The sequence below is a fragment of the Alkalibaculum bacchi genome (assembly GCF_003317055.1).
GTDB lineage: Bacteria > Bacillota > Clostridia > Eubacteriales > Alkalibacteraceae > Alkalibaculum > Alkalibaculum bacchi.
In genome coordinates, this window is sequence record NZ_QNRX01000004.1 from 1 (window position 1) to 111,856 (window position 111,856).

The 111,856-nt window shown below is 35.2% G+C and carries 96 protein-coding genes, 3 tRNA genes, 1 pseudogene and 1 other annotated feature; of the genes and pseudogenes, 83 read left to right on the forward strand and 17 right to left on the reverse strand.

The window, feature by feature from the left end; translation table 11 throughout:
- Positions 1-377: 377 nt before the first annotated feature.
- The 10 genes from DES36_RS03605 (at position 378) to carB (ending at position 12,108) form a co-directional block, all read left to right on the forward strand.
- Complete coding sequence (locus tag DES36_RS03605) at positions 378-1,247, forward strand: DUF1002 domain-containing protein (protein ID WP_113919867.1); 870 nt, start codon at positions 378-380, stop codon at positions 1,245-1,247.
- A 601-nt stretch (positions 1,248-1,848) separates the two neighbouring features.
- Entirely contained in the window at positions 1,849-2,769 is a 921-nt protein-coding gene (pyrB, locus tag DES36_RS03610) for an aspartate carbamoyltransferase (RefSeq protein ID WP_113919868.1), read from the forward strand.
- A 2-nt stretch (positions 2,770-2,771) separates the two neighbouring features.
- Positions 2,772-3,194 (forward strand): aspartate carbamoyltransferase regulatory subunit, encoded by a 423-nt coding sequence (locus DES36_RS03615; RefSeq protein WP_113919869.1) that lies wholly within the window; start codon positions 2,772-2,774, stop codon positions 3,192-3,194.
- Between the two features lie 90 nt (positions 3,195-3,284).
- Positions 3,285-4,427, forward strand: a complete 1,143-nt coding sequence (locus DES36_RS03620; RefSeq protein ID WP_242981686.1) for a dihydroorotase — start codon at positions 3,285-3,287, stop codon at positions 4,425-4,427.
- Positions 4,414-5,268 carry an orotidine-5'-phosphate decarboxylase gene (pyrF, locus tag DES36_RS03625; protein WP_113919871.1) on the forward strand — a complete coding sequence of 285 codons (855 nt, stop codon included), beginning with the start codon at positions 4,414-4,416 and terminating at the stop codon, positions 5,266-5,268. Before DES36_RS03620 ends, pyrF begins: the two co-directional genes overlap by 14 nt.
- Entirely contained in the window at positions 5,259-5,966 is a 708-nt protein-coding gene (locus tag DES36_RS03630) for a dihydroorotate dehydrogenase electron transfer subunit (protein ID WP_113919872.1), read from the forward strand. The genes pyrF and DES36_RS03630 overlap by 10 nt, the downstream gene beginning before the upstream one ends.
- Entirely contained in the window at positions 5,959-6,861 is a 903-nt protein-coding gene (locus DES36_RS03635) for a dihydroorotate dehydrogenase (protein ID WP_113919873.1), read from the forward strand. The genes DES36_RS03630 and DES36_RS03635 overlap by 8 nt, the downstream gene beginning before the upstream one ends.
- 393 nt (positions 6,862-7,254) lie before the next feature.
- Positions 7,255-7,824: an orotate phosphoribosyltransferase gene (gene pyrE / locus DES36_RS03640; RefSeq protein WP_113919874.1), complete on the forward strand. Its 570-nt coding sequence runs from the start codon at positions 7,255-7,257 to the stop codon at positions 7,822-7,824.
- Positions 7,825-7,836: 12 nt separating this feature from the next.
- Positions 7,837-8,883, forward strand: a complete 1,047-nt coding sequence (locus tag DES36_RS03645) for a carbamoyl phosphate synthase small subunit (RefSeq protein WP_113919875.1) — start codon at positions 7,837-7,839, stop codon at positions 8,881-8,883.
- A gap of 9 nt (positions 8,884-8,892) precedes the next feature.
- A complete protein-coding gene (gene carB, locus DES36_RS03650; protein WP_113919876.1) occupies positions 8,893-12,108 on the forward strand; it encodes a carbamoyl-phosphate synthase large subunit in 3,216 nt (1,071 codons plus the stop codon).
- A 253-nt stretch (positions 12,109-12,361) separates the two neighbouring features.
- On the opposite strand, the gene DES36_RS03655 is transcribed toward carB, so the two are convergent.
- Positions 12,362-12,736: a YbaN family protein gene (locus tag DES36_RS03655; RefSeq protein ID WP_113919877.1), complete on the reverse strand. Its 375-nt coding sequence runs from the start codon at positions 12,734-12,736 to the stop codon at positions 12,362-12,364.
- Positions 12,737-12,964: 228 nt separating this feature from the next.
- Here DES36_RS03655 and DES36_RS03660 point away from each other — a divergent pair, with 228 nt between their 5' ends.
- On the forward strand, positions 12,965-13,357 hold the full coding sequence (locus DES36_RS03660) for a RidA family protein (RefSeq protein WP_170128163.1): 393 nt from the start codon (positions 12,965-12,967) through the stop codon (positions 13,355-13,357).
- A 95-nt stretch (positions 13,358-13,452) separates the two neighbouring features.
- Positions 13,453-14,385, forward strand: coding sequence for a cysteine synthase A (gene cysK / locus DES36_RS03665; protein WP_113919879.1), 933 nt, complete (start codon positions 13,453-13,455; stop codon positions 14,383-14,385).
- A gap of 375 nt (positions 14,386-14,760) precedes the next feature.
- Here cysK and DES36_RS03670 read toward each other — a convergent pair whose 3' ends face one another.
- Together DES36_RS03670 and DES36_RS03675 are read right to left on the reverse strand one after the other, a co-directional pair.
- On the reverse strand, positions 14,761-15,396 hold the full coding sequence (locus DES36_RS03670) for a lactate utilization protein (RefSeq protein WP_242981687.1): 636 nt from the start codon (positions 15,394-15,396) through the stop codon (positions 14,761-14,763).
- A 221-nt stretch (positions 15,397-15,617) separates the two neighbouring features.
- Positions 15,618-16,490 carry a diacylglycerol/lipid kinase family protein gene (locus DES36_RS03675; protein ID WP_113919880.1) on the reverse strand — a complete coding sequence of 291 codons (873 nt, stop codon included), beginning with the start codon at positions 16,488-16,490 and terminating at the stop codon, positions 15,618-15,620.
- Between the two features lie 539 nt (positions 16,491-17,029).
- Between DES36_RS03675 and gndA the strand changes: the two genes are divergently transcribed.
- The 3 genes from gndA to DES36_RS03695 all read left to right on the forward strand — a co-directional run bounded on the left by gndA (position 17,030) and on the right by DES36_RS03695 (position 20,258).
- Positions 17,030-18,472 (forward strand): NADP-dependent phosphogluconate dehydrogenase, encoded by a 1,443-nt coding sequence (gene gndA / locus DES36_RS03685; RefSeq protein WP_113919882.1) that lies wholly within the window; start codon positions 17,030-17,032, stop codon positions 18,470-18,472.
- 76 nt (positions 18,473-18,548) lie between these two features.
- Positions 18,549-19,529: a D-isomer specific 2-hydroxyacid dehydrogenase family protein gene (locus DES36_RS03690; protein ID WP_113919883.1), complete on the forward strand. Its 981-nt coding sequence runs from the start codon at positions 18,549-18,551 to the stop codon at positions 19,527-19,529.
- A gap of 9 nt (positions 19,530-19,538) precedes the next feature.
- The gene (locus tag DES36_RS03695) at positions 19,539-20,258 is read left to right on the forward strand and encodes an HAD family hydrolase (protein ID WP_113919884.1); all 720 of its coding nucleotides are present in this window, start codon (positions 19,539-19,541) and stop codon (positions 20,256-20,258) included.
- A gap of 83 nt (positions 20,259-20,341) precedes the next feature.
- Here the strand turns inward: DES36_RS03695 and DES36_RS03700 are convergent, their stop codons facing one another.
- A complete protein-coding gene (locus DES36_RS03700) occupies positions 20,342-21,184 on the reverse strand; it encodes a MurR/RpiR family transcriptional regulator (protein ID WP_113919885.1) in 843 nt (280 codons plus the stop codon).
- Positions 21,185-21,423: 239 nt separating this feature from the next.
- Between DES36_RS03700 and gnd the strand changes: the two genes are divergently transcribed.
- From gnd to rlmH, 10 genes are all read left to right on the forward strand, one after another.
- Entirely contained in the window at positions 21,424-22,308 is an 885-nt protein-coding gene (gene gnd / locus DES36_RS03705; RefSeq protein WP_113920051.1) for a phosphogluconate dehydrogenase (NAD(+)-dependent, decarboxylating), read from the forward strand.
- 21 nt (positions 22,309-22,329) lie between these two features.
- Complete coding sequence (locus tag DES36_RS03710) at positions 22,330-23,157, forward strand: PTS mannose/fructose/sorbose/N-acetylgalactosamine transporter subunit IIC (protein WP_113919886.1); 828 nt, start codon at positions 22,330-22,332, stop codon at positions 23,155-23,157.
- 16 nt (positions 23,158-23,173) lie between these two features.
- Entirely contained in the window at positions 23,174-24,034 is an 861-nt protein-coding gene (locus DES36_RS03715) for a PTS system mannose/fructose/sorbose family transporter subunit IID (RefSeq protein WP_113919887.1), read from the forward strand.
- 29 nt (positions 24,035-24,063) lie between these two features.
- Positions 24,064-24,558: a PTS sugar transporter subunit IIB gene (locus tag DES36_RS03720; RefSeq protein ID WP_113919888.1), complete on the forward strand. Its 495-nt coding sequence runs from the start codon at positions 24,064-24,066 to the stop codon at positions 24,556-24,558.
- An 18-nt stretch (positions 24,559-24,576) separates the two neighbouring features.
- Positions 24,577-25,023 carry a PTS sugar transporter subunit IIA gene (locus tag DES36_RS03725; protein WP_113919889.1) on the forward strand — a complete coding sequence of 149 codons (447 nt, stop codon included), beginning with the start codon at positions 24,577-24,579 and terminating at the stop codon, positions 25,021-25,023.
- Positions 25,023-25,955 (forward strand): phosphoglycerate dehydrogenase, encoded by a 933-nt coding sequence (locus DES36_RS03730; protein WP_113919890.1) that lies wholly within the window; start codon positions 25,023-25,025, stop codon positions 25,953-25,955. The genes DES36_RS03725 and DES36_RS03730 overlap by 1 nt, the downstream gene beginning before the upstream one ends.
- Positions 25,955-26,584: a bifunctional 2-keto-4-hydroxyglutarate aldolase/2-keto-3-deoxy-6-phosphogluconate aldolase gene (locus DES36_RS03735; RefSeq protein WP_113919891.1), complete on the forward strand. Its 630-nt coding sequence runs from the start codon at positions 25,955-25,957 to the stop codon at positions 26,582-26,584. Before DES36_RS03730 ends, DES36_RS03735 begins: the two co-directional genes overlap by 1 nt.
- A gap of 234 nt (positions 26,585-26,818) precedes the next feature.
- On the forward strand, positions 26,819-27,730 hold the full coding sequence (locus DES36_RS03740) for a hypothetical protein (RefSeq protein WP_113919892.1): 912 nt from the start codon (positions 26,819-26,821) through the stop codon (positions 27,728-27,730).
- An 85-nt stretch (positions 27,731-27,815) separates the two neighbouring features.
- Positions 27,816-28,424 carry an SIR2 family NAD-dependent protein deacylase gene (locus DES36_RS03745; RefSeq protein WP_113919893.1) on the forward strand — a complete coding sequence of 203 codons (609 nt, stop codon included), beginning with the start codon at positions 27,816-27,818 and terminating at the stop codon, positions 28,422-28,424.
- 183 nt (positions 28,425-28,607) lie between these two features.
- On the forward strand, positions 28,608-29,087 hold the full coding sequence (rlmH, locus tag DES36_RS03750) for a 23S rRNA (pseudouridine(1915)-N(3))-methyltransferase RlmH (protein ID WP_113919894.1): 480 nt from the start codon (positions 28,608-28,610) through the stop codon (positions 29,085-29,087).
- A 126-nt stretch (positions 29,088-29,213) separates the two neighbouring features.
- On the opposite strand, the gene DES36_RS03755 is transcribed toward rlmH, so the two are convergent.
- Entirely contained in the window at positions 29,214-29,921 is a 708-nt protein-coding gene (locus DES36_RS03755; protein WP_113919895.1) for a pseudouridine synthase, read from the reverse strand.
- 247 nt (positions 29,922-30,168) lie between these two features.
- Between DES36_RS03755 and DES36_RS03760 the strand changes: the two genes are divergently transcribed.
- On the forward strand, positions 30,169-31,578 hold the full coding sequence (locus DES36_RS03760; protein ID WP_113919896.1) for a polysaccharide deacetylase family protein: 1,410 nt from the start codon (positions 30,169-30,171) through the stop codon (positions 31,576-31,578).
- Between the two features lie 90 nt (positions 31,579-31,668).
- Here the strand turns inward: DES36_RS03760 and sfsA are convergent, their stop codons facing one another.
- Entirely contained in the window at positions 31,669-32,364 is a 696-nt protein-coding gene (gene sfsA / locus DES36_RS03765; protein WP_113919897.1) for a DNA/RNA nuclease SfsA, read from the reverse strand.
- Between the two features lie 347 nt (positions 32,365-32,711).
- Between sfsA and tlp the strand changes: the two genes are divergently transcribed.
- The 3 genes from tlp to lpdD all read left to right on the forward strand — a co-directional run bounded on the left by tlp (position 32,712) and on the right by lpdD (position 34,078).
- Positions 32,712-32,945: a small acid-soluble spore protein Tlp gene (gene tlp / locus DES36_RS03770; protein ID WP_113919898.1), complete on the forward strand. Its 234-nt coding sequence runs from the start codon at positions 32,712-32,714 to the stop codon at positions 32,943-32,945.
- A gap of 180 nt (positions 32,946-33,125) precedes the next feature.
- Entirely contained in the window at positions 33,126-33,713 is a 588-nt protein-coding gene (locus DES36_RS03775; RefSeq protein ID WP_113919899.1) for a UbiX family flavin prenyltransferase, read from the forward strand.
- Positions 33,710-34,078 (forward strand): prenylated flavin chaperone LpdD, encoded by a 369-nt coding sequence (lpdD, locus tag DES36_RS03780; protein WP_113919900.1) that lies wholly within the window; start codon positions 33,710-33,712, stop codon positions 34,076-34,078. Before DES36_RS03775 ends, lpdD begins: the two co-directional genes overlap by 4 nt.
- Positions 34,079-34,164: 86 nt before the next feature.
- On the opposite strand, the gene DES36_RS03785 is transcribed toward lpdD, so the two are convergent.
- The 5 genes from DES36_RS03785 to nadA all read right to left on the reverse strand — a co-directional run bounded on the left by DES36_RS03785 (position 34,165) and on the right by nadA (position 39,928).
- Positions 34,165-34,710, reverse strand: coding sequence for a DJ-1 family glyoxalase III (locus DES36_RS03785; RefSeq protein WP_113919901.1), 546 nt, complete (start codon positions 34,708-34,710; stop codon positions 34,165-34,167).
- Positions 34,711-34,975: 265 nt separating this feature from the next.
- Positions 34,976-36,562 (reverse strand): ABC-F family ATP-binding cassette domain-containing protein, encoded by a 1,587-nt coding sequence (locus DES36_RS03790; protein WP_113919902.1) that lies wholly within the window; start codon positions 36,560-36,562, stop codon positions 34,976-34,978.
- A 332-nt stretch (positions 36,563-36,894) separates the two neighbouring features.
- A complete protein-coding gene (nadC, locus tag DES36_RS03795; protein ID WP_113919903.1) occupies positions 36,895-37,737 on the reverse strand; it encodes a carboxylating nicotinate-nucleotide diphosphorylase in 843 nt (280 codons plus the stop codon).
- Positions 37,712-39,016, reverse strand: coding sequence for an L-aspartate oxidase (locus tag DES36_RS03800; protein WP_113919904.1), 1,305 nt, complete (start codon positions 39,014-39,016; stop codon positions 37,712-37,714). Before DES36_RS03800 ends, nadC begins: the two co-directional genes overlap by 26 nt.
- A gap of 3 nt (positions 39,017-39,019) precedes the next feature.
- A complete protein-coding gene (gene nadA, locus DES36_RS03805; protein WP_113919905.1) occupies positions 39,020-39,928 on the reverse strand; it encodes a quinolinate synthase NadA in 909 nt (302 codons plus the stop codon).
- A 334-nt stretch (positions 39,929-40,262) separates the two neighbouring features.
- Here nadA and folE point away from each other — a divergent pair, with 334 nt between their 5' ends.
- From folE to DES36_RS03840, 7 genes and pseudogenes are all read left to right on the forward strand, one after another.
- Positions 40,263-40,829 (forward strand): GTP cyclohydrolase I FolE, encoded by a 567-nt coding sequence (folE, locus tag DES36_RS03810; protein ID WP_113919906.1) that lies wholly within the window; start codon positions 40,263-40,265, stop codon positions 40,827-40,829.
- A 50-nt stretch (positions 40,830-40,879) separates the two neighbouring features.
- Positions 40,880-41,221 (forward strand): annotated as a pseudogene (locus DES36_RS03815) (dihydropteroate synthase); the annotation flags it as partial.
- Between the two features lie 35 nt (positions 41,222-41,256).
- Positions 41,257-41,622 carry a dihydroneopterin aldolase gene (folB, locus tag DES36_RS03820; protein WP_113919908.1) on the forward strand — a complete coding sequence of 122 codons (366 nt, stop codon included), beginning with the start codon at positions 41,257-41,259 and terminating at the stop codon, positions 41,620-41,622.
- Positions 41,615-42,094 (forward strand): 2-amino-4-hydroxy-6-hydroxymethyldihydropteridine diphosphokinase, encoded by a 480-nt coding sequence (gene folK / locus DES36_RS03825; RefSeq protein WP_113919909.1) that lies wholly within the window; start codon positions 41,615-41,617, stop codon positions 42,092-42,094. Before folB ends, folK begins: the two co-directional genes overlap by 8 nt.
- Positions 42,095-42,492: 398 nt before the next feature.
- On the forward strand, positions 42,493-42,972 hold the full coding sequence (locus DES36_RS03830) for an HD domain-containing protein (protein ID WP_113919910.1): 480 nt from the start codon (positions 42,493-42,495) through the stop codon (positions 42,970-42,972).
- Positions 42,973-43,158: 186 nt separating this feature from the next.
- A complete protein-coding gene (locus DES36_RS03835) occupies positions 43,159-43,569 on the forward strand; it encodes a hypothetical protein (RefSeq protein WP_113919911.1) in 411 nt (136 codons plus the stop codon).
- 14 nt (positions 43,570-43,583) lie between these two features.
- On the forward strand, positions 43,584-43,952 hold the full coding sequence (locus DES36_RS03840; RefSeq protein WP_113919912.1) for a hypothetical protein: 369 nt from the start codon (positions 43,584-43,586) through the stop codon (positions 43,950-43,952).
- Positions 43,953-44,115: 163 nt separating this feature from the next.
- On the opposite strand, the gene trhA is transcribed toward DES36_RS03840, so the two are convergent.
- Positions 44,116-44,757 (reverse strand): PAQR family membrane homeostasis protein TrhA, encoded by a 642-nt coding sequence (gene trhA, locus DES36_RS03845; protein ID WP_242981688.1) that lies wholly within the window; start codon positions 44,755-44,757, stop codon positions 44,116-44,118.
- Between the two features lie 157 nt (positions 44,758-44,914).
- On the opposite strand from trhA, the gene DES36_RS03850 reads away from it, so the two are divergent.
- Positions 44,915-45,409 carry a DUF1836 domain-containing protein gene (locus DES36_RS03850; RefSeq protein WP_113919914.1) on the forward strand — a complete coding sequence of 165 codons (495 nt, stop codon included), beginning with the start codon at positions 44,915-44,917 and terminating at the stop codon, positions 45,407-45,409.
- A gap of 280 nt (positions 45,410-45,689) precedes the next feature.
- On the opposite strand, the gene DES36_RS03855 is transcribed toward DES36_RS03850, so the two are convergent.
- Positions 45,690-46,382 (reverse strand): Crp/Fnr family transcriptional regulator, encoded by a 693-nt coding sequence (locus DES36_RS03855; RefSeq protein WP_113919915.1) that lies wholly within the window; start codon positions 46,380-46,382, stop codon positions 45,690-45,692.
- Between the two features lie 310 nt (positions 46,383-46,692).
- Here DES36_RS03855 and hcp point away from each other — a divergent pair, with 310 nt between their 5' ends.
- Positions 46,693-48,258 carry a hydroxylamine reductase gene (hcp, locus tag DES36_RS03860; protein ID WP_113919916.1) on the forward strand — a complete coding sequence of 522 codons (1,566 nt, stop codon included), beginning with the start codon at positions 46,693-46,695 and terminating at the stop codon, positions 48,256-48,258.
- Between the two features lie 156 nt (positions 48,259-48,414).
- Here the strand turns inward: hcp and DES36_RS03865 are convergent, their stop codons facing one another.
- Positions 48,415-49,308, reverse strand: a complete 894-nt coding sequence (locus DES36_RS03865; RefSeq protein WP_170128164.1) for a ComEC/Rec2 family competence protein — start codon at positions 49,306-49,308, stop codon at positions 48,415-48,417.
- Between the two features lie 385 nt (positions 49,309-49,693).
- Here DES36_RS03865 and nuoE point away from each other — a divergent pair, with 385 nt between their 5' ends.
- The 4 genes from nuoE (at position 49,694) to DES36_RS03885 (ending at position 57,502) form a co-directional block, all read left to right on the forward strand.
- Complete coding sequence (nuoE, locus tag DES36_RS03870; RefSeq protein WP_113919918.1) at positions 49,694-50,230, forward strand: NADH-quinone oxidoreductase subunit NuoE; 537 nt, start codon at positions 49,694-49,696, stop codon at positions 50,228-50,230.
- A gap of 4 nt (positions 50,231-50,234) precedes the next feature.
- Entirely contained in the window at positions 50,235-51,968 is a 1,734-nt protein-coding gene (gene nuoF, locus DES36_RS03875; protein WP_113919919.1) for an NADH-quinone oxidoreductase subunit NuoF, read from the forward strand.
- 20 nt (positions 51,969-51,988) lie between these two features.
- Positions 51,989-55,564 (forward strand): molybdopterin-dependent oxidoreductase, encoded by a 3,576-nt coding sequence (locus DES36_RS03880; RefSeq protein WP_113919920.1) that lies wholly within the window; start codon positions 51,989-51,991, stop codon positions 55,562-55,564.
- A 285-nt stretch (positions 55,565-55,849) separates the two neighbouring features.
- Positions 55,850-57,502 carry a DEAD/DEAH box helicase gene (locus DES36_RS03885; RefSeq protein WP_113919921.1) on the forward strand — a complete coding sequence of 551 codons (1,653 nt, stop codon included), beginning with the start codon at positions 55,850-55,852 and terminating at the stop codon, positions 57,500-57,502.
- Positions 57,503-57,745: 243 nt separating this feature from the next.
- Here DES36_RS03885 and DES36_RS03890 read toward each other — a convergent pair whose 3' ends face one another.
- Together DES36_RS03890 and DES36_RS03895 are read right to left on the reverse strand one after the other, a co-directional pair.
- The gene (locus DES36_RS03890; protein WP_113919922.1) at positions 57,746-59,719 is read right to left on the reverse strand and encodes a fructose-1,6-bisphosphatase; all 1,974 of its coding nucleotides are present in this window, start codon (positions 59,717-59,719) and stop codon (positions 57,746-57,748) included.
- Between the two features lie 314 nt (positions 59,720-60,033).
- Complete coding sequence (locus DES36_RS03895) at positions 60,034-60,711, reverse strand: uracil-DNA glycosylase (RefSeq protein WP_113919923.1); 678 nt, start codon at positions 60,709-60,711, stop codon at positions 60,034-60,036.
- 621 nt (positions 60,712-61,332) lie between these two features.
- On the opposite strand from DES36_RS03895, the gene DES36_RS03900 reads away from it, so the two are divergent.
- The 13 genes from DES36_RS03900 (at position 61,333) to DES36_RS03970 (ending at position 80,148) form a co-directional block, all read left to right on the forward strand.
- A complete protein-coding gene (locus DES36_RS03900; RefSeq protein WP_113919924.1) occupies positions 61,333-62,331 on the forward strand; it encodes a hypothetical protein in 999 nt (332 codons plus the stop codon).
- 491 nt (positions 62,332-62,822) lie between these two features.
- The gene (locus tag DES36_RS03905; RefSeq protein WP_113919925.1) at positions 62,823-63,152 is read left to right on the forward strand and encodes a hypothetical protein; all 330 of its coding nucleotides are present in this window, start codon (positions 62,823-62,825) and stop codon (positions 63,150-63,152) included.
- Between the two features lie 298 nt (positions 63,153-63,450).
- Positions 63,451-63,526: transfer RNA gene (locus DES36_RS03910), tRNA-Val, on the forward strand.
- A 481-nt stretch (positions 63,527-64,007) separates the two neighbouring features.
- Positions 64,008-65,048, forward strand: a complete 1,041-nt coding sequence (locus DES36_RS03920) for a ParM/StbA family protein (RefSeq protein WP_113919927.1) — start codon at positions 64,008-64,010, stop codon at positions 65,046-65,048.
- Between the two features lie 2 nt (positions 65,049-65,050).
- Positions 65,051-65,800, forward strand: a complete 750-nt coding sequence (locus tag DES36_RS03925; RefSeq protein ID WP_113919928.1) for a hypothetical protein — start codon at positions 65,051-65,053, stop codon at positions 65,798-65,800.
- 356 nt (positions 65,801-66,156) lie between these two features.
- Complete coding sequence (locus DES36_RS03930) at positions 66,157-67,080, forward strand: AAA family ATPase (RefSeq protein WP_113919929.1); 924 nt, start codon at positions 66,157-66,159, stop codon at positions 67,078-67,080.
- An 11-nt stretch (positions 67,081-67,091) separates the two neighbouring features.
- Positions 67,092-68,882 carry a cobaltochelatase CobT-related protein gene (locus DES36_RS03935; RefSeq protein WP_113919930.1) on the forward strand — a complete coding sequence of 597 codons (1,791 nt, stop codon included), beginning with the start codon at positions 67,092-67,094 and terminating at the stop codon, positions 68,880-68,882.
- 240 nt (positions 68,883-69,122) lie between these two features.
- Complete coding sequence (locus DES36_RS03945) at positions 69,123-69,959, forward strand: deoxyribonuclease IV (RefSeq protein WP_113919932.1); 837 nt, start codon at positions 69,123-69,125, stop codon at positions 69,957-69,959.
- Between the two features lie 147 nt (positions 69,960-70,106).
- Complete coding sequence (locus DES36_RS03950; RefSeq protein ID WP_113919933.1) at positions 70,107-71,258, forward strand: DUF362 domain-containing protein; 1,152 nt, start codon at positions 70,107-70,109, stop codon at positions 71,256-71,258.
- A gap of 172 nt (positions 71,259-71,430) precedes the next feature.
- Entirely contained in the window at positions 71,431-74,778 is a 3,348-nt protein-coding gene (gene addB, locus DES36_RS03955; RefSeq protein ID WP_113919934.1) for a helicase-exonuclease AddAB subunit AddB, read from the forward strand.
- 198 nt (positions 74,779-74,976) lie between these two features.
- A complete protein-coding gene (gene addA / locus DES36_RS03960; protein ID WP_113919935.1) occupies positions 74,977-78,492 on the forward strand; it encodes a helicase-exonuclease AddAB subunit AddA in 3,516 nt (1,171 codons plus the stop codon).
- Positions 78,493-78,578: 86 nt separating this feature from the next.
- Positions 78,579-79,457 (forward strand): 4-(cytidine 5'-diphospho)-2-C-methyl-D-erythritol kinase, encoded by an 879-nt coding sequence (gene ispE / locus DES36_RS03965; RefSeq protein WP_113919936.1) that lies wholly within the window; start codon positions 78,579-78,581, stop codon positions 79,455-79,457.
- Entirely contained in the window at positions 79,447-80,148 is a 702-nt protein-coding gene (locus DES36_RS03970; protein WP_242981689.1) for a GntR family transcriptional regulator, read from the forward strand. The genes ispE and DES36_RS03970 overlap by 11 nt, the downstream gene beginning before the upstream one ends.
- Positions 80,149-80,167: 19 nt before the next feature.
- Here DES36_RS03970 and lspA read toward each other — a convergent pair whose 3' ends face one another.
- Positions 80,168-80,620 carry a signal peptidase II gene (gene lspA / locus DES36_RS03975; protein WP_113919937.1) on the reverse strand — a complete coding sequence of 151 codons (453 nt, stop codon included), beginning with the start codon at positions 80,618-80,620 and terminating at the stop codon, positions 80,168-80,170.
- Between the two features lie 245 nt (positions 80,621-80,865).
- Here lspA and DES36_RS03980 point away from each other — a divergent pair, with 245 nt between their 5' ends.
- The 28 genes from DES36_RS03980 (at position 80,866) to tuf (DES36_RS04115) (ending at position 111,780) form a co-directional block, all read left to right on the forward strand.
- On the forward strand, positions 80,866-82,044 hold the full coding sequence (locus DES36_RS03980; RefSeq protein ID WP_170128165.1) for an AI-2E family transporter: 1,179 nt from the start codon (positions 80,866-80,868) through the stop codon (positions 82,042-82,044).
- Positions 82,045-82,122: 78 nt separating this feature from the next.
- Positions 82,123-83,355: a tyrosine--tRNA ligase gene (tyrS, locus tag DES36_RS03985; protein WP_113919939.1), complete on the forward strand. Its 1,233-nt coding sequence runs from the start codon at positions 82,123-82,125 to the stop codon at positions 83,353-83,355.
- Positions 83,356-83,558: 203 nt separating this feature from the next.
- Complete coding sequence (hisS, locus tag DES36_RS03990) at positions 83,559-84,800, forward strand: histidine--tRNA ligase (RefSeq protein ID WP_242981690.1); 1,242 nt, start codon at positions 83,559-83,561, stop codon at positions 84,798-84,800.
- Between the two features lie 321 nt (positions 84,801-85,121).
- The gene (locus tag DES36_RS03995) at positions 85,122-86,249 is read left to right on the forward strand and encodes a THUMP domain-containing class I SAM-dependent RNA methyltransferase (protein WP_113919940.1); all 1,128 of its coding nucleotides are present in this window, start codon (positions 85,122-85,124) and stop codon (positions 86,247-86,249) included.
- A gap of 431 nt (positions 86,250-86,680) precedes the next feature.
- Positions 86,681-87,628 carry a DUF4474 domain-containing protein gene (locus DES36_RS04000; RefSeq protein ID WP_242981691.1) on the forward strand — a complete coding sequence of 316 codons (948 nt, stop codon included), beginning with the start codon at positions 86,681-86,683 and terminating at the stop codon, positions 87,626-87,628.
- A 279-nt stretch (positions 87,629-87,907) separates the two neighbouring features.
- Entirely contained in the window at positions 87,908-88,816 is a 909-nt protein-coding gene (gene spoIIR, locus DES36_RS04005) for a stage II sporulation protein R (protein WP_113919941.1), read from the forward strand.
- A gap of 210 nt (positions 88,817-89,026) precedes the next feature.
- The gene (locus DES36_RS04010; RefSeq protein ID WP_113919942.1) at positions 89,027-90,340 is read left to right on the forward strand and encodes a sensor histidine kinase; all 1,314 of its coding nucleotides are present in this window, start codon (positions 89,027-89,029) and stop codon (positions 90,338-90,340) included.
- Positions 90,341-90,618: 278 nt separating this feature from the next.
- Complete coding sequence (gene thyX / locus DES36_RS04015; RefSeq protein WP_113919943.1) at positions 90,619-91,389, forward strand: FAD-dependent thymidylate synthase; 771 nt, start codon at positions 90,619-90,621, stop codon at positions 91,387-91,389.
- 15 nt (positions 91,390-91,404) lie between these two features.
- Positions 91,405-92,157 (forward strand): 23S rRNA (guanosine(2251)-2'-O)-methyltransferase RlmB, encoded by a 753-nt coding sequence (rlmB, locus tag DES36_RS04020; RefSeq protein ID WP_242981692.1) that lies wholly within the window; start codon positions 91,405-91,407, stop codon positions 92,155-92,157.
- Positions 92,158-92,268: 111 nt separating this feature from the next.
- Complete coding sequence (locus DES36_RS04025; RefSeq protein WP_170128166.1) at positions 92,269-92,787, forward strand: NYN domain-containing protein; 519 nt, start codon at positions 92,269-92,271, stop codon at positions 92,785-92,787.
- A 19-nt stretch (positions 92,788-92,806) separates the two neighbouring features.
- The gene (gene sigH / locus DES36_RS04030; RefSeq protein ID WP_278278689.1) at positions 92,807-93,463 is read left to right on the forward strand and encodes an RNA polymerase sporulation sigma factor SigH; all 657 of its coding nucleotides are present in this window, start codon (positions 92,807-92,809) and stop codon (positions 93,461-93,463) included.
- Between the two features lie 43 nt (positions 93,464-93,506).
- Positions 93,507-93,591: transfer RNA gene (locus tag DES36_RS04035), tRNA-Tyr, on the forward strand.
- Positions 93,592-93,768: 177 nt separating this feature from the next.
- A tRNA-Thr gene (locus DES36_RS04040) sits at positions 93,769-93,844 on the forward strand.
- A 154-nt stretch (positions 93,845-93,998) separates the two neighbouring features.
- Positions 93,999-95,189 (forward strand): elongation factor Tu, encoded by a 1,191-nt coding sequence (gene tuf, locus DES36_RS04045; RefSeq protein WP_113919946.1) that lies wholly within the window; start codon positions 93,999-94,001, stop codon positions 95,187-95,189.
- Positions 95,190-95,775: 586 nt separating this feature from the next.
- Complete coding sequence (gene rpmG, locus DES36_RS04050) at positions 95,776-95,925, forward strand: 50S ribosomal protein L33 (protein WP_113919947.1); 150 nt, start codon at positions 95,776-95,778, stop codon at positions 95,923-95,925.
- Between the two features lie 38 nt (positions 95,926-95,963).
- Positions 95,964-96,218 (forward strand): preprotein translocase subunit SecE, encoded by a 255-nt coding sequence (gene secE / locus DES36_RS04055; protein WP_113919948.1) that lies wholly within the window; start codon positions 95,964-95,966, stop codon positions 96,216-96,218.
- A 19-nt stretch (positions 96,219-96,237) separates the two neighbouring features.
- Positions 96,238-96,765 (forward strand): transcription termination/antitermination protein NusG, encoded by a 528-nt coding sequence (gene nusG, locus DES36_RS04060; RefSeq protein WP_113919949.1) that lies wholly within the window; start codon positions 96,238-96,240, stop codon positions 96,763-96,765.
- A 63-nt stretch (positions 96,766-96,828) separates the two neighbouring features.
- Positions 96,829-97,254 carry a 50S ribosomal protein L11 gene (gene rplK / locus DES36_RS04065; RefSeq protein ID WP_113919950.1) on the forward strand — a complete coding sequence of 142 codons (426 nt, stop codon included), beginning with the start codon at positions 96,829-96,831 and terminating at the stop codon, positions 97,252-97,254.
- 50 nt (positions 97,255-97,304) lie between these two features.
- Positions 97,305-97,994, forward strand: coding sequence for a 50S ribosomal protein L1 (gene rplA, locus DES36_RS04070; RefSeq protein WP_113919951.1), 690 nt, complete (start codon positions 97,305-97,307; stop codon positions 97,992-97,994).
- Between the two features lie 69 nt (positions 97,995-98,063).
- Positions 98,064-98,192 (forward strand) — a sequence feature (ribosomal protein L10 leader region).
- Between the two features lie 241 nt (positions 98,193-98,433).
- A complete protein-coding gene (rplJ, locus tag DES36_RS04075) occupies positions 98,434-98,964 on the forward strand; it encodes a 50S ribosomal protein L10 (RefSeq protein ID WP_113919952.1) in 531 nt (176 codons plus the stop codon).
- Positions 98,965-98,993: 29 nt separating this feature from the next.
- Positions 98,994-99,377 (forward strand): 50S ribosomal protein L7/L12, encoded by a 384-nt coding sequence (gene rplL, locus DES36_RS04080; RefSeq protein WP_113919953.1) that lies wholly within the window; start codon positions 98,994-98,996, stop codon positions 99,375-99,377.
- Between the two features lie 284 nt (positions 99,378-99,661).
- Positions 99,662-103,330, forward strand: a complete 3,669-nt coding sequence (gene rpoB, locus DES36_RS04085) for a DNA-directed RNA polymerase subunit beta (protein WP_113919954.1) — start codon at positions 99,662-99,664, stop codon at positions 103,328-103,330.
- 208 nt (positions 103,331-103,538) lie between these two features.
- Positions 103,539-107,093 carry a DNA-directed RNA polymerase subunit beta' gene (gene rpoC, locus DES36_RS04090; protein ID WP_113919955.1) on the forward strand — a complete coding sequence of 1,185 codons (3,555 nt, stop codon included), beginning with the start codon at positions 103,539-103,541 and terminating at the stop codon, positions 107,091-107,093.
- A gap of 67 nt (positions 107,094-107,160) precedes the next feature.
- Positions 107,161-107,406 (forward strand): ribosomal L7Ae/L30e/S12e/Gadd45 family protein, encoded by a 246-nt coding sequence (locus tag DES36_RS04095; RefSeq protein ID WP_170128167.1) that lies wholly within the window; start codon positions 107,161-107,163, stop codon positions 107,404-107,406.
- An 86-nt stretch (positions 107,407-107,492) separates the two neighbouring features.
- On the forward strand, positions 107,493-107,867 hold the full coding sequence (rpsL, locus tag DES36_RS04100; protein WP_113919957.1) for a 30S ribosomal protein S12: 375 nt from the start codon (positions 107,493-107,495) through the stop codon (positions 107,865-107,867).
- 120 nt (positions 107,868-107,987) lie between these two features.
- The gene (rpsG, locus tag DES36_RS04105; protein WP_113919958.1) at positions 107,988-108,458 is read left to right on the forward strand and encodes a 30S ribosomal protein S7; all 471 of its coding nucleotides are present in this window, start codon (positions 107,988-107,990) and stop codon (positions 108,456-108,458) included.
- 33 nt (positions 108,459-108,491) lie between these two features.
- Positions 108,492-110,564: an elongation factor G gene (fusA, locus tag DES36_RS04110; protein WP_113919959.1), complete on the forward strand. Its 2,073-nt coding sequence runs from the start codon at positions 108,492-108,494 to the stop codon at positions 110,562-110,564.
- A gap of 25 nt (positions 110,565-110,589) precedes the next feature.
- Positions 110,590-111,780 (forward strand): elongation factor Tu, encoded by a 1,191-nt coding sequence (gene tuf, locus DES36_RS04115; RefSeq protein WP_113919946.1) that lies wholly within the window; start codon positions 110,590-110,592, stop codon positions 111,778-111,780.
- The last annotated feature ends 76 nt before the right edge of the window (positions 111,781-111,856 follow it).

Below are 111,856 nucleotides of genomic sequence, written 5' to 3' on the forward strand. Positions count from 1 at the left end.
TTAGATACTATTATAAAGATAAAAATTCGTTAGACTATGTAGATTTAATTTATCAAATATCATAACTACATTATACGAGGTGGTAAGGTGGTAAGCATTAAGGTGGTAAGCAAAAGCACCTGTGCCACCATTAGTCGCTTAAGGATGAAGCGACAAGGGCGTAGTTCCCTACACTATTTCATTTCAAGGCGAGTCAAGGTTTTTCTTACCACCTTACCACTCTACCACCCTACCACCCTACCACCTTACCACCTAGTACCTCTTTTACATAAAACTCAGAACTTACAACTAAAGTGTAAAGCTTCTGTAAAATGGTATTTTATCTCAAAATCTTATGATATAATCAACTAAAATCTACTACTAGGAGGAACAATTTTATGAAGAAAAAATTCATTGCTATATTTTTATTTGCTATTTTATCTTTAAACTCTGCTACGGTATTTGCTGACGCGGCTGTAGGAGATGTCATCGTCACATTAGGCGATAACTTGACAATAACTGAAAAAGAAGCCATATTAGCAGAATTCAACCCACCGGAAAATGCACAGATGATCGTTACTACCAATGCAGAAGAACACAAGTATTTAGGAGATGTAGTTCCAGCAGGAAAGATTGGAAAGAACGCTATTTCTTCTGCTATGATTACTTATACGGAAAAGGGCAGTGGTATCAAAGTGACTACTAGTGATAAAATTACTTATATTACAGAACAGACCTATATCAATGCTTTGGTGACAGCTGGAGTAGAAGACGCCGATATCCAAATTACAGCACCTAAAAATGCATCAGGTACAGCAGCTTTGACGGGGATTATGAAGGCTTATGAAGTATCTACAGGTGAAGTCATCGACGAGGATGTAAAAAAGGTAGCCAATGAAGAGATGATTCGTACAGCCGAATTAGGTGAAGAAATAGGTGACGAAAAAGCTACAGAAATTATCAATGAAATCAAAAGAGAAATCGCGGAAAAGAATCCTAAGACAACAGAAGAAGTTCGAGACATTGTCATTAATATCGTTAATAATTTTAATATGAATTTAAGTGACGCGCAAATCGAAAAACTAGTAGCTCTATTTGATAAAATGAAGGGCTTAGACATCGACTGGAACCAAGTATCCAATCAAATTGAAAACATAGCAGGGAAAGCCTCTGATTATTTATCCTCAGAAGAAGGTCAGGGATTCTTGCAAGGGGTAAAATCTTTTTTCAATGGATTAATAGATTGGATTGCATCTCTATTTAAATAAATGATACGTATAAGCTATACAAAAAAGAAGAGATAATAATAGAAAATTTTTATTGACAATCTAGATACACTCATATAGAATATGTGTAACAAAAAATTACTTTTAACTCGGTACGAGATATTGAGAAGGTATAAATAACAGGAATCCGTGGATTTATTATGCCTCTCTGTATCTTTGGAGAGGCTTTTTTGTATAATAGGGAAATCGTACTTTTGATTTTAGCTTCTAGCTCAGTCATCCTGAGCGTGAGCGAAGGATCTTGACGCAAAAGGAACGCCCAAATGCTAGTGACTAAAGACTAGCGACTAATGCGCCATAGGCACTTTCTTGTTCCTAGAGAAATTTTTACTGTTGTAGTTTTTGTGTATTATAAGAATTTTAAGGGTTGGACGGTTGGACGGGAAAAACCTTTAAGCAGAAAGCTGAAAACTTTCAATGGAACAGTGAAAAACGAACATGGAACATTGAACAGTACATATATGCGACTTTAATTAAACCTCCATAGTATTGTTCATTATTCATTATTCAATGTTCATTGTTCACTGCAACGTAAGTTGCATATTTGCTTACCACCTTACCACCTAAAAAAGGAGTGAACCGCATGTTAAAGGGAAAGCATTTCATAGAACCCCACGATTTTGATTTGAATGAATTAGATAGTATTTTCAGGCTAGCTGATAAGATTATTGCAAACCCTAATGATTATTTAGATGTTTGCAAAGGTAAATTATTAGCTAGCCTTTTTTTTGAGCCATCTACTAGAACTAGATTTAGTTTTGAATCGGCTATGCTTCGATTGGGTGGTCAGATTATAGGCTTTGACGATCCAGGAAATTCATCCGCTGCAAAGGGAGAGTCTTTTGGAGATACAATCCAAACGGTAGGCTGTTATGCAGACATTGCAATTATTCGCCACCCTAAGGAAGGTACTGCCAAGCTGGCTACCAAATATATTGAAGATATGCCTATCATTAATGCTGGGGATGGAGGACACCAACATCCTACACAGACATTGACGGATTTATTGACTATTAGAAATTTAAAGGGAAGTTTGAGCAATCACGTTGTAGGTCTTTGCGGAGATCTTAAATTCGGTCGAACGGTTCATTCTATTGTAAAAGCTTTAAACCGATACAGCAATGTGAAATTCATCTTTATCTCACCTGAAGAACTCACTATTCCTCAATATATAAAGGATGAACTCTCTGCTACGAGCTATACAGAAACCAGCGATTTAGAAAGTGTCATCAGTCAATTAGATATACTATACATGACTAGAGTGCAAAGAGAACGCTTTGTCAGTGAGTTTGAGTATCAAAGATTAAAAGATTATTACATTCTAAATAAAGAGAAATTACAAAAGGCAAAAAAGGATATGATCATCATGCATCCACTGCCAAGGGTCAATGAAATAGCAAAAGAAGTAGACCAGGATAAACGAGCAGTGTACTTTAAACAGGCCAAATTTGGCATGTACGTCCGCATGGCTCTAATTATAAAATTACTAGGCTTGGAGGGGTAAATATGATAAATGTATCAAAGATTAAGAAGGGGATCGTCATTGACCATATCGAATACGGTCATGGATTTCAAATTTTCAAACAGCTAAAACTTGATGAAATAGAAGATGTAGTAGTCATTCTTCGAAATATTCCAAGTAAAAAAATGGGCAAGAAGGACTTAATTAAAATAGAGACGGACTTAGATCTTAACTTTGATATACTAGGTCTAATGGACCCAAATGCTACAGTTAATATTGTAGAAAATGGGGAGATTAAATCTAAAATTAAATTAAGCCTACCTAAGAAAGTATATGGCACTCTAAAGTGCAAAAACCCAAGATGTATCACAAATTGTGAAGAAGTGCCGACGATTGAATTTACTTTAGTGGATTGTAAGAAAAAGGAGTATAAATGCGAGTATTGCGATGCGAGAACTAAATTATAATCAGGTGGTCAGGTGGTCAGGTGAAATCAGCGGTCGCAGAGCGACCCGCTGATTTCACTTAGAACTTAGAACTCAAACGGAGGTATGAGGATGATTATAAAAAATGCAGAGATTGTAGATATACATGGTCGAAGGAAGGGAGATATTCTCGTTAAAGATGGGATTGTTGCAGACACGGATTTTAAGGGAAATTATGAAGATCACCAAATTATTGATGGTTTAAATTATACCCTTATGCCTTCTTTTATTGACATGCACACTCACCTTCGGGATCCGGGCTTTGAGTATAAGGAGGATATGGAAACGGGTATGAGAGCGGCTTTAAAGGGGGGATATACCCATTTGGCGGCTATGGCTAATACCAATCCGATTACGGACAATATGGACATGGTTGTAGAGAATCTTTCAAAGAGTAAAGAGCTTAATTTATGTGATTTCACTCAAATATGTGCTTTGACAAAAGATTTTGAAGAAGAGTTCGTTGATTTAGAAAAAATAATAGCTGTAACAAAGGTATTTTCAAACGACGGAAAGACTGTTGTGGGTGAAAATACCATGAGGGAGGGCTTAAAATTATCAAAGGAGTTCGGATTTCTTCTTGCCACTCATTGTGAACCAGAGGTTGAAGTCGTAAAAAGAGATTTAAATATACTAAGAGAAATGCCTGGAAATTTGCACATTTGCCATGTCAGTGAAAAAGAAACCCTAAACCTTATTAGAAAAGCAAAGAGAGAGGGATTACGCTTTACTTGTGAAGTGACTCCTCATCATGTGTTTGGCAACGATATAGATTATAAAGTCAGCCCACCCTTTGGAACAAAAGCAGATCGTCAGGCCCTCATAGAAGGTATTAAAGATGGAACCATCGATTTATGTGCTACAGATCATGCTCCTCATTCTAAAGAAGACAAAGAAAAAGGCTCCCCTGGAATCAGCAATATAGAAGTAGCTTTTTCTATGTATTGGAAAGTATTTTATGAAGAAAATATTCCACTAGGAAAGTTGAGCCAGATGATGAGCTATGAGCCTGCAAAACTTCTTGATTTGAACTGTGGTGAAATAGTTGTCGATAGAGAAGCAAATCTAGTACTTATCGATGAAAATAGAGAGTCTACTATAGATATAAAGGATTTTGTTTCTAAATCCAATAACAACCCTTTTCACGGACGTAAAGCTAAGGGTAAGGTAGTTATGACTATTAAAAGAGGAGAAATCAAATATGATAATCGATAGATTGTATCAAGAAGCCATAGAAAAAAGTCCCATATGTGTAGGTTTAGATTCACAAGAATCTTATTTTCCACAGTATTTTTCAGATGAGAAAATGAGCATTGGAGAAAAGCTCTTTTTATTCAATAAGAATATTATTGATCATACTTTAGACTTGGTAGCTTGTTACAAGGTTCAAGTAGCCTACTATGAAGCTCTAGGATTAGAAGGCATGGAAGCTTACTCTAAGACCCTGAAGTACATCAAAGAGGTAAATAAAATATCTATTGCAGATATTAAAAGAGGAGATATTTCTGCAACAGGGCAGATGTACGCTAAAGGGCATTTTACAGGAGATTTTGAGGCGGACATGCTGACCATAAACGCTTATATGGGAGAGGACGCCGTATCTCCTTACTATCCTTATATAAAAGAGAGTGGAAAGGGTCTTTTTATTCTCTTAAAAACCTCGAATTCAAGTGCAAAGGAAACACAAGATATGGACTGCAACGGAAAACCCTACTACGAGCATATGGCAAAGCTTGTTGAAAAGTGGGGGGATCCATTTTTAGGAGATTGTGGTTTTAGTTCTATAGGTGCAGTAGTAGGTCTTACTTATCCAAAAGAATTTGAAGTCATTCAAGAACTTTTACCAAAGACCTTTTACTTAGTACCTGGTTATGGAGCCCAAGGAGGAAAAGGTGAGGATATAGGTAGAATACTTAAGAAAAGCAGGTGTGCTGTAATTAATTCTTCTAGAGGGTTAATTACTGCCCACAAGGGTATAAATGAAGGAGAAAACTGCTGGGATGAAATTAGAAGGGCTACCCTGCGAATGAAGGAGGATTTAGAGGCTTGGCTATAGTTGTGGAAAATGAATGTGTACAAGATAATATGTACTCTTTAAGCGTTGAGTATTCAGGAAGCTGTAAAATGGGTCAGTTTTTTATGCTACGGTGTTGGGATTTTGATCCACTTTTATCAAGACCTATTAGCATTTATGATTTCCGAGATGGTATAGTAAAGTTTTTGTATCAAGTAATGGGCAAAGGAACAGAAAAATTATCAAAACTTAAAGCCCAAGATGTAATCACCCTTCAGGGACCTTATGGTAATGGATTTCCTTATTTAGACGAGGAGGATATCACCCTCGTAGGTGGTGGAATGGGTATCGCACCACTGCACTACGCAGCAAAGGAACTATATAGAATCAATCCCAATAGACATATAGAAATTTACCTAGGTGTTCGAGAGGAAAACCCAATAATAAAGCAGTTTAAGGATGAATTTCCAAATGTAAAAGTCAATATTGGAGGCATTATAACAGAAGATATAGAGTATAAAAAAGACCATGTAATTCTTACATGTGGACCTGAAATTATGATGAAAATCATCTCAGAAGAAGGTAAAAATCAAGGAATTACTGTATACACGTCTGTAGAAAAGAGAATGGCGTGTGGCGTTGGCGCTTGTTTAGGCTGTACATGTAAGACGACGAAAGGCAATAAAAGAGCCTGCAAAGATGGTCCAGTGTTTTTGGGGGAGGAAATCTTATATGAGTAGATTAAAGACAAAGTTTATGAATACTGTCATGAAAAATCCCGTAGTAGTAGCATCTGGAACCTATGGATACGGTGAAGAGTACGTAGGTTATTACGATCCGGCACTTTTAGGTGGGGTTTGTAGCAAAGGAATCACTCGCTACCCCAAGCCTGGTAATGATGGCATTCGATTGTGGGAGACCCCAAGTGGTTTACTAAACAGCATTGGTTTAGAAAACCCAGGTATCGAGGTTTTTATAGAGAAGCATTTAAAAAAGATGAACTCCCTAAATACGGCGGTAATCGTTAATATAGGCGGTAATACTATAGATGAATACCTAGAATCTGTAGAGCTATTAAATGGCTGTAATATTGATTTTATTGAGTTAAACATCTCTTGCCCTAATGTAAAGGTAGGGGGCATGGCATTCGGCATAAAGGCAGAATCGGCAGCAGAGGTTGTATCTAAAGTTAGAAAAATAAGTAAGCATAAGATTATGGTTAAGTTATCACCAAATGCAGAAAATATCGTAGAAATGGCAAAAGCTTGTGAAGATAGCGGAGCAGATGGACTTTCCTTAGTAAACACCTTTCAAGGAATGGCTATTGACATTGACAAGAAAAAAACAGTTTTTGATAATCTATACGCGGGATTATCTGGGCCAGCTATAAAACCTATTGCCCTTCGAATGGTCCATCAAGTATACAAAAATGTAAATATCCCTATTATGGGCTTAGGCGGAATAAGTACTTGGCAAGACGCATTAGAGTTTATCATGGCTGGAGCCACCGCTATTCAAATAGGAACAACCAATTTCATCAATCCCATGGCACCTATAGAGATCATTCAGGGATTAGAGAAGTACTGTGAAGAAAACAATGTGGAGAGTATTGGGGAGTTCGTTGGAGTTGTTTAAATGCAGGTGGTAAGGTGGTCAGGTGGTGTGCAAAACCTTTAATGCAGAAAGCAGAAAGCTGAAAGCGGAAAAAACATTTGCTCGCCTTTGGGCGAAGTAGTGTAAGATCCTTCGCTCTGCTCAGGATGACATGTGCGAAGGTTACGAACTGCAGCTATTATTATGCCCTAGGCTATTGCAGCGCCATTCTGAGCCACTGCAGCGCCATTCTGAGCTACTGCTGTGTCATTCTGAGCGCTAGCGAAGAATCTTTGACCCCAGAGGAATACAAAATTCTGATGGCTGAAGACTGGCCGCTGATGGCTAAAGTGCCAAAGGCACTTTATTGCGCATTCCGCATTCAGCTCACAAATTTTTACTTAGAAATTATAATTTACAAGGGAGGCTAAACACATGAGCCAAGAAATCATTAAGATATTAAAAGAAACAGGTGCATTTTTAGAAGGGCATTTTTTATTGTCTTCGGGGAAACACAGTGGGGGATATGTGCAATGTGCTAAGGTTCTTCGGTTTCCAGATAAGGCAGAAAAGGTGCTAAAACCTGTAGTAGAACAATTAAAAGATGTAAAGATCGACAAAGTCATTGGACCTGCAATGGGTGGTGTGGTTGTATCTTATGAAATAGGGCGGCAATTAGGTAAAGAAAGTTTATTTACAGAGAGAAAAGATGGTGTAATGGAACTTAGAAGGGGGTTTGAAATTGTTCCCGGGGACAAGGTGATTATTGCAGAAGACGTGGTAACTACTGGAAAGTCAACCATTGAGACAAAAGAAGCTTTAGAAAAGCTAGGGGCAGAAGTAATAGGCGTTGCCTGTATTGTAAAGCGGGTAAGAGAAGACATAGGTATGCCAATATACTATGCCGTAGATTTAAATATTGAAGTTTATGATTCGCAAGTTTGTCCAATATGTTCAACTGAGCAAGAATTAGTAAAGCCAGGCAGTAGGGATATGAAAAAATAATTGGAGGGTTCTATGAAAGCGTATTTGCAATTAGAAAATGACATTACTTTTGAAGGTAGAGCATTTGGTAAAGTAGGGGATACTGTAGGAGAGGTTGTATTCGATACAAGCATGGCAGGATATCAAGAGCTTATAACAGATCCATCCTACTATGGACAAATCCTTACTATGACCTATCCTCTAATAGGAAACTACGGCATTAATTTAGAAGACGATCAGTCAGAGAGTCCAAAAATTAAAGGGCTAATTGTACGAGAAAAATGTGATTTCCCTAATAATTTCAGATGTGAGTTGGATTTAGAAGGCTATTTAAAGTATAACAATATTATGGGTTTAGAGGGTATTGATACCCGTGCCCTTACGAAAATCATACGAAGAAATGGAACTCTTAGAGGACTTATTAGCCTCCGTAGATTACCCCATACAAAATTAATGGACATGTTAGATGGCTACAATAATTCAAAAGCTGTAGACATGGTTACTACAAAGGAAACGTATACTATTGAAGGATCAGGTAGAAATCTCGCAGTTATAGATTTTGGTATAAAGAACACAATCCTCCAAGCGCTAAAAGACAAAGACCTAAAGATCACTGTGTTTCCAAGTAATACTTCTGTAAGTGAAATCTTAAGTTCAAACCCTCAAGGCTTATTCTTATCTAATGGACCTGGAGATCCTAAAGATTATCCCGAAATTATTGAAAATGTAAAAGCACTCCTTGAAAAGATACCAACTATGGGCAATGGTTTAGGTCATCAGTTTATTGCCTTGGCATTAGGTGGAGATACAGAAAAATTAGCCTTTGGGCATCGAGGATCCAATCATCCAGTAAAAGATATTTACAAAGACAGATCTTATATAACGTCTCAAAATCATGGTTATGTCGTCAGCAAAGTTCCAGAAGATATGGAAATTACACATATTAGTCTTAATGACCAAACCATTGAGGGCTTAAGACATAAGACAAAGCCTATACTATCTGTGCAATTTCAACCAGAAGCATATCCTGGAACAGAAGATATGATTGATATTTTTGACGAATTCATAGAACAATTGTAGGAGGAAATTATGCCAAAAAGAGATGATATAAAAAAGGTATTAGTAATTGGATCTGGTCCCATTGTAATTGGACAAGCAGCAGAATTTGATTATTCTGGAGCGCAAGCTTGCCAATCTTTCATGGAAGAAGGCGTAGAAGTGGTTCTCGTTAATAGTAATCCTGCTACGATTATGACCGATAAAGGAATGGCCGACAAGGTTTATATTGAGCCAATTAATGTAAAGACTATAGAAAAAATTATCAAAATAGAGGGACCAGACAGCATCATTGCCGGAATGGGTGGACAAACAGGGCTAAATATTACATTAGAGCTTCACGATAAAGGGATCCTAGACAAGTACGGAGTAAAGGTCATAGGTACGTCAATTGAGTCCATAAAAAAGGGAGAAGACCGAGAGTTATTTAGAAAACTCATGGAGGAAATTCATCAGCCAGTTATTGAAAGCACAACGGTATCTAATTTAGATGAGGCATTACAATACGCAGAACAAATTGGCTATCCCGTAGTGGTTCGACCTGCCTATACTCTAGGTGGATCTGGTGGAGGAATTGCTGAAAATGTAAATGAGCTTAAAGAAATTGCATCAAAGGGATTACACCTAAGTAGGGTGGGACAAGTGCTTATTGAAAGAAGCATAAAAGGTTGGAAAGAAATAGAATACGAGGTTATACGGGATGGTAAAGGAAACTGTATTGTGGTGTGTAATATGGAAAATGTTGATCCTGTAGGGATTCACACAGGTGACAGCATCGTAGTGGCTCCAACCCAAACTTTAAGCAATAAGGAATGCCAAATGCTTCGTAAGGCATCTTTAGATATTATTAGCGCTATTGGTATAGAAGGGGGATGTAATGTACAGTTTGCCCTTCATCCTAAAAGCTTTGAGTATGCAGTTATTGAAATTAATCCAAGAGTAAGTCGTTCATCTGCTTTAGCTTCTAAGGCAACAGGGTATCCTATTGCAAAGGTAGCATCAAAAATTGCACTAGGATTATCATTAGATGAAATTAAAAATGCCGTGACGAAAAAGACTTTTGCTTGTTTTGAACCAAGTATAGATTATGTAGTAGTTAAAATTCCAAAATGGCCATTTGATAAATTTTACGGTGCTGATCGAAAATTAGGCACTAAGATGATGGCAACTGGTGAAGTAATGGCCATAGGCAATAGCTTCGAAAGTGCTCTTTTAAAAGGGATTAGATCCTTGGAATTAAAACAGTACTCACTAGATCATAAAGGCGTAAAAAAATACTCTCTGCAAGAACTTAGAGAGAAGGTCATGTATCCTAATGATGAGAGATTGTTTTATTTAGCAGAAATGCTCCGAAGAGGGTGCCGAGTTGTAAAATTATCGGAAGAGACGGGTATGGATGAATTTTTTATCAATAAAATTAAGTTTATCGTCGATGAAGAAGAGCAATTAAAGAATACAAAGCCTCAAGATTTAACGGAGGAAAAATTGACTAATTTAAAAGTTAGGGGATTCTCTGACAAGGGCATTGCTGATTTGATGGGAATTTCTCCTAATGAAGTTTATGAAATGAGAGATATGTGGGGAATTTGCACCTCGTACAAAATGGTAGACACTTGTGCTGGCGAATTTGATGCAGTCTCCCCATACTATTATTCTACCTATGACAAAGAAGATGAAGTAGAAGTATCCCAAAATAAAAAGATAATCGTCATAGGCTCTGGTCCAATACGAATTGGTCAAGGCATTGAATTTGACTACTGTTCTGTTCACTGTGTGCAAGCTCTATCGAAATTAGGAGTAGAGACCATTATTATAAATAATAATCCAGAAACCGTAAGTACGGATTTTAATATTTCAGATAAATTATATTTTGAGCCTCTTACAGAAGAAGACACTTACAATATCATACAAAAGGAAAGTCCTGATGGTGTAATCCTTCAATTTGGCGGACAAACAGCTATAAAATTAGCAGAATTCTTTGAAAGCAAGGGCATCCCTGTGCTGGGCACATTACCTAAGGATATTGATGCAGCAGAAGACCGTGAAAAATTTGAAGAAATCCTAGAAAAACTAAACATCAAGCGCCCAAAAGGCAAGGGAATCTGGACTTTAGAAGAAGGTCTTGCTGTGGCAGGAGAGCTAGGCTATCCAATATTAGTTCGGCCTTCCTATGTATTAGGTGGACAGGGAATGGAAATATGTTATGATGACTCTGAATTAGAGTTTTATTTAGGCGATGCATTTTCTAAAGACAAGAAAAATCCTGTATTAGTAGATAAATACTTAAACGGCATGGAAATAGAAGTAGACGCCATATGCGATGGAGAAGATGTGCTTATTCCCGGAATTATGGAACATCTTGAAAGAGCGGGGATTCATTCAGGAGACAGCATTAGCTTGTATCCTCCACAAAATGTATCGCAAAAGACAAAAGATAAGATAGTAGAGTATACAAAAGAGCTAGCCCTTTCATTAAATGTAATGGGAATGATAAATATCCAATTTATTGAGTATAATGGGGAGCTATATATTATCGAAGTAAACCCTAGATCTAGTAGGACAGTGCCTTATATTAGCAAAGTGACAGGAGTGCCTATAATTGATATCGCTACAAGAATTATGCTAGGCGAGAAATTAAAGGATTTAAGCTATGGAGTAGGAATCTACCCAGAATCAAAGCTCATTTGTGCAAAAGTCCCTGTATTCTCGACAGAGAAATTGCCAAAAGTAGAAGCCAGCTTAGGTCCTGAAATGCGCTCAACAGGTGAAGTACTAGGTGTTAGTGACAATCTATTAGGGGCTCTTTATAAAGGGTTGACAGCAGCAGGCATGGATATGTCGCATAGAAAGAGAAGAGTATTAGTAACTTTACGAGAGAAAGATAAGGAAGAATTTAAACCTTTGGCACTAAAGATGAAAGAGATGAATTATGAATTCTTTGCTACAGAAAACACAGCAAATTATTTAGAAAGCATAGGAATCAAAGTAGATGTGGTGAAGAAAATTCACGAAGGCAGCCCTAATATCCTAGATATTATTCGTACAGGCAATATTGATATGGTCTTTAATACGCCAACTAAAGGAAATGACTCTAAAAGAGATGGCTTTGCCATAAGAAGAACAGCTATAGAGTCCTCCGTAGAACTCATGACCAGTTTAGATAAAGCAAAGGCCATTGTGGAGATTCTATATGCTAATATAAATGAAGAAGATTTAGAACTTTATGAAATAGCCGAGTACGGGAAATAGTATGACGTAAATAGGAATGCTAAAAACCATCGAGAGTGTGTTGTTGCTCGATGGTTTTATTTTAGCTGAAAGCGGAATGTGGAAAGCGGAACTCTCTATGCATTGTAGTGCAAAAAACTGTAAAATCGCCTCTACTAAGCTACTGAAGTCATCCTTGAGCGAAGCGAAGGATCTAAGACCCGAAAACCTACCTAAAAGGAATGTATAAGTGCTGATGACTGACCTTGATTACTGACCCAAGCTCGTGCTCGAGTTATTCTCTTAATGTCTCCCTTGAAGCAATATGGTAAGTCACAGCACTGGCTATAAAGAATATAGCTACTTTTGCAAAGGATGGTATTTGAGAAAATATAATACAACAGCTTATACTGATCCAAAGTGCCGTTAAAGCGTAAATTTTTACTTTTAGAGTGATGCCACCTTTATTTCGGTAATCATCAATATACTTACCAAATACTTTATGATTGAGCAGATACTCATAAGCCCTATTTGAACCTCTAAAATAACAAGCAGCACTAAGAAGTAAAAAGGGTGTTGTAGGCAATACAGGAAGAACCATTCCTATGATTCCTAAACCTAGTGAAATAGTACCGATACCTACTAGAAAATAACGAAGTACACTAGTCATAAAAAACCTCCTCAAAATATATAGTCGATAGTGTAAATCGAGAAATCAATTATTTGTTAAGAATAGAAACACTATCTTAATTATTCTACAAAAAATTCACATTCAAACATTTTATGACAAATTGAATGTGAAAGTGAGAAAGAGAGAACAATAAAACTGTTTGGTAAAGTCGTTATTGTGGTATATTGATTATATAAAACATATAGGAATTCTTAACAATAAGAGAGGATGAAATTATTGAATTTAGAAATCATTCATACGAAAAAAGCACCTGAGGCTATTGGCCCATATTCACAAGCAATAATAGTAGGAAACTTTGTGTTTACTTCTGGTCAAGTTCCCCTAAATCCTGAAACTGGAGAAGTAGTATGTACAGACGTAGAAGGGCAAGCAAAGCAAGCTTTAGAGAATGTAAAAAATGTGCTAGAAGCAGGGGGCAGTGATTTAAACCATGTGGTAAAAACTACTGTTTATATTCAAAACATGGATGACTTTGGGAAAATTAATGAAATATACGCTTCTTATTTTATTAATGTATTTCCTGCAAGATCTTGCGTAGAGGTATCAAAATTACCAAAAGGTGTATTAGTAGAAATAGAAGCTATAGGAATACTGAAATAATATTTGAAAAACTATTGACATTTTCATCGAAAATGAATAAAATTAATATAACATATAAAACATATCGAATTAGTATGAAATAACGGAGGGGTATTATGAGTAAAATAGCTAAAAGTCTAACGGATTTAATTGGAAATACACCATTATTAGAATTATCAAATTACAACAAAAGCAATGACTTAGGTGCTACTGTAATAGCAAAGCTAGAATATTTTAATCCATTAGGTAGCGTTAAAGACCGTATTGGTTATGCAATGGTCAAAGACGCAGAAGAAAGAGGCATCCTAAAGGAAGGCGCTACGATTATCGAGTCTACTAGTGGAAATACTGGTATTGCTCTTTCCTTTGTGGCTGCAGCTAGAGGATATAGAATGATTATAACTATGCCTGATACCATGAGTATGGAGAGAAGAAATCTTTTAAAGGCATTAGGTGCAGAGCTTGTATTAACACCAGGTGCTGATGGTATGAAAGGAGCTATTGCCAAAGCAAAAGAATTACAAGCTGAAATTCCAAATAGCTTTATACCACAACAATTTAATAATCCTGCAAATCCAGAAATCCACAAGGAGACTACTGCAGAAGAGATATGGAGAGACACAGATGGTGCAGTAGACATTATTATTGCAGGTGTAGGAACAGGCGGAACGGTTACAGGTGTAGGAGAAGTACTAAAGAATAAAAAACCAAGTGTTCAAGTCATCGCAGTAGAACCAACGGATTCACCAGTTCTTTCCGGTGGAAAACCAGGTGGACACAAAATCCAAGGAATCGGAGCTGGATTTGTTCCAGAAGTATACAATAGTGAATTTATAGATGAAATCTACCAAGTAACAAATGATGAAGCATTTGAAGCATCAAGAGCAGCATCAAAGAGTGAAGGTTTATTAGTAGGTATCTCATCAGGAGCAGCACTACATGCAGCAACAGAAGTAGCAAAGAGACCTGAAAATAAAGGTAAGACAATTGTAGTAATCCTACCAGATACAGGAGAAAGATATCTTTCAACAGCATTGTATCAGGAGTAAAATGTGTATCGAAAAAGTCTTTAGAATCGTTGATTCTAAAGACTTTTTGTTATTTAGAAGATAATGTCTGTTGTGAGTGCGATTCTTCGTAGAAATTTATCTGTTCGTTGGGCGGGAAAAACTGTAAGCGGAAAGCTGAATGCTGAAAGAAGAGCTCATGCAGTGTGATGGGAGAGACTATAGGATTGCCTCTGTTAAGCTACCGAGCTCCCCAAAGATGACAAATCAAAAACTATATATACATATATCTGACATTTGAGTTCGAAGTTCTATGTAAAGGAACCATAATTAAACAGTCGTTAAAAGCATTTGCCACCAAAGGTGGCTATAGGGTTTTGCTGACCACCTTATCACCTGACTACCTGACCACCTTATCTAGTATCCTAAATTCTCTCCAACCAAAATAATCTTCACCCTTCCTACTTCCATACTTCTTCTCGTAACAGTAATAGTAGAACAAATACTGTCATCTCCAAAGCAGTTGCCACATACTCCTATTTTAGCGCAAGGGCTGTCTTTGCTTAGTCTTAGGGTGTTTTTGGGGGAGGCGATATTTTGTGCTCTCCAGATTGCTTCGTCGATATCTTTACATATTTTATTCATACCTACAATCACGATTACATTTTTAGGTCCAAAAGCTAGAGCCGCCACTCGATTGCCTGCCCCATCAATATTGACGAGCTCCCCTTTAATGGTAACAGCATTAGAGCTCATAAGGTAATAATCGCTAAAGATGGATTTCATAGCGGATTCTCTTAGCTCTTCAGGGGTGCTGCCGTCTTTTCGATTTACATAAGTATAATTACCACTTTTTATAGCATCTAATAAGCCAATTTCAATAATAGATTCAGAACCACCATGGGATACTACAGAGCCTTGTGGTACTAGTTCTAAGGCCTTTTGTAGTGCAGATTCCTTATCGGGACAGTAGAAAGACTGAAATCGTCTCTTTTCAAATTGGGGCATTAATGTGTTTGCCATATTTTCGTAATGCTTGTTTACTGGTTTCACAGAATCACTCCTTCATTTATGTTTCTTTGCCAATAAAATAAGTGTAATACAAAAGTATACTTTTATTATATTTTAAGTCTTTATATTGTAGACTTTTGATTTTTTAGGGGAAAGCAAAAATGGTTGGACGGGAAAAGACCTATATGCGGAAAGTTGAATGCTGAAAGCGGAAACTTTTCAATTGTTTAACTATCGTTTGATGTGCGGGACACGCTTTCTTTTCAAGGAACGATAATATCAATACCCTTCTCTATAAGCTTGAAATGAGCTTTGTTTGTAATGGAAACTTCACCATCCAGATTAAGAGGAAAGGGATTATCACTAGTTATGAGGATTTCTTTTCCTTTTACAAGTTGAACTTCTTTAATATCTCTGTGCTTGCCCTTCATATACTTAGGTAGTACGCGGAACATCTTTTCTTTAGACATATGTTTAACATGGCATATGTCAAAGTATCCATCGTCTAATTTGGCATCAGGAGCAGGCAGTACTCCTCCACCATAAAATTTTCCGTTTGCTATAGCAGTTAAAAGAGTTTTTGCATGGAAAGCTTGGTCGTCAATTTGAATATTTAAATCCCAACCTTTATAAGAAAATATGGTAAGTAGTGCAGAGACAAGATATGCAAGACTTCCTGAAAAGTACTTTTTCGTCTTTTGTGTTCTAATTGCTACTTGTGTATCCAGTCCAATACTGGCCATATTAATAAAGTATCGATCATTGCACATACCTAGGTCAATTGTCTTAACTTTACCATGTATTGTATCTAAAATGTACTGTTCAGGTTCTTTAGGATCGCCTATACTTCGAACGAAATCATTTCCAGATCCTGCTGGGACCACACCAAGAACAGTTTTAGAGCCTACAATTCCATTGACTACCTCATTAACTGTCCCATCACCGCCAACTGCAATGATTCTTTTATAATTATTTTCAATGCCCCACCGGGCAGTATCTTCAGCGCCCCCTACACGTGGGGTTAGTTTTATCATATATTCTACATTTTCTTTCTCACAGATCCTTTTTATAATGGACATAAGTTCAATAGATTTTCCTTTTCCTGCTACAGGGTTGAGTACAAAGAATAATTTCATTAGATTCTCCTATTGTTGTATATGTATTGTTATTTTTATCATACAGTAAATAGTTGTTTTGCGCTATATTATTCTTTAGTTGGAAGGTTGGACGAGAAAAACATATTAGCGGAAAGCGGAAAGCGGAAAGCGGAATGCGGAAGAAAACCAAACTCGCCTTTAGGCGAGATAATGGCTTTTCTGAACTTCTTCTCTTTATGGTAGGTGAAAGTAGGATCTCGCCTAAAAATTTTCATTACCTCGCGAAAGCGAGTGGCAGTTTTCAGCTTTCTGCAAAAAAATTCAAAAGTTGCGCACTATTGTTAGAGCACTAATCCACTATTACTCAAAATTTAAATAGCAAAGAATAATGATAATATGTTCATAAATGGTCATCCTAATTTTATCTTCTAAGAAATCTCTTTATTAACGATAAGTGAAAAAAAGTTACTGTTAATAATAAAAATAATGTAAATAATTTTCATTAAAGTCTTTTATATGACTTTTTATTTTGATAGAATAGCTAAAGTGACATTCACATAAAAGAGGAGGATTATTTTATGTCAAAACAACAAATAGGTGTAGTAGGTATGGCCGTTATGGGGCGAAACATAGCCTTGAATATTGAAAGTCGCGGATATACGGTTGCTTTATATAATCGAACGGAGGCAAAAACATCTGAAGTTATAGCGCAAAACCCAGGTAAGCAGTTAAAAGCAACTTATAGCATTGAAGAATTTGTAGGAAGTCTAGAATCTCCACGTAAAGTTCTACTAATGGTTCAAGCTGGGGCTGGTACAGATTCTACTATTGAAAATTTACTGCCACATTTAGATAAAGGAGATATCCTTATCGACGGTGGAAATACATTTTTTAAAGATACTATGCGAAGAAGCGAATATTTAGCAAGAAAGGGAATCAATTTTATTGGTACTGGTGTTTCTGGTGGAGAAGAAGGTGCTTTATTAGGACCTGCTATAATGCCTGGTGGTCAGAAAGAGGCTTATAAATTAGTGGCTCCTATTCTAGAAAAAATCGCTGCGAAAGCAGAAGATGGTAAACCTTGTGTTACTTACACTGGCCCAGATGGAGCTGGCCATTTTGTAAAGATGGTTCATAATGGCATTGAGTATGGAGATATGCAATTGATTGCTGAAGCTTATGACATTTTACATCGTGGACTTGGTTTATCTCCTAAGAAAATCGGTCAAATATTTGAAAAGTGGAATCAGGGGGAATTGGATAGCTTCTTGATGGAAATCTCAGCACAAATTCTTCAAACAGAAGACCCAGATACAGGTAAACCAATGGTCCATGTCATTATGGACAAGGCTGGCAACAAAGGAACAGGAAAATGGACATCACAAAGTGCCTTAGATTTAGGAGAACCTTTATCGCTGATTACGGAATCTGTTTTTGCTCGTTTTATCTCTTCTCAAAAAGAACAAAGAATAAAGGCAAGTAAAATCATTCCATCTGTAGAGTCCCAAATAAGCTTTGATGAAAAGAGCAAGGATGAATTTATTCAAACTCTTGGAAAAGCACTGTACTTTAGCAAAATTATGAGCTATGCTCAAGGCTTTGCCCAAATGAGTGCAGCAAGTGAAGAATATAATTGGCAATTGCCTTATGGTGAGATCGCAAGCATATTTAGAGCAGGTTGTATTATCCGCGCTAAGTTCTTACAAAAGATTACAGATGCCTATAGCAAAAATCCGAATTTACAAAATTTAATGTTAGATGACTATTTCTTAAGTATCGTATCTGAAAATCATGAAGCCGTACGTAAAGTGGTTTCAACAGCAATTTCTATAGGAATTCCTGTACCAACATTTGCTAGCGCAATAACTTATTACGATTCTTACCGCTCGGAGGTTTTGCCAGCGAACTTAATTCAAGGACAAAGGGATTTTTTTGGCGCTCATACCTATAACCGAGTAGACAAACCAGGAACGTTTCACTTCCATTGGAACGAAGGCAAGGAAGAGTTGTTAGATAAGTAAAATAGGTACAATTGAAGATTCGTAAATGCAAGTAGTAGTGAAATAAAAAATTATATAGTACAGGGGGTCCCTAATAATGAGTAATTATAAAATTGCAATCGTCAACTCTAGTAGTTTTGGTAAATGGTTTTCAAAACATATAGAGCGTTTAGAGGCTATTGGGCCAGTTGAAAGATTTACCTTTGATAATGATATTGACGGAGTTACATTAGCTAAGGAACTAGAAGGGTTCAATATTATCATTTCAAGTGTTACACCATTCTTTACAAAAGAATTTTTTGAACATAAGGATGAATTGCTCTTAATCTCTAGACACGGAATCGGTTATAACAATATTGATTTAGATGCAGCCAAAGAAAAGAAAACCATAGTAACCATTGTACCACCATTAGTGGAACGAGATGCCGTAGCAGAAAACGCTATTGCAAACTTAATGTCCATTTTGCGTCGAACGGTAGATTCATCAAAAGCAGCTGCAGATAACCGTTGGACAGAGCGTGCAACTTTTATGGGACACAATTTAACAGGCAAAACCGTAGGTGTCATTGGTTGTGGCAATATTGGCAGTCGAGTGGCTGAAATATTAAAACATGGTTTTAATACCCGCCTATTAGTGACAGACCCTAATGTAGATAATGAGTGGGCTGAAAAACATGGCGCTGAGATTGTTGAATTAGACGAACTCCTTACTCAAGCCGATGTGATTTCATTAAATGCCTCATTAAATGATACAAGTTATCAAATATTAGATAAAGAAGCTTTCTCAAAAGTGAAACGGGGGGTCTATATTACAAATACAGCTCGTGGAGCATTGATAGAAGAAGAAGCTTTACTTGAAGCGATTGATAAAGGTATTGTTTGTGCAGTTGCTACAGATGTAATGGTTAAAGAGCCAGCTCCTAATACACACCCCTATTACAGCAATGCTCGAATACTTGTAACTCCACATACATCAGCTTACACCTTTGAATGTTTAGAAGGTATGGGAGAAAAATGTGTCACAGATGTAGAGCGAATCATCAAAGGGGAAACTCCAGATAGCGTAGTTAGTAAATAGGGCTGAGAGATGAAAAAAATTGAATTGTTTATTTTTGATATGGATGGTCTGATGTTTGATACGGAAAGGCTTGTATATGGCGCTTATATTAAAACGGCCAAGGAATATGACTTTGAAATCAATAGCACGGTTTTTAGTCATGTATTAGGTAAGACAAGACCTGATATTATTAAAACCTTATCTACAATATATGGTCCAGATGCTCCTATAGCAGAATGGCGAAAAGCTATCTTAGAATGTAAGGAGCAGTTAATAGAGGAAAACAAGCAAGTGCATAAAAAGCCTGGATTAATTGAAATCCTTGAGTTGGCAAAGAAGCATAATGCGAGGATTGCAGTAGCTTCTTCTTCTAATCGAAAGCAAATTGAGCGCTATTTAAAAATGGAACAAGTGGATCATTATTTTGATGTGATTGTAGCAGGAGATGAAGTGAAAAACGGAAAGCCAAGTCCAGAGATTTTTCTCACTGCTTGTTCAAAGGCTAATATCGAACCTGATAAAGCAATTGTATTAGAAGATTCGCCTGCTGGCATTAATGCAGCTCGCAGTGCAGGGATATCCTCTTTTTATGTGAAAGATAACTTTAGTGATTTGCCAAAAAAAGATGGAATTTATAAGATTCAAGTAGATATATCGACTTTAGAATATCAACCTGCTCCAGCAGATTATGTTTTTAACAGCTTGCTAGAAGTGTGTGAATTTTTAGATCAAAAAAATTGCACACTATAAATATACAAAAATAGCTTCAAAACCTATAGTGTTTTGAAGCTATTTTTGTATAATTAAGTGCTTTTGAATAATACTAATTATGTTTAGTTATCGATTCGAGTTGTATTAATTACGTTTCGAATCTTAGTAAAGTACTCTTCATTATCGTCAATTTTAATGGCGTACATCATAAAAAGTGCATCTACCAGTGTGATTTGTGAAACTAATGAGGAAACTGCCTCCGGTCGGTAGTTTGTCTCATCAGAAACAGATACTAGCACGATATCGCTTAGTTTCGTTAATGGAGACGTCATATTACTTGTGATAGAAATAATAGGTACTCCATTTTTTTTGGCTATTTTAGCGATTTCAAGAGAATCTTTATTTCTACCAGTATGTGAAATAATTAAAGCACAGTCCTGATTTGTCAAACTAGCGACATGCATCAATTGAAAATGAAAATCTTGAAGAAAGCTACATTTAAGAGAAGTTCGCATAAAACGATGAAATGCATCTAGAGCTACAACTTGAGATGCACCTAATGCAAAAATATTGCATGTTTTTGCATTAGCTAAAATTTCGATTGCCTTTACGAGAGTTTCTTCTTGCAGCATTAATTGTGTCTCTTTTAAAGAGAGCTTTCCCATATAAAAAGAATTGGAAGCAATATCACAATAAGAATCATCCTTGTTAATGAATGGAAAAAACTTTATTGTTGTATTTTGGGTGTTTTCATAAATCTTGAGTTTCATATCTTGAAAAGAGCCATAGCCTAGTTTTTTAGTAAGACGAGAAATCGTCGCAATAGAGACATTTGTTGCTTCAGAAATATCTTGGATCGTCATCCTAGCAGCAGTTTCTATATTTTCAAGAATGTAATCGACGACTTTTCTTTGAGACTTTGTTAAACTTGTATAATCTTTTCCGACAATGCTCTGAAAAGACATAATATCACCGCCCTTTTAGGGTTTTAATAGAGAAAAAAATTTTCGAAAAATCAAAAAAAGATGATTTGTTTTATTATATTTTAACTTACAATTTTTTATAAAGCAAGTAAATTAAGATAAGACATTATTCATATTAATAAAATAATGAAAATATTTTTCAATATATCATTGACAAAATGCAAAAAATTTTTAAAATGTAAACGTCAACAAGAGGAGGAGTATAAGTGGACAAAATCGGAATGATTGGTCTTGGCAAAATGGGATTAAGCTTGACCAAAAATCTTACTAGAAATGGAGTTTATGTCGTAGGCTATGACAATATGGCGGCTATTGATCAAGACGAAATAAATCAATTATTTATTCAAGCAGGTTCTTTATCAGCATTAATTGATTCACTACCTACACCTCGAGTTATATGGTTAATGGTTCCTGCTGGAGATATAACTCGTTCTGTAATTGAGGAATTAAAAACTCATTTATCAGAGGGGGATATCGTCATTGATGGTGGGAATTCTTTTTATAAGAATTCAGTAGAAAATTATAATGATCTAGCACAATGTGGTATTTCATTTCTAGATTGCGGTACATCCGGTGGCGTAAATGGTGCACTAAATGGTGGGAATTTTATGATTGGCGGAGATAAAGAGGTTTTTGATGTAGTCGAACCGATCTTTAAAAAAATAGCATGTGAAAATGGCTATTTGTACACAGGGAAGCCTGGCAGTGGACATTATTTAAAGATGGTCCATAATGGGATTGAGTATGGCATGATGGCTGCTATAGGTGAAGGATTTGATTTATTAGAGCATTCTCAATACGATTACGACAACGAAAAAGTAGCAAAACTTTGGAATAATGGCTCTGTAATTCGTTCTTGGTTAATTGAGTTAATAGAAGAAGCTTTTAAAGAAGATCCAAAACTAGAAAAGATAAAAGGGATAATGTATTCCTCTGGTGAAGGTAAGTGGACAGTAGAAGAAGCATTAGATTTGCAAGTTTCTATTCCAGTTATTACTACATCCTTAATGATGCGATATCGTTCGTTAGAAGAGGATACTTTTACTGGGAAAGTAGTAGCATCACTGCGAAATGGCTTTGGTGGTCATGTAGTAAAAAAGAATTAGAGCTAATAAGGAGGATGAAAAATGGAAGTAAGTGTATTTCAAGCATTAGCAATTGCTGTATGGATAGCTCTTGTTATGAGTCGTAGTTTATTAGGTGGCGCAACATTAACCATGCGTTTTTCACCATTGATGACGGGCTTAGTTGTAGGAATTGTCTTTGGACAAGTATCAGAAGCTATGATTATTACAGCCGCTATTCAATTAATTTATATGGGTGTTTTTTCTCCAGGTGGTCAAATGCCATCTGAACCTGCAATTGCAGCGGCTATTGCAGTACCTGTAGCATTGTTAAGTAATTTAGAGCCAGAAGCAGCTATTGGAGTAGCTGTTCCAGTAGGTCTTTTAGGGTCTTATTTGTATCAATTTAGATTTTTTATCAATACTTTAATCATGCAAAAATTTACGGATAAATATGCAGCAGAAGGGAATGAAAGGATGTTGACCATGTCTATCATCGTATACCCAATAATAGCATCATTTATCATTTATGTACCATTTATGTTTGTGGCTCTATATTATGGGGCTCCTGTAATTGCAAGTATTGTAGAATCTAATTCAGGTAGCGTATTATTCCACATTCTAACAGTTATAGGTGGCGGACTTGCCGCTATTGGTATCGCTGTTACAGTATATGTTATTGGTAAGAAAAGTTATATTGTCTTTTTCTTATTAGCATATTTCATGGCAGTAATACTTAAGGATTTAGGTATTACAATGGTAACCTACGCAATCATCGGAGCTATCATTGCGTTCATCTATGTATTGTCTAAGAGTGAGGGTTCATCAACTCCTCAAGTTGCTCAAGGTGGATCAACAGTTGCTCTTGATGATGACGATGATGACTATTAAAAGGGAGGACTAAGATATGAGTAATCAAATTCAAAAAGATGTAAGTCTTAAACCAGAAGAAGTTACGAAAAAAGATGTAGGTATGGCTTGGTTAAGATTTTACTTTGCAAATGAAATACCACATGCTTTTGATAGATATATTTCACCTGCATTAATGTGGGCATTAATGCCAATACTAAAAAAGCTATACAAAGATAAAAACGATTTAATTGCAGCATATCAGCGACATCTATTGTTCTTTAATACTCAATTATCATGGGGTGGTGGAACAATTACAGGTATTATGGCATCTCTTGAACAAGTACGTGCAAATGAAATGTACAATGGGGATCCAATTAGCATCAATGATGATCTAATCTACAATACAAAATCAGGCTTGATGGGTGCCTTAGCAGGTATTGGGGATTCCATTGATTCAGGTACCGTACAATATATTTTCATTGCAATAGCATTGCCATGGGCACAAGCTGGTTCAGCAATGGGAGCATTATTCCCATTTGTCTTCTTTGCTTCCTATCAATTAGCAATTGGATATTATTTTGCGGAACTTGGTTTTAGATTAGGGCGATCAGCAGCTTCTGAAGTTGTTGGAAGCAAGATGAAAGGTATTATCGATGGACTATCTATTTTAGGTTTGTTCATGATGGGCATTTTAGCAGCAAATTACGTTAAAGTAAGCTCCTCTTTAGCTTTTAATCTTTCAGGTAAAGACTTTGTTATTCAAGATATTTTGAATAGTGTCATGCCTGGTATTTTACCTTTATTAACAGTTGGTGGTGTATATTTCTTCTTTGTAAAGAAGGGCTTAAAAGTTACAAATGCTTTAATTGGTTTGACGATTATTTTAGCAGTATTAGCTGCAATCGGAATTTTATAAAAAAATATTCAATAGAGGAGAGGTAGATTATGGGAGAAGTTGCTTTAGCACGTGTTGATGCACGTTTAATACATGGGCAGGTAATGACAAACATTATTCAATCTGCAGGAGCTACTGCAATATTTGTTGCAGATACACCATCTGCAAATGATGAATTTACGAAAAACATCTTATTAAGTGCTGGCTCAAGGACTGGTTTAAAGGTTCGCGTCTTAAAAGAAGATGGAGCAGTAAGATATTGGAATGATAGACAATACGATAATTATAAAGTCGTTTTGTTGACAAAAACCGTTAAAGCTATGGTGGATATTATTAAAGGCGGTGTACCTGTAAAACAATTAAACCTTGGGGGAATTCCTCAAAAGCCAGGTCTTACAAGTGTCATTCCTGAAGTATCAATAACCAAAGAAGAATTGGATATGTTAGTAGAAGTAAACGAAAAGTACGGAGTAGATATTTACTTCCAAGCTATTCCATCTTCTAAGAAGGTAACGTTAAAAGAAGCTATTAAATTATTTGATTAATAGGGAAAGAGTGATAATATGGTAGGTCTATTATTAATAAGCCATGGTGAAATGGCTGCAGGCATGATGGATAGCTTGAATTTAATAGCTGGGTCAGCAGAAAGTATTGACACAGTTTCTCTTATAGCAGGACAAGATTTTGAACTGTTTAAAAATGAAATTTCAGAAAAAATCAAAGCCTTAGATAGTGGAGATGGAGTATTAATTCTTGTAGATTTATTTGGAGCTTCCCCTTATAATGCGTCAATGTTCTTATACAAAGAGCTGAAAGAGTCTGGCATTCATATTCGAATTGTAACAGGAATGAGCTTATCTATGCTTCTAGAGATAAACGCTATGAGAGGGTCTATGTCATTAGAACAATTAGCTCAGCACGCTGTAAATAGTGGTAGAGATGGAATACAAGAGCCTATTTCTCAGATGTCAAATAGTACAGAGACAGATGATGAAGAAGGTGACTACTAATGAAAAAGGTGCTCGTCACCCCAAGATCTTTTGCTAAATACAATCACCAAGAAATTTTAGCTCTATTCCAAAGCAATAATATAGAACCTATTTTTAATCCTTATAATGCCATTATGAATGAAGAACAACTTATAGAAGCACTAAAGGATGTAGATGGGCTAATAGTTGGAGTAGATCCTATTACGGAAAAGGTTATAAACAGTGCGCCTAATTTAAAAGCTATTGCAAAATATGGTGTCGGTATTGATAATATTGATATGAATATAGCAGAAGCTAAAAAAATCGCTGTTTCAAGAACAGTAGGTGCAAACTCTTCAGCAGTGGCAGATTATAGCTTTGCCTTATTAATGGCTGTTGCTAGAAGAGTAGTAGAGATCCATAATGGCTGTAAAAACGGCGATTGGGGTAAAAAAATTGCCTTAGATGTTTTTGGGAAGAAGATTGGTATTCTTGGTTTAGGCGCTATAGGACGAGGTATGGTACAGCGGGCAAAAGGTTTTAATATGGACATCTATGCATATGATATTTTTAAAGATGAAGCATATATTCAAGAAAATAATATTAAATTTGTAGATGTAGAAACTATCGTGCAAGAATGTGATTTTATTAGTATACACATGCCATTAACAGAAGAGACTCATCACATGATCAATAGAGATTTATTAAGTAATGCTAAATCAAATTTGGTCTTAATCAATACAGCTAGAGGTGGCATAGTTGATGAAGAGGCACTGTATGAAGCAATTGCAGATAACAAGATCTATGGTGCAGGAATTGATGCTTTTGAAGAAGAGCCACCACAAAACTCTAAATTATTATCTTTAGAAAATGTAGTAGTAGGTTCTCATACTGCAGCATCTTCCTTTGAGGCTACAAATTTGATGAGTTTAATGGCTACAGAAAATATTATTAGGGACTTGGAGAGAATGTAATGAATAAAGCTGAGTTGATGGTGAAATTAAAAGAAGAAAAACTTGTTGCAGTGATTCGTGGTAGCAATGAGGAAGAAGTTATAAAGACAGTTGAAGCAGTATATAAAGGCGGCATTAAGTTTATTGAGCTGACATTTACTGTTCCAAATGCACCTAAAGTAATAGAGAGTTTAGTAAGTAAATTTAAAGGTGAAGATATCGTAATAGGTGCTGGAACTTGTATGGATCTTGTTAGCGCACGCCTTGCAATATTAGCAGGAGCACAATTTGTTGTAAGCCCACATTTAGATGAAGAAATCATTAAGCTTTGTAATTCCTATTGCATTCCAGTTTTTCCAGGTGCGACTACAGTTAAAGATATGGTTGCTTGCTTAAGTTTAGGTGCAAGCGTGATTAAATTATTCCCAGGAGATATTTTTGGACCTAAAGCCATTAAAGCATTTAAAGGTCCTTTACCACAAGCAGAGTTTATGCCTACCGGCGGAGTTAGCTTAGATAATGTAAGGGAATGGCTTGATCATGGTGCGTATGCAGTTGGTGTTGGGAGTGTCTTAACGAAAGGAGCAAAGACTGGAGACTTTAAACAGGTTGAAGAAGATGCTCGGAAATTTGTGGAAGCAGTAAAATAAATTAAATACGATCTTATAGAAAGCTACTTAATAGCTATTTTATAGAATCCTTATGACCACGAGAAATGTTTTATGTTCTTTCTCGTGGTATTTTATATAAAAAAATTCTATCTTTAAAAAGGTTTTGATGTAAAAGTAAGTATTTTAGCCTAGTGATTTCTATTATAACCTACTAGGTTTTACTTAGAACTTACAACATAGAACTTAGAACAATAAAAGGGTGTGTTAAGTGCGATGTGGACATTTAAAGATATTTTTACAAATTACAGTATTTTCTTAGGTAGAAGATTTTATCTTAAAGAAAAACTTAAATTTCTTCTTCATTTAAAAAAAGATTTCGAGGAGATGAAATTTCAAGTAAAGACTACCCAATCGAAACAAGAATTTTTGGGAGAAAAGGTTTTATATCATAATCTTTATGCAGGTAATTTTCAAAAGGCAAAAGTGGTACTTGCTACTTATTATGATACGCCTGCTTATGAATTAGGCAATAAAGACTACCAGCCATTTAATGGTGGAGAGTCAAAGTTTAGCGCATTTTATAAACTGATTTTTCCCATAAGCATTCTACTACTTGCTATTGTAGTATTTTATTACCTTTTCTACCCTCAAATAATACAAACTGGAGTATGGAGTTTTAAAGGGATAATAGGATTGATTTTCTTATTTTTTGCTTTTTTGCTCATTAAACATTATCGTAATGGCATGCCAATGAGAAAGAATTATATTCGAAATACATCGAGTATTTTATCTATGATTTTGTACGCAAAAAAAGTAGGAAAGAATTCGGATATTGCCTTTGCTTTTCTTGATGGAGGAACTACAACTCACCATGGAAGGACTATGCTTAGAGAGATCTTATCTAATAAAAAAGTAAAAGTAATTTATTTAGACAGTATTGGAAGCAAAGGAGATGTACACATCTTTACGGATAATACTTCGAATCTCAATCTGGCTGAAGTTTATGAACATCAAAAGGATAAGTCCCTTTCTGAATTCGGAGATATCCTTTTCACTTCAGGGGAGTATAAGGAGAATAGGGTGGTTGTTCATACAAAAGAATTTGAAGAAGATATTGAGCATGTAGAAGGGAAACTAAATCATCTTGTAGATGTACTCGAACAAATTATCAGCAAATTAAAATAATTTATCAATAAAAGGTCGTTCTTAGCAATTGTAGAGGTATAATAAAGATATTGGTATAATTGTAGATGATACAGGGGTGATAGAGATGAAAATAGCAGCATTGACTGGAGCGGGTGTTTCTAAGGCTAGTGGAGTGCCGACATTTGTAGAGATGGGCGACTTAAGAGAAAAGCTTAGCAGAAGTTATTATAATAGCCATCCAATAGAATTTTACCAAATACTCAATGGCATGAGAACTGTAACAGAAGCCGCTAACCCAAATCCAGCCCATATTGCACTGGCTATAAAGCATATTCCTATTGTAACGATGAATATTGACGGTCTTCATCATAAAGCAGGAAGTACAGAAGAGGAAGTGATAGAGATACACGGTAGTCTTCGAAAGGTGTACTGTCCTAAATGTAGTAAATGGTATCCCTTTTCTGTAACAGAAGAGTCTATTAAATGCAGTAAATGCATAGATGTAATACTACAACCAGACATTGTACTTTATGGTGATAGTATACCCAGGCTTCAAGATTCCATAAATTTGGTCTCAAACGTTGATTTGCTACTAGTTATAGGAACGTCCTTTTACACCTCTACAGCTACTTATGTAAGTGAAGCAGCAAAGAACGCTGGGGTAAGGGTAGAGATCATTAATGAGAATGCAGAAGAACTGGTGCCGAAACTTCTAGCAAATAACGATAGTTGAGCGATGGTTGAACTTTGTTGAACAATTGTTAAACAATTGGAAAATTTCATTACCTCGCCTAATAGCGAGGTTGATTTTTTCCGCTTTCTACTTTCCACTCACAAAGTTTTCCCATCCAATCTATAACTATTCGTTTGATGATATCCGTTAATAAAATAGCTTTTAGCAGACAGAGGTGACCCATTGAACATAACAATCATTACAGTAGGAAAGATCAAAGAGAAGTTTTATACACAGGCAATAGAAGAGTATAGTAAGAGACTTAGCCGATATTGTACCTTGAAGATAATAGAGGTGCCAGATGAAAAGGCTCCTGAGAATTTAAGTCCAGCAGAGCAACAAGGGATCATAGACAAAGAAGGCAAGAAGATTATCGAAAAAATTCCAGCGTCCTCTACAGTAATTACTATGGAGATTGAAGGGAAACAAATGACCTCTCTAGATTTTTCTAAAAAAATAGAGCAATTTGCTATTAATGGTCAAAGCCATCTTTGCTTTATCATAGGTGGATCTCTAGGTTTATCACAAGAGGTAACGACAATAAGTCAATTAAAGCTCTCTTTTTCTAAAATGACCTTTCCTCACCAGCTCTTTAGAGTAATGCTATTAGAGCAAATATACAGAGCTTTTCGCATTATAAGAAATGAACCTTATCATAAGTAAAAGACAGTCATCAGCACTATAGCCACCGATGGTGGCATAGAGTGAGACTTTTGTAATTATATATTAAAATTTAGAAAATGGTCATAAAACGAAAGACTATTAAAATGCCAAGGATTGGAATGATTTCTACCATTCTTTTGGTCTATAATTTAATTCTTTAAATAATTGAGTTTGCTCTTTCTTCGATAAATCTCTCCATTTTCCTGAAGGAAGATCGCCTAAATGAATATTCATAATTCGAATTCTTTGAAGTCGTTTGACTTCATATCCTAATTCAGCGCACATACGACGAATTTGACGATTTAATCCCTGTGTAAGAATGATGTTAAAATCGTACTTAGATAATTGGGAGGTTCTACAAGGAAGGGTTTTTGTATCTAATATTTTGACACCCTCCGACATCTTCTTTAAAAATTGGGTGGTAATGGGTTTATTTACTGAAACAATATATTCCTTTTCGTGCCTATATTCAGAACGCAGAATTTCATTAACAATATCGCCATCGTTGGTAAGAAGGATTAAGCCCTCTGAATCTTTATCCAAGCGTCCAATATGAAATATTCTTAAAGGATGGTTGACAAAATCAACGATATTCCCCTTTACATTCTTTTCTGTTGTACTAGTAATCCCTACAGGCTTATTCAACGCAATATAGACTTTATTGCTTACTAGCCGGATTGGATTTCCACCTATACGAACATCATCGCCAGGTTCCACATTGCAACCCAATGTAGCGCGTTTACCATTAATTGTAATCTTTCCATCAGCAATTAATTTATCAGCACCTCGTCTAGATGTTTTTCCAGATTCACTTATATATTTATTAATGCGCATGATCACACATCCTTAATCAGATGATTCTTTTATTTAAATATTAATTATACCTGATACTTAGCATGAAACATAGACCTTATTTATGAAATGGCTGATAACATCTTGAATTCAATCATGAGAGGTTCGACTAAAATGTATCCTTTGTAAAAGAATAGTTTAATCCTTGTAAAAAGATAATTATACCTTTGTATATGTGTGAATTTAGGTATATTCTAGTATTAGGAAAATAAATATTAGGAGTATTGTGATGAGGCACAAAAAATCAAAACTTCATAGTCTAGTTGCCTTTAGCATACTAGGGATTATTATCTTATCCGTCATTATTTTTAATCGTGATCCTGTTATCTCTACAAACAAAACAATAACAAATAACAGTGTAAAGGCCCAGACTGCATATCCAGGCGTAGATATTATTACTGAAATCCACGATGAAAGAATGTATCATATAGCAATTCACTATCCAAAATTTAAAGATGAATCCTTAAACGAACAGATACAGAAGTATGTATCTTCATCAAAAAAGAAATTTTTTGATGAAGTAGCCCAGAAGAAAAAGTACTTAAATGAATTTCCGGCTTCGTTGTATATTTTGTTTGATATCCATCCAGTGGCTCAAGATGTGTATTCTATAGTCTTTCATGTAGAAAGTTACGCTATGGGGGCAAATGGTTTCCAAGGCTCAAAAGTCTTTATTGTAGATGTTAATGAAAATTCTATTATACAGCAAACAGAGATTCTAGTAGATAATGAGCAAAACCGAAATAAGCTTTACACTTTATTACTAGATGAGTTTGAGAAATCTGAAGAATACAAGCCATATTTCTTTGAGGAAGAATTAAAGAAGTGGATCGAAGATGAGAACAACAGATTTTCACATATGTTTATTAGAGATCATTCTATTGTTTTTAAATTTGATAAATATGTAGTTACTGCAGGAGCAGCAGGCTCTCCTGAGATTTCTATACCTTTACAAAAAGTAAGAAATTTATTGACAGATGAATGGCAAAAAAAATTAAATCTCATCGAAGTAGACAGCAAAATTGACAAACCAAATGGATGCGCTACTGCAGAAAAGGATTTAAAAGAAAGTGAATCGCCAGGTAAACGTCAGGTCGCGCTTACTTTTGATGATGGACCACACGAAATCAATACATTGAAAATCCTCGAATTATTGGATAAACACAATGCAAAGGCTACTTTTTTTATGTTAGGAAATAGAGTTGACTTCTATCCAGGTATAGCGAAAGAGATTTCTAAAAGAGGTCATGAATTAGGGAATCATACTTGGAATCATAAAAATTTAAAGGTACTTAATGAGGAAGAAATCCATAAAGAAATTCGAATGACTCGTGATGCAATACTAAAGGCAACAGAAAAAGAACCTACAGTCTTTCGTCCTCCTTATGGTGGAATAAATGATCGAGTATATAATACTACTAGTTTACCGCTTGTATTGTGGACCGTTGACACAAAGGATTGGAAGACCCGCAATGCAAGAAAAGTACTAAGTGAAGTTAAGAAGAATGTAGAAGATGGCTCTATCGTTCTCATGCATGACATTCACAGCTCTACAGTGGAAGCAGTTGATTTAGTGTTACAATATTTAGAAGCGGAAGATTACGAATGCGTCACTGTATCTGAATTGGATATAGAATAAGATATCATACATAATTACGAAAAATACATATATTAAAAGCGCCAAAGTCTGTATATTCACTTTGGCGTTTTATTATTAGAAAAGTCTTCACTATCTTACCACTTTAACAGCTACTCCATTTAGCTTCAAAGAGTCTGGCTCTACATCAGATTCGTAAGCTAAAATCTGGACTCCTTTATTTTGCGCGTATTGTAAAGCCTCGCCAAATTCTTTTTGAGTGCTATCATTAGGGGTAAAGTATTTTACATCGTTCATTTGGATGACAAATACAATGTATGCCATATAGCCATCTTCTAAAGCCTGTACTAATTCATATACATGTTTTAATCCTCGCTCTGTAGGAGCATCTGGAAATTTTACTATTCCATCTTCTTCTAAGGTAACCCCCTTTACTTCGATGAAGGCTTTTTTGTTATTATTTTCAATATAAAAATCGAAGCGAGATTTTTGATATACTCTCTCAGGTCTAATTTCTATGATTTCTTCAAAATTTGGCAGTACAATAGTTTTATTTAAAAGTCCTTCATGTAAGACCTTATTTGGTGCTTGTGAGTCTATATTGATTAGGCGATGACCCTTTTGTACGGCAATAAGGGAATAAGCAGTCTTTCGATTAGGATTGTCGCTGTGCTCTAAATAAACCGTTGCTCCTTTTATAAGAAGTTCCTTACAACGACCTGTATTTTTTACGTGACAAATCTCAATTTTATCATTAATTTTTACGTGAGCAATAAAGCGATTAGGTCGAGAAATAAATTCTCCCTCTACGATGTTTTTATATTTCAAAGAGTTCACTCCTATATTTTTTTGCGTAATAAGTATATCATAATTAGTTTGTTTAGTCTTTTAATGAATATTTCTATGTATAGATAATAAATTGAACGCAAATAAAAAGCGGAAAGCTGAATGCTGAGGAAAACGGGTTATTAAGGATGTTATATAGTAGTTTCTGAAATATATTAGTCTCTATTTTTTTGAATATTTTATGTTTTTTAAAAAACTTACTTTGCAGATATGTTCCGCTTTCCGCTTTCGGCTTTCAGCACTCAGCTAAACCATTTCAAATCTTTACAAGTCATAATCTAAAAAAATTGAAACATACTAAGAGTAATAAACTAGGAGGAGATGAAATTATGAAAAATAAGCCAAAGCCAGATGATAGAAGAGATAATGTAGATAAAATTGAGTATAATATTGGAAAAACTCTTCAGAATATCGAACGTGCTAATGAGATGATTGATGTTACAGATGATCAAAATATGAAACAAACTCTTAAAGAAAAAAATGAGAGAAGAAAAGAAGCTCTTAAGGGAATGAGAGAAGAAATCAGAGATGAAGCAACAGACAAGAAAAACGGATACAAATGACCGCAAAGTTTAAGATGTAAGTTATAAACCTCGCTTTTGCGAGGTTGTTTTTGCTTACCACTTTACCACCTTAAAACATCCTACTTTCCGCTAATACTCACATTTAAAAATTCTCTTATTTCATGTATAATAAGTTTGTTCTATATAATACAACTTCACAACGAATATAAAGGCGTGATAATGATGGAAAATACAATAAAAAAGAAGAAAATTGTTGTAGGTATGAGTGGGGCTAGTGGTGCTATACTTGGGATTAATCTCTTAAGAATTTTAAAAGAAAGACCTGATTACGAAAGTCATCTTGTCATTTCTAAGGGGGCAGAGGAGACAATTTACCAAGAGACAAAGTACAAAGTGTCCGATGTAATGGATTTGGCAGATTGTATTTACGATATAAAGAATATTGGTGGTAAAATTGCCTCAGGCACCTTTCGCACAGAAGGGATGATTATTATCCCTTGTAGCATGAAAACCGTAGCAGGAATTGCAACGGGCTATTCGGATAATTTACTATTGAGGGCAGCAGATGTTACCTTAAAAGAGGGGCGAACCCTTGTGGTAGTTCCTAGAGAAACACCTTTAAGTTCTATACATCTAAGAAATATGCTGTCTTTGTCACAAGCTGGAGCGATTCTAATTCCGCCAATGATTACATATTACAATGATCCTTATAGTATAGATGATATGAATACACATATCATCGGCAAGGTTTTAGAAAAGTTTCATATTGAACTAGATGGATTTAAGCGATGGGGAGAAGATGTATGATTGAATGTTCTGTTAAAGATGGGCGAATACATATAGAGGCAAAGGCTATTCCTATTGGTGAGGATTTGTGTGTAATAATTTCAGGCGGGGATAAGCCTCATATAGGGTGCGTAACAGCAAGTGTTCCTAGGTTAAGTCTTTCAGACCCTAATGTAACAAGCGCCACTACATCTGTTATAAACTATACAGGGCATAAAGATGATGAAGTGGCAAGATATGTATCCCACAAGCTTTCATCCATACTAGGTAAAAATGTAGTAGTAACCTGTGGCATTCATATTGATTCTATTACAATTGAAGAAATTAAGAAGATAGAGACTCTTACAGAGGAACTTACACAAATTCTACTAAATGAACTTTCATAAGGGAACGGCGAGGGCATCGTTCCCTAGATTAATTCGCCTAAAATGAGATATATAACCTTACAATTTACACGTTCAATTTTATGTTTTTATAGATTAAATAACATATCTTCTTTTATGGTTTCTGCTTCATTTTTGTAGCCTAAGTAATTTAGTATTTCAAAGGCTACAGGAAGTGCAGTGGCAGGTCCTCGTGAAGTGATGAGATTGTCACAAACTACAACAGGTGCTTCTACATACTCCTGGTATTCTAATTGATCTTCAAATCCTGGGTAAGAAGTACCTTTTTTGTCTTTTAATATTCCAGTACTATTTAATGCAATAGGAGCAGCACAAATTGCAGATACTAATTTACCTTTGCTAAAATATTCTTTAATCATTTCCTGTACTTTATTATTTTCTTGAAGATTCTTAGCCCCAGGCATTCCACCGGGCAGGTATAATCCATCGTACTCATCTAAATCTTCATTCAACGAGACGTCGGCTTGAACGTAAATGTCGTGGGTTCCTCGAACCAATTTCTCTTCTAACGAACAAGTATCTACTTGCACATTTGCACGGCGTAACACATCAACTAAAGTAAGGGCCTCAATTTCTTCAAATCCATCTGCTAAAAAAACCAATATCTTTTTCATAAGTACCTCCTGACCAATCATATTGCTTTAAGTATATCACGAAATCATCTGTTTTAAACAACTAACCAAGGATTGAACAAAATAGTTTAAACAATAAAATGTATGATATATGTATATCTACTAGAGGTAGGGTGTGGGATGTTAGAGGTTACCATTCTGCTTCCCCGTCCAACTAACTTGTTTAAAAGTTCCGCATTCCACTTTCCGCTTTCTGCAAAAAAAACAAACCTAGCATAAAACAACTAGGTTTTTTAAATAGAAAATTCTACGAATTTAACTCCAAATACTCATCATAAGACATGCGCTTATCTACTATGCCATCTGGTCCGATGTCGATGATTCGGTTTGCTATAGTTTGTACAAATTGGTGGTCATGGGATGTAAATATAATATTGCTCTTATAATCCACTAGTCCATTATTTAATGCTGTGATAGATTCCAAATCTAAATGGTTTGTAGGTTGATCTAGCAGCAAGAAATTAGCTTCATTAAGCATCATTCTCGATAACATACATCGAACTTTTTCTCCTCCAGATAGAACATTGACTTTCTTTTGGGTTTCATCACCTGAGAAGAGCATCCTTCCTAGAAAACCTCGAACATAGCTTTCTGTTTGATCTTTAGAAAATTGACGCATCCAATCTACAAGATTTAAATCTACATCGTTAAAGTACTCAGAATTATCCTTTGGAAAGTAAGATCTTGATATGGTTACGCCCCATTTATAAGAGCCGCTATCAGGTTCCATTTCGCCTGTAAGTATTTTTATTAATGTAGTATTGACGACCTCGTTCGGGGAAACTAAGGCAATTTTATCGCCTTTAATGACGCCAAAACTTACATTGTCAAGGACTTTTACTCCATCAATTGTCTTGCTGATATTATCAACTGTCAAGATATCGTTGCCTACTTCTCTTTCAGGTTTAAATGCTACATAAGGGTATTTTCTTGAAGATGGTTGAATATCATCTAAAGTGATTTTTTCTAAGATCTTCTTACGAGATGTAGCTTGCTTTGATTTTGAGGCATTAGCGCTAAATCGAGCAATAAAATCTTGAAGTTGTTTGATTTTATCTTCTTTTTTCTTGTTTTGGTCTCGAGCCATTTGAAGGGCAAGTTGGCTGGATTCATACCAGAAGTCGTAATTACCCATGAACATCTTAATTTTTCCAAAGTCTACATCGCAAATATGTGTACATACTTTATTTAAGAAATATCGGTCGTGGGATACGACGATGACGGTTCCTTCAAAATTGATTAAGAACTCCTCTAACCATTTGACAGATTGTAAGTCTAAATTGTTAGTAGGCTCATCTAGGATCAAAACCCCAGGATGTCCAAATAAAGCTTGAGCTAAAAGTACTTTTACCTTTTCAGATCCTTGTAATTGAGCCATGGTTTTATCATGTAAATCACCTGGAATACCTAAGCCTTGAAGCAAAGTTGCAGCTTCTGATTCAGCTTCCCAACCATTAAGGTCTGCAAACTCTCCTTCTAATTCTGCCGCTCGAATTCCATCTTCGTCACTAAAATCAGGTTTTGCGTAGATTTCGTCCTTTTCCTTCATGATTTCATAAAGTCGGGGATTACCTAGTATTACTGTTTCTAAAACGACTTTATCATCATATTGATAATGATCTTGTTTTAATACTGAAAGTCGTACATCTTTAGCAATGCTAATGTCCCCAGTATTAGGATCAATCTGTCCGGATAAAATCTTTAGGAAAGTACTCTTCCCAGCGCCATTAGCGCCAATTACACCGTAACAATTTCCTTCTGTAAACTTTAAGTTTACATCCTCAAAAAGCTTTTGGTCTCCATATCGTAAACTAATATTTGTAGCTGTTATCATTTATATCATCCTTATTATACATAATCCGGACTATTATATCATAACTGATTTATTTATGTAAATAGATGAAAAATAAAAGTGCCTTTGGCACTTTGGCTATCAGCAATCAGTAGCCAGCCATCAGTGCTAGGGTCAAGTCTCACAGGTCAAAGATTCAATTCCATATAGAGAAGTAGTTCAATCTAAAAGTCAAACCTTTTAATGCATAAAAAGACTCTGGAATTAGAGTCTTTTTAAAAAATTAAAGCGTAAATTATAAAGTAATATACCTCGCTACTTTTGCCTACAAATATTAAAGTGACCCGCAGAGCACAGCCCTAGAGTACTGGTAGCTAATTATTGAGTTTCATGTTTTTCATACTAATATCCAATGCGCTTACGGAGTGGGTCAATTTTCCAACGGATATATAATCTACTCCGGTTTTGCCTATTTCTTCAATGGTATCTAAGCTGACATTGCCAGAAGCTTCTGTAATAGCTCTGCCGTCAATTCTCTTAACTGCTTCTTTCATCATGTCAGGGTTCATATTGTCCAGCATGATGATATCCGCACCAACAGCTAGCGCTTCGTCTAACATATTAAAATCTTCTACTTCAACTTCTATTTTATTGACAAAAGACGTATTTTGTCTTGCTAAATTTACTGCATTTGTAATACCTCCAGCTGCACCGATGTGATTGTCCTTAATTAAAATCCCATCGGATAAATTAAAACGATGGTTAGCTCCGCCGCCTACTCTTACGGCGTATTTTTCTAAGACCCTAAGTCCGGGGGTAGTTTTTCTTGTGTCCACAACTTTAGCTTTTGTTCCCTGAAGCTTTTCTGCATATAGACTAGTTAAAGTAGCTATACCACTTAATCTTTGAAGTAAATTTAAAGCTGTTCTTTCTCCTGTTAGTATACTTCTTGCATTTCCTCGAATAAGTGCGATTTTATCTCCTGGAATTACTTGTTCTCCATCTGTTTTAAAAAAGTCCACCTCTACATTACCTAGTATCTCAAATACTCTATTAAAGGTGAATAGCCCTGCCATAACACCCTTTTCCTTGGCGATTAAGTCTACAGTAGCTACTGCATCTTCTGGAACAATGCTATTAGTAGTGATATCCTCACTTGTGACATCTTCTTTGAGAGTGTTTTTGATGATTTTATCGATTATCAAATAGTTCGTCATGTAAATCAGGAGACCTCCTCTGTATTTCTTTTTTAAGCAATTGTTTGTTTTCATGTTGGAAGTAACGAATATCAATTTTGTCCACAGTGATAGGGATCGTTACGAGTTCTATATCTTTGTAGTTTTGATTAATGCTTTGAGCACATCTCTTTGAAAAGACCAAACCTTCAAGCAGAGAATTACTGGCTAATCTGTTTTTACCGTGGATCCCTGTACAGCTCGTTTCTCCTACTGCATAAAGCTGTTTCATGGAGGTTTTAGAGTCTATATCTACTTTGATTCCACCCATATGATAATGCTGTGAGGGGATAACAAGCATAGGATCCTTTGTGATATCAATTCCAATTTGGGCACATTTTTCATAGATCATTGGGAAGCGACCTATAATAAATTCTCTTGGTAAAAAGGAAATGTCGAGAAAAACATAAGGAATATTTGATTTTGAAATTTCTTCTCGAATAGCTTTGGTTACGACATCCCTAGGAAGGAGCTCATCTACAAAGCGCTCTCCTTTTTGATTTAAGAGCTTTCCACCTTCGCCCCTTACGGCTTCAGAAATAAGAAAACGCTTACCGTAGTAATTGTTATCGTAAAGCCCTGTGGGATGAAATTGTATATATTCTAAATTCATTACTTCAATGTGGTATTTAAAAGCGAATGCTAGCGAATCACCTGTTAAAATCCGCTGATTCGTAGAGTCTCTAAAAATCCCACCAATGCCGCCTGTAGCCAATACGACAGATTTTGCATAAAGATTAATTTGCTCGTCACCTTTTCTGAGAATACCTCCATAACAAGTATTGCCCTTAACAATGAGATCAACCAAACAGGTATATTCCATTAGTTTTACATTATCTAGTTTCTTTACATGATTCATCAGAGATTCCCATAGATATTGCCCTGTTTTGTCTTTTACGTGCACAATGCGATTATTACAATGGGCTCCTTCTTTTGTATAGGATAATTCATCTCCATTAGAATCAAAAGGTACTTGTAATTCTACCAATTTATTAATATTATCAATGGATTCTTCTGCAAGGCACTCTACTGCCTTTCGGTCGTTTTCATATTGACCTGCTTTTAGCGTATCTTCAATATAGAAGGGAATATCTTCTACATTTCTAGCAGTGGCGATACCACCTTGAGCTAAATAGGTGTTATTTTCACTTAGTTCACCTTTAGAAATCAGTAAGACATTTAATTTTTTATCTAAGTTTAATGCGCAATATAAGCCAGCCACTCCAGAGCCTACAATGAGTATGTCAACATTTAATTCCATTTTTTATTTAGAGAGTTCATGCATTTTCTCAAGGGAACGCAATGCTTTAACTCTTAAACCTTCCTCTACGGTGATTTCGTACTTGTTAAATGCAAGGCTTTCATAGACATCTTGTAGAGTGGTTTTTTTCATATTTACACATGTCATAGTTGCACCAGGTACGTAGAAGTTTTTGTCTGGATTTTTCTTTTTCATCTGATGAAGGATTCCTTCTTCCGTCACAACGAGATAATCTTTGAAATCATGGTCTGTTGCAAAAGTAAGTATTCCACTAGTACTACCTATATAATCTGCTAAGTCTCTTACTTCTTTGTCACATTCAGGATGAGCGAGGACTTTGATTTCTGGAATTCTTTTTTTGATTTTAACAATGCTTTCTGGTCTAACTCTGTGATGTGTAATACAGAAACCATCCCATAAAATAAACCTCTTGCTAGGAAATTGCTCGGCTAAGTAGCTACCTAAGTTTTTGTCTGGTAGGAATAGAATTTCATCGCTTTCAATGCTATTGATAATTTTTTCTGCACTTGAAGAAGTAACGCAAACGTCTACAAGTGCCTTTACTTCTGTAGATGAGTTAATATAGGCTATTACAGTTGCATCAGGGTAATCTTTGATCCATTCTGAAACGCCTTCTTCATCAGCCATATCCGCCATAGGACATCCAGCGTCTAAAGCAGGTAGTAAAACAGTCTTTTCTGGGGATAAGATTTTAGCACTTTCAGCCATAAATTTTACTCCACAAAAGACGATTAGCTGTTGTTCGCAGTCTCGAGCAATTTGACTTAAATAGTAAGAATCGCCGATGACATCTGCAATATCTTGAACCTCAGGTCTTTGATAATAATGGGATAAAATGATTGCATTTTTTTCCTTTTTTAATCTTTGAATTTCTTTAATTAATTTTTCCATCGCTCATCACTTTCTGTTGTATTTTTTTCACGCATTTCATTAAATATTATAACTTAGTTAAATATTATAACATAGTTCAAAAATAAAATTAATATCATAATTCTTTGAATATGATGTAATAATTTTGGAAAGGGGATTTAATGTAGCTGGTGAGAGGCTTGCCCATTACTATAAGTGATGACAAAAAGTTTCACTTTGATGTAGTAATCTATTACGTTATAATATATATTATGGAATTGTAAAAATATATAAAATTTAGTTATTTAATCAAACAATTGCTATTGACGGACATTATGCGAATCAATAAGCGATTATTGAATAGGGAGGTTATACAATGGATAAGAAAAAAATTGAAGATGCAGTTAGACAAATATTAGAGGCGATTGGAGAAGATCCAGATAGGGAGGGGTTAATAGAAACGCCAAAGAGAATTGCAAAAATGTATGAAGAAATTTTTTCGGGTTTAGAACAAGATCCAGGAGAACATCTAGAAAAAATTTTCCCAGGTGAAAATCATGAGGAACTAGTTCTCATTAAGGATATTCCCTTTTATTCCATGTGCGAACATCATCTAGTACCTTTCTTTGGAAAAGCTCATGTAGGATATCTGCCTAAAGACGGGAAATTAACAGGTCTTAGTAAATTAGCCAGGGTGGTGGAAACCCTCTCAAAGAAACCTCAATTGCAAGAGAGATTAACTTCTTCTGTAGCAGATATTATTATGGAAAAATTGAAACCTTATGGCGTAATTGTAGTTATTGAAGCAGAGCATATGTGTATGACCATGCGAGGGGTTAAAAAGCCAGGGTCTAAAACCATAACTTCTGCTGTAAGAGGAGGATTTGCTACAGATGCTAAGGCACGAGCAGAAGTCATGTCTTTTATTAATTGGAGAAACTAGTTTACAATAAGGGTTTTGCAGTTGAAATTATCAAATGATGGAGGCAACGGATGAAGACAGTAAGAGAAATGTTTGACTTTGATAAAAAGACTTATATTATGGGCATTTTGAATGTGACTCCAGATTCCTTTTCAGATGGTGGTAGCTGGAACAATATAAACGATGCTATGAATCATGCTGAAGAGATGATCAAACAAGGTGCGGACATTATCGATGTAGGCGGAGAATCTACTAGGCCTGGTTATACCATGATTAGTGACGAAGAAAAAATTCAAAGAACGGCCCCATATATTCAAGCTTTAAAAGAGAAATTTGATGTCCCAGTATCAATTGATACATATAAGCCGATTGTAGCAGAGGCAGCAATAAAAAGTGGAGTAGATATTATTAACTAAAGTGACAGATGCCATACTAAAGGGGAAAATAGATGGATAAAATTATTATGGAGAATATGGGTTTTTATGGTTATCATGGAGTCTTAGAAGAAGAAAAGAAACTGGGTCAAAAATTTTTTGTAGATGCAGAGCTTTATCTTGATTTAAAAAAAGCCGGTGAAAGCGATGATTTACATTATACCGTCAGCTATGCTGAAGTATACGAGATGATTCAAAAAAACTTTAAGGAAAAAAAGATGGATTTAATTGAAGCTGTTGCGGAGACCATCTGCAATCAAATATTAGATGCTTATCCTATTATTCATGAAGTAATGATAAGAGTAAAGAAGCCAGAAGCACCTGTGGAAGGGATTTACGATTACTTTGGAGTAGAATTGAGGAGAAAGAAAAATGGTTAAAGCGTATTTAGGTTTAGGAAGTAATATAGGAGATACGAAAAAGAATATAGATATTGCAGTTGATCTTTTGAAGTCTTCAAAAAATATTACTGTGATAAAACAGTCTTCTTATTATGAGACAGAACCTGTAGGCTATGTAGAACAAGATTGGTTTTTAAACATTGTTGTCCAAATTGAAACGGATTTTGAGCCAGAGGAGCTCTTGGTATTTTGCCAACAGATTGAAGAAGTACTGAAGAGAAAGAGAATCATTCGTTGGGGTCCTAGAACCATCGATGTGGATATACTCCTATATGAACACTATACAAGCAATGAAGAATCTTTGACCATACCTCATCCAAGGATGACAGAAAGAGCCTTTGTCATGGTTCCCCTTTATGAAATTGCCGCCGATTTGGTTATAGAAGGAAAATCCATAGATGAAATCATAAAGAACTTAAACGGAGAAGAAATCCATAAGCTTGAGAAATAGATTTTAAAAAAGGAATAACCTAGAAATCATTTCTTTTTATTATAGGCTTTAGCCTGTTGAGCTGTAAAGGGCGAAAAATATTAAACCACCCGTTGAACGGGTGGCCCTCATTGAGTAGGCGACTTCTGTTTTTTAATAAAATAAGAAGTTTTGCTTTTGACTCTAGTTCTTGCTCGAATCATCCTGAGCATAGCGAAGCATCTGTGCATATAAGATAGACAAGAAAAATATCAAAATAATTGAGTTTTAATATAAGAATTTCATATATGGTACCTACCCGTTAAGAGTGCTTGTTCTTCAATGTTAGTAGTAGAGATCCTTCGTCTCACGATGACTAAAGCAGTAAATAGGGTAAACTTAGAGCACCTGCGATAATTTAGTATAAAGGTGGGAATAATATGAATCGAGTAGATAAAATTTTGCAAAATAAAAAGTATAAAGAACATCTAGAAAGAATTGAAAACTTAGAAATGATGAGGGTTTATTGTAAACATCATATGACCCATTTTATGGATGTAGCTCGGATTGCGTACATTTTAAATTTAGAAGAAGAAAGTGGTATAGATAAAGAAATGATATATGCTACAGCATTATTACATGATATTGGTAGGTGGAAGGAATATGAATCTGGCATAGACCACGCCTTAGCCAGTCAGGAACTATCCGTAGAAATTCTCCAAGATTGCGGATTCCATAAAGAAGAAATTAAAGAAATAGGAGACGCTATAGCCCATCACCGAATCAAAGACAATCACCCCACAGTCTTGAGTCAATACCTCTACCGTGCAGATAAACTTTCGAGGTCGTGCTATTCGTGTAAATCTATCAAAGCCTGTAAGAAATTTGCCAATGAAGAAGTACCTATTTTTTTGTATTAACGATTCAATTAGAAGACGAATACATTCATTTCTAAGACTCTATTTAAAATCATAATCGCATGACGATACTATTTAACCATATTTTAGTATATTTTACAAATTACGACAAATATAAGCCGGTTTTTACTATAGAATAAATATAAATATTTATATGAGGAGGAAGCAAAAATAGAAAATTATTCTATTATGTCAACAGGAGTAAAACAAGAAACTAGTTCTGGCGAAAGTGTGAAAATAACCCAAGGATTTAATTACGAGAAGCGATCGTTTAGTGGTATGGCTTGTTATAGAGCAACGAGCTTTTTTTCAACCCCTACTTTGACTGACAGCAGATTTAGGCTTATTTCTTTAAAACAAAATATTACCGCTAGTGGTCAAGGATATAAATCTAACGGTGTTGGCACATATGTAAATGAGACTAGTAATATTTCACCGATTAGCAATCCTGTAAGTGGGAAAAAATATCCTAAATTAACAGGATTTGTAAATTTCGTATCTCCAAATGATGGTTCTGCGATAGGGACAAGGGCGACTCTTACTTATCGACGTATAGATGGGACCACTACATATACATTTTCATTTCCAACAACAATATAAGGAGAATAATAATTTTGAAAAGAAATTTTTGTAAAGTTGCCACAGTACTAATATTTCTTATATTTTTCTACCATATATCAATATTCATAAAAGTAAATCATAAAGTAGTTCCTGATTTTTTACAATATCAACTTTGGATAAGCGTATGGACACTAGTACTCGTTTCTATATTATCTATTGACTTTATAAAGGCTTGGTTTGATTCAGGTAGACTTAAGATTAATATGATCTATTTCGTATTGTCACTGTTTATACTAACCATGTTTATTCCGGGCACACCATTATTCTCATTTGTGTTAATTGATCAAACAGAAGTCTTGTTTATTATTTTCTGGTATTTTGTAATACATTCGTTCTATAAGCAAATGCCAGAAGAAGGATAATGCTTGTGAAAACACAAAGAATTGTCCGAATAAATCAGATAATCTCAGACTGTCGACAAAATGGCATTAGGATAATATTCTAATGCCATTTTTTTATATTAAATAATTCTATATTTTTTATAAATAACATACGAAAAACATTCGGTATAAACCCCGTTTTCCTTTACACGATGATATATCTAAATATCATAATAAAGTGGAAGAAGCTTCCGAGCAGTATAAAAACGTGAAAGATCTCATGAAAACCAAATTTTCCTATTTTACATTTTTCGGATTTTTTTCCGTATATAATTGCGCCAACAGAATACATGACCCCTCCTAGTACTAGTAGAGTAATTGCAGGGGCAGGTAGAGCCTTTGATATAGGATAAATAAAAAATATAGATATCCAACCTAATAATAAGTAAAAGCTAGTAGAAAGCCACCTAGGTGCATTCATCCAAAAAATCTTGAGTATAATGCCTATAAGGGCTAGGGACCAAATAAGACCTAGTAAAAGATATCCTAAAAAGCCTTTTAATGTAATCAAGCAGATAGGCGTATAGGTGGAGGCAATTAACACATAAATCATTATGTGATCGATTTTTCTTAAAAACTCTAATTTCTCTATAGAGGCAATTTTCCAATGATAGACTGTCGAAGCAGTATATAAGCCAATTAGCCCAAGTGAAAAAACAATAGAGCTGATGAGATTTTCATAAGAAAAATGATTTATTGTAGACAATAACAACAATGCTAAAGCAAGCAAGGATAAAACGATTCCTATTAGATGGGTAATAGAGTTTATTGGTTCTCTACATTTCATATAAACAACACCTTTCATATAGTAATCAATACTACATCATATGATAATAATAAGATTATATTTAGTATATGTCAAGTTTATCTTTGTAATTACTATGTAAATATTATATAATTCATTTTAGATTGAGAATTTGCATTATATTCAGGAGGGGTATCCTTTGCAAGAGTTTGAGAAGCTCCAAGAAATACAATTGCCTGACATCGATTTGTACATGGATCAAGTTTTAACCATATTAGAAAGTCAAATGGATAGTTATAAATTACATGATGACGAGAAGGTTATGACGAAGACCATGATCAATAATTACGTCAAATCTAAGCTTATAGGAAAACCAGTAAAAAAGAAATACGGCAAAGAACAGCTTATGCAGTTGATTATGATTTACCATATGAAAAATGTAATAAACTTTGCGGATTTAGAGGTGTTTTTTCAAAGGGCTATTAAAGAAAACCAAGAAGGCATGGAGCTATTATATGAAGATTTTGTACAGATTCACGACAATATGTTAGATCATTTTATTAGTAAGGAAAAACAATTAAGTGAGCTAGAAGGCAGTGATAAAATAAAAGAGCTCTTAAAGATAATAATCACAGCAGATCTAAATAAGAGAGTGGCTGAGAGAGTACTTAAGGAAATGAAGGGTGAAGAGTAAGAAGTAAGTATATATAGGTATATATATAACAATAGCTGAAAGAAGTATAAAGCTACTAGCGGCCAGCAACCAGCAACCAGCAACCAGCAACCAGCAAAACCTTCAAGTATATAGATTATTCTCCATAGTTAGTTTGTAGAGGTTTTTCACTACGCAATTAAAAGCTTTTCCCGTTCAACCAACAAAAGTTTTAAGTTCTATGTAAAAGCCTTTGCCACCAGAGGTGGCTTTTAGGTTTTGCTGACCACCCGACCACCTTAAAAAGTTCCGCATTCCGCTACTATGAAATAATCTCCTTTAACGAATCCACATCTACCAGTGATATAGAAGATCTCTCAAAGTCAATGAACCCTTCGTCTCGCATTTTTCCTAATTCCCGTGATAAAGAAGGTCTCGTTACATTTAGAAATTCAGCTAATTCATTTCGATTCATAGGAAGTTTAAACTTTGGTTTTCCCAATTTGTCGTATTGTTCTAGAAAATAGGTGGCTATTTTCTCTCTTACACTTCTTAAAGACAAATACTCTAATCTCTTGTTTAACAAAAGCCCTCTATTAGAGACTAAGCCTAGCATGTTTAGAATCAACTCCTGATGACTAAAACATATATTACTGCAGTTACCAGTAATTTTATCTCGGGGTAGGAAGATGACTGTTGTGTCACAACTAGCGCTTACGGATACAGGCCAAGTATTTCTGTTTGAAAAAGCAATCATCTCTCCGAAAATATCGCCTTGCTTCAATAGATTAACCATAATTCGATTACCTGCAACATTTTCTTTAACTACTGTAGCTTCTCCTAAGAGTATAATGCCAATACCAGTAAAGGGGTCTCCATCAATGGTAATGTATTCATTCTTCTGAAATTGATGTACAGGTGGCTTTAAACATTGGAGCAGTGAATTGATAGAATCAATATCAATGTCTTTAAACAATACTGTGTGGGATAATATTTTAGACCATTTGTCATACATTATAAAAACCTCGTTATTTGGTAACAATAGTTACCGTATTTATTTCTTTAAGTATATTATACTGTTTACAGAAACGCAAGGGCAATTATAGGAATTATTCAATGGAAAAGTAATAAATGGTAACATGGGTTACAGACTAAAGCCTTTATAACGATTACAATAAAAACAAATTAAATGTTTTGAGTATGTTAAAGTGGGGTATCTGTCTATATACAATATATGTGTATAGTAAGAAACTCACTAGAGGCGTTTTGCACCATTTAAAATGATGGTTTAAAAGTTTATTTCATATATTAAAAGGAGGATTTATATGTCAAAGATGTTTTGTTTTCAATGTGAACAAACGGCAAAGGGAACAGGCTGTACTGAAATGGGAGTATGTGGTAAGACTCCAGAGGTATCAAACAAACAAGATGAATTAGTAGCTGCTTTAATAGGCTTGGCAAGATCTGCAAAAGGGATAGAAACAAGTAAAATTACAGATAAATTAGTGATGGATACATTATTTGTGCAAGTAACAAATGTAGACTTTGATGAAAAAGACGTTGACAAATGGGTACAAAAAGTAAAAGCGGAAAAATTAAAATATGGAAATGCTGAAGATTTCAAATGGGAAGAGCTATGGACAGGAAATGAAGACATCGTTTCTTTAAGGTCTACATTATTATTAGGTATGAGAGGTATGGCAGCATATGCACATCATGCATACGCTCTTGGAAAGCAAGATCCAGAAGTTAATGCTTGGTTCTACAAAGGATTAGTAGCATTAGGAGAAGAACACAGCGTTGAAGAATGGTTAGACTTACTTATGGAATTTGGTCAAATGAACTTAAAATGTATGGCTATTCTTGATGAAGCGAATACATCTACATACGGTCATCCAGAGCCAACAGAAGTTACTACAAATGTTGAAAAAGGACCTTTCATTGTTGTAACAGGTCATGATCTACTAGACTTAAAAGAATTATTAGAGCAAACAGAAGGAAAGGGTGTAAATATCTATACTCATGGAGAAATGCTTCCAGCACACGCTTATCCGGAACTTAAAAAATATTCTCACTTAAAAGGGAATTATGGAACAGCATGGCAAAATCAGAAAAAAGAATTTGAAAACCTACCAGGAGCAATTCTTTTTACTACAAACTGTTTAATGCCTCCAAAAGATAGCTATGCAGACAATATCTTTACTACATCTGTAGTTGCATACCCAGGTTTAAAACACGTTGAAGACCGTGCAGATGGACAAAAAGATTTCTCGGCACTTATTGCCAAAGCTATTGAACTAGGTGGATTTAAAGAAGATACTAAGTTTACTGGCATCAATGGTGGAGATAAACTAATGACTGGTTTCGCAAGAAATACAGTATTAGGTGCGGCAGATACAGTAGTGGGCGCAGTAAAGAATGGCGCAATCAAACACTTCTTCTTAGTAGGTGGTTGTGATGGTGCAAAACCAGGAAGAAATTATTATACAGATTTCGTAAAACAAACACCAGACGACTCCATCGTACTTACATTAGCATGTGGTAAATTTAGATTTAATGATATAGATGCAGGTGAAATTGGTGGACTTCCAAGGATCATGGATATGGGTCAATGTAATGATGCTTATTCTGCAATCCAAGTAGCTGTAGCATTAGCAGAAGCTTTTGAATGTGGAGTAAATGACCTACCACTTACATTAGTATTATCATGGTATGAACAAAAAGCAGTATGTATCTTATTAACATTATTAGCATTGGGTATCAAGAATATCTATATTGGGCCATCTATCCCAGCATTCTTCTCTTCTACAGTATTAAATGTATTAGTAGAAAAATTCGGATTAACTCCAATTAGCACACCAGGAGAAGATTTAAAGAAAATATTAGCATAATAAAAAATAGGCTTACAGCTTGCTGTAAGCCTATTTTTGGTTGGACGGTTGGACGGGAAAAATCAAACTCACCTCCAACTTCACGCCTCTAGCTACTTATTAAGTCATTACTGGTGGAGAAAAGTACTAATGGCTGATCGCTGGCCGCTGATTGCTTTATTTAATCAGTGATTCTCTATCTGTATTCTTATAAGGACTTCTCGTCATATGGATCTTTTCTCCATCGCTAGTTGCTACTATAGTTCCGTTTCCTGCTGTAAGGAGCGGTTTTACGCCATAGACTTTTAGGTTGAAATTAGTCCTGATATGAGGAAAGATTTTTGAATTTTTACGCGTAGTGATGACTGCATATTCAGGTTGGACTTTTTTAATCAAACCTACAGGAGTAGAACCAGAGCTTCCGTGATGACCAATTTTAATGACATTTGCTTGAAGATCGTCGTCAGAATCGATCATTTCGTCTACTGCTATTTCTTCTGCATCTCCCATAAATAGAAATGATGTCTTGCTATATTTCATTTTTGTCACTAGAGAGCAGTGATTTAGCTTCTTATATTTGCTTTTTTTTGGCGAGATGAATTGAAAGCAAGCATCTCCCAATTTAAAAGAGTCTCCAACTTTTGGATGAGAGATAGTATAACCTTTTCGCTCTATGGCTTCCTTAAAATTCGTATTTGCTCTATTATCATAATCTGTATCTAATGCATATACTGTACCTATTTCAAAGCTATAAACGATATCGTCCATACTGCCAATATGATCTTCATGAGGATGGGTTTGTATAAGCACATCAATTTTTTTAATGCCCAGGTTGAGTAAATAGCCTTGTATGTACATGCTATCAGATTCATTTCCACTATCAATAAGTGCTGTTTGTCCATCGGGAGTTTGTATGAGAACAGAGTCAGCTTGTCCGATATCCAAAAAATGAACGGTTAAATTAGATTTTTTATTTTCTGCTAATACCCTATGCCCATAATAATTTGCAAAGGCTATAAAGAGGAGCAGCAAACACATTGTGATATATTTTTTATGAAAAGGTTTCGTCATAAGAATCTGTCCTTTTAAAAGCGAGTATTTCATTATTTTATGAAGATTAAGAGAAATTATGAAGAATTCTAAATCTTTATATAAATGAAGGATTATATCAAATCTTTAATAATAAAAATGTTGATGGATATACAATCGAATTCATTCATTATATGTAATTGTTAATTTACAAATTAATATTTACATTTGCATGCCAATTGTGATATAAATAGTAATGCGTAAATAGCTTAATAATTTTAGACGTAAGCAATTTTTTTTTGCAAATAATGTAAACGAATTCACACCTACTTTTAGTGGATTTGGTTTATAGAAATGCTATAATAGACATGTGACTAAATTAACAAGGGCATTATTTATCATAATACATAGATAAGGAGTTTTGCAGATGGAATGTTGTGGAGGCAACAAAAGTGTTTTAAAAGTTCAGTTCAAAGATGAAAATATCGATTTATCAGCTTTGAATGCTACTCTAGCAAAGTACGGAAGTACAAAGGGTAGCTTGATTACAATTCTTCAAAAAGCTCAAGACATTTATGGTTATTTACCAGAATCAGTTTTAGACTATGTGGCTACAGAAATAGGTGAAAAGCCAGCTAAGGTCTATGGTGTAGCAACTTTCTATACACAATTCAGGTTAAAACCTGTAGGTGAATATCTAATCATGTTATGTAAGGGTACAGCATGCCATGTAAATGGAGCAAATGGAATTGAAGAGGCAATAAATGAGGAGTTAGGTATTCATGATGGAGAAACAACAGAAGATAATATGTTTACTTTAAACAATGTAGCCTGTCTAGGTTGTTGCAGTTTATCTCCTGTTATGATGATTAATGGAGAGACTTACGGCAAATTGACTCCTAAAAAGACAAAAGAAATTATACAAAAGTTGAAAACGGATCATTTGGAAGAAAAGGAGGCATAAGTTTATGAAAATCATTGTAGGATATGGTAGCTGTGGTATTGCTGCAGGCGCTGGTAAAGTATATAAAGCTTTAGAAAAGAGAATCAAAGAAGATAATCTTCAAATGGATCTAGATATAGCAGGTTGTAATGGTATGTGTTACTTAGAGCCAATCGTAGACGTTTACGATGATGAAGGAAACAAAAAAACATATGTACAAGTTACTCCTGAGAGAATTGATGACATTATAAACAATCTCCAAGACTCAGATCTAATTATTTCAGAAGATGAAGTAGCTAGAAGATCTAAGATCGTAAAAGTTGCAACTGCAAAATGTGGAGTAATTAATCCAGAAAAAATCGAAGAATACATAGAAAATAATGGCTACGAGGCCATAAAAAAATGCATTACAGAGATGGCACCAGAAGATGTTATTGAAGAAATAAAATTATCAGGTTTAAGAGGTAGAGGAGGAGCAGGTTTCCCTACTTGGTTCAAATGGAATGCTGCCCTACAATCAAAGGCAACACCTAAGTACATGGTATGTAATGCAGACGAAGGAGATCCAGGTGCATTCATGGATAGAAGTGTACTAGAAGGAGATCCTCATAACTTAATTGAAGGTATGATGATTGGTGCATATGCTATAGGTGCTGAAGAAGGCGTTGTATATGTACGAGCTGAGTATCCTCTTGCGATTGTCCGTTTACAAAATGCAATAGATCAAGCTAGAGAAAAAGGCATCCTAGGAAAGAACATCTTTGGCAGCAATTTCTCTTTTGACCTAAGAATCAAAGCAGGTGCAGGAGCTTTCGTATGTGGAGAAGAAACTGCATTAATTGCATCTCTTGAGGGTGAAAGAGGTATGCCTAGATTAAAACCTCCATTCCCTGCTCAAAAGGGATACTGGAATCTTCCAACGAATATTAACAATGTTGAGACTTTTGCTAATATTCCATGGATTATGTACAATGGTGGAGATAAATACGCTGCTATGGGAACAGAAGATAGCAAGGGAACAAAAGTATTTGCTTTAACAGGTAAAATTAAAAATGGTGGACTTGTTGAGGTTCCTATGGGAATGTCAATCAAAGAAATCATCTATGAACTTGGTGGTGGAATACTAAACGACAAAGAATTTAAAGCGGTACAAATGGGTGGACCATCTGGTGGATGTATCCCTGCAAGCATAATTGATACAAAAGTAGATTATAAATCCCTAGCAGCTACAGGAGCAATTATGGGCTCAGGTGGTATGGTTGTTATGGATGAAACTACTTGTATGGTAGATATGGCTAGATTCTTCCTAGACTTTACTCAAAAGGAATCTTGTGGAAAGTGTATTCACTGTAGAATCGGTACTACAAGAATGTTAGAGATTTTAACTCGAATCACAGAAGGAAATGGAAAAGAAGGCGATATCGAGCTATTAGAAGAATTAGCTACGCAAATTAAAGCAGGTTCTTTATGTGGTCTTGGTCAAACAGCTCCAAATCCAGTATTAAGTACAATTCGATATTTTAGAGATGAATATGAAGCTCATATTCGCGACCATAAATGTCCTGCTAAGCAATGCTCAAATCTTTTAACTTATGAAATAATAGATGAATGTATTGGTTGTGGCGTTTGTAAGAGAAATTGTCCAGTAGAAGCTATTACGGGTGAAAAGAAAGAAAAACACGAAATCAATCAAGAAATCTGTATTAAGTGCGGAAAATGTTATCAAGCATGTAAGTTTGACGCAATTACAGTCGATTAGTACAGGAGGGAGCTAAAATAATGTCTTTGATACGTTTAAATATAAATGGAAAAGAAGTAACTGGCATAGATGGTCAAACGATTTTACAAATTGCACAAGAAAACAATATCGAAATACCGACACTTTGCTACGATGAAAGAGTAAAAATATACGGCTCTTGTGGTCTTTGTGTAGTTGAAGTAGAAGGAATTCCAAAACTATTAAGATCTTGTGCAACTTTAGCAAGCAATGGAATGGTAGTCAACACAAATTCAGATAAAATTAGACTATCGAGAAAAACAGCTTTAGACCTATTATTATCTGACCACGTAGGAGACTGTAAAGCACCATGTGTTCGAGCATGTCCAGGAGAAACAGATTGTCAGGGTTATGTTGGGTTGATTGCTAACGGAGAGCACATTGAAGCGCTAAAATTAATAAAAGAACAATTGCCTTTACCAGGCAGCATTGGTCGAGTATGTCCACATCCTTGTGAAGATGCATGTAGAAGACAATTAGTTGAAGAACCTATTTCAATTGCACACTTAAAGAGATTTGTAGCAGATCAAGATATGTTTAATGAGGAAATGTTCATTCCAGAGTTAGAGCCTAAAACAGGCAAAAAAGTAGGCGTTATAGGTGGTGGCCCCGCAGGATTAACAGCAGCTTACTACTTAACTCAAAAGGGACATGATGTAACGATTTACGATCAAATGCCTGAAATGGGTGGAATGCTTAGATATGGTATTCCTCAATACAGATTGCCAAAAGATATTATAGATGAAGAAGTTGCTGTTATTGAAAAAATGGGAGCAAAACTCGTTAATAATGTGAAAATAGGAAAAGATATTACATTTGACTACATAAGAGAAAACAACGATGCAGTATTTGTAGGCGTTGGAGCATGGACTAGCTCTGCTATGAGATGTAAAGGTGAAGATGCTGAAGGTGTAATTGGCGGTATTGACTTCTTAAGAAAAGCAATGTTAAATGAAGACCTAGTAATAGGTGAAAAAGTAGCTGTAGTAGGTGGCGGAAACACTGCTATGGATGCTTGTAGAACAGCTGTTAGACTTGGTGCAAAAGAAGTTTACGTACTATATAGAAGAACGAAAGAAGAAATGCCTGCTGAAGAAATTGAAATCATAGAAGGTGAAGAAGAAGGCGTAACATTTAAGTTCCTCGTAAGCCCTATAGAAATCATTTCGGAAAATGGCAAAGCAAAACAAGTTCGACTTCAAAAGATGGAACTTGGAGAGCCAGATGCAAGTGGTAGAAGAAAACCTGTTCCAATAGAAGGAGCAGAAGAAGTATTAGATGTAGATTTAGTTATTGCAGCTATAGGTCAAGGCTCTAATTTAGCCGGCTTAGAAGCAATAGAAACTACTTCTAGAGGAACCATTGCTGCAGATGAAAACTCTTTCCAAACAAGCATTCCAGGGGTGTTTGCAGGTGGAGATGTAACGAACAAAGGTGCAGGTATTGCAATTCAAGCTATTGGAGATGCAAAAAAAGCGGCTAATGTTATAGACAAATATCTAGCGGGTGAAATCGTACCTTATGTAAAACCATACTATGTCATTAGAGACGATGAAATAACAGAAGAAGACTTTGCTGATCGTCCAAAAATGCCTAGATCAAAAATCAAACACGTAAGTGGCGAAGATCGAAAAGGCAATTTTGAAGAGATTAACTTCGGTTACACAGAAGAAGAAGCCATAGAAGATGCTAAGAGATGTTTAGAATGTGGATGCCACGATGTATTTGAATGTAAATTATTCCACTATGCAAATGAGTACGATGTAGAGCCAGCTCGAATCGCAGGGGAAGTACATCACAGAGAAGAGGATGATAATCATCCATTCATCGTTCGAAATAGCGACAAATGTATTTTATGTGGATTATGTGTAAGAGTGTGTTCAGAAGTTATGGACAATGAAGCACTTGGCTTAATTGATAGAGGCTTTGATACAGTTGTAAAACCAGCTTTTGGTTTAGCTTTAAAAGATACAAACTGTATTTCTTGTGGTCAATGCGTAAGCGTGTGTCCAACAGGAGCATTACAAGAAAGACTTCAACTTGAAAAATCCGTTCCAGTTGAAACAAATACAACTTCAACAATATGTGCACATTGTAGCGTAGGTTGTAATATCAATCTTGAGACAAGAGGCGAAATGATCTACAGAGCAATCCCAGACAAAGAAAGCAAAGTAGACAATGGATTATTATGTGCTAAAGGTCGATTTGGTTTTGATACAGTTCAAAAAGACAAAAGAATTCTTAGTCCAATGGTTCGAAAAGAAGGTAATTTAGTAGAAGTAGAATGGGAAGAAGCAATTCGATTTGCTGCTAAGAAAATGCAAAGCTTGTCCATGATGTACGGTTCAGAATCTGTAGCAGTATCTGTATCTGATCGAAATACCAATGAAGAAATCTACATGATTAAGAAAATAGCTGAAGAAGGATTAGGTACAAAGAATATTACTTCCTTCAACCGAGTATACGGAGGGATCAAAGATGTATTAGGATATGATGCCTCAACAAACACATTTGATGAGTTATACTCTACAGAGACTATTGTATTATTAGGATCTGACATTATGGAAGACCATCCAATCCTAGGTGTTAAGATTAAAGATGCTGTGGCAAAAGGTGTTCAATTATTAGTAGTCAATCCTTTTGTATCTCATGCTGATGAATGGGCAAAAAATAAAATTTGTGTAGAAAACAATATAGATTTCTTAAAACAAGTAGCTAAAGAGCTTATTGAAAGAGGCAGTGCACCTGCAAATACAGCTGGTATGGATGAATTAAAAGCTAGCTTAAATACTGTGACTGTAAGTAAAGAAGCAAAAGAATTTGTTGATATCTATACAAAAGCGAAAAAAGCGATTATTGTATTTGATCAAAATGCTTTAAGTGCTGATAGCGCTAAGATGATCGCTAATATTGCGGTATTGGCGGGACATATTGGCAAAGCAAGAGCAGGTATCATCCAATTAAAACCAAAGAACAATAGCCAAGGTTTGGCGGATATTGGAATTAACGCAGATTGCACGATCATAGAAGAAGGAATTAAAGGCGGAATCATCAAAGGTATGATGATCTTTGGTGAAGATGTACCGAATGTAGACTTAAGCAATTTAGAATTCTTAATGGTTCAAGATATGTACTTGACTGAAACTGCTAAAAAAGCAGATGTGGTACTTCCATCTGCAAGTTATGCAGAATCAAAAGGTACTTTTACGAATGCGGAAAGAAGAATTCAAACATTAAAAGTTGCTATTCCATCTTTAACTGGTGAAGAAAACTGGGTTGATTTATGTGATTTAGCAGCAGCATTAGGACTTAAAATCAACTACAGTAGCGTAGATGACATCACAGAAGAGTTAACAAGAAATGTTCCAGGGTACTATGGTTTTACTGCCTGTGTAGATGGAACGAGCTTCTGGCCAATTGGAGAAGGTAATGTTCTTTATACAAATGGATATAACTTCCCATGTGGAAAGGCACAGCTACAAGTTGTAGAAGACGGAAAACTTCTTGACAAAGTAGAAAGCACGGATGCTCATGGAAAGATGTTTAAAGAAGTATTAAAAGAAAATGGAATAATCTAATAAAAAAATCGTGCTCTCCTGAGCACGATTTTTTTATTGGCTAAAAGCTGAAAGCGGAATGCTGAAAACTGCGTCACCTATGGGCGAGTTTTGATTTTCTTCCGCTTTCCGCTTTCAGCATTCCGCTTATGAAATTTTAGATTAAAGTAAAAAACTTTGTAGTTTTTTCCCGATATTATGTTTATACTAAGCAAATGTGTGGAATAATTAAAGAAATAAAAATATCTATTTTAAAAGATTAATGATATACTGATAATCGGAATATACAGAAAAAGGAATGATTTAATGGAAATAAAAAAATTTGAAGACATAAAGTGTAGCGACGAGATAAAAAAAGCAGTTGATGCAATGGGCTTTGAGGAAATGACTCCGATTCAACAATTGACGATGCCTTTGATTATGGAAGGTAAGGATGTTGTAGGACAAGCTCAAACAGGTACTGGTAAAACTGCGGCTTTTGGTATACCTCTTTTAGATATAGTAGACCCAAATAATAAAAGTACACAAGCTCTTATCTTATGCCCTACTAGAGAGCTTGCATTACAGGTCTCAGAAGAAATTGCAAAGCTTGCAAAGTATAAACACGGTATTAAGATTGCACCAATTTATGGAGGTCAATCTATTGATCGCCAAATCAATGCATTAAAAAGAGGAGTACAAATTGTCATTGGTACTCCAGGTAGGGTTATCGACCATATCAATAGAAGGACGTTAAAGTTAAAGGATTTGAAATTGTTCGTATTAGATGAGGCCGATGAAATGCTTAATATGGGTTTTAGAGAAGATATAGAGACGATTTTGGAAAGTGTAGACCACGAAAGACAAACGCTTCTTTTTTCTGCTACTATGCCTAAGGCAATATTAGAAATTATCAATAAGTATCAAAAGGATCCAGAGATTGTAAAAGTAGTGCATAAAGAGTTGACTACGCCAAATGTAGAGCAATTATATATAGAGGTAAAAGAACAGGACAAAATAGAAGTTCTTACAAGATTAATAGATGTTTACAACCCTAAATTATCGATTATCTTCTGCAATACAAAGAGAAAAGTAGATGATGTGACAGACCTTATTCAATCAAGAGGTTATAGCGCTGATAAGATTCATGGAGATATGAAGCAACAGGTGAGAAGTAATGTAATCAGCAAGTTCAAAAGAGGAGATATCGAGATTTTAGTAGCTACTGATGTAGCAGCTAGAGGATTAGATATTGACGATGTAGAAATTGTATTTAATTACGATATGCCAAGCCATGAAGAATACTATGTTCATAGGATTGGTAGAACAGGTAGAGCTGGTAAAAATGGAACGGCCTTTACTTTTGTAACTTCTAGGGATTATTATTTGCTAAAGAATGTTATGAATTATACTAAGAAGAAAATCAATCGACATCCTATACCAAGTATAAGCGATATTGAAAATATCAAGACGCAAATATTTATTAATAAATTAAAAAATACCATCGGAGAAGGTGGATTATCTAAATACATTAATATTCTAGATAAAATGATGGAGACAGAAGATTTTCAATCCATAGAAGTAGCGGCGGCAATGCTCAAGATGGAATTAGAACTGCCAGAAAAAGATGTGATTGAGCCAGTTCAATTTAATAAAGGTAGCCGAAGAGATCAAGGATCTCAAAAAGGTGGTAGGAGAAGAAGAGGTGATGAACATATGGCAAGAATGTTTATCAATGTAGGAAGAAACAAAAAAATTCAACCGGGAGATGTAGTAAAGTCTATCGCCTCTGAGACAAGTATGAGTGGCAGCAATATAGGTCATATTGATATCTTTGATAATTATACATTTGTAGATATCCCTGAAGAATACGCTGACGAAGTACTAGAAATTATGAGAAAAGGAACTATAAAGGGCAATAAAGTCGTCATTGAAAGAGCTCAAGGCAAAAAGCCAAAAAGAAGAGTACGTACAAAATAGCTACCAGCCACCAGCATTCTGTATTCCTTTTGGATCAGTTTGCTACTGGAGGTAGCATAAAAGGTCGGCTATTTGAAGTGATAGATTATTACAAGTTTGCAACCATAAAAAGAGAGGGACACATTTTAAATGTGCCCCTCTCTTATATATACTTCTGTTTCATTTAATTAGTATTTCACAAGGTCACCAGCGGTGACCAATAAGTTTTTGCTTACCACCTTACGACCTTACCACCTTAAAAAGCTACAGTCTTTCTTTTAGGCTTCCACTACGGTAAGCGCTGATCAACATCTCTAAATAGTATATTCGCTTGCTCAAGCTTAAACCTACATCTGTATCTGCAACTTTTTTTCGATCTAATACCTTTTCGATAACCCTAATAGTCGAACGGATGTCCTTGCCATCATTGACGGCTTTTTCAACGGATTCGAAGGGCTCATGGCTTGCAAGCTGCAATCCATAAGAATTATAAATCAAAGTATATCCAGCAATACCTGTTGTCTTTTGATAAGCACGAGCAAAACCACCGTCTATGACTAAAAGCCTTCCATTGGCCTTTATAGGGCTTTCTCCATCCTTAGATTTTACAGGCACATGACCATTGATAATATGTCCTTGATCTGGATCTAAGCCAAACTCAATTAAAATTTTTTTTGCGATTTTTTCATCAGAGATTAAATTATAATAAGGAGTGTATACTTCTTTATGAGTGCTTTTATTCACGACAAGATACCGTTCAAAAGTAGCCATCTTATTCTTGCCAAAGAGAGGGGAATCTTTATGACACCATAGATACCAAAAAATTTCGGGTCCTATATTACTTTGTCCGTCTCCAAAATAAGCTTCTCTCACGTATTGATCTAATTTATCTAAGAGTTCTCGGCTTTTGTAGTACTTATTGTTGATTTTTACTTCTTTGAAACTGCCGTCTTTATTCATGGGTAAAGAAGCATGAAAGAGCAGATTGCCATTGTAATTTAAATAAATACTTCCTTTAGATAGCAAAAAGCGTACATGTTTTTGCAATCGTTCAGACAGAGTAAAAGAAGAACGAAGTTTTTGTATTACTCGCTCTTCGTCTAAAGAAAGTTTCCACACTTCTTTAGAATCTATAGTTGGGAAATTGCTATCATTTAGCTCGTAATCTACTCCGTTTATTTTGATGATACTAGCCTTATAATCGATTTTATCTAAGAGAAGTCTGTCTTCTATTTCAAATTCAGGATGTGAGAGGACTAATTGATGTTCCAATTTAAACTGAATAATGGAAATGGCCTTGTGCATCTTTGATAATAACTGCATATCAGAATCTGTAAAAACTTCTGTGCTATTTACTTTGGGAATGAAGTTTTTGCATGAATCGTCAGAATACATCTCTAATGCGAGAGTTGCCAGTGGCAATAAATTAATTCCATACCCGTCTTCTAAAATATCCATATTTGAGTAGCGTAGACATATGCGTACCACATTGGCAATACATGATAAGTCCCCTGCGGCAGCTCCCATCCAGAGAATATCATGATTTCCCCATTGTATGTCTAAGGAGTGATGCTCCATTAAAGTGTCCATGACAATATGAGAACCAGAGCCTCTATCGTAAATATCTCCAATAATATGTAAGTGATCAATGGTCAGTCTTTGAATAACGGAAGAAATCTCTATGATAAATTCATCGGCCTGATCTAAGGAGACGATAGCATTGATGATCTCGTTATAGTAGTCTTTTTTGTTGAAACGGTTTTCATTCTCGTGTAATAATTCCTCCATGATATAAGCAAAAGAAGGGGGGAGTGCTTTTCTTACCTTTGAACGAGTGTATTTAGATGATGCATCCCTGCAAACCTGTACCAATCTGTAAATGGTGATTTTGTACCAGTCGCCCAGGTTTTTCTCTAGAGATTTTACTTGTTGTAATTTTTCGTCAGGATAATATATCAGTGTAGCGAGCTCTTGTATGTCTGATTCAGATAGGGTTTTTCCAAGTACATCTGTTATTTTTCTTTTCACCACGCCTGAAGCATTCCGCATGACATGATTAAAGGCTTCATGCTCACCATGAATGTCAGTAAGAAAATGCTCTGTCCCTTTTGGTAAATTCATAATAGCTTTTAAATTAATAACTTCAGAAGCCGCTATTCCAATGCAGGGGAATTTTTGAGATAAGAGTTCTAAGTAATTTTTATTATCTTGGATTTGTTTACTAGTAAACCTGTTCATAGAAAGCCTCCGTAACTAAGTAAGTAGTATTATAGAATAGCACATATTCTTAAATCTATTCGACTTTATAAGTATTATACCATACCACAAAAGGATTAGAATAGATATAAAACTTAAAATTAATTTATGTGCTATACTAATTAACGGGAATGGAAGGAGGTTCTATAAGTTCTTTTTCTTTTCAATCCAAAAATCTACTATGTGTACATTAAGATAGAGTGTGGATAATTGTGTAAATAATACCTCTGGTAATTAGAGGACCCAAAAGGAATGTAATATGCTGCCGGCTGCTAGCTAGGGTGCCGCAGGCACTCTCATATAGGGTCTATTTGCCAGTCAATTGGTGCTTTTTCCATATTTATTAGGAAATCATTTGCTTTTGAGAAGGGTTTACTTCCGAAAAAACCCTTATTAGCAGAAAAAGGGCTTGGGTGAGGGGATTTAATAATCTTATGGTGAGGGTTATCAATATACATTTCTTTTGATTGAGCAAATTTCCCCCACAAGATAAAGACGACAGAATCTTTCTTTTGATTCACTAATTGTATGATCTCATCCGTAAAGATTTCCCACCCTAGTTTTTGGTGAGAGGCTGGTGAACCTGCTCTTACAGTAAGCACTGCATTTAACAAGAGGATTCCTTGATCAGACCATTTCTTTAAGTAACCGTGATTTGGTATCAAGCAACCTAAATCATCATGAAGTTCTTTATAAATATTCATAAGAGAAGGTGGTATAGATACATCGGGTTTTACTGAAAAAGATAGACCATGAGCCTGTCCTGGACCATGATAAGGATCTTGTCCTAAAATAACTACTTTTACATCTTTATAAGCAGTATAGTGAAGGGCATTAAAGATATCGTACATATCAGGGTAAATCCTTTGAGTCTTGTACTCGTTTTTTAAGGTATGATGTAGACGTACATAATACTCTTTTTCAAATTCGCCTTTAAGTAGTTGATTCCAATCATTTTCAAAGGTAACTGCCATAATAAACGCTCCTAACTATGTTCTGATTTATGATTAAAGTATAAGGTAAAGCATCTTGTTTTTCAATAAGAGTCGAGCATTCTTTATGCTTGCTAAAAGAGTAAAAAATATTCCTCATTTATTATTATTAAATTAAGATCAGTGTCATGTTTCTCTGTTGTATTTTACATAACATAGAGGAAGCGTAGAGGCAGAAAATATTCAATCGCATTTTTAATATCAATTTGAAACAAATATCGACAAAAATTATATTATTCACAGTGTATAATATATTATGTTATTTTAATAACAACCAATAAATTGTTAAAGGAGATGATAGTAAAAAAGAAAAAGTTGTTTTTGATTTTTACACATTCGGCATGGGGTGTATCGATCACTTATACAAAAACTGTATAATTTTAAATATTTGTTTTTTATATTCTGTTAATATCTTCTTAAATCGGTGTGAAAGAAACTAATTGCTCAATAGGGAGAAGGTACGATGTTTTTTAATAATATTATCATTTAAAAGATAATATTAAGTGTTAGTTGATAAGCATATAAGTTGAAAATACATATTTAACATAGTTAGTAAGGCGAAAATATTTATTAGAAAAATATAATTATTAATTACGTCGGAGGATGCTAACAAAAAAAATTATTTTATTAATGACCATTTTAGCGCTAAGCCTTTCATTAGTTACTGTAGATAATATTGTGGAGGCTAAAGAACCAATAGTGAGTGAAAAAATAGGTAAAGATTTAACCATTGAAATTTTAAAGGGTGGACGGGTTGCACCTATAAAAAATAAGGATATTCAAGAAGAGCATCTTGATTTAATTTTACAAAAAATAGGTTATCCAAATGAATCGGTTAAAAGATGGAATGTAGAAAAGAAAAGACAACTTGCAAGTTATGGAGGTAAAGTTGTCGATACCCAGCTAAGCGAATTTAAGCATGAATATGTATCAAAAGATGGTAAAGCTTATGAAGTTACTTCATCAAATAAAGATGAAATTAGAAAAAAACAATTAGACGATTTGAAACAACTAGGAGTAAGAACTGATGAACAAGACAAATATAACATAATTAAAGAAAATGAAAGCTTACTTTCAACCACACAGTCCAATGGTGAGAACCAAGATGGGAAATGGTCAGCTATGATTATAGTTGCTGATATCGGAGAAACCACTAAACAGTATAAATATGTTGTACTTATGGATTATTATTGGGACGGTACACCAAATGTATCTTTTGGAGACAATGCCGGTTTATCTTGGGAACCGTTTGGTCAACCTGTAGCCAATACAGCAATAGGAGTTCATTCATGGGAATATTTAGGAGCTATCCTTACTTCTTATCATGACCTTAATCTTTCATCTAATAGTGGGGTGACATCTAGTTTTTGGTATCATACGAATACTGAGATTCCGTACCATATTGGGTATTTGCTCGAAGAAATTAATGTTAGTAAAAATTATACCGGTGAACAATTAACGATATCAGCTGCGTACACTCATCCATGGGTACCAAATGATTGGAGTATTTCAGTAGGAGAAGGTGGTTTGTCTTTAGGTGGGTCAATTGGTTTTGGAGACAAATGGACTTGGAGACATAATTTTACTCCAACACCTTTATGATTAATTATATATCAAAATTAGTTAATACTAGATTAGTAGACTATTTTCTCAGTTAGATTATTTATTTAATTTATTTTTGAATAAAAATTAACAGTAAACGAAACATATATTTTATAAGCATCCAATATTCAACATTTGTTGCTAAATTAAAAAAACAAGTTTTTCATGTATAAAATCAAAATAATAAAAATAAGGTAGCACAATGAAGTCATAACTTTTTATATGACTTCATTGTATTTTTTAAGAATAGTATGTTTTTTCGATAAACATTCAGAGCATTATACGTATAGAATTTGTTCTGTAGCTACTTATAATTAGGAAATATTTAATAATATATTAAAATATAATGCTTTGTCTTGTAGAATCATGCATAAAGGAGTAGGCAGATTGATAATAAAGATAATTTATGCTATATTGTGTTTGATCAGTGTCGGTAAATACCTATTTATTTTTTATGCTGATTAAAAAATTATGCATCTAGGGGGGGCTTAGTGAAAAATAAAAAAAGAGTATTTATTATGTTCTTATTCATCATCATTGTTGCATTGGCTTTATCCGTCCCTTCAAGGGATGATTTTAATAAATGGATGTCTCAAAATTATAATATTGAGCGTAGCTTTGAAAATCGTCATGAAATTTGGGAAAAGAATGGAGATGTGGTATTTTACGTAAGTTCACATCAGATAGAATTGGGTGTTTTTATGACAATTGAAAAAAAATTTCAATATGAAAATGGCGATGAGTTTACTATTAGAGCATTAGGAATTTTCAATAGCTTTTTCCCTATGGAAGATGGAAGGCTATGGGAAGTGTTAAATTAGTAATTGTTTTACCATTATAGAAAGTCTGTTGAATGATTTATATCACTATCACAGTTTCTATTCGTAGTCAAATAACTGCTCATAGCAGAGGTCGGAAGTCGGAGTAAGGGCGGTCACAGTGGATAATGAACTTGCCTCTTGTCATTAGGCGAACATTGTTCGCCTGCATAGCATAAAACAACAGCATATTTTAACAGAGATAAAAAGTGTTTCATTTTAACTTGCATTTAGCGCTTAGAATTTTCTTGAACAATAACTCTTTACAATTGGACAGGACGTAGGTTATAATGTAAAAGATGATTTCGTAGCTCAGCTGGGAGAGCGCCACCCTGACACGGTGGAGGTCGCTGGTTCAAGTCCAGTCGGAATCACCATTTTTGTAAATATACTTCTAAAATATAGCCTTCTAGTGTGTGCAAAGTGCGTACTAGGGGGCTTTTTTTTAAGCTGGTCGGGTGGTCAGGTGGTCAGCAAAGCCATTCTCGCCTTTAGGCGAGGTAAAGATCTAGACTCTATCAGTAGTCATCCTGAAGCGTAGCGAAGGATCCTTTCGTGCTAACTATAAACAAATTAACTATATAATAATTTGAAAATTAATTGAATAATCAACATTGAACAGCACAAATATGCAACTATATACTTAGTATTTTATATTGTTAACTGTTCATTGTTCCATATTCATTGTTCACTGCAACGTAAGTCGCATATTTACTACATGTCATAATATGTAGATAAATGTATACATACCAAAATAATATTAAAAATAGATAAACATATGTCAAATGTTTGTTGATTTTCAAATATGTATAGTATAAAATCAAAGTATATACAAAAGAGAAAGGATATGAAGTACATATGAATGAAGAGGTTTTAAAAAAACACCCTGAGCTGAAAAAGGTAATAGACACTGTATTAGCTGTAGATGTAGGTAACTCATATGTGAAGACAAATGTAGGACTTTCTATACCAAGTAGGATCTCCGAAGTAAATAGACATGGAAGTGTGACTGCAAAGACAAGTAATGTTATTTGGAATGGGAAATTATACACAGTAGGTAGCAAAAATGGTAAGGCGAATATTGAGCCTACAAAGTATGCGTCAGATCATTATAAATTATGTTTACTTACTTCCATCGCTCTTAGCTTTAAGGGGAAAAAAGATATAAGTGTAAGACTGGCTTTAGGACTTCCTGCTGAATTTTATGATATCCATTTCCAGCCTTTAAAAGATGAAATACTAAAAATGGAAAAACAACAAATCACAGTAAATAGTGTAGAGTACAATATCGAAATCTTAGATGTTCAGGTGTTTAAACAAGGTGGTACTTTAAGCTCTGCTAGAGCAAAAAATTATAAATTCCCTATGCTAATGGTTGATCTTGGCTCTGTGACATTAGATGTGTCATTTTGGCGATTTGTAAAAGATGAATTTGATAATAAAGTATTAAATATGACTGCTGCAAAGAGCTATGCTCAATATGGTTTTCAACCAGTTATGGAAGATCTTTTAACAAGATTTAATTCTGCAGAAGGTTCAGATGGAAATTACGATATAACAGATGCTATTGAATTTTTAGAAGAAAATTATCTTCCTTTTAGTACGGAAGAAGAGTTAAAGAGTGTGAAGGATGAAATCCTTATGCCATATGTTTCGGATTTTGTGAGTTCGATAAAAAGCATTTTCCAACTTTCTGCATGTGAAAGTATATTGTTGATGGGTGCTCCGGCTCATATACTACTCCCATATGTACAAGCAGAGATGAATGTAAAACCAGAAGCTACCCCAATTGTCATAGAAAATGTAAAAGCGCAACACGCAAACACGGTAATTTTTGCAGAAAGGTACAAGGAATTATTAACGCTTGATTACTTGGAGAAAGTTAAAGGAGCTGAATAATAATGGCAAATGTTCGAAAAACTATTACAGCAAGCCTTGGCTCACTAAATGATAAAGACTTATTTGATTTCTTAGAACAAATGGAAAGTAAAGGGGTCACAGTATCAAAACTAGTAAAAGATGCTTTAAGATATTATCAAGCGAATTACATATCTAATAAAAAGAAACAAAAGAACGATATAGACTATAATCGTATTGAGTCTATTGTAGAGAAAACCGTAAAAAAGGTCCTGGAAGAAGCTGATATTGCAGGTTCGCTGGCATTAAATAGTATAGAACAAACAGATACTATAGAGGCCGTAAATCCTCAAGTGAAGAGCGTAAAACAAGAGGCTAAATTACCTAAGGGAAAACAGATAAAGAGTGTAAAAGAAGCTCCTAGACTAGAAGAAGAACAAAAGCCGGCAGAAATAGAACCAGTAGAATTAGTAGAGGAATCTCCTCTTACGACAATAGAAGCTGTTGGAGAAACAAAAATTCTAGAAGAAGGTCCACAAGTAGAGCAAGAAGTTGAAAAAACAGAGTCTCAATTAGATAGAGAAGTTTCTATAGAAGCGTCTGTAGAAGTGATTACAACAGAAGAAACAATAGAAAAAGTAGTAGAAAAAGAAATGGTAGAAGAAGAAACAATAGAAGAAGAGCAAAAAGAAGAAATGATTGAAGACGCAAAAGAAGAATCACCAGCAGAGAAGGAAGAGGTCGATAACTCAGACTTAGAAGCTCTAGTGAGTGGCATGATTACTATAAGGTAAGGAGTATTCCTTGCCTTTTTTCTTTAAGGTGGTCAAATATGCGACTTACGTCGCAGTGAATAATGAGCGTGGAACAATGAATAGTGAACAATTGAAAGACAAAATTTAAATATCGCATATTTGTATTGTTCAATGCTCAATGTTCATTTTTCATTGTTCAATAAAATATTACTATTTTGGCGGAAGAAGTTTATGAGTGAGTAGGTTGGAGAATGAAGTGTGTACTTCCTTCAACAATTGTTTAACTGCCTTTTAACAACTGTTTAACTATTGTTCATTCATATAGAACTTAGAACTAAAGTACTACATGTGTTATAATAAAAACATACATACAACACAAAAACAAGGAGGTCTTTATGGATCTTAAAAATTTTCTTATAGAAGATGGTGTAAATCCAAAATTGATTGATGACGTAGATTATTTTAGACGTTATCATAAAGTAGACTCTAATGCCATAGATCGAATTCCCAGCCTTAGCAATTATTTTTATGGGAAAGAGATTTGGGAGATGGTTATTTCTGCATTATTAGAAGGAGAACATGTACTTTTATCTGGACCAAAGGCTACTGGAAAAAATCTTTTAGCAGATAATGTTTGTCATTTATTTGGTAGACCTCAATGGAATGTGTCTTTTAATGTAAATACAGATAGTGCAAACTTGATTGGCACAGATACCTTCGAAAACAATGAAGTAAAACTTCGCAAAGGACCAGTATACCATTGTGCTACCTATGGTGGATTTGGCGTCTTTGATGAAATCAATATGGCTAAAAATGACGCTGTTGTAGTTTTGCATTCGGCTCTTGACTATAGAAGAATTATCGATATACCTGGCTATGAAAAAATTGCACTTAACGATGCGACTCGTTTTATTGGTACTATGAATTACGATTATGCAGGTACAAAAGATCTAAATGAAGCTCTCGTATCTCGGTTCTTAGTTGTGGACATCCCCAAAGTGGACGAACCAAAGCTAATGAAGATTTTAAGAGATGATTTTCCAGATGCTGATAAGGAAATCCTAAATCAATTTATTGGTGTATTTATAGATTTACAAATGAAGTCAGAAAACGGTGAGATCTCAACGAAAGCTGTTGATTTAAGAGGTTTAATTGCTTCTCTAAAGACCATCAGGAGAGGTTTAAGGCCTAGATTAGCTATTCAAATGGGGATAACAGGAAAGACTTTTGATGAATATGAAAAGGAAATAGTAGAAGATGTAATTCGAACGAGAATACCTGAAGCTTGGACAGTAGAAGATGTGTTTCCTTCTAGATAGGAGAAATGATCATGGAATGGGAATATAATGATTATGAATTAGACAATAGGCTAAATAATATGATGTGGACCATATCTGAAGATTATGGAGAAGAATCTAATGATCTAAAGAGGTATGCAAATGTATCTAAGGATTTAGCCATATACTTTGCAGTTAAAACAGGTGCTCGAAAAAAGTATGTAGATTGGTTAACGGTAAAAAAGTATATTTCCTATAAAGCAAGAAGAGGTGTAAATCCTGATATTCTTGTACCCTTTGTAGAAATCTGCCTAGACATTATGGTCGAAGATAAATTGATTGAGGAGCGTCCAGGAGTTAAGGATATAAGAAACAAGGGATACGAGGAACTCTTAAAACAATTTTTAAAGACACATTCCTCTACATTGATGGAAAAGATTCGCTATGCTTGGGTATTTGAGCAAATGGGTAAAAGTGTCCAGTTTGATCGACAAGTCAAAGGGATTTTAAGGGATATGTTAGAGTGCAAAAACGCTACTACTACAAAAGAAGTAATTGTACTTATGGAGAAGATCTATACAAAACACTTTAGCCAGGAAGAAGATTACTTCGTTGAAATAGAAGATCAGCTTATAGAACAAGTGCAACAACAGACTTTAAGTGAAGATAACAATGGAGATTTTCAAGATTTCTTATATGAAGAATTATATAAAGATAATGAGGTTAGTCAAGAAATATCTGAAGTAGTGGATAATATGAATGGCTCCTTATTAGTGGAATCTTTAGGAGATTTTTCTAAGGATACTTCTGCAATGGACAATAGACGTATTTTTGTGGATCAAGAAACAGCTGATAAAATTTACGATAAAATATCTTACTATTACGGAGACCCTTTTTTAAGTAAAGAAGAAGTGCGAAATATTGAACGGAAAGTTTGTAGCAATGCCCATGATGGATGCAGGATTCACTTTACAGATGGAGTACTTCGAACAGATAACGATAATGCTTTTCAGAAAAAGTTTGTGTCTCGCCAAAGAGAAAATAACTTATCCTTTTATGCTCAGAATCCAAGGGTAAATAAGAGAAATATTACAAAATTAAAACAAATGATTCTGCGGACTATGATTGCCGAGAGCGAAGTGACGAAAATACCATCTGATAATGGAGTAATAGTTGCCAATAAGCTTTGGAAAATTGGTAGAAGTAAAGATACTAAAGTATTTAATAAAGTCTTAAAAAATGAAAAAGGTGGATATGTAGTAGACATCCTTCTAGATGCCAGTGGTTCCCAAAGGATGAATCAAGGACATGTAGCATCACAAGCGTACATTATTAGTGAGGCATTAACTTTAGCATCTATTCCTAATAGGGTTATGGGTTTTAGCAGCTTTCTAGATTACACAATTTTAAGACGATATCGTAATTATGATAGTCCTCGCAGTGAAAACAAAAATATATTTGAATATTATTCTGCAGGTAATAATAGAGATGGTTTAGCTATTCAATCTGTTGCTCAAGGTCTTTTGAAAAGAGAAGAAGAAAATAAAATCATGATCATCTTAAGCGATGGTAAACCAAATGATATTATTATTTCTAAAGTGGCACAGATTGGTTTAAAAGGAAAAGTATCCTATAAAGGAGCAGCAGCCATAAAGGATACAGCTTTAGAAGTACGAAAAGCTCGTAAATCAGGGATCCTAGTGCTAGGCGTATTCACCGGAAAAGAAGAAGACTTACACGCAGAAAAATTCATTTACGGCAAAGACTTCATATACACGAAAAACGTAGACCGCTTTGCAGATATAGTTGGAACATTCTTAAAGAGAGTAATTGAAAATTACTAAAAACACCCTCGCAAGAGGGTGTTTTTAGTAAGCGGAAAGTAGAAAGTGGAAAGCGGAAAGGAAAACCAAGCTCGCCTAAAGGCGACACGGTTTTCCTGACCACCTGACCACCTGACCACCTGACCACCTGACCACCTGACCACCTGACCACCTGACCACCTGACCACCTAGTTTTCTGGATAATACATCCTAATGATGATAAAATATAGATATGAAATAGACAACGAGGAGAGAATGCAAATGTTATATATAGGACCTCATATATCTACCTCTAAGGGGATGTATATGGCGACGAAGGATGCAATAAGTATTAGTGCAAATACCTTTCAGTTTTTTACGCGAAATCCTAGGGGGAGTAAGGCAAAGGAGCTGAACTTAGAGGATATGGCTAAATGCAAAGTTTTAATGGAAGAGAATAACTTTGGTCCTTTACTGGCTCATGCGCCGTATACTTTAAATATGAGCTCAGCATCAGAAAGCACGAGAGAGTTTGCTAAAATGGTATTTGAAGACGATTTAAATCGAATGGAATATATACCTTGTAATTTGTATAATTTCCACCCAGGTAGTCACGTAGGGCAAGGTGCAGAGAGGGGGATTGAACTTATTGCACAGATTCTTAATGAAGTATTGAAAGAAGGACATACGACGACTGTTCTATTAGAGTTGATGTCAGGGAAAGGAACAGAGATAGGAATTGTTTTTGAAGAGGTAAAAGAGATTATAGATAGAGTCAAATTAAATGACAAATTAGGCATTTGCTTAGACACCTGTCACATATACTCTGCAGGATATGATATCGTCAATAATTTAGATGGAGTTATAGAAGAATTAGATAAAATTATTGGATTAGACCGATTAAAGGCCATTCATTTAAATGACAGTAAGAATCCTCTAGGAAGTAAAAAGGACCGACACGAGACGATTGGGCAAGGTCATATAGGTTTGAAAGCAATTCTAAATATTATGACACATCCTAAGCTTAAACATATTCCATTCTTCTTGGAAACGCCAAATGAACTTGAGGGTCATAGAGAAGAAATTGAGATGATACGGAAAGCGCTAAAAATACAGTGAGATATATGTATATCTGATATATAAACATATATCTAACAATAGTTAAATAGTAGTCGAACAATCGTTTAACTACTGTTTAACTATTGTTGAACCATCGTTCCACAATTGTTCTACTATCATTCAACCATCGTTCAAAAGGAGAAATAGATGAAAGAAAAAATTGCTTTATTAAAGTGCACAAGTTATAAACTAGAGCTCGTTGAAAGGACATTAAGAGAAGGTTTTGAACTTCTTGGGGGAGAGCCCTTTATACGAAAGCTTATTCCTCTTAATGCAAAGGTCTTACTAAAGCCAAATCTTTTAATGGCAGAAGAGGCAGGTTCCCCTGTTATAACTCATTATATTGTATTTGAAGCACTCCTTCGAATTATCTCTGATTACACAGAGAATATTACTTTTGGAGATTCTCCTGGTTTTGGAAGCTCTTATAAAGCGGCTCAAAAGGCAAGACTTATTGAAGTTGGAAGTAAATATGGAGCTATCTTTGTAGATTTTAATGACAATATTAATCTAGAACTAGAAGATGCCATTTTGTGTAAAAATTGGGATATAGCGCGGGCTGCTTATGAGTCTGATGTTTTAATATCCTTACCTAAATTAAAAACTCATGGAATGATGTATTACACTGGAGCGGTCAAAAATCAGTTTGGTTGTGTGCCGGGTACGAGGAAGGCTGTATGGCATGCTCGAATGAATAATTTAGAAAACTTTGCAAAAATGCTCTTAGACTTAAACACCTTAGTGGATACAAAATTTGCTGTATTAGATGGCATAATGGCAATGGAAGGCAATGGGCCGAGAAACGGAACCCCTAGGAAAATGGATACAATCATTATGGGTGAAAGCCTTACAGCTATAGATGCAGTAGCAGGAAGTCTTATAGGGTATGAAGATCCTTTGGAATTACCTCAATTAAAAGCAGCTTATGAATCTAATTGGGGAACGGTTTTTTTTGATGAAATTGAGATTTTAGGAGAGAAGAGAGAAAGTCTAAAGGTAGAGGATTTTAAACTCATAGCTAAAAAGCTAGAGTACCTAGGAACAGAAGGCTCTCATAAATTTATGAGAAGATTTTTAGCACCTTATCCAAAATTAATTTTAGAAAAATGTATCAGCTGTAATAGATGTTACGAAGTTTGTCCTGAAAAACCAGATGTAATTACTATGACCAATCAAAAAGGTAAGAACGCACCTGAATTTAACAAAAAAACATGTATCCGCTGTTTCTGCTGTCAAGAACTATGTCCAGAAGGAGCTATAGAAGTAGCGCAAACGAGGTTGGGGAAAATTTTTAACTAAAAACAGGTGGTAAGGTGGTAAGGTGACAAGGTGGTAAGTTTTTTAGCCACCGATGGTGGCCATAATGGCGGGCGGTGCATAGCAGCTGATGGCTAGATAGTTCGCCTATAGGCGAGGATGGTTTTGCTTACCACCTTAAAGCTTACCACCTTAGAAAGAAAGGAGTACTTCGATGAATCTTATTTTAGGCCGAAAAGGTACTGGTAAATCTCGAATTATATATAATCAAATAAAAAAATGCATCGAAAAGGGTGAGGATGGGCTTATCCTTATTGTGCCAGAGCAATTTACTTTTCAAGCAGAGAGGGAATTGATTGAAGTCTTAGATAGCCCTGGGATACTTGATGTAGAAGTTCTGAGCTTCTCCAGATTAATGAGTAGGCTTATGGAAGAGGTTGGGGGAGCTACAAAAGTGAAGTTGTCTTCAACTGGAAAACATATGGCACTACAAAAATCATTATTAGATAGACAAGAAGAGCTTTCTATATACAGAGGTATGGTTCGAAAATCAGGTTTTATTCATGAAGTTCAAGATATGATTGCTAATCTCAAAAAAAAGATGATTTGTGAAGAAGACTTAAAAGAAATCCTAGAAAATGACTTACAAGGCCATCAAATGCTCAGCAGAAAACTTAAAGACATTACTACTCTTATGGAAAGCTATAATCATTGGCTAGGAGAGGAATACTTAGACAGTGAAGGCGTTATAGACTTACTTATAGACCAGATGGAATCCAGCACTACAATTCCTAAGTTGAAAATATGGGTTGATGGATTTGATACTTTTACGGAGCAGATGTTTAAATTTATTGAGAAACTCTATATCTATAGCAAAGAGTTGACCATAAGTCTTACTCAAATCACAAATAAAGAAGATCGTGATGTAGAGATTTTTCTTATCAATGAAAATACACAAAATAAATTAATGGAAATTGCATGTGGACAGGCAAAACTTATTACCACTCATTACAAACAAAAGGATAAACCGAAAGATATTGAGCATCTAGAAAGAGAATTATACTCTTATCCACTTATTCCCTATGAAGAGAAAGGAGAGAATATTAAAATTCGAGCCTTTAAAAATGTCTATGAAGAACTAGATTATCTTTGTATAGATATTTTAAAATTGGTGCAAGAAGAAGGTTATCGCTTTAGAGATATCACAGTTGTGACGAATGATTTAGGCGGTTATGAATTCTTGGTAAAAAGGTCTTTTGAAGAATACAATATCCCTTTTTTCATGGATGCTAAAAGGAAAATAACAGACAAGCCTTTAAGTATTTTACTTATTTATTCTTTAAGGGCCATTGCATATCACTTTACATATGACGATATGTTTGCCCTTATAAAGACGGGGCTCACCAATTTAGATTATGAAGAATACGAAATCTTAGAAAATTACGTATTAAAATACGGGGTAAAAGGGGGAAAATGGAAGAAGGAATTTACTCAAATACAAGAATCTGATGAGTTTGATTTAGAAAAGCTGAATAGTATGAGAAGCTCTATAATAGATCCATTATTAAATTTACATCAAAAGATTAAACAGAATCCTAGCTTCGAAAATATCACAATTGCCTTGTATGAATACATGGAATCTTTATCTATTGAAGAAAAACTTCAAAAAATGTTACAGGAAATAAAAAACGAGTATGGACAATATGAGTACGCTGCAGAAATCGCTCAAATTTATAATATTGTAATGGATTTATTTGATGAAGTAATCGAGATTTTTGGTGATCACAAGACTAGTATACGAGAGTATTTAGATATTTTAGAGTCAGGTATCGAATGTGTAGACCTTTCTGTTATCCCATCTTCTTTAGATCAAGTGATCGTAGGGGATATTATGAGAACGCGGACCACGGATTTTAAGGCTTTATTTATACTAGGGGTCAATGAAGGGAAATTGCCTTCACCTCAGAGTAGTGAAGGAATCTTTAGTGAAAATGAAAATGCCATCTTAAGAGAAAAGGGTATGGAAATTGAAGAAGATATTGGCTTTAAAAGCATTCAAGAAAGGTATTTAATCTATAGCGCTTTAGCAAAGCCAAAGGAAAAAATTATCGTAAGCTATCCCTTAGCAGATTGGGAAGGATCTTCATTGAGACCATCTGTGCTCATCCATCGCCTACAAGAAATATTCCCTTTTATAAAAGTGGAGAGGGAGTGGCAGGATGCTTATTCTATCACGAATGCTAGAGGGACAATAAAGCATATGGTTCAACACTATAGGTCAATTGTAGACGGATTTGACGAAGCAGATGAAAGCATTTGGGATGACGTATACCTTTGGTATGAGAAAAATTCTCACTGGGAAAATCATATGTCCCATATAAAAGAGGCAATGGTTTTTGATAATAGGATATCTCAATTAAGACCAGATTTAGTAAAAGGACTTTATGGTGAAATCTTAAACACGAGTGTTACAAGATTAGAAGAGTATTCAAATTGCCCTTTTAAACATTATGTAAATTACGGGTTAAGACCAAAAGAACGAAAGATTTATCAAGTTTCTATACCAGATATAGGGGAAATCCTCCACCAATTGATTTATGAGTACACCCTTGTTATTGAAAAAGATGGATTAGACTGGAAGGAAATTCAAAAAGAAAAGTCTATTTCAATATGTAGAGAAGTCATGGATCGTTTGGTAGTAGACTATAGACAAGGAATTTTTGAAAGTAATTTTAGGTATAAGTATTTAGCTAGGTATATTTATAGAATCTTTCTTAGAGCAGTAGAGACTTTGACCTATCACTACAAGAAAGGCAAATTTTCTATGTTGGGAAATGAGTTGATTTTTGGTTTAGGACAATCTATCCCTCCTATTAAAATAGAATTATCACAAGAGCATCTTCTCTATTTAGAAGGTAGAATTGACAGAGTAGATATACTAAAACACGAAGGTAAATGGTTTATGAAAATCATGGATTTTAAGACAGGGAACAAAGAGTTAAACTTAAGTGATATATACTACGGCTTGTCTTTACAATTAATCGTATACATGTGGGTATGCTTGAATTACGGGAAGAAAAAAGATATGGAATCCGTGGCTGCTGGGATGTTTTATTTTAAATTAGATGATCCTCTCGTCTTAAGCGGTAAGGTAGAGGAAGAAGTAATTAAAAGTGAAATCACAAAACATTTCAAATTAAAAGGCCTCATGTTAAAAGATATAGAGGTCTTGAAGGCTATGGATGAGGATGTAGAACATTCTGATATCGTCAACTACAAAGTGAAAAAGAATGGAGATTTTTCGGCTACATCAAAAGGATTGATTGAAGAGAAACAATTAGATCAACTCTTATCTCATGTAGAAAATACCATTACCGATATAGGAGAAGAAATATTTGCTGGAAACATCGCCATTCGACCAACAAAAGGACAAAAAAGAGAAGCCTGCACCTATTGTAACTACAAAGCCATATGTTTCTTTGATCAACAGCTGGATGGGAATAAATTTGCTACAAAACTAGACCTAAGTGACGAAGAGGTACTGAAAAAAATAGGTGAATAGTTGGACGGTTGGACGGGAAAACATTACAGCAGAAGGCTGAATGCAGAAAGCTGAATGGAAAATCAAAACTCGCCTAAAGGCGAGAAAAAGGTTTTGCTTACCACCTTACCACCTTTCAGATCTCACTTAGAGTTTGAAAACTTCGTCATAAAACATATAACATAGAAATTGAAAATCACACACAAAGGGGTGAAAACCATGCCGTGGACTGAGAATCAGCAAAGGGCGATTGATACTAGAGATAAGAGTTTACTGGTTTCTGCAGCTGCAGGATCAGGGAAAACAGCAATATTGGTAGAGAGAATAGTAAAGATTATTATAGAAGATAAGGTAGATGTAGATCGTCTATTGGTGGTTACCTTTACAAAAGCAGCCGCTGAAGAGATGAGGGCTCGCCTCTATAAGAAATTAATGGAGACTATGGAAGAGCAGAAGACTAGTCGGAGCTTTTTAAGTCGTCAAATCGCGAAACTTTCTGGAGCATCCATCAGCACTTTGCACTCTTTTTGTTTAGATATTACTAAGAAATACTTTCAAGTAATTGATTTGGATCCGGGGCTTCGCATCGGAGATGAAACCCAAATTGGAATACTGAAGGATAAGGCCTTAGGAGAGCTTTTAGAAGAAGAGTACGAAAAAGAAGATGAGAGATTTATCGATTTGTTGGAGATGTTTAACAATAGAAGAGATGATGAAGAGATACGTAATATGATTAATAAGCTCCATCTCTTTTTAATGAATCGGCCTTTTCCTAAAGATTGGGTGGAGAAGTCCTTAGGAAGCTTTAAAATGAACCTAGAGAGTTTTAATAAGAGTAATCTTTATGAGGAGTACAGAGTTAGTGCAGAAAGAAAACTAAATTCGGCTAAAATAGAAATCTCCAAAGCTTTACAAATGGCAAATACCTTAGAGGACAATGAGAAAGCTATTCATGTTTTACAAGACGAAGACTGCCAAATTGATCTCATTGTAAGAGGTTTAAATCGTGGTTATGAATTCTATTATCAATCTCTAGAAGGTGCGAAGTTTAGCACTCTTAGAATCAAAACAGATAATATAGAGTTAAAAGAGAGGATAGTAGATCGCCGAAATTGTGCGAAAGAGATTGTCAAGAAACTTCAAGAGAGTTTGCAGTACAATTCACCAGATATGATGATGGAAGACATTGCAGAAATGGAACCTGTTATAGGATATCTGTTACATTTAGTATTACAATACAATCAGGTCTTTCAAGAGAAAAAGTTAGAAAGACGAGTTATGGACTTTAATGATATGGAGCATTACACTCTTAAAATACTTCAAAATTCAGAAGTTAGAGAGGAGCTGCGAAGCCAATACGCATTTATATTTGTAGATGAGTACCAGGATAGCAATGAAATTCAGGATACGATTATTTCTAGTATTATGAGAGAAGATAATGTGTTTTTTGTTGGAGATGTAAAGCAGAGCATTTATCGATTCCGAATGGCGGATCCAACCTTGTTTTTAAAAAAACAGATTTCTTTTTCTGATGAAAAAGAGAATACAAAGGAAACCATCGCCCTAAATCAAAACTTTAGAAGTAGACAAAAAATCATCGATTTTATTAATTTGGTTTTTGAAAATACTATGAGCGAATACATTGGAGAGATAAAATACGACGAGAGTGCTAAATTGTATTTAGGTGCCCAGCAAGCTCCCTTACAAGAAAAAGTAGAAATTACAATTATAGAAAATGATAAAGACAATATTCCAAGTGAAGAGCTTATGGAGATTGGAAAGATTGAAGGGGAAGCACTGTTTATTGCTAGCAAAATAAAAGGGTTATTAAAAGAAAAGGTGTACGACAAAGATATAAACGACTACAGAACCTTAGAATACAAGGATATGGTTATATTGCTTCGTACCACACGTCAATGGTCTGATCTTTATTATGAGGTATTAAATCAACAAGGAATACCTGTTTATGCAGAGTCTCAAGCAGGGTATTTTGATACTTTGGAAATTCGATTGATCATTGAATTGCTTAAGCTAATCGACAATAGCTATCAGGACATTCCTTTGATTAGCGTTATGAAGTCTCCTGTCTTCTCTTTTACCATTGAAGAACTTACAGAAATACGTATAAATGAAAAAAAAGCGAACTTTTTTGATGCTGTTAAAGCTTATATCATCAATAAGGATGATGATTTAAGTCGACGCCTAAAAAATATGATAGAGAAAATTGAATTGTGGAAAAAGCAGTGCAGGTATATGCCTCTCAATGATTTCATCTGGAAACTTGTCGTAGAAACGGGCTACTACTATTACATTAGTGCAATGCCAGGGGGAATACAAAGACAAGCAAATATCCGAATACTTATAGATCGAGCAAAGCAGTACACAGAATCTAATATTAATGGTTTGTTTAATTTTATTCGGCTAGTAGAAAACTTGAGAGAGACAAAAAGAGATTTGTCTTCAGCTAAGATTATTGGACCTAACGAAAATGTGATACGTATAATGAGCATTCATAAGAGCAAAGGACTAGAATTTCCTGTAGTCTTTGTAGGCGGACTAGGAAAAAACATGAATCTACAGGATATACGAGATCCTATTATAGCTCACAAAGATTTAGGTATTTGCCCTAATTACGTCAGTCTAGCTGAACGGAGATATTGCCCTACTATCTTTAAGACTATTGCAAAAGAGAAACTTCAATTAGAGACTTTGTCTGAGGAAATGAGAGTTTTATATGTAGCTTTGTCTAGGGCAAGAGATTATCTTTATTTAGTAGGAACGGTAAATAAACTGGAAAGCTCTATTGAAAAGAAATGGTCAAATACATTAAGTGAGTATTTTATTTCTACTGGTAGAACATATTTAGATTGGATTATGCCTGTAGTACTTAAAAGGATGGATTACAAAGAGAATGATGAGAGCTGTTTTTTTCTTGAATACAAAAGATTATCTGAAATCATAAATAAATTAAAAATAGAGCACTTAGAGGGAAAATGGGATTTAATTCAGTATTGGGATGGATTGAAAAAAGAAAAGAAGTCTACAATTCATAAAATGATTGATGAAAAATTGTCTTGGTCCTATGATTATGAAAAAGAGAGCAATATGCCTACAAAAGCTACGGTAACAGAATTGAAGAAAGTACAAGAGAACAAAAGAGTAGATCGCATTCGTGTAAATGAGACCTTTAACCTACCCAAATTTCAAAGACAAAAGGGAATGACTGGAGCACAGAGAGGTACTGTACTACATTTTATTTTACAGCATTTGGATTTAGAGAAGTTGAAAAGTATAGAAAGCTCTTTTAAAGAAGAAATAAGCAGACAGATTGATGAGATGATAAAAAAACAAATCCTAAGTGAGGGAGAGATAGATGAGTTTTTTGTACCCAAAATCACAAAGTACTTTATGGGTCCATTAGGTCAGCGAATGCTCAAAGGACAAAGAATCTATAGAGAGAAAGCTTTTAACTATAAAGCGAATGTAGAAGAAAGTAAGGATTATATGTTGATCCAGGGAATCATCGATTGTTACTTTTTAGAAGGAAAAGATTATGTCTTGATTGACTATAAGAGCGATTATTATTCAGATGAAAAAGATAAAGAAGAGTTGATTCGAAATTATACTCCACAATTACAATTGTATAAAAGAGCCATCGAAGAATTGACAAAGAAAAATGTTAGAGAAACCTATATATATCTATTTCACAAAAATCAAATAGTTGAAATTAGATAATAGCAAAACTTGACATCTCTAGTAGAAAAGAGTAGGATTATATTTAATACTGTATACAAAAACATTAAATAAACATAGGGTGATGTATGAATAAACTTACATTAGAAGCTAGGGCAAAAATCAATTTGACCTTAGATATCGTAAATAAGAGAGACGATGGATATCATGATGTGTCCATGGTAATGCAAACTATTTCATTATGCGATACTTTGCACTTTAAAGTCATCGAAAGGGGCATAAAACTGAATTCCAATAATCTACGTCTGCCTAAAGATGAAAGGAATATCATCTACAAATCTGCCAAGCTTCTTTTAGAACAAACAAAAGTAGATAAAGGCATAGAAGTATATGTAGAAAAGAGAATTCCTGTAGCAGCAGGTCTGGCCGGTGGCAGTTCTAATGCAGCGTGTACCATTATAGCTCTAAACAAACTGTGGAATTTAAATCTAGAAAATGAAGATCTTCTAGACATAGGTTTAAAAATTGGTGCAGATGTACCCTTTTGCATGATAGAAGGTACGGCTCTAGCTGAAGGGGTTGGAGAAATACTTACAAATCTAGATCCATTGCCAAAGTTATATGTGGTTTTGGTAAAACCATCTATTCGAATATCTACGCCTTGGGCATATAGTTTGGTAAATATAAAATCTATTAAAAACCATCCAGAAAACATAAAGATGGTTGAGGGGATTCAGGCAGGGGATGCGCATTTGATTACCTCTAAAATGAGAAATGTATTTGAAGATTTTATATTTAAGAAATACCCTAGACTAACAGATATTAAGGAAAAGATGATTCGATTAGGCGCTCTCAATTCTTTAATGAGCGGTAGCGGTCCAACTATATACGGACTTTTTGAAGATGAAAAAACCGCAAAAATCGCATACAGTGAGTTAAAAAAGAGCTACAAAGAAGTATTTATTGCTACGACGTATAATAAAGGGGGGTTATACCGTGGGGTATAAAGATGGGGTTTTAACTATAGATATGGAAAGTTATAAGCCTTTAAGGGAAATTGTGTTTTCTACTATGAGAAACGCTATTATTGAAGGTAGTTTTAAACCAGGTCAAAGACTGATGGAAGTTCAACTAGCAGAACAAATGGGCGTCAGCAGAACACCTGTTCGTGAAGCTATCAGAAAGCTAGAATTAGAGGGACTAGTGGTAATGGTACCTCGTAAAGGCGCCTATGTTGCAGGATTGACTTCAGAAGATATCCGCGAAGTAGTCGAAATTCGAGTTGTTCTAGAAGGTCTTGCAGCAAAAAAAGCAGCTCAAAACGCAAAACCAGAAGAAATTGAAAGATTGGAAAGTTCTTTAATTCATTTTGAAGAAGCTGCCACTAAAAAGAATATAATCGATCTGATTAATTACGATACAGAATTTCACGACATTATGTATAAGGCTGCTCAAAACAGCAAATTAATGCAAATGATTAATAATCTTCGAGAACAAGTTCAAAGGTACAGGGTTGCTTATTTTACTCAAATGAACAACACGGGATTACTATTAAAAGAGCATAATGAGATGCTAAACGCCATTAAAGATAAGGATGGGAATCTGGCAAGGACAATTGCAGAAAGTCATATTGCAACCACAGAAGAACTTATCGTAATTATGGAGCAAAAGAACGAGCTAAAAGATGTAAAAGAATAGAAAAAGCGTAGCCTGTTGGTTACGCTTTTTCTTCGAGTAAAATACAAATAATCAATAAGATAGAGCCTATAACGATAAACGTATCGGCTACATTAAAAATAGCAAATTGAATGAATCGAAATTCAAAAAAATCTACTACATAAGCTAATCTTATGCGATCGATTAGATTTCCTATTGCCCCTCCGATAACAAAAGTAAGAGCTAATGTCATCCATTGAAACCCTTTTTTCTCATTAATCACCTTTGATAGATAAATGAATAAACAAATAATAAAAATTGATGTGACTATTGTTAATAAAGGGATTTTATTGGATAGAATACTAAATGCAGCTCCCGTATTCTCTGCATAAGTTAAATGAAAAATATTTTGTATAATAGGAATGGTAACCACATTTTTTACATGGGTTATAGCTAAGTATTTAGTGAATTGATCTAAAAGAATGATAGCGATAATAATTAAATAGTAATACATTTTAACCTCCGTGTTTTTTTAGAATAAATGCCTTTGGTTGAATAGAAAAGTTCTATCTTTTTCTACACAAATTAATCTTTAATAGCAAGATGACCCTAAAGGAATACCTAGATACTAGTGACTTATTCATTATACATGAATAGCTAGCATGATATAAAGTATAATATTAAAACCATAGGAACTGTAGGTGAATTATTTAATATAAAATCCGTATAGGATATAATAAAATGACATTAGGTGATAAATTGAATAAACTTAAGATAAGAGCGGAATTAAAGCCATATTTGTATTTAGGTCTTACTCTATGTATGGTCCTATTGTTTTATAAGGTAGTTACAAATATTGGCGTTTTAATGGATTCGATTAGGGAAGGGATAAGTTTTGTTGTTGGTATATTTAAACCTCTATTTTGGGGATTGATTCTATTTTATTTTTTAATAAGACCTGTCAAGTTTTTAGATAAAAAGTTTTTGAGAATTGGTTTCTTTAGAAAACATGTTAAATACAGTAGAATCATTTCTATACTGTTAATCTATTTTTGTTTATTTTTTCTCGTATATTTGGTACTCTTATTTATATTACCTCAAATATGGCAGAGCATAAGGATTATAATTAGTGGAATACCAAGCTATATTAGGAAGGTAGAAGACATCATTACGAAACTCCATTTAGAGCAGTATATAAATTATTTTGTGGAGAATTCGTCTGTCACAAAAAGCTCACAAGGGGCTGCGAGCTCTCAGGGTATAGGAGACCTTTTATCTACTCTTTTAGGTGAGGAGAACTTAACCATACAAGATACTCTAACATATCTAATAGAAAGTGTAATAGGAGTAGGTAATAAGCTTTTTCGATTGATATTATCTTTATTTTTGTCTATATATTTATTGTTGGACAGCGAGGTTTTAGGTAGGCAGATAATTTCTGCTGTTAAAAGTATCATATCCAAAGAAACCTATCGTAAATGGACGAAAACATTAGGCTTGATGGACGAAACCTTTTATAAATTTTTCATCGGAAAGATTTACTGTTCCATTTTTGTTGCATCTTTTGTTTTTGTTGGCTTAATTCTTCTTAAAGTACCTCATAGCTCATTGATTAGTCTGATTATCCTTGTATTGAATATTATTCCTTACTTTGGTCCTATTGTAGGAGGAGCTATAGGCGTTCTTATTACATTATTTAACAGTCCCAACAAAGTGGTATGGGTATTAGGACTAGTCATCCTTGCTGGACAGTTAGAAGATAATCTATTAGGACCAAAAGTTTTAGGAAATCAAATAGGATTAAAGCCCTTTTGGATTATGATTTCTGTTATAATAGGTGGGGAAATATTTGGAATTGGGGGAATGTTTTTAGCTGTGCCAACCTTTGCCATACTAAAGGTATTTATAGTAGAATGGATGACGAAAAGAAATGCGTAGAGCAAAAGTGAATTTAAGAACCTTTTGCCATATTATAGTATAAAAGTAAAGAGTTTGTTAAAGTTTAGGAGGATTTTAATGGAAAATGTATTTGATATACTCAAAGAAAGAGGATTTATTGAACAATGTACTGATGAGGAAGCTATAAAGGAGCTATTGGGTAAAGAATCTATAACCTTTTACATAGGTTTTGATCCAACAGCTGATAGCTTACATGTGGGCCATTTTCTTCAAATAATGGCGATGACCCATATGCAAAGAGCAGGTCATAAGCCAATAGCCTTATTAGGTGGTGGAACAACTACTATTGGGGACCCAACGGATAAAAGCGATATGAGAAAGATGCTCACTTTAGAACAGATTAATCACAATGCAAAGAACTTTAAAAAAGTATTTGAGAAATTCTTTGATTTTTCTGAAGATAAGGCCTTGATGGTAAATAATGCTGATTGGCTATTATCTTTAAATTATATTGAGTTCTTGAGAGATGTGGGCGTTCATTTTTCTGTAAACCGCATGCTTCAAGCAGAATGTTATAAGTCTCGTATGGAAAAAGGTCTTACTTTCTTAGAATTTAACTACATGCTAATGCAGTCGTATGATTTCTATAAAATGTTTCAAGAATACAATTGCAAGATGCAATTAGGTGGAAATGATCAATGGTCTAATATTATAGGAGGGGTAGAGCTTATTCGAAGAAAGTCAAGCGGACAAGCATATGGTATGACTTTCTCTCTATTGACTACTAGTGAAGGAAAGAAGATGGGTAAGACTGAAAAAGGGGCGCTATGGCTAGATCCAGAAAAGACAAGCCCTTATGAATTCTACCAATACTGGAGAAATATCAATGACCCAGATGTAGAGAAGTGTTTAGCATTACTAACATTTTTACCTATGAAACAAGTTCGAGAATTAGGCGCATTACAAGGCTCTGAAATCAACAAGGCTAAAGAAGTATTAGCTTACGAAGTGACAAAGATTATTCATGGTGAAAAAGAAGCTGAAAAAGCACAAGAAGCGGCAAGAAGCCTATTTGGAAGCAATGCTAAAAGTGCTGATATGCCTAGCACAATAGTAGAAAAAAGCACAATAGAGAACCATATTGGAATACTAGACCTTATGCAACAAGCGGGTTTGATTAAAAGCAAAAGCGAAGGGCGAAGGCTAGTAGAGCAAGGTGGAGTATCTGTAAATGACGAGAAAGTTCAAGACATCAACCGCCAAATCACAATGTCTGATTTAGATGAAGATGGACAGTTGATCATCAAAAAGGGTAAGAAAGTATATCATCAGATTAAAATTGAAAGTTAATAGTGTGAATTTTAGAGTGTAAAGTACAAAGGAAGTTAGATTAATGATGGTTCAATAATAGTTAGATTTGGTTGGACGGTTGGCTTGTTGGACAGTTGGACGGGAAAACTTTTAAGCCGAAAGCTGAATGCTGAAAAAAGCTTAACTCGCTGGTAGGCAAGTAAATTTTCCGCTTTCCGCTAATATTAGAAAGGGGTTATACATTGAGTATACACACGAATCCTGTAAGAGGAACTAGAGATATTCTTCCTCAAGAAATGGAACTTAGAGATAAACTACAAGAGAAAATATTACAAATATATCGCTCTCATGGATTTGAGAGAATCGAGACGCCTATTTTAGAAAGCCTTGATTTGTTAATGAATAGTGATGGTGGAGAAAATCTAAAGATGTTGTTTACTGTCCTAAAAAGAGGTGAAAAACTCGATGTTCATGAAAATTCTACCATAAAGGATTTATGTGATACAGGTCTTCGGTATGATTTAACTCTGCCTCTTAGTCGGTTTTTTGCAAACAATAAAAACTCTCTTCAATTTCCCTTTAAAGCGATTCAAATTGACAATGTCTTTCGAGCAGAAAGACCTCAAAAGGGAAGATTTAGATCTTTTAAACAATGTGATATAGACATCATAGGTGAAGAAACGCAAGTTGCAGAAATTGAATTGATTCATACTACTACAAAAGCTTTAGGTGAAATAGGATTTAAAAATTTTGTAGTAAGAATCAATGACCGCAGAATTTTAAGCAGCATTATCATTTCGGCAGGTTTCGAGCCAGAGGAAGTCTCTTCTATTAGCATTGTCTTAGATAAACTTGATAAAATAGGACAAGATGGTGTAGCTAAAGAGCTTATAGAAAAAGGCTATAATGAACAAGGTGTAAATGATATAATCCACTCTTTTACAACTCTAAATGAAGATAACTTGGATAAAATTGAAGGAGATGAAAGTGTAAAGAATAGCTTGTTGCAGGTTATAAGAGCTGCAAGAGAGTTGTCTGATGGGCAGTATGAAATTGTATTTGATCCTACACTAGTAAGAGGGATGGGATACTATACAGGACAAATTTTTGAAATTACTTATGGACCTTACGGCTTTTCCATAGCTGGAGGTGGTCGATACGATAATATGATTGGCAATATTTCCAAAGAATCGATTCCAGCAGTAGGCTTTTCTATAGGCTTTGAACGTATCATAACAATACTCCTAGAAGAACAGCATATTGCCCAGGAAATCAACAAAAAGGTTGCGTTTTTGTACCGTGCTGAGGAAGATTATGTCGAAATAATGAAAAAAGCAGATGAATTTAGAAAGCTCGGCTATATGGTAACTACCTTAGTAGCAAAGAAGAAGATGAACAAACAGATTAATGCGTTGAAGGACTCGGATTATAGTTATTTGTTTGTATATGGGAAAGATGAAGAACTACGAGCAATTGAAAGCTAAGGTGGTCAGGTGGTCAGGTGGTCAGGTGGTCAGGTGGTCAGGTGGTCAGGTGGTCAGGTGGTAAGGTGGTAAGGTGGTAAGGTGGTAAGGTGGTAAGGTGGTAAAATCAGTGGTCGCGCAGCGACCTGCTGATTTTACTTAGAACTTATGGAGTGGTAACTTTGCTTGTTGAGGAGCGTAGCGACGAAGAGAAGCATTAGTACCACCCATGCCAGGCTTGCCCAAGAGCACAAGCATAGCGCAGCAGGGCGATTGGCTGCAAGCTACGGCAGAACTTAGAACGTAAAGCGCTGAAGGCGCTTTACTTATTAGGAGAATAAAATGAAAAGACTGGAACTAATTGCAACTTGTACTTTTGGATTAGAAGGGATTTTAAAAGATGAAGTAGTAAAATTAGGGTTTGAGAATATTGTGACGAGCAATGGTCGGGTTGAATTTAGCGGTGAAGAAGATGCCATAGCTATTGCAAATTTATGGCTACGAACAGCTGACAGGGTATTAGTGAAGATTGGGAAGTTTAATGCCACTACTTTTGACGAGCTCTTTGAGAAGACAAAAGCTTGTTCATGGGAACAGTGGATTACCAAAGACGGGCGCTTTCCTGTAGCAAAAGCTACTTCTGTAAAGTCAAAATTATTTAGCAAGTCAGATTGTCAAAGCATCGTGAAAAAAGCTATTGTGGAAAGATTAAAACAAAAATATAAAATAAACTGGTTCGAGGAGAGCGGTGAAAACTATCCTGTTTTTGTAAATATTCTAAAGGATGAAGTAACCTTGTCTATAGACTCTTCTGGAGTAGGTCTTCACAAGAGAGGTTATCGAGCAAAGGGAAATGAAGCGCCTCTAAAAGAGACTCTTGCAGCAGCAATTGTCTTTTTATCTCATTGGAAACCTGAAAGGCAGTTAGCCGACCCCTTTTGTGGTTCCGGAACTTTGCTCATTGAAGCTGCGCTAATGGGTAAAAACATTGCGCCTGGAATCAACAGGACTTTTTCTAGCGAAACCTGGAACGGTCAAATGAAGAGAAGTTACTCAAGTATAAGAGAAGAAGCGAAAGATATGATTGAAAAGGATGAGTTTAGATTACTGGGCTCTGATATTGATAGACATTCCATCCAATTAGCTATGGAAAATGCAAAACTAGCAGGTGTAGATGATGTAATAGCATTTCAAAAATTAGATGTTTCAGAATTTAGTTCCAGTAAAAGAGTCGGAACAATCATTACCAACCCTCCTTATGGAGAAAGACTATCTACAAAGAAAGAAGTAGAGGAATTATACCAAACTATGGGGAAGACATTTGAAAAACTAGATGATTGGTCTTACTTTATTTTGACAGGACATTTGAATTTTGAAAGGTATTTCGGTAGAAGAGCTACGAAAAACAGAAAGTTGTACAATGGCAATATACTGACTTATCTGTATCAGTACTATGGTGGCCGAAAATAATTTTTTAGCTAAAAGCGCAATGTGGAAAGGGGAACTCTAAAAGGAAATACTGAATTGAAAGTGCAAAATTATCTGTAGGCTCTATTAGGACTTCCAGAGGGTCATTCTGAGGAGTACAGCGACGAAGAATCTCTAAGAACTAGCTCTGCGCAAAAAAACTGAGTGCTGAAAGATAAATTTCTTTTGCTCAAAATAATTGTTTAACCATCGTTCGGCAACTGTTCGGCCATTGTTTAACAACTGCTCAAAATACAAAGCACACAAATCACCACCTTGAATACTATGGTATAAATAGCATTTAGGTGGTGGTTTTTATTTTTAGTCATGTATGTAAATCTATCGTATCTTTTCTATGTACTCTAAGCGGATCATTATTGTTTTCAGGGAATCTATTCCCATGGGGGAGGGTATACGCTTTTGAAAGCAATCTTGTGAACCGTACGTATAGTTCGGAGAGTATTGAAATACTGATTGTCGTTCTCCTTGCAATTTTAGGGGTCTTCTTAGGAAGAGTCTCCATAGCGAAGAAACAGGCACCCCCTAAAGAGATTGGTGACAGAGATGAATGGAGGAAATTGGCATCAGCTGCTGGGTATCTATACGATGAAAAGCAAGACATTTTCTATACAAAATTGGATGCGTGGCAAAGAGATATGGGGTACTGTCGATTATATGATGAAGCTTGTGCTCCTCTTAATCTGATTGTAGATTCGGAACCCATCTATTTTGAATACGATAATAAAAGGTGGCTTATTCAATTTTGGAAGGGTCAATATGGAATGGCTTTAGGGTGTGAAATTGGCATATACAATACAGAAGGACCTGATATTGATATACCTGGTTTATTTAATGGCACCTTTTTTCATACAGTAGAAGACGAAGAAATGCTTCAAATGAGTGTAAGTTTAGAAAAACAAGGCAGAAAATTGTTTTCGCTGTATGGGAGGCATTGGTGGCATACTGGATTTATAGTAGGTGATTTTGCTGAACCATGGGAGCTCATTATGCACATAGATATTACTTTTCCAAATAATGAAATGAGAGATGCATTTATTGGCGGCTTAAAGAGGAGAGGATACAAAGATAATGAGATAAAGGTAAAGGACAATCGGGTTTTACTAAAATTTGATCAACCTTATAGTGAACAGCCTATAAGTAGAGTAAAAATAACAGATGGCATTATTCAGAGCAAAAATAGATTGCTTTGTACCAAATACGTAGAATTTACATCAAGTTATAATACTTTCCCAGAAAAAATATCCGCCCTTCAACAAAAATCCCCAGAACTTTATAGTGCTGCTCTTACATTAGGAAAACCAGTATTGTTGTTTGAGTCCTTTGATGTAATTGAGAAATATATTAGTAAAGTCAAAAGTTGAAGGCCGAAGGGAATGCAAAATGAACTTTAGGCTCCATTGGAGCCTTCTTGCTTGTATATTAGGAAAGTTCTACTTTTGGACTTAGATATGATTTAAACCCTCTTTATATGTAATTAAATATTTGACCCTAGCACTGATGGCTGAAGACTGGTCGCTGGTAGCTAATACGCTGCAGGTGCTTTTTTACTGATAATTCTAAAGTATTTTTAAGATTTCATGTATATTTTAGATAATTCGCGTCCATACTCCTAACATAAGAAATAAAGGGGCGGATTATATATGAAAAAGATAATGGCATGTGGGTTAATCCTACTTGTATTAAGCAGTATTTTTGTCGTAAATACATATTCAAAAGAAGCAAGTTTAGATCTTTTTGTTTTAGAAAGTAAGGTATTAAGTTCTAATGATTTGGCAAAAAAATTAGTTCGTTTTCACGTTATTGCAAATAGTGATACTGAAGTAGATCAACAGGTAAAATTAAAAGTAAAGGATGATGTACTAGAGTACATGATTCCTAAATTAGAAGTATCAACATCAAAAGACGAGACCATAAACATCATTAATAAAAACAGCAAAAAAATTCAGCATATTGCTGAAGAAACTTTGCGTACATATAATATGGACAATGATGTGTCCGTAGAATTAGAAACTACGTTTTTTCCTACAAAATATTACAAAGACTTTTCATTGCCAGCTGGAGATTATTTAGCCCTTAGGGTTATTATAGGAAGTGGACAAGGAAAGAATTGGTGGTGTGTATTATTCCCACCATTATGTTTAGTAGATGTACAAACAGAGATCCCAAAAGAAGAGGAACAAGACAAGAGTAAACTACTGGAAGACAATTCTCTGGAAAGTTACGATAGTATAGAAGAGTTGCAAGATGAACAGATAACAGAGTCTAAAGAATATTCTTGTCAAAGCAGTTTTAATGAAGATAAGATAATAAAAAATGAAACTAAAAAAAAATATCCCAAAGCCATAGAACAGGGCGAAAAATCCTCTAAAGAAGAAAATCAAGGGGAAGTCCAATATAAATACAATAAAGAAGACGGTAGGAAAATGAATCAAGAGCAACAATACGACGAAGTTTCATCTAATAAAAGGAATTTTGAAGTAAGCAGTTCAAATCATAGTACCCCCAAAATAAGGTGGAAGGCATTGGAATTGCTAGGATTCTACAACTAGCAACTTCAATGGTTAATATATAGGTAACTAAGTAAAAAGGAGCTGTCGCACTAGCATTTAAAAAACGTTAGTGTGACAGCTCCTTTTTAATGGAGAGTAAAATAATTATAAATACAAAGACAGGGGTGATTTACAAATTCATTCACTTACTTTAAAATGAGACATATAGACATATTCAAATATTTTATCCATTGAAAAGGGGGTATTGAAATGAACATGGAATGGGAGATTGCTAGTTTTATGGTTTTCTTTGTAGAATCTATGGTTCTTTTCAAGTATCTAAATGGGCAATTTACAGCAAAATATCATCATAATTTTAATCTGCTGTATGTTTTGGTCATTGCGATTACGGGCTTTTTTTTGAGGCCATTTGCTATTATGGGAATGATTCTTTCTTACCTAGGTATTTTTATTCTCATTTATTTTATATATTTCAATACAATTCAACAAAAAGTAGTGGCATTAGGCACTTTTATGCTCATAAACATAGCCATAGAAAATGTTGTCATGTTTTTATTTGTCAGCGTATTCGATATACATATGTCAGAAATTACGGAAGTTTCCTTTATGAGCATTGGAGCAATTGTCATTTCGAAAATGCTATTGTTTTTAATTATTACATACCTTGTGCATAGAAGAACAAAGAAAATATTTTCTTTAAGAGCTCAAATTAGTAAGTTGACTAGCGCAAAAATTGTTTTGTTTCTTATTCTGGTCAATTTTCTTTTGATTTTAATTATTGACATCTATACTACCATTCCATTACAAACGAATATTCGGTTATATTTATTGGTATTAACCAATGTTTCTATTTGCCTATTATCTGTACATATTTATGAATTGCTTATAAAAGCGTCAGAAGGAGAAATAGAATTAAAGCTTTTATTACAAAAAAATGAAGCAGAACAAAAGTATAATCAAGAATTAGGTGTAGCAGTAGATAGTATAAGGGCAATTAAACACGATATGTCAAATCATTTATCTGTGATTAGTGCATGTATTGACTGTGAGGAGTATGAAAAGGCAAAACATTATATACATAAGATTACAGAACCTATTAATTCCGTTAATTACCTTCTTAATATTGATCACCCGGTTATAGCCTCGATGCTGTACGTAAAAAATATGCTTGCTAAAAAGAAAGAGATTGCATTTGACACAGAAATCGATATTTATGATAATGTATTAATAGATGATGTGGATGTCACAATATTATTAGGAAATATCCTAGATAATTCTATTGAAGCTTGTGAAAAAATAACGGGAAAAGAAAAGAAAATAAACCTATATATAGAAAGCGAAAAAGACTTCTTCTTTCTGGATTGTACCAATACGATAGATCAGGAAAAGGTTCAGTATAAAGACAAACAATTATCTACTACAAAGAACGATACATCAAATCATGGTTTTGGTTTAAAAAATATCCAAGCGGTTGTAGATAAATATGAAGGAAGTGAAAATATCGTCATTACAGAAGAGGATTTTACTATAGAAATTGTATTAAAAAATATAAACAAAAGTTAATCATATGGATTTTATGATATAATATTCGCATCAGCAGATTGGCTCGCAGAAATCAGGAGATTTTCCGTGCTTGCACGAGAAAATGGAGTGATTTCTATGAGCAAGTGCCAACGACCGAAGCTGCAAAGCAGCTAAGGTAGTCTACGGCAAGTAGAGAGAAAGTAAAATAATAATTCGAATTATTTTATTAGGTACAACTTGGCTCTCAGATTGGCTCGCAAAGCTCAGAGCACTTTTGTTGTAAACAAAGTAAAGACTAAAGGTTTTGGAGGAATAGAATGCAAGAACAATTAAAGGTCATCGTCTTATCTCATACGCCAGAGCCGGAAAAAATAATTTCGGCAGCGGCAAAACTATGCTACTCAAAATCGGGAATTGACCATATATTAAATGATTTGACGGAAGACAAGGTGAATCAATTTTTGACCATGCTTATGGATATGGGACATGCTTCACCTATAGAACATGTAAGCTTTACTTTTGGTATAGAAGGGGTTTCGAGAAGTTTGACTCATCAATTAGTCAGACATCGATTAGCTAGCTATAGTCAAAAATCCCAGAGGTACGTAAGAGAAGGCCAATTTAGCTTTATTATACCACCTGAAATCGAAAAAAATGAAGAAGCAAAAGAGATCTATATTCACGCTATGGAAGAGCAGCAGAGAGCATATGATCAATTGGTCACTGTTTTACAGAAAGAGCATATGGAAAAAATAAAAGGACAATATAAGAGCGAGAAGAAAGCACTTTCCATGGCGGAAAAAGCAGCCATAGAAGATGCAAGATATGTACTACCTAATGCATGTGAAACAAAAATAGTGGCGACTATGAACGCAAGAGAATTACTCCATTTCTTTAATCATAGATGTTGTAATAGAGCTCAGTGGGAAATCAGAGAGCTGGCCACTCAAATGCTTATATTAGTTAAAAAAGTTGCCCCTATACTATTTAAAAATGCAGGTCCTAGCTGCGTTAATGGTCCTTGCCCTGAAGGGAAAATGACTTGTGGACGTATCGTAGAAGTGAGAGAAAAATTTGAGAAAATGTAAAAGGATGGATTTCATTTGAACACAAACAAACCCCTAAAGGGGACAAGGCAAATAGAAGGTAAAAATCCAATAGTCGAAGCTCTTAAATCGGATGTAAATATTGAAAAAATTATGGTCGCTAAGGGTAGAAGAGAGACTGGGGCACAAGAACTGTTTGAATTAGCAAAGGAAAAGAAAATAAAGATACAACAAGTGGATCGAAAAAAACTGGATTTTACAAGTAAAACTGGAAATCATCAAGGAATTATTGCAATTGCCAGTGAATATGAATACGCTGAAATAGAAGATATCTTAGAAGGCGCTAAGGTCAAGGGAGAGTCTCCTTTAGTGGTGATTCTAGATAAGATAACAGATCCTCATAATTTTGGAGCCATTATTCGTACGGCAAATGCTTGTGGAGTACATGGCATTATCATACCTAAAAATCGCTCTGTAGATATTAGTCCCATTGCTATAAAGGCTTCAGCAGGTGCTATTGAGCACACGCCTATTTGTAAAGTAACCAATTTAACTCAAACAATAAAAGAGTTAAAAGAAAAAGGATTTTGGATTGCAGGAGCGGATATGGAAGGACAGAAATATTACGAAAGTGATTTCAAAGGTTCTATGGCAATTGTTATTGGAAATGAAGGTGAGGGAATTAGCAGATTAGTAAAAGACGAATGCGATTTTCTAGTCTCCATTCCGATGTACGGCGAAATAGAATCGCTAAATGCTTCTGTAGCAACTGGAATACTGCTTAGTGAAGCAGCTAAGCAACGGAATTAGTTCTAAGATATAAGTTCTATGTTCTAAGTAAAAGCATAATAGTCACCCAAAGTGACTAAATACTTAGAACGTAGAACATAGAACGTAGAGCTTATGTGGAAGGAATACATAATGATAAAGACATACCTAATTATAGACGGTTATAATATTATAAATCAGTGGGCAGATTTGAAGGAAATAGCAAAGACAAGTTTAGAAGACGCTAGGACTAAGCTCATATCAGAGATACAAAGTTATGCAAAATTAAAGAATTATTATTTTATTATTGTGTTTGACGCCTACAATATTAATGATAGAATAAAGCAAGAAGTATTTGAAAATGGCTCTGTAATATTTACTCAGAAACATCAGACGGCAGATAGCTATATTGAAAAATTAGTCTATGATATGCCTAAAGTCTATGAGATTTATGTAGTTACTTCTGACTTTACATTGCAGAGGATGATAATAGGAAGCGGAGCAAACCGCATCACGGCCTTGGAATTAGAAAAAGATCTTGATTTCGCAAAGAAAACATCTATGAAAAAAACAGAAGAGCAATATCATAAGGAAAGAAACAATCTAGAAAAAAGCCTAGATGTTAATATTATAAATAAATTAGATAAAATAAGACGGGGACAAGCAGAATAGCATTATAGGAGGAATATCTGTGAACGCAAACTTACTTCAAGTTGAAAACGTTTTATCAAACTATCCAGACGAGAAATTAGCTTTGATGTCAAGGGAAGGAGATAGAAAAGCTGAAGAATTGTTGTTCGAAAGGTATCGGAATTTTGTCAAATTAAAAACCAGTTCATTTTTTTTAGCAGGTGCAGATAAAGAGGATATCATCCAAGAGGGAATGATCGGATTATTTAAAAGTATTCGAGATTTTAATCCTGATAGATGTGGTTCTTTTAGGGCTTTCGCAGAGTTATGTATACAAAGACAGATTATTTCAGCAGTAAAGGCGTCTACAAGGCAAAAACATAATCCCTTAAATTCATCTATTTCTTTGGACATGCCTATTTATAACGAAAAGTCTCATATATCATTAATAGATGCTATAATCAATGAACAAGATGCTGGTCCTGAGGCAATTATCATCGGCCGTGAGCAAGCAGGGGATATTGAAGAAAAGATATATAAAGTTCTAAGTGAACTTGAACGAACAGTACTACTAAGTTATATTAATGGGAAGAGTTATTATGAAATTGCAAGGGATTTAGATAAACAGGTAAAGTGTATTGACAATGCATTGCAAAGAGTAAAGCGAAAATTAGAAAATTATTTAAAAGAAAAATTAATTGAAGACATGCATACTTAATTGTTGACAGAAAAATTTAATTTTAGTATTATAATTTACATGTGGTGGGGTTCCCGAGTGGCCAAAGGGAACAGACTGTAAATCTGTCGGCTCAGCCTTCGATGGTTCGAATCCATCTCCCACCACCAGTTTAATTAATGAACAATGAACAATGAAAAATGAATAGTGAACAATGAACAATTAAAAATCTAGATGCAATGGAAAATAATATAGTCATTTATATATTGTATAGAGCTTGTATCCGTTTAAACAATTAGTAGCTATAATTATTCATTTTTAATTCTTAATTCTCAATTAAAAAACGTGCCCATGTAGCTCAGTAGGTAGAGCACCACCATGGTAAGGTGGGGGTCGTCGGTTCGATTCCGGCCATGGGCTCCAGTATAGTTCTAAGTTGTAAGTTGTACGTTCTATGTAAAACCATTTTATCGACATCAGAGGATTTAAATTTTTTTATTGTTGTAGATTTGTTAATTAATTAGAACTTAGAACTTAAAACTTAGAACTTAAAACTGTTATTAAGGAGGAATAAAAAATGGGAAAAGCTAAATACGAGAGAAGTAAACCTCACGTAAATGTTGGAACAATAGGACACGTTGACCACGGTAAAACAACTTTAACAGCGGCAATCACAGCTGTATTAAACAAAAGATTTGGATCTGGTGAATTCATAAGCTATGACAATATCGATAAAGCACCAGAAGAGAGAGAAAGAGGAATCACGATCTCTACATCTCACGTAGAATACGAAACAGATGCAAGACACTACGCACACGTAGACTGCCCAGGCCATGCTGACTATGTTAAAAACATGATCACAGGAGCAGCGCAAATGGACGGAGCAATCTTAGTAGTAAGTGCAGCAGATGGTCCAATGCCACAAACGAGAGAGCACATTCTTTTATCACGTCAAGTAGGTGTACCATATATCGTAGTATTCTTAAACAAAGCAGATATGGTAGATGACGAAGAATTAATCGAATTAGTAGAAATGGAAGTAAGAGAACTATTAAGCGAATATGAATTCCCAGGAGATGACACTCCAATCGTAGTAGGAAGTGCATTGAGAGCATTAGAAGATCCAGACAGCGAGTGGGGAGACAAAATCGTTGATTTAATGAAAGAAGTAGACGCATATATTCCAGAGCCAGAAAGACCAACAGATCAACCATTCCTAATGCCAGTAGAGGATGTATTCTCCATTACAGGTAGAGGTACAGTAGCAACAGGAAAAGTTGAAAGAGGAACAATAAAAGTAGGCGAAGAAGTAGAAATCGTTGGTTTACAAGAAGAGAGAAGAAAAGTAGTAGTAACAGGTGTTGAAATGTTCCGTAAATTATTAGATCAAGCAGAAGCAGGAGATAATATTGGAGCATTGTTAAGAGGAGTTGAAAGAAAAGACATCGAAAGAGGTCAAGTACTAGCAAAACCAGGAACAATCAACCCACACACAAAATTCAAATCTCAAGTATACGTATTAACAAAAGAAGAGGGTGGAAGACATACACCATTCTTTAACGGATACAGACCACAATTCTATTTCAGAACAACTGACGTAACAGGAATCATCGAATTAGAAGGCGGAGCAGAAATGGTAATGCCAGGAGATAATATCGAAATGACAATCGAACTAATCCACCCAATCGCAATCGAAGAAGGATTACGATTTGCAATCAGAGAAGGCGGAAGAACAGTAGGTTCAGGAGTTATATCTGAAATTCTTTAATAAAAAAGGGCTAAGGCCCTTTTTTTATTAGCATGAGCGTAGCTTCAGGTCATGCCTTTAGGGTCCAGCCACCAGTGTTCAGTCACCAGTATTGGGGTTATCCCTCACGGGTCTTTTTTAAGCTACCCAAGGGTAGCAAAATGAAGATAAGAGAAGCTAGTCGGCTACCGTAGATATTAGTTGCATTGACTTGACCTAAAAGGAATACCAGAAAGCAAAGCCGTAAAAGAGGCGACCCAAGCCCACTGATTGCTGATTGCTGGATGCTGATTGCTGGTGTCTATGTTTTCGCTGATGCTCATTTTTGAAAAAACAATTTTACAAACCACAAAACATGTGTTATAATACTGCGTATATTGTGAGGAAGGCTTGAGGCCTTTTTTTTATGCTACTTTTGTAGCAAAATGACCGGAGAGGAACGCTAAGTACTGATGGCTGACAGCTGGTCGTTGATAGCTAAGACGCCATAGCTTTTTCTTGACAGTGAAATTTGTTTGTGGTATTTTTGATAGGTAGCATGAATAATAGGGTTCGTATGCCTAAACTAGCTAATTGTGTGAAGTTATCCGATATAGGAGGTGTAGTGATGAGAGTTAAAGTAATCTTAGCATGTGGGGAATGTAAGCAAAGAAATTATCATACTATGAAAAACAAAAAGAACGACCCAGAGAGAATTGAACTAAAGAAATATTGTAAATTCTGCAAAACTCATACAGCACATAAAGAAACAAAATAATGCAATTTAATCTTTATTAAGGATTAAAGAGGTGGATTATGGCCAAGAAAGAAGTAAAACAGACTAAGGAAGTAAAGAAAAGCAAAGAAGTAAAGAAAAATAAAGAGAGCTTTTGGAAAAGTTTCACGGGCTTTTTTAAGAGCGTATGGTATGAAATCAAAAAAGTTAATTGGCCCACAAGACCTGAACTAATACAACACACTTCTGTTGTGTTAGGAATTGTCCTAATAATGACTGCGATTGTTTGGGTGATTGACTTTGGGATAGGATCTATCCTTTCGCTAATTATATAATAAAGAGGGTTTTAAATTTATGGATCAAAACAACAATGATGCTAAATGGTATGTAGCTCATACTTATTCTGGATATGAAAACAAAGTAAAGGCTAATATATACGCTACAGTTGAGAATAGAAACATGAGTGATTTGATTCACGAAGTCCATGTTCCTATGCAAGAGGTAGAGGAATTTAAGAATGGAAAGAAGAAGATAAGTCAGAAAAAAGTATTTCCAGGGTATGTACTAGTTAAGATGATCATGACAGATGAATCATGGTATGTAGTTCGTAATACCAGAGGAGTAACTGGATTTGTTGGACCCGCTTCAAAACCCGTTCCGTTGACCCAAAATGAATTAAAGAACATGGGTATTAAAGAAAAATTACCTCAAATTGACTTAGAGATTGGTGATCATGTAGAAGTAAAAGATGGCCCACTACAAGGCTTTACTGGATTAGTAGAAGAGATCAATCATGAAAAACTAAAGGTAAAGGTCAATATATCTATGTTTGGCAGGGAGACACCTGCAGAATTAGATTTTACACAAATTGTGAAAGTATAATACAATAGGAGCAAAACATAATATCCTGGTATTATAATATATAAAGATAAAGGAGGTATTATCATGGCTAAAAAAGTCATTGGTATGATAAAATTGCAAATTCCTGCTGGTAAAGCTACTCCAGCGCCACCAGTTGGTCCAGCACTTGGACAACATGGTGTTAACATCATGGGTTTTTGTAAGGAGTTTAATGCAAAGACTGCTGATCAAGCTGGTATGATTATCCCAGTTGTAATTACAGTTTATGCAGATAGAACCTTTACATTTATTACAAAAACTCCACCAGCTGCTGTACTATTAAAGAAAGCAGTTGGACTTGAAAGTGGTTCTGGTGTGCCAAACAAACAAAAAGTTGCGACTATAAGCATGGACAAGGTTAGAGAAATTGCTGAATTAAAAATGCCAGATTTAAATGCAGCATCTGTTGAGACAGCTATTAAAATGATCGCTGGAACTGCAAGAAGTATGGGTATTGTCGTAGAAGGATAATAGAAATAGGTGGGAGGAGTATTCCGCTATTACCACAAGGAGGATGTAAGATGAAACGAGGAAAGAATTACAAAGAAAAATACAAATTAATCGATCGTACTAATTTATACGATGTTGAAGAAGCAATATCATTAGTAAAAAAAGTTGCTACAGCTAAATTTGATGAAACAATAGAAGCACACATTAAGCTAGGCGTAGATTCTAGACATGCAGATCAACAAGTTCGAGGAGCTATTGTCTTACCACATGGTACAGGAAAGTCCGTTCGAGTTCTTGTGTTTGCAAAAGGCGACAAAGCTCAAGAAGCAATTGATGCAGGCGCTGAATACGTAGGTGCAGAAGAATTTATAGATAAAATTACAAAAGAAAATTGGTTTGAATTTGATGTTGTTGTTGCTACTCCAGATATGATGGGTGTAGTTGGTCGATTAGGTAGAGTGCTTGGACCAAAAGGTTTGATGCCTAATCCTAAATCAGGAACAGTAACATTTGAAGTTGGAAAAGCTGTTAACGACATTAAAGCAGGTAAAGTAGAATATAGACTTGATAAAACAAATATTATCCATGTTCCAGTAGGAAAAGCTTCTTTTGATGAAGACAAACTAAACGATAATCTTAATGTTTTACTTGAAGCAATCAAAAAAGCGAAGCCATCTGCTGCAAAAGGTCAATACTTTAGAAGTGTTACTATAACAAGCACGATGTCACCTGGAATTAAAGTCAATCCTGCAAAAATCTAATGAAACAGCATTGATAACAAAATAAACTTGACAAGCTGATCCCATGATGTTATAATTCATGTGATTTATAAATAAATAATCTTTCAACCGAAGACAATAGGTGCGCAGGCTTAATATCCTATCGAGGTTATACGAAAAGTTAGTGATTAATGCTCTCTTTGTATGCCTCGCATTCAAGAGGGCTTTTTGCGTGATACAATGAGCCAAGCGAAAGCAAAGCTTTCGCAGTATATATGTAAAGAAACAGACAATCAGCTTGCTGAATTGGCTGTGGAGTTACATATATACGGGGTGAATGCATAGCATTCATTTGGCGAATGTCGCGACTGAGGAATTGACGAAGTCAATTTCGAAGTATAAACTCAAATTTGGTTGAAAATTTCTTATGTTGAAAGCTTGATTAGTATAACTTAATAGATTTAAGGGAGGTGGAACAAGCGTGTCGAAGAATCAAGAACTTAAAAAAGAGATTGTAAGCGAATTGACAGATAAATTTAACCGAGCTCAAAGTGCTGTATTGGTTGATTATAGAGGCCTAAATGTAGAAGAAGTAACAGAGTTTAGAGCTCTTGCTAGAAAAGCAAATGTTGACTATAAAATTTATAAAAATACAATGATGAGATTTGCAGCAAAAGAAACAGGCCTAGAAGGTTTGGTTGAATACTTAGCAGGTCCATCAGGTATTGCTTTTAGTTACGATGATCCAGTAGCAGCAGCAAAGGTTGTATCTGATTTTGCAAAAACTCATAAAAAAATGGAAATTAAAGCAGGTATGGTTGACGGAAAAGTATTAGATCAACAAGGCGTCAATGACTTAGCTGAATTACCATCAAGAGAAGTACTTGTTGCAAGAGTACTTGGTGGCTTAAATGCACCAATTACTGGTTTTGTAAATGTATTAAATGGAAATATCAGAGGTTTGGCTATTGCATTAAACCAAATTAAAGAACAAAAAGAAGCTACGGCTTAATATTAGAAAACAATTGGAGGAAAATAAAAATGGCAAGTGAAAAAGTAACTCAATTAATTGAAGATGTAAAAGGTTTAACAGTATTAGAATTATCTGAATTAGTAAAAGTTTTAGAAGAAGAATTCGGTGTAAGTGCAGCGGCTCCAGTAGCAGTAGCAGCAGCTCCAGCAGCAGGGGCAGCAGCTCCAGCAGCAGAAGAAAAAACTGAATTTGATGTAGTTTTAACTTCAGCAGGAGATCAAAAAATCAAAGTAATTAAAGTAGTTAGAGAACTTACTGGTTTAGGCTTAAAAGAAGCTAAAGACTTAGTTGACAATGCACCAAAAACTCTTAAAGAAGCTGTTAGCAAAGAAGATGCAGATGCTATGAAAGCTAAAATCGAAGAAGTTGGCGGTTCTGTAGAAGTAAAATAATTTTTCTGTATAAATAAATAATGATTATATTAAAGTGAGTAGAATCTACTCACTTTAATTTTATATATGATTGAAAAAAATAATTGACAATGTATGGATTTTATGATAGCATTGTAAATTGCATTAATAGTAGGATTTTTATGCATTTTTTGAATAAAATCACGCAAATGAGGACATAACACATAAGTGAGACCAAAATTAACCAAAAGAAAGTATGAATAAAATAATAATTCAAAGTACTTAAGCTTTTGGCTATTTTATTTTAAGCAAGGGGTGAATGTAGGATGACGCATCCTGTAAAGTACGGCAATAAAGAAAGAATGAGCTTTTCTAGAATTAAAGAGGTAGTAGATATTCCAAACTTAATTGCTGTACAAGTCAATTCTTATAATTGGTTTTTAGAAAAAGGCTTAAAAGAAGTTTTCGATGATATCAATCCAATTACCGATTATACTGGAAATCTAATTTTAGAGTTCATTGACTACAAATTAGATGGAGAGCCTAAGTATTCTATCGCAGAATGCAAGGAAAGAGATGCTTCTTATTCCACATCTTTAAAAGTTCGAGTTCGTTTAATCAATAAAGAGACCAATGAAGTCAAAGAGCAAAGTGTATTCTTAGCAGACTTCCCCATTATGACAGATACAGGTACCTTTATCATTAATGGTGCGGAAAGGGTAATAGTAAGTCAATTAGTTCGGTCTCCTGGAGCCTATTACTCAGAAGAAAGAGATAAAACGGGTAAAAAACTTTTTTCTTCTCAAGTAATACCAAATAGGGGAGCTTGGCTGGAATACGAGACAGATTCAAATGATATTCTTTATGTACGTGTAGATAGGACAAGGAAATTGCCGATAACCGTATTACTGCGGTCTTTTGGTCTTGGAACAAATCAGCAAATTAAAGATGTTTTTGGTGAAGACTTAAGACTTCTTGCTACTCTTGAAAAGGATACGGCTCAAAATGTAGAAGAAGGTTTATTGGAAATTTACAAGAGATTGAGACCTGGTGAACCTCCAACAGTAGATAGTGCACAATCCCTTTTAAATAGTATGTTCTTCGACCAAAGAAGATACGATTTAGCTAGAGTTGGTAGATATAAATTTAATAGCAAATTGGCGATAGCAACTAGATTAATAGGCAAGAAATCATTCGACAATATCGTTCACCCCGAAACTGGAGAAATACTTTGTGAAAAAGATCAAATATTAGATGCAACGACTGCATGGGAAATTCAAAATGCAGGTATCAATAGAGTAGAAATAAATATAGAAGATAAGCCAGTAGCAGTATTGGGAAATGGCTTTGTAGATTTAAAGGCTCAAGACTTGCCTTTTGATATTACAGGCATAGATATAGATGATTTTGTTAATTATAGCGTTTTAGAAGAAATTTTAAACTCTGATAAGACAAGCGAAGAAAAGCGAGAAGAATTCATTTCAAGAATTCATGAATTAACGCCAAAGCATATACTAATTCAAGATATTTTTGCATCCGTTAATTACAATATGGGATTAGCTTACGATATTGGAAATATCGATGATATAGATCATTTAGGCAATAGAAGAATACGTTCTGTTGGAGAGCTATTACAAAATCAATTTAGAATAGGTCTTTCAAGAATGGAAAGAGTTGTCCGTGAAAGAATGACTATTCAAGATAGTGAAGCGATTCAACCACAAGGTCTGATCAATATAAGGCCAGTGAACGCTGCAATTAAAGAATTCTTTGGGAGTTCTCAATTGTCTCAATTTATGGATCAAAATAATCCATTGAGTGAATTGACTCACAAAAGAAGACTATCCGCTTTAGGGCCAGGTGGTCTTAGCCGAGAAAGGGCAGGTTTTGAAGTTCGAGACGTTCACCATTCTCACTATGGTAGAATGTGCCCAATTGAAACGCCTGAAGGTCCTAATATCGGTTTGATTGGTTCCTTGAGTACCTACGCAAGAGTTAATGAGTATGGATTTATCGAGACTCCTTATAGAAGAGTAGAAAATGGAGTGGTTCATAACGACATTTACTTTCTAACGGCGGACGAGGAAGGATACTATACCATTGCTCAGGGAAATGAGCCTTTAAATGACGATGGTACATTTATAAATGAAAAAATTACAGCTAGAACTGGACTTAAGAGAGATTTTGTAACAGTGCCTAAAAGTAGGGTAGACTATATGGATATTTCCCCAAAACAAATCGTATCTGTGGCAACTGCTCTTATACCGTTTTTGGAGAATGATGATGCCAATAGAGCTTTAATGGGAGCGAATATGCAACGTCAAGCTGTGCCTCTACTTGTGCCACAAGCTCCTGTAGTTGGAACAGGTATGGAATATACAGCTGCTAAAGATTCAGGAGTATGTATTCTAGCAAAACGAGCAGGTATTGTAGAAAAGGTCTCTGCAAATAAAATTGTTGTTGTAGCAGATGACGGCGGCAAAGATCAATACAATATACTAAAATTTAAGAGATCCAATCAAGGAACATGTTTTAATCAAAGGCCACTGGTCAAAGCTGGACAAAGGGTTGAAGTAGGAGAAATCATCGCAGATGGTCCTTCAACAGATGGTGGAGAATTAGCATTAGGCCGTAATATTCTCATGGGTTTTATGACATGGGAAGGATATAATTACGAGGATGCTATGCTTATTAGTGAAAAATTAGTTAAAGAAGATGCATTAACATCCATTCATATAGAAGAATTTGAGTCTGAAGCAAGGGAAACGAAGCTTGGACCAGAAGAAATTACTCGAGATATTCCAAATGTGGGAGAAGAATCCCTTAAGAACCTTGATGAAAGAGGCATTATTCGAATTGGTGCCGAAGTTCATTCTGATGATATTTTAGTAGGAAAAGTAACTCCAAAAGGTGAAACAGAGCTTACTGCAGAAGAAAAACTGCTTCGCGCAATCTTTGGAGAAAAGGCAAGAGAAGTAAGAGATACTTCCCTGAGAGTACCACATGGGGAATCCGGTATTGTAGTTGATGTAAAAGTATTCTCTAGAGAGAACAAAGATGAAGATTTAAAGCCTGGAGTAAATCAATTGGTAAGAGTATATATCGCCAGTAAGCGAAAAATTTCTGTTGGAGATAAAATGGCTGGACGTCATGGAAACAAGGGTGTTATCTCTAGAATACTTCCAGAAGAAGATATGCCATTCCTGCCAGATGGAACGCCACTTGAAATTGTACTAAACCCATTAGGTGTACCGTCCCGAATGAATATCGGTCAAGTTCTTGAGGTCCATATGGGTCTTGCCGCAAAAACTTTGGGTTGGGAAATTGCAACACCTGTATTTGACGGTGCGAATGAAAATGATATTATGGACACCCTAGAGTTAGCAGGTCGTAGTCGAGATGGTAAAGTTCAGCTGTATGATGGAAGAACTGGTGAACCTTTTGACAACAAAGTAACTGTAGGATATATGTATATGTTAAAACTTCACCACTTAGTAGATGATAAGATGCACGCAAGATCTACAGGACCATATTCTTTAGTAACACAACAGCCATTAGGTGGTAAAGCTCAATTTGGTGGACAGAGATTTGGTGAGATGGAAGTTTGGGCCCTTGAAGCATACGGTGCAGCTTATACTCTGCAAGAAATTTTAACGGTAAAATCCGATGATGTAGTAGGTCGTGTTAAAGCGTATGAGGCTATCGTAAAAGGGGAAAATATTCCTGCTCCTGGAGTTCCTGAATCCTTTAAGGTATTAATTAAAGAATTACAGAGTTTAGGTCTTGATGTTTCTGTTCTGACAGAGCAAGAAGAAGAACTTAGAATAGAAGAAGAGTTGACAGATGGAGTAGAATCATTAGAAAATATTGGTATCGAACTGTCTGGTAAAGAAATCATAGAAGATGATTTTGACGATTTAGAAGAAAATGAAGATGACGAACTCCTTGGAGATATTGATGTAGATGACTTTATTGGAGATATGGAAGAATATTAAAGCAAGACACTAGCCACTAGACCCTAGACTCTAGACTCTAGCTTGGGGGATTCCTTTTGGGTCCTCCTTATAGCTACTAAAGTAGCCTTTGTGCTAGTGACTAGCGGCTAAAGACTAGCATTTAAAGACCCTAGAGGAATACATGCAAGCTAGTGACTAGTGACTAATGACTAGCGACTTATTTTAAAATGAGAAGGGAGCGGACTCCTTGGGTGAATTTGATTTTAAATCGATAAAAATTGGATTAGCATCGCCACAAAAAATACGTGAATGGTCAAGAGGAGAAGTAAAAAAACCTGAAACAATTAATTACAGAACCTTGAAGCCAGAAAAAGATGGCCTTTTTTGTGAAAAAATATTTGGACCCACTAAGGATTGGGAATGTCATTGTGGAAAATATAAGAGGGTTCGTTATAAAGGAATTGTCTGTGAAAACTGCGGAGTTGAAGTTACTCGTTCAAAAGTAAGAAGAGAAAGAATGGGACATATTGAATTAGCTGCCCCTGTTACACATATATGGTATTTTAAGGGGATCCCTAGTAGGATGGGGCTGCTCTTAGAATTATCTCCGAGAGCATTAGAAAAGATTATTTATTTTGCATCTTATATTATTACAGATCCTGGTAATACGCCTCTTTCTTATAAACAGCTTTTGACAGAAAGAGAATACCGTGAAAACAAAGAAAAATATGGTAACGCTTTTCAAGCCAAAATTGGTGCCGAAGGTATTTTTGAATTATTACAAAAAATCGATTTAGATAAAGAAGCTCGAATCTTAAGAGAAGATTTAAAGACGAGTACTGGTCAAAAGAAAATTCGTACGGTTCGAAGACTTGAAACTGTAGAAGCTTTTAAAAGCTCGGGAAATCATCCAGAGTGGATGGTTTTAGAGACGATTCCTGTTATCCCACCAGAACTAAGACCTATGGTACAACTTGATGGTGGACGATTTGCTACTTCTGACTTAAATGATCTCTACAGAAGAGTAATCAATCGAAATAATAGGCTTAAGAGATTATTAGACTTAGATGCACCAGATATTATTGTTCAAAATGAAAAAAGAATGCTTCAAGAAGCTGTTGATGCTCTTATTGATAATGGTAGAAGAGGTAGACCTGTTACAGGTCCTGGAAATAGACCTTTAAAATCTCTCTCCGATATGCTTAAGGGAAAACAAGGTCGATTTAGACAAAACTTACTTGGTAAGAGAGTTGACTATTCAGGTCGTTCTGTTATCGTAGTAGGTCCAGAACTAAAAATGTATCAATGCGGTTTGCCAAAAGAAATGGCAATAGAATTGTTTAAGCCTTTCGTAATGAGAGAACTTGTAAAACAGAAATTTTCACAAAATATAAAAAGTGCAAAGCGCATGGTAGAAAGAATGAGACCAGAAGTGTGGGATGTCTTAGAAGAAGTCATTAAAGAACACCCTGTTCTATTAAATAGAGCACCGACACTTCATAGACTTGGTATTCAGGCGTTTGAACCAGTGTTAGTAGAAGGTAGGGCAATTAAACTACATCCACTAGTCTGTACAGCATACAATGCGGACTTTGACGGAGACCAAATGGCCGTCCACGTTCCTTTATCTGTAGAAGCTCAGGCTGAAGCAAGATTCTTAATGCTTGCAGCAAACAATATCTTAAAACCTCAAGATGGTAGTCCTGTAGTAAGCCCTACTCAAGATATGATATTAGGTTCTTATTACATGACTTTAGAAGTTGCTGGCTCTACAGGTGAGGGGAAAGTATTTACAGATTTAGAAGAAATGGAAGCTGCTTATGACAATAAAGTTGTTTCTTTACACAGCAGGGTAAGAGTACGAGTTTATAAAGAGATTGACGGAGTAAAACAAGGTAGAATCATCGAAAGTACTGTTGGCCGATTCCTATTTAATGAATTTATTCCACAGGACTTAGGCCTAGTTAAGAGAGAAAAACCAGAGGATGCATTTCTTTTAGAAGTAGATGTTTTAGTGGATAAAAAGAAATTATCACAAATTGTTGAAAAATGTTATCACACTCACGGGCCTACAAAGACCTCTGTAGTTCTCGATGATATTAAGAAAATGGGCTTTCATTACTCTACTGTCGGCGCAGTTACTGTAGGCGTAAGCGATATGGACGTACCAAAAGAAAAACCAGAAATCTTGCAAAATGCTGATCTTGAAGTAGAAAAAATTCAAAAGATGTTTAGAAGAGGTCTCATATCAGAAGATGAACGATATGAAAAAGTTGTTGAAATTTGGACACAGGCTACAAATGATGTAACAGAAGCCATGATGGATAATTTAAGCCCACTAAATCCAATCAATATGATGGCCAACTCTGGTGCTCGAGGTAGCAAAAACCAAATCAAGCAATTAGCAGGTATGAGAGGTCTTATGGCGAGTCCATCAGGTAAAATTATCGAGCTCCCAATACGTTCAAACTTCCGTGAAGGTCTAAATGTATCTGAGTTCTTTATTTCTAGCCACGGTGCTAGAAAAGGTCTTGCGGATACTGCCCTTCGAACAGCGGATTCAGGTTATTTGACGAGAAGACTTGTAGATGTAAGCCAGGATGTTATTGTAAAAGAAGACGACTGTGGTTCTACTCAAGGATATAAAGCTACACCTGTAGAAGACAATGGTGAAATCATCGAGACTCTTAGAGATCGTATAGCCGGAAGATATGCTTTTGAAGATATCATTCACCCTGAAACAGAGGAAGTTCTTGTAAAGAAAAATGAACTCATTAGCATAAATATGGCTTCTGAAATACAAGATCTTGGATTCAAACACATTATGATAAGGTCTGTAACAAATTGTCAATCTAAAGTAGGTGTTTGTACAAAATGTTATGGTGTTGATTTAACAACATGGAAACCTGTTGGCATAGGAGAAGCAGTAGGAACTATTGCGGCACAATCTATTGGTGAACCGGGTACGCAGTTAACCATGAGGACTTTCCATACAGGTGGTGTAGCAACAGCTGAGGATATTACCCAAGGTCTTCCTAGAATCGAAGAGCTCTTTGAAGCGAGAAAACCTAAGGGTCTTGCTATTATTTCTGAAATTGCAGGTGCTGTTTCTTTAAGAGAAACAAAGAAGAGAAAAGAAGTCGTTGTTACAGGTGATACAGAAGAAAAGGTGTATGCTATACCATATGGATCGAGACTAAAAGTATACGAAGGAGATGTAATAGAGGCTGGTGATGAAATCACAGAAGGTTCTATTAATCCTAATGATATATTAGCCATTAAGGGGATCCACGGAGTACAAAGGTATCTCTTACAAGAAGTACAAAAGGTATATCGTATGCAAGGTGTACACATTAACGATAAACATATAGAAACTATAGTTCGTCAGATGCTTAGAAAAGTTAAAGTCATGGAATCCGGAGATACAGAATTGCTTCCAGGAGGTTTAGTAGATATCTTTGCATTTGAAGAAGAAAATGAAAGAATTCAAAAAGAAGGTGGAGAGCCTGCTACAGCAACAAGAGTACTTCTAGGTATTACAAAGGCTTCTCTTGCAACAGATTCCTTCTTATCAGCAGCTTCCTTCCAAGAGACTACAAGAGTTCTAACGGATGCAGCAATAAAAGGAAAACAGGATCCACTAATTGGATTAAAGGAAAATGTAATTATTGGTAAACTGATTCCTGCTGGAACTGGAGTCAAAAATTACAATGATATTGTAATTTACGACGATGAGGAAATAGAAGAAGAAGCAGAATTTTTAGATGAAGAGAATGTTAATTCTTTGGAAGATGACATTTAAAGTGTTGACAGAGGAAAAAAGCAATGATAAAATCATTTAGCGAATGTTTGTAGTAAGGGGGACCATCATGCTTGATCACATAAAGGTGAGTAAGAGTGTAATAGGTACAAAGCAAACCTTAAAAATGGTTAAGGACGGTAAAGCTAAAACAGTTTATCTAGCACATGATGTGGAACAGCACATATTCGTTGAAGTGGAAAATTGTTGTAAAGAAAACGAAGTGCCAATAGTCTATGTCGATTCCATGATAGATTTAGGAAAAGCATGTGGAATTAATAGAAAGACTGCTAGTGCTGCCTTATTAAAAGATTAGAGAACTCACTGTGTATATAGCCCCTCTAAACGAGGGGTTATTTTAAGGCACAGGTTTCTATACAAATAATTTACGGAGGTGAAGAAATGCCAACAATTAATCAGCTTGTAAAAAAAGGTAGAGAAAAAGTAGAATATACTTCAAAAACTCCTGCCCTAAAAGCAAATCCTCAAAAAAGAGGAGTGTGTACTGCAGTAAGAACTACTACACCAAAGAAACCAAACTCCGCTCTTAGAAAAATTGCCAGAGTAAGACTAGTAAATGGAACAGAAGTAACATGTTATATTCCAGGTATTGGACATAATTTACAAGAGCATAGCGTTGTTTTGATCAAAGGTGGTAGAGTTAAAGACTTACCAGGGGTTCGTTACAGAATCATCAGGGGAGCTTTAGATACAGCAGGCGTACAAAACAGAAAACAAGCTCGATCAAAATATGGTGCCAAAAAACCAAAGAACTAAGTGCAAAATGAATCTACTATATTTACATGAACTACATGCAATATATAGTATATATAAAAGCACAACGGCAGCGTAAATGTCGAGTACCGATGAATATTTAATGTTGAGGAGGGAAGCGAAGTGCCAAGAAAAGGACCAGTAAGCAAAAGATCTGTTCTTCCTGATCCATTATACAATAGTGTTGTTGTAACAAAGTTAATTAACAATATTATGCTTGATGGAAAAAAGGGAGTGGCTCAAAACATAGTATATGGAGCTTTTGATATTATTGCAAAGAAAACAGATAGAGATGGATTAGAAGTATTTGAAGAGGCTTTAAACAATATTATGCCTGTTCTAGAAGTTAAAGCGAGAAGAGTTGGTGGAGCAACTTACCAAGTGCCAATGGAAGTTCGTGCTGATAGAAGACAAGCATTAGGTTTAAGATGGCTTACAAAGTACTCAAGACTAAGACATGAAAAAACAATGCAAGAAAGACTAGCTGGCGAATTATTGGATGCAGTAAATAATTCGGGTTCAGCAGTTAAGAAAAAAGAAGACACTCATAAAATGGCTGAAGCAAATAAAGCTTTTGCACATTACAAGTGGTAATCAAAATTCTGTAATCACGAAAGGATGGATACTGTGTCTAGACAATTTAGCTTAGAAAATACGAGAAACATCGGTATCATGGCTCATATTGACGCAGGTAAAACCACCACAACAGAAAGAATATTATTTTATTCCGGAAAAATCCACAAAATTGGTGAGACTCACGAAGGTGGAGCTCAAATGGACTGGATGGAACAAGAGCAGGAAAGAGGTATTACAATTACCTCTGCTGCTACTACCACTCAATGGAAAGACCATAGAATAAATATAATAGATACACCAGGACACGTTGACTTTACTGTAGAGGTTGAGAGATCTTTAAGAGTACTAGATGGTTCTGTTGCAGTTTTCTGTGCAAAGGGTGGCGTTGAACCTCAATCAGAAACTGTTTGGAGACAAGCAGACAAATATAATGTACCAAGAATGGCTTATATCAACAAAATGGATACATTGGGTGCTGACTTCTACCATGTGTTAGACATGATGAGAGACAGACTAAATGCAAATGCTGTTGCTATTCAAATTCCAATTGGTAAAGAAGATTCTTTTACAGGTATTATCGACTTAGTTACAATGAAAGCAGATATTTACAAAGATGATTTAGGAAAAGAATTTGAAGTAACAGATATTCCTGAAGACATGCAAGACTTAGCAGAAGAATATAGAGATAAGCTTCTAGAAGCTGTTTCTGAATTAGATGAAGACTTAATGATGAAATACCTTGAAGGCGAAGAAATCACAGAAGAAGAGATCAAAGTAGCTCTTCGAAAAGGGACTGTTGGCGTAAAAATCATTCCAGTCACTTGTGGTTCATCTTACAAAAACAAAGGTGTTCAATTAGTTCTAGATGCAATAGTTGATTATATGCCATCTCCATTAGACATTGAAGCAATTTCTGGACATGACATGGATAGTGGAGAAGAAATCGTAAGACATGCAAGCGATGAAGAACCATTCTCAGCATTAGCATTTAAGATTATGACAGACCCATTTGTTGGAAAGCTTGCTTTCTTTAGAGTGTACTCTGGTGTTTTAGAATCAGGTTCTTATGTGTACAACTCAACAAAGGGAAAAAGAGAGAGAATTGGCCGTATTCTTCAAATGCACGCAAACCACAGAGAAGAAATCACTACAGTTTACTCTGGAGATATTGCAGCTGCAGTAGGTTTAAAAGATACCACAACTGGAGATACTTTATGCGATGAAAAGAACCCAGTTGTACTTGAAAAAATGGAATTCCCAGAGCCAGTTATCTCTGTTGCTATTGAACCAAAGACAAAGGCTGGACAAGAAAAAATGGGCGTTGCTTTATCAAAACTTGCTGAAGAAGATCCTACCTTTAAAACGTACACAGATGATGAAACAGGTCAAACAATCATTTCTGGTATGGGTGAGCTTCACTTAGACATTATCGTAGACAGACTTTTAAGAGAATTTAAAGTTGAAGCAAATGTAGGTGCTCCACAAGTAGCTTATAAAGAGACAATCAAGAAACATGTTAAATCTGAAATGAAATACGCTAGACAATCTGGTGGTAAGGGACAATACGGCCACGTATTGATTGAACTTGAGCCAAATGAACAAGGTGCTGGATACGAATTCGTCAACAAAGTCGTTGGTGGAGCTATTCCAAAAGAATACATCGGACCAGTTGACCAAGGTATTCAAGAAGCACTTGAAAATGGTGTTCTAGCAGGATACCCTGTACTAGATGTTAAAGTAACACTATATGATGGATCTTACCATGATGTAGACTCCTCTGAAATGGCCTTTAAAATCGCTGGTTCTATGGCGTTTAAAGACGGTTGCAGAAAAGCAGATCCAATCATACTTGAACCAATCTTCAAGCTAGAAGTAACTGTTCCAGAAGAGTATATGGGTGACATCATGGGTGACATCAACTCAAGAAGAGGTAGAATTGAAGGAATGGAAGCAAGAAATGGAGCTCAAATCATAAGAGGGTATGTTCCATTGTCTGAAATGTTTGGTTACGCTACAGACCTTAGAAGTAAGACTCAAGGTAGAGGTGTATACTCAATGGAATTCCATCATAATGAAGAAGTACCAAAGAGCGTTGCACAAAAGATTATCGAAGGTAAAAAATAATATATACACTGAGGAGGAATAAAAAATGGGAAAAGCTAAATACGAGAGAAGTAAACCTCACGTAAATGTTGGAACAATAGGACACGTTGACCACGGTAAAACAACTTTAACAGCAGCAATCACAGCTGTATTAAACAAAAGATTTGGATCTGGTGAATTCATAAGCTATGACAATATCGATAAAGCACCAGAAGAGAGAGAAAGAGGAATCACGATCTCTACATCTCACGTAGAATACGAAACAGATGCAAGACACTACGCACACGTAGACTGCCCAGGCCATGCTGACTATGTTAAAAACATGATCACAGGAGCAGCACAAATGGACGGAGCAATCTTAGTAGTAAGTGCAGCAGATGGTCCAATGCCACAAACGAGAGAGCACATTCTTTTATCACGTCAAGTAGGTGTACCATATATCGTAGTATTCTTAAACAAAGCAGATATGGTAGATGACGAAGAATTAATCGAATTAGTAGAAATGGAAGTAAGAGAACTATTAAGCGAATATGAATTCCCAGGAGATGACACTCCAATCGTAGTAGGAAGTGCATTGAGAGCATTAGAAGATCCAGACAGCGAGTGGGGAGACAAAATCGTTGATTTAATGAAAGAAGTAGACGCATATATTCCAGAGCCAGAAAGACCAACAGATCAACCATTCCTAATGCCAGTAGAGGATGTATTCTCCATTACAGGTAGAGGTACAGTAGCAACAGGAAAAGTTGAAAGAGGAACAATAAAAGTAGGCGAAGAAGTAGAAATCGTTGGTTTACAAGAAGAGAGAAGAAAAGTAGTAGTAACAGGTGTTGAAATGTTCCGTAAATTATTAGATCAAGCAGAAGCAGGAGATAATATTGGAGCATTGTTAAGAGGTGTTGAAAGAAAAGACATCGAAAGAGGTCAAGTACTAGCAAAACCAGGAACAATCAACCCACACACAAAATTCAAATCTCAAGTATACGTATTAACAAAAGAAGAGGGTGGAAGACATACACCATTCTTTAACGGATACAGACCACAATTCTATTTCAGAACAACTGACGTAACAGGAATCATCGAATTAGAAGGCGGAGCAGAAATGGTAATGCCAGGAGATAATATCGAAATGACAATCGAACTAATCCACCCAATCGCAATCGAAGAAGGATTACGATTTGCAATCAGAGAAGGCGGAAGAACAGTAGGTTCAGGAGTTATATCTGAAATTCTTTAATAAAAAAGGGCTAAGGCCCTTTTTTTATTAGCATGAGCGTAGCTTCAGGTCATGCCTTTAGGGTCCAGCCACCAGC

Bases quoted from the DNA above. Each gene is read 5' to 3' on its own strand.
- DES36_RS03605 (WP_113919867.1), top strand. From the start codon at position 378: ATGAAGAAAAAATTCATTGCTATATTTTTATTTGCTATTTTATCTTTA.
- pyrB (WP_113919868.1), top strand. From the start codon at position 1,849: ATGTTAAAGGGAAAGCATTTCATAGAACCCCACGATTTTGATTTGAAT.
- DES36_RS03615 (WP_113919869.1), top strand. From the start codon at position 2,772: ATGATAAATGTATCAAAGATTAAGAAGGGGATCGTCATTGACCATATC.
- DES36_RS03620 (WP_242981686.1), top strand. From the start codon at position 3,285: ATGATTATAAAAAATGCAGAGATTGTAGATATACATGGTCGAAGGAAG.
- pyrF (WP_113919871.1), top strand. From the start codon at position 4,414: ATGATAATCGATAGATTGTATCAAGAAGCCATAGAAAAAAGTCCCATA.
- DES36_RS03635 (WP_113919873.1), top strand. From the start codon at position 5,959: ATGAGTAGATTAAAGACAAAGTTTATGAATACTGTCATGAAAAATCCC.
- pyrE (WP_113919874.1), top strand. From the start codon at position 7,255: ATGAGCCAAGAAATCATTAAGATATTAAAAGAAACAGGTGCATTTTTA.
- DES36_RS03645 (WP_113919875.1), top strand. From the start codon at position 7,837: ATGAAAGCGTATTTGCAATTAGAAAATGACATTACTTTTGAAGGTAGA.
- carB (WP_113919876.1), top strand. From the start codon at position 8,893: ATGCCAAAAAGAGATGATATAAAAAAGGTATTAGTAATTGGATCTGGT.
- DES36_RS03655 (WP_113919877.1), bottom strand. From the start codon at position 12,736: ATGACTAGTGTACTTCGTTATTTTCTAGTAGGTATCGGTACTATTTCA.
- DES36_RS03660 (WP_170128163.1), top strand. From the start codon at position 12,965: ATGAAATTATTGAATTTAGAAATCATTCATACGAAAAAAGCACCTGAG.
- cysK (WP_113919879.1), top strand. From the start codon at position 13,453: ATGAGTAAAATAGCTAAAAGTCTAACGGATTTAATTGGAAATACACCA.
- DES36_RS03675 (WP_113919880.1), bottom strand. From the start codon at position 16,490: ATGAAATTATTCTTTGTACTCAACCCTGTAGCAGGAAAAGGAAAATCT.
- gndA (WP_113919882.1), top strand. From the start codon at position 17,030: ATGTCAAAACAACAAATAGGTGTAGTAGGTATGGCCGTTATGGGGCGA.
- DES36_RS03690 (WP_113919883.1), top strand. From the start codon at position 18,549: ATGAGTAATTATAAAATTGCAATCGTCAACTCTAGTAGTTTTGGTAAA.
- DES36_RS03695 (WP_113919884.1), top strand. From the start codon at position 19,539: ATGAAAAAAATTGAATTGTTTATTTTTGATATGGATGGTCTGATGTTT.
- DES36_RS03700 (WP_113919885.1), bottom strand. From the start codon at position 21,184: ATGTCTTTTCAGAGCATTGTCGGAAAAGATTATACAAGTTTAACAAAG.
- gnd (WP_113920051.1), top strand. From the start codon at position 21,424: ATGATTGGTCTTGGCAAAATGGGATTAAGCTTGACCAAAAATCTTACT.
- DES36_RS03710 (WP_113919886.1), top strand. From the start codon at position 22,330: ATGGAAGTAAGTGTATTTCAAGCATTAGCAATTGCTGTATGGATAGCT.
- DES36_RS03715 (WP_113919887.1), top strand. From the start codon at position 23,174: ATGAGTAATCAAATTCAAAAAGATGTAAGTCTTAAACCAGAAGAAGTT.
- DES36_RS03720 (WP_113919888.1), top strand. From the start codon at position 24,064: ATGGGAGAAGTTGCTTTAGCACGTGTTGATGCACGTTTAATACATGGG.
- DES36_RS03725 (WP_113919889.1), top strand. From the start codon at position 24,577: ATGGTAGGTCTATTATTAATAAGCCATGGTGAAATGGCTGCAGGCATG.
- DES36_RS03730 (WP_113919890.1), top strand. From the start codon at position 25,023: ATGAAAAAGGTGCTCGTCACCCCAAGATCTTTTGCTAAATACAATCAC.
- DES36_RS03735 (WP_113919891.1), top strand. From the start codon at position 25,955: ATGAATAAAGCTGAGTTGATGGTGAAATTAAAAGAAGAAAAACTTGTT.
- DES36_RS03740 (WP_113919892.1), top strand. From the start codon at position 26,819: ATGTGGACATTTAAAGATATTTTTACAAATTACAGTATTTTCTTAGGT.
- DES36_RS03745 (WP_113919893.1), top strand. From the start codon at position 27,816: ATGAAAATAGCAGCATTGACTGGAGCGGGTGTTTCTAAGGCTAGTGGA.
- DES36_RS03755 (WP_113919895.1), bottom strand. From the start codon at position 29,921: ATGCGCATTAATAAATATATAAGTGAATCTGGAAAAACATCTAGACGA.
- DES36_RS03760 (WP_113919896.1), top strand. From the start codon at position 30,169: ATGAGGCACAAAAAATCAAAACTTCATAGTCTAGTTGCCTTTAGCATA.
- tlp (WP_113919898.1), top strand. From the start codon at position 32,712: ATGAAAAATAAGCCAAAGCCAGATGATAGAAGAGATAATGTAGATAAA.
- DES36_RS03775 (WP_113919899.1), top strand. From the start codon at position 33,126: ATGATGGAAAATACAATAAAAAAGAAGAAAATTGTTGTAGGTATGAGT.
- lpdD (WP_113919900.1), top strand. From the start codon at position 33,710: ATGATTGAATGTTCTGTTAAAGATGGGCGAATACATATAGAGGCAAAG.
- DES36_RS03785 (WP_113919901.1), bottom strand. From the start codon at position 34,710: ATGAAAAAGATATTGGTTTTTTTAGCAGATGGATTTGAAGAAATTGAG.
- DES36_RS03790 (WP_113919902.1), bottom strand. From the start codon at position 36,562: ATGATAACAGCTACAAATATTAGTTTACGATATGGAGACCAAAAGCTT.
- nadC (WP_113919903.1), bottom strand. From the start codon at position 37,737: ATGACGAACTATTTGATAATCGATAAAATCATCAAAAACACTCTCAAA.
- DES36_RS03800 (WP_113919904.1), bottom strand. From the start codon at position 39,016: ATGGAATTAAATGTTGACATACTCATTGTAGGCTCTGGAGTGGCTGGC.
- nadA (WP_113919905.1), bottom strand. From the start codon at position 39,928: ATGGAAAAATTAATTAAAGAAATTCAAAGATTAAAAAAGGAAAAAAAT.
- folE (WP_113919906.1), top strand. From the start codon at position 40,263: ATGGATAAGAAAAAAATTGAAGATGCAGTTAGACAAATATTAGAGGCG.
- folB (WP_113919908.1), top strand. From the start codon at position 41,257: ATGGATAAAATTATTATGGAGAATATGGGTTTTTATGGTTATCATGGA.
- folK (WP_113919909.1), top strand. From the start codon at position 41,615: ATGGTTAAAGCGTATTTAGGTTTAGGAAGTAATATAGGAGATACGAAA.
- DES36_RS03830 (WP_113919910.1), top strand. From the start codon at position 42,493: ATGAATCGAGTAGATAAAATTTTGCAAAATAAAAAGTATAAAGAACAT.
- DES36_RS03835 (WP_113919911.1), top strand. From the start codon at position 43,159: ATGTCAACAGGAGTAAAACAAGAAACTAGTTCTGGCGAAAGTGTGAAA.
- trhA (WP_242981688.1), bottom strand. From the start codon at position 44,757: ATGAAATGTAGAGAACCAATAAACTCTATTACCCATCTAATAGGAATC.
- DES36_RS03855 (WP_113919915.1), bottom strand. From the start codon at position 46,382: ATGTATGACAAATGGTCTAAAATATTATCCCACACAGTATTGTTTAAA.
- hcp (WP_113919916.1), top strand. From the start codon at position 46,693: ATGTCAAAGATGTTTTGTTTTCAATGTGAACAAACGGCAAAGGGAACA.
- DES36_RS03865 (WP_170128164.1), bottom strand. From the start codon at position 49,308: ATGACGAAACCTTTTCATAAAAAATATATCACAATGTGTTTGCTGCTC.
- nuoE (WP_113919918.1), top strand. From the start codon at position 49,694: ATGGAATGTTGTGGAGGCAACAAAAGTGTTTTAAAAGTTCAGTTCAAA.
- nuoF (WP_113919919.1), top strand. From the start codon at position 50,235: ATGAAAATCATTGTAGGATATGGTAGCTGTGGTATTGCTGCAGGCGCT.
- DES36_RS03880 (WP_113919920.1), top strand. From the start codon at position 51,989: ATGTCTTTGATACGTTTAAATATAAATGGAAAAGAAGTAACTGGCATA.
- DES36_RS03885 (WP_113919921.1), top strand. From the start codon at position 55,850: ATGGAAATAAAAAAATTTGAAGACATAAAGTGTAGCGACGAGATAAAA.
- DES36_RS03890 (WP_113919922.1), bottom strand. From the start codon at position 59,719: ATGAACAGGTTTACTAGTAAACAAATCCAAGATAATAAAAATTACTTA.
- DES36_RS03895 (WP_113919923.1), bottom strand. From the start codon at position 60,711: ATGGCAGTTACCTTTGAAAATGATTGGAATCAACTACTTAAAGGCGAA.
- DES36_RS03900 (WP_113919924.1), top strand. From the start codon at position 61,333: ATGCTAACAAAAAAAATTATTTTATTAATGACCATTTTAGCGCTAAGC.
- DES36_RS03920 (WP_113919927.1), top strand. From the start codon at position 64,008: ATGAATGAAGAGGTTTTAAAAAAACACCCTGAGCTGAAAAAGGTAATA.
- DES36_RS03925 (WP_113919928.1), top strand. From the start codon at position 65,051: ATGGCAAATGTTCGAAAAACTATTACAGCAAGCCTTGGCTCACTAAAT.
- DES36_RS03930 (WP_113919929.1), top strand. From the start codon at position 66,157: ATGGATCTTAAAAATTTTCTTATAGAAGATGGTGTAAATCCAAAATTG.
- DES36_RS03935 (WP_113919930.1), top strand. From the start codon at position 67,092: ATGGAATGGGAATATAATGATTATGAATTAGACAATAGGCTAAATAAT.
- DES36_RS03945 (WP_113919932.1), top strand. From the start codon at position 69,123: ATGTTATATATAGGACCTCATATATCTACCTCTAAGGGGATGTATATG.
- DES36_RS03950 (WP_113919933.1), top strand. From the start codon at position 70,107: ATGAAAGAAAAAATTGCTTTATTAAAGTGCACAAGTTATAAACTAGAG.
- addB (WP_113919934.1), top strand. From the start codon at position 71,431: ATGAATCTTATTTTAGGCCGAAAAGGTACTGGTAAATCTCGAATTATA.
- addA (WP_113919935.1), top strand. From the start codon at position 74,977: ATGCCGTGGACTGAGAATCAGCAAAGGGCGATTGATACTAGAGATAAG.
- ispE (WP_113919936.1), top strand. From the start codon at position 78,579: ATGAATAAACTTACATTAGAAGCTAGGGCAAAAATCAATTTGACCTTA.
- lspA (WP_113919937.1), bottom strand. From the start codon at position 80,620: ATGTATTACTATTTAATTATTATCGCTATCATTCTTTTAGATCAATTC.
- tyrS (WP_113919939.1), top strand. From the start codon at position 82,123: ATGGAAAATGTATTTGATATACTCAAAGAAAGAGGATTTATTGAACAA.
- DES36_RS03995 (WP_113919940.1), top strand. From the start codon at position 85,122: ATGAAAAGACTGGAACTAATTGCAACTTGTACTTTTGGATTAGAAGGG.
- spoIIR (WP_113919941.1), top strand. From the start codon at position 87,908: ATGAAAAAGATAATGGCATGTGGGTTAATCCTACTTGTATTAAGCAGT.
- DES36_RS04010 (WP_113919942.1), top strand. From the start codon at position 89,027: ATGAACATGGAATGGGAGATTGCTAGTTTTATGGTTTTCTTTGTAGAA.
- thyX (WP_113919943.1), top strand. From the start codon at position 90,619: ATGCAAGAACAATTAAAGGTCATCGTCTTATCTCATACGCCAGAGCCG.
- DES36_RS04025 (WP_170128166.1), top strand. From the start codon at position 92,269: ATGATAAAGACATACCTAATTATAGACGGTTATAATATTATAAATCAG.
- tuf (WP_113919946.1), top strand. From the start codon at position 93,999: ATGGGAAAAGCTAAATACGAGAGAAGTAAACCTCACGTAAATGTTGGA.
- rpmG (WP_113919947.1), top strand. From the start codon at position 95,776: ATGAGAGTTAAAGTAATCTTAGCATGTGGGGAATGTAAGCAAAGAAAT.
- secE (WP_113919948.1), top strand. From the start codon at position 95,964: ATGGCCAAGAAAGAAGTAAAACAGACTAAGGAAGTAAAGAAAAGCAAA.
- nusG (WP_113919949.1), top strand. From the start codon at position 96,238: ATGGATCAAAACAACAATGATGCTAAATGGTATGTAGCTCATACTTAT.
- rplK (WP_113919950.1), top strand. From the start codon at position 96,829: ATGGCTAAAAAAGTCATTGGTATGATAAAATTGCAAATTCCTGCTGGT.
- rplA (WP_113919951.1), top strand. From the start codon at position 97,305: ATGAAACGAGGAAAGAATTACAAAGAAAAATACAAATTAATCGATCGT.
- rplL (WP_113919953.1), top strand. From the start codon at position 98,994: ATGGCAAGTGAAAAAGTAACTCAATTAATTGAAGATGTAAAAGGTTTA.
- rpoB (WP_113919954.1), top strand. From the start codon at position 99,662: ATGACGCATCCTGTAAAGTACGGCAATAAAGAAAGAATGAGCTTTTCT.
- DES36_RS04095 (WP_170128167.1), top strand. From the start codon at position 107,161: ATGCTTGATCACATAAAGGTGAGTAAGAGTGTAATAGGTACAAAGCAA.
- rpsL (WP_113919957.1), top strand. From the start codon at position 107,493: ATGCCAACAATTAATCAGCTTGTAAAAAAAGGTAGAGAAAAAGTAGAA.
- tuf (WP_113919946.1), top strand. From the start codon at position 110,590: ATGGGAAAAGCTAAATACGAGAGAAGTAAACCTCACGTAAATGTTGGA.